The organism is Mycolicibacterium sp. 624, assembly GCF_040548615.1.
In the GTDB taxonomy this organism is placed as follows: domain Bacteria; phylum Actinomycetota; class Actinomycetes; order Mycobacteriales; family Mycobacteriaceae; genus Mycobacterium.
Genome location: NZ_JBEPRZ010000004.1, coordinates 399511 through 514853 on the forward strand (window position 1 = coordinate 399511; position 115343 = coordinate 514853).

General features: G+C 66.2%; 104 protein-coding genes (2 of these 104 only partly in view). 50 read left to right on the plus strand and 54 right to left on the minus strand.

Features of this window, described 5'->3' with window-relative positions; translation table 11 throughout:
• Together ABIA65_RS18475 and ABIA65_RS18480 are read left to right on the plus strand one after the other, a co-directional pair.
• On the plus strand, positions 1 to 127 hold the 3' end of the coding sequence (locus ABIA65_RS18475) for an Rv2240c family protein (RefSeq protein WP_371746829.1). The gene continues 419 nt to the left of window position 1, outside the view; the window shows 127 of its 546 coding nt (coding positions 420-546); its start codon lies beyond the left edge, outside the window; the stop codon is at positions 125 to 127.
• The gene (locus ABIA65_RS18480; protein ID WP_241400132.1) at positions 120 to 824 is read left to right on the plus strand and encodes a sensor domain-containing protein; all 705 of its coding nucleotides are present in this window, start codon (positions 120 to 122) and stop codon (positions 822 to 824) included. The genes ABIA65_RS18475 and ABIA65_RS18480 overlap by 8 nt, the downstream gene beginning before the upstream one ends.
• A gap of 7 nt (positions 825 to 831) precedes the next feature.
• Here ABIA65_RS18480 and ABIA65_RS18485 read toward each other — a convergent pair whose 3' ends face one another.
• Both ABIA65_RS18485 and ABIA65_RS18490 read right to left on the minus strand, forming a co-directional pair.
• A complete protein-coding gene (locus tag ABIA65_RS18485; protein ID WP_354524478.1) occupies positions 832 to 2340 on the minus strand; it encodes an AMP-binding protein in 1509 nt (502 codons plus the stop codon).
• A 20-nt stretch (positions 2341 to 2360) separates the two neighbouring features.
• Positions 2361 to 3206, minus strand: coding sequence for an AraC family transcriptional regulator (locus ABIA65_RS18490; RefSeq protein ID WP_354524479.1), 846 nt, complete (start codon positions 3204 to 3206; stop codon positions 2361 to 2363).
• Between the two features lie 24 nt (positions 3207 to 3230).
• On the opposite strand from ABIA65_RS18490, the gene ABIA65_RS18495 reads away from it, so the two are divergent.
• The 4 genes from ABIA65_RS18495 to ABIA65_RS18510 all read left to right on the plus strand — a co-directional run bounded on the left by ABIA65_RS18495 (position 3231) and on the right by ABIA65_RS18510 (position 6255).
• Positions 3231 to 4493 (plus strand): amidohydrolase family protein, encoded by a 1263-nt coding sequence (locus ABIA65_RS18495; protein WP_241400129.1) that lies wholly within the window; start codon positions 3231 to 3233, stop codon positions 4491 to 4493.
• 150 nt (positions 4494 to 4643) lie between these two features.
• Entirely contained in the window at positions 4644 to 5615 is a 972-nt protein-coding gene (locus ABIA65_RS18500) for a hypothetical protein (protein WP_354524480.1), read from the plus strand.
• 20 nt (positions 5616 to 5635) lie between these two features.
• Entirely contained in the window at positions 5636 to 5842 is a 207-nt protein-coding gene (locus ABIA65_RS18505; RefSeq protein WP_241400127.1) for an ankyrin repeat domain-containing protein, read from the plus strand.
• Positions 5833 to 6255 carry a PIN domain nuclease gene (locus tag ABIA65_RS18510; RefSeq protein ID WP_354524481.1) on the plus strand — a complete coding sequence of 141 codons (423 nt, stop codon included), beginning with the start codon at positions 5833 to 5835 and terminating at the stop codon, positions 6253 to 6255. The genes ABIA65_RS18505 and ABIA65_RS18510 overlap by 10 nt, the downstream gene beginning before the upstream one ends.
• Positions 6256 to 6289: 34 nt before the next feature.
• On the opposite strand, the gene ABIA65_RS18515 is transcribed toward ABIA65_RS18510, so the two are convergent.
• The 9 genes from ABIA65_RS18515 to ABIA65_RS18555 all read right to left on the minus strand — a co-directional run bounded on the left by ABIA65_RS18515 (position 6290) and on the right by ABIA65_RS18555 (position 15247).
• Positions 6290 to 7288, minus strand: coding sequence for an ABC transporter substrate-binding protein (locus ABIA65_RS18515; RefSeq protein ID WP_354524482.1), 999 nt, complete (start codon positions 7286 to 7288; stop codon positions 6290 to 6292).
• 76 nt (positions 7289 to 7364) lie between these two features.
• A complete protein-coding gene (locus tag ABIA65_RS18520) occupies positions 7365 to 8201 on the minus strand; it encodes an ABC transporter ATP-binding protein (RefSeq protein ID WP_354524483.1) in 837 nt (278 codons plus the stop codon).
• Entirely contained in the window at positions 8198 to 9271 is a 1074-nt protein-coding gene (locus ABIA65_RS18525; protein ID WP_354524484.1) for a FecCD family ABC transporter permease, read from the minus strand. Before ABIA65_RS18525 ends, ABIA65_RS18520 begins: the two co-directional genes overlap by 4 nt.
• Entirely contained in the window at positions 9268 to 10302 is a 1035-nt protein-coding gene (locus ABIA65_RS18530; protein ID WP_354524485.1) for a FecCD family ABC transporter permease, read from the minus strand. The genes ABIA65_RS18525 and ABIA65_RS18530 overlap by 4 nt, the downstream gene beginning before the upstream one ends.
• Positions 10303 to 10307: 5 nt before the next feature.
• A complete protein-coding gene (locus tag ABIA65_RS18535) occupies positions 10308 to 11183 on the minus strand; it encodes a siderophore-interacting protein (RefSeq protein ID WP_354524486.1) in 876 nt (291 codons plus the stop codon).
• A gap of 38 nt (positions 11184 to 11221) precedes the next feature.
• Complete coding sequence (locus tag ABIA65_RS18540) at positions 11222 to 12112, minus strand: DMT family transporter (RefSeq protein ID WP_354524487.1); 891 nt, start codon at positions 12110 to 12112, stop codon at positions 11222 to 11224.
• On the minus strand, positions 12109 to 13233 hold the full coding sequence (locus ABIA65_RS18545) for an acyl-CoA dehydrogenase family protein (protein WP_354524488.1): 1125 nt from the start codon (positions 13231 to 13233) through the stop codon (positions 12109 to 12111). The genes ABIA65_RS18540 and ABIA65_RS18545 overlap by 4 nt, the downstream gene beginning before the upstream one ends.
• 12 nt (positions 13234 to 13245) lie before the next feature.
• Positions 13246 to 14478, minus strand: a complete 1233-nt coding sequence (locus ABIA65_RS18550; protein ID WP_354524489.1) for an acyl-CoA dehydrogenase family protein — start codon at positions 14476 to 14478, stop codon at positions 13246 to 13248.
• Positions 14479 to 14563: 85 nt separating this feature from the next.
• The gene (locus ABIA65_RS18555) at positions 14564 to 15247 is read right to left on the minus strand and encodes a ScbR family autoregulator-binding transcription factor (protein ID WP_354524490.1); all 684 of its coding nucleotides are present in this window, start codon (positions 15245 to 15247) and stop codon (positions 14564 to 14566) included.
• A gap of 524 nt (positions 15248 to 15771) precedes the next feature.
• On the opposite strand from ABIA65_RS18555, the gene ABIA65_RS18560 reads away from it, so the two are divergent.
• Positions 15772 to 16695 (plus strand): FAD-binding protein, encoded by a 924-nt coding sequence (locus ABIA65_RS18560; protein WP_354524491.1) that lies wholly within the window; start codon positions 15772 to 15774, stop codon positions 16693 to 16695.
• On the opposite strand, the gene ABIA65_RS18565 is transcribed toward ABIA65_RS18560, so the two are convergent.
• From ABIA65_RS18565 to ABIA65_RS18575, 3 genes are read right to left on the minus strand one after another with little or no spacing between them, the layout of a single operon-like run.
• The gene (locus ABIA65_RS18565; RefSeq protein ID WP_241400115.1) at positions 16642 to 18495 is read right to left on the minus strand and encodes a sensor domain-containing phosphodiesterase; all 1854 of its coding nucleotides are present in this window, start codon (positions 18493 to 18495) and stop codon (positions 16642 to 16644) included. The two genes, ABIA65_RS18560 and ABIA65_RS18565, sit on opposite strands and share 54 nt — an antisense overlap.
• Positions 18464 to 20650 carry an Rv1355c family protein gene (locus ABIA65_RS18570; protein WP_354524492.1) on the minus strand — a complete coding sequence of 729 codons (2187 nt, stop codon included), beginning with the start codon at positions 20648 to 20650 and terminating at the stop codon, positions 18464 to 18466. Before ABIA65_RS18570 ends, ABIA65_RS18565 begins: the two co-directional genes overlap by 32 nt.
• On the minus strand, positions 20647 to 21321 hold the full coding sequence (locus ABIA65_RS18575; RefSeq protein WP_354524493.1) for a hypothetical protein: 675 nt from the start codon (positions 21319 to 21321) through the stop codon (positions 20647 to 20649). Before ABIA65_RS18575 ends, ABIA65_RS18570 begins: the two co-directional genes overlap by 4 nt.
• Positions 21322 to 21750: 429 nt before the next feature.
• Between ABIA65_RS18575 and ABIA65_RS18580 the strand changes: the two genes are divergently transcribed.
• Positions 21751 to 22203: a MaoC family dehydratase gene (locus ABIA65_RS18580; protein WP_354524494.1), complete on the plus strand. Its 453-nt coding sequence runs from the start codon at positions 21751 to 21753 to the stop codon at positions 22201 to 22203.
• An 83-nt stretch (positions 22204 to 22286) separates the two neighbouring features.
• On the opposite strand, the gene ABIA65_RS18585 is transcribed toward ABIA65_RS18580, so the two are convergent.
• Entirely contained in the window at positions 22287 to 23555 is a 1269-nt protein-coding gene (locus ABIA65_RS18585; RefSeq protein WP_371747129.1) for a H(+)/Cl(-) exchange transporter ClcA, read from the minus strand.
• A 241-nt stretch (positions 23556 to 23796) separates the two neighbouring features.
• Here ABIA65_RS18585 and ABIA65_RS18590 point away from each other — a divergent pair, with 241 nt between their 5' ends.
• The 3 genes from ABIA65_RS18590 to ABIA65_RS18600 are packed head-to-tail and all read left to right on the plus strand — an operon-like array spanning position 23797 to position 26743.
• Positions 23797 to 25149, plus strand: coding sequence for a flavin-containing monooxygenase (locus ABIA65_RS18590; protein WP_241400108.1), 1353 nt, complete (start codon positions 23797 to 23799; stop codon positions 25147 to 25149).
• Positions 25146 to 25772 (plus strand): TetR/AcrR family transcriptional regulator, encoded by a 627-nt coding sequence (locus ABIA65_RS18595; protein WP_241400106.1) that lies wholly within the window; start codon positions 25146 to 25148, stop codon positions 25770 to 25772. Before ABIA65_RS18590 ends, ABIA65_RS18595 begins: the two co-directional genes overlap by 4 nt.
• An 8-nt stretch (positions 25773 to 25780) precedes the next feature.
• Positions 25781 to 26743, plus strand: coding sequence for an alpha/beta hydrolase (locus ABIA65_RS18600; RefSeq protein WP_354524495.1), 963 nt, complete (start codon positions 25781 to 25783; stop codon positions 26741 to 26743).
• Here the strand turns inward: ABIA65_RS18600 and ABIA65_RS18605 are convergent.
• Positions 26694 to 28172 carry a class I adenylate-forming enzyme family protein gene (locus ABIA65_RS18605; RefSeq protein ID WP_354524496.1) on the minus strand — a complete coding sequence of 493 codons (1479 nt, stop codon included), beginning with the start codon at positions 28170 to 28172 and terminating at the stop codon, positions 26694 to 26696. The two genes, ABIA65_RS18600 and ABIA65_RS18605, sit on opposite strands and share 50 nt — an antisense overlap.
• 20 nt (positions 28173 to 28192) lie before the next feature.
• Here ABIA65_RS18605 and ABIA65_RS18610 point away from each other — a divergent pair, with 20 nt between their 5' ends.
• A complete protein-coding gene (locus tag ABIA65_RS18610) occupies positions 28193 to 28540 on the plus strand; it encodes a DUF732 domain-containing protein (protein ID WP_371746827.1) in 348 nt (115 codons plus the stop codon).
• 49 nt (positions 28541 to 28589) lie between these two features.
• Here the strand turns inward: ABIA65_RS18610 and ABIA65_RS18615 are convergent, their stop codons facing one another.
• From ABIA65_RS18615 to ABIA65_RS18645, 7 genes are all read right to left on the minus strand, one after another.
• Complete coding sequence (locus ABIA65_RS18615) at positions 28590 to 29411, minus strand: mycofactocin-coupled SDR family oxidoreductase (protein ID WP_241400103.1); 822 nt, start codon at positions 29409 to 29411, stop codon at positions 28590 to 28592.
• Positions 29412 to 29538: 127 nt separating this feature from the next.
• A complete protein-coding gene (locus ABIA65_RS18620) occupies positions 29539 to 31143 on the minus strand; it encodes a class I adenylate-forming enzyme family protein (protein WP_354524497.1) in 1605 nt (534 codons plus the stop codon).
• Entirely contained in the window at positions 31136 to 32707 is a 1572-nt protein-coding gene (locus ABIA65_RS18625) for a class I adenylate-forming enzyme family protein (RefSeq protein ID WP_354524498.1), read from the minus strand. Before ABIA65_RS18625 ends, ABIA65_RS18620 begins: the two co-directional genes overlap by 8 nt.
• The gene (locus ABIA65_RS18630) at positions 32697 to 34181 is read right to left on the minus strand and encodes a class I adenylate-forming enzyme family protein (RefSeq protein ID WP_354524499.1); all 1485 of its coding nucleotides are present in this window, start codon (positions 34179 to 34181) and stop codon (positions 32697 to 32699) included. The genes ABIA65_RS18625 and ABIA65_RS18630 overlap by 11 nt, the downstream gene beginning before the upstream one ends.
• Positions 34181 to 34969 (minus strand): enoyl-CoA hydratase/isomerase family protein, encoded by a 789-nt coding sequence (locus tag ABIA65_RS18635; protein WP_354524500.1) that lies wholly within the window; start codon positions 34967 to 34969, stop codon positions 34181 to 34183. Before ABIA65_RS18635 ends, ABIA65_RS18630 begins: the two co-directional genes overlap by 1 nt.
• 5 nt (positions 34970 to 34974) lie before the next feature.
• On the minus strand, positions 34975 to 35778 hold the full coding sequence (locus ABIA65_RS18640) for an enoyl-CoA hydratase/isomerase family protein (protein WP_241400096.1): 804 nt from the start codon (positions 35776 to 35778) through the stop codon (positions 34975 to 34977).
• A 14-nt stretch (positions 35779 to 35792) separates the two neighbouring features.
• Complete coding sequence (locus tag ABIA65_RS18645; protein WP_502919583.1) at positions 35793 to 36662, minus strand: enoyl-CoA hydratase/isomerase family protein; 870 nt, start codon at positions 36660 to 36662, stop codon at positions 35793 to 35795.
• A gap of 93 nt (positions 36663 to 36755) precedes the next feature.
• On the opposite strand from ABIA65_RS18645, the gene ABIA65_RS18650 reads away from it, so the two are divergent.
• The 4 genes from ABIA65_RS18650 (at position 36756) to ABIA65_RS18665 (ending at position 40409) form a co-directional block, all read left to right on the plus strand.
• Positions 36756 to 37409: a hotdog family protein gene (locus ABIA65_RS18650; RefSeq protein WP_354524502.1), complete on the plus strand. Its 654-nt coding sequence runs from the start codon at positions 36756 to 36758 to the stop codon at positions 37407 to 37409.
• Positions 37406 to 38194, plus strand: coding sequence for a FadR/GntR family transcriptional regulator (locus ABIA65_RS18655; RefSeq protein ID WP_354524503.1), 789 nt, complete (start codon positions 37406 to 37408; stop codon positions 38192 to 38194). The genes ABIA65_RS18650 and ABIA65_RS18655 overlap by 4 nt, the downstream gene beginning before the upstream one ends.
• A 27-nt stretch (positions 38195 to 38221) precedes the next feature.
• Positions 38222 to 39145: an enoyl-CoA hydratase/isomerase family protein gene (locus ABIA65_RS18660; RefSeq protein WP_241400091.1), complete on the plus strand. Its 924-nt coding sequence runs from the start codon at positions 38222 to 38224 to the stop codon at positions 39143 to 39145.
• An 88-nt stretch (positions 39146 to 39233) separates the two neighbouring features.
• Positions 39234 to 40409, plus strand: a complete 1176-nt coding sequence (locus ABIA65_RS18665) for a thiolase family protein (RefSeq protein ID WP_241400090.1) — start codon at positions 39234 to 39236, stop codon at positions 40407 to 40409.
• Positions 40410 to 40464: 55 nt separating this feature from the next.
• On the opposite strand, the gene ABIA65_RS18670 is transcribed toward ABIA65_RS18665, so the two are convergent.
• Positions 40465 to 41226: a TetR/AcrR family transcriptional regulator gene (locus ABIA65_RS18670; protein WP_241400088.1), complete on the minus strand. Its 762-nt coding sequence runs from the start codon at positions 41224 to 41226 to the stop codon at positions 40465 to 40467.
• Between the two features lie 364 nt (positions 41227 to 41590).
• Between ABIA65_RS18670 and ABIA65_RS18675 the strand changes: the two genes are divergently transcribed.
• The 3 genes from ABIA65_RS18675 to ABIA65_RS18685 are packed head-to-tail and all read left to right on the plus strand — an operon-like array spanning position 41591 to position 44211.
• On the plus strand, positions 41591 to 42355 hold the full coding sequence (locus ABIA65_RS18675; protein WP_354524504.1) for a crotonase/enoyl-CoA hydratase family protein: 765 nt from the start codon (positions 41591 to 41593) through the stop codon (positions 42353 to 42355).
• Positions 42356 to 42371: 16 nt separating this feature from the next.
• Positions 42372 to 43169, plus strand: a complete 798-nt coding sequence (locus tag ABIA65_RS18680) for an SDR family NAD(P)-dependent oxidoreductase (RefSeq protein WP_354524505.1) — start codon at positions 42372 to 42374, stop codon at positions 43167 to 43169.
• Between the two features lie 34 nt (positions 43170 to 43203).
• Entirely contained in the window at positions 43204 to 44211 is a 1008-nt protein-coding gene (locus ABIA65_RS18685) for a dihydrodipicolinate synthase family protein (protein WP_354524506.1), read from the plus strand.
• Between the two features lie 64 nt (positions 44212 to 44275).
• Here the strand turns inward: ABIA65_RS18685 and ABIA65_RS18690 are convergent, their stop codons facing one another.
• Positions 44276 to 45790, minus strand: coding sequence for a hypothetical protein (locus ABIA65_RS18690; protein WP_354524507.1), 1515 nt, complete (start codon positions 45788 to 45790; stop codon positions 44276 to 44278).
• Between the two features lie 434 nt (positions 45791 to 46224).
• Here ABIA65_RS18690 and ABIA65_RS18695 point away from each other — a divergent pair, with 434 nt between their 5' ends.
• From ABIA65_RS18695 to ABIA65_RS18730, 8 genes are all read left to right on the plus strand, one after another.
• Positions 46225 to 47067 carry an enoyl-CoA hydratase gene (locus tag ABIA65_RS18695; protein ID WP_241400083.1) on the plus strand — a complete coding sequence of 281 codons (843 nt, stop codon included), beginning with the start codon at positions 46225 to 46227 and terminating at the stop codon, positions 47065 to 47067.
• A complete protein-coding gene (locus ABIA65_RS18700; RefSeq protein ID WP_354524508.1) occupies positions 47064 to 48278 on the plus strand; it encodes an amidohydrolase family protein in 1215 nt (404 codons plus the stop codon). Before ABIA65_RS18695 ends, ABIA65_RS18700 begins: the two co-directional genes overlap by 4 nt.
• Before the next feature lie 2 nt (positions 48279 to 48280).
• On the plus strand, positions 48281 to 49918 hold the full coding sequence (locus ABIA65_RS18705) for an acyl-CoA synthetase (protein WP_354524509.1): 1638 nt from the start codon (positions 48281 to 48283) through the stop codon (positions 49916 to 49918).
• A complete protein-coding gene (locus ABIA65_RS18710; protein WP_241400079.1) occupies positions 49915 to 50757 on the plus strand; it encodes an amidohydrolase family protein in 843 nt (280 codons plus the stop codon). The genes ABIA65_RS18705 and ABIA65_RS18710 overlap by 4 nt, the downstream gene beginning before the upstream one ends.
• 2 nt (positions 50758 to 50759) lie before the next feature.
• Complete coding sequence (locus ABIA65_RS18715; RefSeq protein WP_354524510.1) at positions 50760 to 51806, plus strand: acyl-CoA dehydrogenase family protein; 1047 nt, start codon at positions 50760 to 50762, stop codon at positions 51804 to 51806.
• A 26-nt stretch (positions 51807 to 51832) separates the two neighbouring features.
• Complete coding sequence (locus tag ABIA65_RS18720; protein WP_354524511.1) at positions 51833 to 53029, plus strand: acyl-CoA dehydrogenase family protein; 1197 nt, start codon at positions 51833 to 51835, stop codon at positions 53027 to 53029.
• Positions 53026 to 54069: an NAD(P)H-dependent amine dehydrogenase family protein gene (locus tag ABIA65_RS18725; RefSeq protein WP_354524512.1), complete on the plus strand. Its 1044-nt coding sequence runs from the start codon at positions 53026 to 53028 to the stop codon at positions 54067 to 54069. The genes ABIA65_RS18720 and ABIA65_RS18725 overlap by 4 nt, the downstream gene beginning before the upstream one ends.
• Before the next feature lie 105 nt (positions 54070 to 54174).
• A complete protein-coding gene (locus ABIA65_RS18730) occupies positions 54175 to 54435 on the plus strand; it encodes a PE-PGRS family protein (protein WP_371746824.1) in 261 nt (86 codons plus the stop codon).
• 88 nt (positions 54436 to 54523) lie between these two features.
• On the opposite strand, the gene ABIA65_RS18735 is transcribed toward ABIA65_RS18730, so the two are convergent.
• The 3 genes from ABIA65_RS18735 to ABIA65_RS18745 are packed head-to-tail and all read right to left on the minus strand — an operon-like array spanning position 54524 to position 57396.
• Positions 54524 to 55756, minus strand: coding sequence for an amidohydrolase family protein (locus ABIA65_RS18735; protein ID WP_241400073.1), 1233 nt, complete (start codon positions 55754 to 55756; stop codon positions 54524 to 54526).
• 40 nt (positions 55757 to 55796) lie between these two features.
• The gene (locus ABIA65_RS18740; protein WP_241400072.1) at positions 55797 to 56957 is read right to left on the minus strand and encodes a thiolase family protein; all 1161 of its coding nucleotides are present in this window, start codon (positions 56955 to 56957) and stop codon (positions 55797 to 55799) included.
• A 13-nt stretch (positions 56958 to 56970) separates the two neighbouring features.
• The gene (locus tag ABIA65_RS18745) at positions 56971 to 57396 is read right to left on the minus strand and encodes a Zn-ribbon domain-containing OB-fold protein (protein ID WP_241400071.1); all 426 of its coding nucleotides are present in this window, start codon (positions 57394 to 57396) and stop codon (positions 56971 to 56973) included.
• Positions 57397 to 57475: 79 nt separating this feature from the next.
• Here ABIA65_RS18745 and ABIA65_RS18750 point away from each other — a divergent pair, with 79 nt between their 5' ends.
• Positions 57476 to 59656, plus strand: coding sequence for a molybdopterin-containing oxidoreductase family protein (locus tag ABIA65_RS18750; protein WP_354524513.1), 2181 nt, complete (start codon positions 57476 to 57478; stop codon positions 59654 to 59656).
• A 30-nt stretch (positions 59657 to 59686) separates the two neighbouring features.
• Here the strand turns inward: ABIA65_RS18750 and ABIA65_RS18755 are convergent, their stop codons facing one another.
• Together ABIA65_RS18755 and ABIA65_RS18760 are read right to left on the minus strand one after the other, a co-directional pair.
• Positions 59687 to 60493 carry a DUF4097 family beta strand repeat-containing protein gene (locus ABIA65_RS18755; protein ID WP_354524514.1) on the minus strand — a complete coding sequence of 269 codons (807 nt, stop codon included), beginning with the start codon at positions 60491 to 60493 and terminating at the stop codon, positions 59687 to 59689.
• A gap of 39 nt (positions 60494 to 60532) precedes the next feature.
• The gene (locus ABIA65_RS18760) at positions 60533 to 61015 is read right to left on the minus strand and encodes a histidine kinase (protein ID WP_354524515.1); all 483 of its coding nucleotides are present in this window, start codon (positions 61013 to 61015) and stop codon (positions 60533 to 60535) included.
• Positions 61016 to 61237: 222 nt separating this feature from the next.
• Between ABIA65_RS18760 and ABIA65_RS18765 the strand changes: the two genes are divergently transcribed.
• Complete coding sequence (locus tag ABIA65_RS18765) at positions 61238 to 62701, plus strand: aldehyde dehydrogenase family protein (RefSeq protein ID WP_502919591.1); 1464 nt, start codon at positions 61238 to 61240, stop codon at positions 62699 to 62701.
• Positions 62702 to 62715: 14 nt separating this feature from the next.
• A complete protein-coding gene (locus tag ABIA65_RS18770; protein WP_241400067.1) occupies positions 62716 to 63564 on the plus strand; it encodes a mycofactocin-coupled SDR family oxidoreductase in 849 nt (282 codons plus the stop codon).
• Positions 63565 to 63585: 21 nt separating this feature from the next.
• On the opposite strand, the gene ABIA65_RS18775 is transcribed toward ABIA65_RS18770, so the two are convergent.
• Positions 63586 to 64794: a cytochrome P450 gene (locus ABIA65_RS18775; protein WP_241400065.1), complete on the minus strand. Its 1209-nt coding sequence runs from the start codon at positions 64792 to 64794 to the stop codon at positions 63586 to 63588.
• Between the two features lie 137 nt (positions 64795 to 64931).
• Between ABIA65_RS18775 and ABIA65_RS18780 the strand changes: the two genes are divergently transcribed.
• On the plus strand, positions 64932 to 66431 hold the full coding sequence (locus tag ABIA65_RS18780; RefSeq protein ID WP_354524517.1) for an aldehyde dehydrogenase family protein: 1500 nt from the start codon (positions 64932 to 64934) through the stop codon (positions 66429 to 66431).
• Here the strand turns inward: ABIA65_RS18780 and ABIA65_RS18785 are convergent.
• From ABIA65_RS18785 to ABIA65_RS18805, 5 genes are all read right to left on the minus strand, one after another.
• Positions 66428 to 68587: an elongation factor G-like protein EF-G2 gene (locus ABIA65_RS18785; protein ID WP_354524518.1), complete on the minus strand. Its 2160-nt coding sequence runs from the start codon at positions 68585 to 68587 to the stop codon at positions 66428 to 66430. The genes ABIA65_RS18780 and ABIA65_RS18785 overlap by 4 nt on opposite strands.
• A gap of 64 nt (positions 68588 to 68651) precedes the next feature.
• The gene (locus tag ABIA65_RS18790; protein ID WP_502919584.1) at positions 68652 to 70280 is read right to left on the minus strand and encodes a medium-chain acyl-CoA ligase Mig; all 1629 of its coding nucleotides are present in this window, start codon (positions 70278 to 70280) and stop codon (positions 68652 to 68654) included.
• Between the two features lie 71 nt (positions 70281 to 70351).
• Positions 70352 to 70969, minus strand: a complete 618-nt coding sequence (locus ABIA65_RS18795; RefSeq protein WP_354524519.1) for a PaaI family thioesterase — start codon at positions 70967 to 70969, stop codon at positions 70352 to 70354.
• Entirely contained in the window at positions 70966 to 71598 is a 633-nt protein-coding gene (locus ABIA65_RS18800; RefSeq protein WP_354524520.1) for a cysteine hydrolase family protein, read from the minus strand. Before ABIA65_RS18800 ends, ABIA65_RS18795 begins: the two co-directional genes overlap by 4 nt.
• A complete protein-coding gene (locus ABIA65_RS18805; RefSeq protein ID WP_354524521.1) occupies positions 71595 to 72611 on the minus strand; it encodes an aromatic ring-hydroxylating oxygenase subunit alpha in 1017 nt (338 codons plus the stop codon). The genes ABIA65_RS18800 and ABIA65_RS18805 overlap by 4 nt, the downstream gene beginning before the upstream one ends.
• Positions 72612 to 72701: 90 nt before the next feature.
• On the opposite strand from ABIA65_RS18805, the gene ABIA65_RS18810 reads away from it, so the two are divergent.
• A complete protein-coding gene (locus ABIA65_RS18810) occupies positions 72702 to 73766 on the plus strand; it encodes an NAD-dependent epimerase/dehydratase family protein (RefSeq protein ID WP_354524522.1) in 1065 nt (354 codons plus the stop codon).
• Positions 73763 to 75304, plus strand: coding sequence for a carboxylesterase/lipase family protein (locus ABIA65_RS18815; RefSeq protein WP_354524523.1), 1542 nt, complete (start codon positions 73763 to 73765; stop codon positions 75302 to 75304). Before ABIA65_RS18810 ends, ABIA65_RS18815 begins: the two co-directional genes overlap by 4 nt.
• On the opposite strand, the gene ABIA65_RS18820 is transcribed toward ABIA65_RS18815, so the two are convergent.
• Positions 75276 to 75893 carry a TetR/AcrR family transcriptional regulator gene (locus ABIA65_RS18820; RefSeq protein WP_354524524.1) on the minus strand — a complete coding sequence of 206 codons (618 nt, stop codon included), beginning with the start codon at positions 75891 to 75893 and terminating at the stop codon, positions 75276 to 75278. The genes ABIA65_RS18815 and ABIA65_RS18820 overlap by 29 nt on opposite strands.
• 85 nt (positions 75894 to 75978) lie before the next feature.
• Between ABIA65_RS18820 and ABIA65_RS18825 the strand changes: the two genes are divergently transcribed.
• The 3 genes from ABIA65_RS18825 to ABIA65_RS18835 are packed head-to-tail and all read left to right on the plus strand — an operon-like array spanning position 75979 to position 78471.
• Positions 75979 to 77034, plus strand: coding sequence for a phosphotransferase (locus tag ABIA65_RS18825; RefSeq protein ID WP_354524525.1), 1056 nt, complete (start codon positions 75979 to 75981; stop codon positions 77032 to 77034).
• Complete coding sequence (locus tag ABIA65_RS18830) at positions 77027 to 77410, plus strand: nuclear transport factor 2 family protein (RefSeq protein ID WP_354524526.1); 384 nt, start codon at positions 77027 to 77029, stop codon at positions 77408 to 77410. The genes ABIA65_RS18825 and ABIA65_RS18830 overlap by 8 nt, the downstream gene beginning before the upstream one ends.
• Before the next feature lie 14 nt (positions 77411 to 77424).
• The gene (locus tag ABIA65_RS18835) at positions 77425 to 78471 is read left to right on the plus strand and encodes a TIGR03857 family LLM class F420-dependent oxidoreductase (protein WP_354524527.1); all 1047 of its coding nucleotides are present in this window, start codon (positions 77425 to 77427) and stop codon (positions 78469 to 78471) included.
• Between the two features lie 22 nt (positions 78472 to 78493).
• On the opposite strand, the gene ABIA65_RS18840 is transcribed toward ABIA65_RS18835, so the two are convergent.
• Positions 78494 to 78847 carry a hypothetical protein gene (locus tag ABIA65_RS18840; RefSeq protein WP_354524528.1) on the minus strand — a complete coding sequence of 118 codons (354 nt, stop codon included), beginning with the start codon at positions 78845 to 78847 and terminating at the stop codon, positions 78494 to 78496.
• 105 nt (positions 78848 to 78952) lie between these two features.
• Here ABIA65_RS18840 and ABIA65_RS18845 point away from each other — a divergent pair, with 105 nt between their 5' ends.
• On the plus strand, positions 78953 to 80188 hold the full coding sequence (locus tag ABIA65_RS18845) for a cytochrome P450 (RefSeq protein WP_354524529.1): 1236 nt from the start codon (positions 78953 to 78955) through the stop codon (positions 80186 to 80188).
• A gap of 38 nt (positions 80189 to 80226) precedes the next feature.
• Here the strand turns inward: ABIA65_RS18845 and ABIA65_RS18850 are convergent, their stop codons facing one another.
• On the minus strand, positions 80227 to 81723 hold the full coding sequence (locus ABIA65_RS18850; RefSeq protein ID WP_354524530.1) for an acyl-CoA carboxylase subunit beta: 1497 nt from the start codon (positions 81721 to 81723) through the stop codon (positions 80227 to 80229).
• Positions 81724 to 81865: 142 nt separating this feature from the next.
• Between ABIA65_RS18850 and ABIA65_RS18855 the strand changes: the two genes are divergently transcribed.
• From ABIA65_RS18855 to ABIA65_RS18865, 3 genes are read left to right on the plus strand one after another with little or no spacing between them, the layout of a single operon-like run.
• Positions 81866 to 82933 carry an LLM class F420-dependent oxidoreductase gene (locus ABIA65_RS18855; protein WP_354524531.1) on the plus strand — a complete coding sequence of 356 codons (1068 nt, stop codon included), beginning with the start codon at positions 81866 to 81868 and terminating at the stop codon, positions 82931 to 82933.
• A gap of 10 nt (positions 82934 to 82943) precedes the next feature.
• Positions 82944 to 83825 carry an SDR family oxidoreductase gene (locus ABIA65_RS18860; RefSeq protein WP_354524532.1) on the plus strand — a complete coding sequence of 294 codons (882 nt, stop codon included), beginning with the start codon at positions 82944 to 82946 and terminating at the stop codon, positions 83823 to 83825.
• Positions 83822 to 85057 (plus strand): cytochrome P450, encoded by a 1236-nt coding sequence (locus tag ABIA65_RS18865; protein ID WP_354524533.1) that lies wholly within the window; start codon positions 83822 to 83824, stop codon positions 85055 to 85057. Before ABIA65_RS18860 ends, ABIA65_RS18865 begins: the two co-directional genes overlap by 4 nt.
• Positions 85058 to 85082: 25 nt before the next feature.
• Here ABIA65_RS18865 and ABIA65_RS18870 read toward each other — a convergent pair whose 3' ends face one another.
• Both ABIA65_RS18870 and ABIA65_RS18875 read right to left on the minus strand, forming a co-directional pair.
• A complete protein-coding gene (locus ABIA65_RS18870; protein WP_354524534.1) occupies positions 85083 to 86450 on the minus strand; it encodes an HNH endonuclease signature motif containing protein in 1368 nt (455 codons plus the stop codon).
• Between the two features lie 73 nt (positions 86451 to 86523).
• Positions 86524 to 87822 carry an amidohydrolase family protein gene (locus ABIA65_RS18875; RefSeq protein ID WP_354524535.1) on the minus strand — a complete coding sequence of 433 codons (1299 nt, stop codon included), beginning with the start codon at positions 87820 to 87822 and terminating at the stop codon, positions 86524 to 86526.
• 629 nt (positions 87823 to 88451) lie between these two features.
• Here ABIA65_RS18875 and ABIA65_RS18880 point away from each other — a divergent pair.
• Genes ABIA65_RS18880 through ABIA65_RS18890 form a run of 3 tightly spaced genes read left to right on the plus strand, consistent with a single transcriptional unit; the run spans position 88452 to position 91402 of the window.
• Entirely contained in the window at positions 88452 to 88706 is a 255-nt protein-coding gene (locus ABIA65_RS18880) for a hypothetical protein (RefSeq protein ID WP_354524536.1), read from the plus strand.
• Positions 88703 to 90112: a radical SAM/SPASM domain-containing protein gene (locus ABIA65_RS18885; RefSeq protein ID WP_354524537.1), complete on the plus strand. Its 1410-nt coding sequence runs from the start codon at positions 88703 to 88705 to the stop codon at positions 90110 to 90112. Before ABIA65_RS18880 ends, ABIA65_RS18885 begins: the two co-directional genes overlap by 4 nt.
• A 3-nt stretch (positions 90113 to 90115) precedes the next feature.
• Entirely contained in the window at positions 90116 to 91402 is a 1287-nt protein-coding gene (locus ABIA65_RS18890; RefSeq protein WP_354524538.1) for a S8 family peptidase, read from the plus strand.
• Positions 91403 to 92103: 701 nt separating this feature from the next.
• On the opposite strand, the gene ABIA65_RS18895 is transcribed toward ABIA65_RS18890, so the two are convergent.
• The gene (locus ABIA65_RS18895; protein ID WP_354524539.1) at positions 92104 to 92241 is read right to left on the minus strand and encodes a YbdD/YjiX family protein; all 138 of its coding nucleotides are present in this window, start codon (positions 92239 to 92241) and stop codon (positions 92104 to 92106) included.
• The gene (locus ABIA65_RS18900) at positions 92241 to 94538 is read right to left on the minus strand and encodes a carbon starvation CstA family protein (RefSeq protein WP_354524540.1); all 2298 of its coding nucleotides are present in this window, start codon (positions 94536 to 94538) and stop codon (positions 92241 to 92243) included. Before ABIA65_RS18900 ends, ABIA65_RS18895 begins: the two co-directional genes overlap by 1 nt.
• A gap of 121 nt (positions 94539 to 94659) precedes the next feature.
• On the opposite strand from ABIA65_RS18900, the gene ABIA65_RS18905 reads away from it, so the two are divergent.
• Both ABIA65_RS18905 and ABIA65_RS18910 read left to right on the plus strand, forming a co-directional pair.
• Entirely contained in the window at positions 94660 to 95472 is an 813-nt protein-coding gene (locus tag ABIA65_RS18905) for an alpha/beta fold hydrolase (protein WP_354524541.1), read from the plus strand.
• A gap of 28 nt (positions 95473 to 95500) precedes the next feature.
• Positions 95501 to 96319, plus strand: a complete 819-nt coding sequence (locus ABIA65_RS18910) for a MerR family transcriptional regulator (protein ID WP_354524542.1) — start codon at positions 95501 to 95503, stop codon at positions 96317 to 96319.
• Here ABIA65_RS18910 and ABIA65_RS18915 read toward each other — a convergent pair.
• From ABIA65_RS18915 to ABIA65_RS18925, 3 genes are read right to left on the minus strand one after another with little or no spacing between them, the layout of a single operon-like run.
• Entirely contained in the window at positions 96304 to 97848 is a 1545-nt protein-coding gene (locus tag ABIA65_RS18915; protein WP_354524543.1) for an ATP-dependent DNA ligase, read from the minus strand. The two genes, ABIA65_RS18910 and ABIA65_RS18915, sit on opposite strands and share 16 nt — an antisense overlap.
• A 52-nt stretch (positions 97849 to 97900) precedes the next feature.
• Complete coding sequence (locus ABIA65_RS18920; RefSeq protein WP_354524544.1) at positions 97901 to 98257, minus strand: GatB/YqeY domain-containing protein; 357 nt, start codon at positions 98255 to 98257, stop codon at positions 97901 to 97903.
• A 37-nt stretch (positions 98258 to 98294) separates the two neighbouring features.
• On the minus strand, positions 98295 to 99668 hold the full coding sequence (locus ABIA65_RS18925; RefSeq protein ID WP_502919592.1) for a DUF1254 domain-containing protein: 1374 nt from the start codon (positions 99666 to 99668) through the stop codon (positions 98295 to 98297).
• A gap of 232 nt (positions 99669 to 99900) precedes the next feature.
• Here ABIA65_RS18925 and ABIA65_RS18930 point away from each other — a divergent pair, with 232 nt between their 5' ends.
• Entirely contained in the window at positions 99901 to 100977 is a 1077-nt protein-coding gene (locus tag ABIA65_RS18930) for an AraC family transcriptional regulator (protein WP_354524644.1), read from the plus strand.
• On the opposite strand, the gene ABIA65_RS18935 is transcribed toward ABIA65_RS18930, so the two are convergent.
• The 3 genes from ABIA65_RS18935 to ABIA65_RS18945 are packed head-to-tail and all read right to left on the minus strand — an operon-like array spanning position 100891 to position 104154.
• Positions 100891 to 101721 (minus strand): SDR family NAD(P)-dependent oxidoreductase, encoded by an 831-nt coding sequence (locus ABIA65_RS18935; protein WP_354524545.1) that lies wholly within the window; start codon positions 101719 to 101721, stop codon positions 100891 to 100893. The genes ABIA65_RS18930 and ABIA65_RS18935 overlap by 87 nt on opposite strands.
• Before the next feature lie 7 nt (positions 101722 to 101728).
• Positions 101729 to 102667, minus strand: a complete 939-nt coding sequence (locus ABIA65_RS18940) for an alpha/beta hydrolase fold domain-containing protein (protein WP_354524546.1) — start codon at positions 102665 to 102667, stop codon at positions 101729 to 101731.
• Positions 102664 to 104154, minus strand: coding sequence for a flavin-containing monooxygenase (locus ABIA65_RS18945; protein WP_354524547.1), 1491 nt, complete (start codon positions 104152 to 104154; stop codon positions 102664 to 102666). Before ABIA65_RS18945 ends, ABIA65_RS18940 begins: the two co-directional genes overlap by 4 nt.
• A gap of 128 nt (positions 104155 to 104282) precedes the next feature.
• Here ABIA65_RS18945 and ABIA65_RS18950 point away from each other — a divergent pair, with 128 nt between their 5' ends.
• Positions 104283 to 105314 carry an AraC family transcriptional regulator gene (locus ABIA65_RS18950; protein ID WP_354524548.1) on the plus strand — a complete coding sequence of 344 codons (1032 nt, stop codon included), beginning with the start codon at positions 104283 to 104285 and terminating at the stop codon, positions 105312 to 105314.
• On the opposite strand, the gene ABIA65_RS18955 is transcribed toward ABIA65_RS18950, so the two are convergent.
• The 3 genes from ABIA65_RS18955 to ABIA65_RS18965 all read right to left on the minus strand — a co-directional run bounded on the left by ABIA65_RS18955 (position 105303) and on the right by ABIA65_RS18965 (position 110893).
• A complete protein-coding gene (locus tag ABIA65_RS18955) occupies positions 105303 to 108644 on the minus strand; it encodes an NAD-glutamate dehydrogenase domain-containing protein (RefSeq protein WP_354524549.1) in 3342 nt (1113 codons plus the stop codon). The genes ABIA65_RS18950 and ABIA65_RS18955 overlap by 12 nt on opposite strands.
• Before the next feature lie 132 nt (positions 108645 to 108776).
• Positions 108777 to 109160, minus strand: coding sequence for a hypothetical protein (locus ABIA65_RS18960; protein ID WP_354524550.1), 384 nt, complete (start codon positions 109158 to 109160; stop codon positions 108777 to 108779).
• A 161-nt stretch (positions 109161 to 109321) separates the two neighbouring features.
• Positions 109322 to 110893: a molybdopterin-dependent oxidoreductase gene (locus tag ABIA65_RS18965; protein ID WP_354524551.1), complete on the minus strand. Its 1572-nt coding sequence runs from the start codon at positions 110891 to 110893 to the stop codon at positions 109322 to 109324.
• A gap of 97 nt (positions 110894 to 110990) precedes the next feature.
• On the opposite strand from ABIA65_RS18965, the gene ABIA65_RS18970 reads away from it, so the two are divergent.
• Positions 110991 to 111758: an SDR family NAD(P)-dependent oxidoreductase gene (locus ABIA65_RS18970; RefSeq protein WP_241400025.1), complete on the plus strand. Its 768-nt coding sequence runs from the start codon at positions 110991 to 110993 to the stop codon at positions 111756 to 111758.
• Positions 111759 to 111847: 89 nt separating this feature from the next.
• Positions 111848 to 113584, plus strand: coding sequence for a ubiquinone-dependent pyruvate dehydrogenase (poxB, locus tag ABIA65_RS18975; RefSeq protein ID WP_354524552.1), 1737 nt, complete (start codon positions 111848 to 111850; stop codon positions 113582 to 113584).
• A gap of 19 nt (positions 113585 to 113603) precedes the next feature.
• On the opposite strand, the gene ABIA65_RS18980 is transcribed toward poxB, so the two are convergent.
• On the minus strand, positions 113604 to 114278 hold the full coding sequence (locus tag ABIA65_RS18980; protein WP_241400022.1) for a winged helix-turn-helix transcriptional regulator: 675 nt from the start codon (positions 114276 to 114278) through the stop codon (positions 113604 to 113606).
• A gap of 137 nt (positions 114279 to 114415) precedes the next feature.
• Between ABIA65_RS18980 and ABIA65_RS18985 the strand changes: the two genes are divergently transcribed.
• A complete protein-coding gene (locus tag ABIA65_RS18985; protein ID WP_241400020.1) occupies positions 114416 to 115234 on the plus strand; it encodes a class I SAM-dependent methyltransferase in 819 nt (272 codons plus the stop codon).
• A gap of 15 nt (positions 115235 to 115249) precedes the next feature.
• Here the strand turns inward: ABIA65_RS18985 and ABIA65_RS18990 are convergent, their stop codons facing one another.
• Positions 115250 to 115343, minus strand: the final stretch of a protein-coding gene (locus tag ABIA65_RS18990; protein ID WP_241400019.1) for a DUF2237 family protein. The gene runs 293 nt beyond the window's last position; the window shows 94 of its 387 coding nt (coding positions 294-387); the start codon falls outside the window, past its right edge — the gene reads right to left on this strand; the stop codon is at positions 115250 to 115252.

Below are 115343 nucleotides of genomic sequence, written 5' to 3' on the forward strand. Positions count from 1 at the left end.
AACGAAACTGCTCGTCAAGATGGGGCTGCGTGGCGGTGGCGAGTCACTCAACTCGACGGCCAACGAGATGAACAATGACGCCCTCGGTGTGCAAGAGGCGTGTGCCGCCGCGGGCACCCATGCGTAAGTCGACGGCCCGAGGAGCGCTGATCGCGCTGCTTGTCCTCGGCTTGTCGATCACCGGATGCTCAGCCGCCAGAACGCAGAGTTCGAGCACGCCGAGCCTGATCGCGGATTCTGAACTCGAGGGTCTGTTGCTGAGTGCCGCCGAGGTCAACACCGTCATGGGCACCACCCAGATGGCGCAGTCCCCGATGATCACGGCCATGAGCGATGACCGCAATCTGCTGCCCAATCTGAACTGTCTGGGTGTCTGGCAGGTGGATCAGGCGGCGATCTACGGGCCGCCCGGCGGCGACCACGGTTGGCAGGCATTGCGCCAGAACATGTTCCGCACGCCAAATGGTGACGATTGGTCCTTTCTGGTGGTTCAGTCCGTCGTCTCCTACCCGTCGGCGCAGGCGGCGCAGCGATTCTTCGACGAGTCAGCCGAGCGCTGGTCGAAGTGCACTGATCACCATGTCAACATCACGCTCAACGATCGACCACTCCCGAAGTGGTTGAGCGGTGATCTAAGCCGGACCGACACCCGCCTCGCGATACCCATCGCCCGTGGCGTCGGCGACGAGAGCCGGATGTGCCAGCACTCACTGTCGGTGGCGTCCAACGTGATCATCGATGTTGAGGCCTGTCGTCCGCCCACTCGGATCGTCACGCATGCCGCGATCATCGCGGGCAAGATCGAGACGAGTCTGCTGGCCTGACACTCGGTCACCGACCGAGTGCGGTCCTCGCGTAGGCGCGCACCGCATCCTTGGCGACCTTGCCGTTGGTGGTCAGCGGCAGCGCGTCGACGAAGAGCACGTGACGCGGGCGTTTGAACGCGGCGATCCGGGACCGAACGTGGTCGATGAGTTCGTCGGGTTGGGGTCGTCGGTGCTCGGCGGCCGCGATGACAGCGCAAATCGCCTCGCCCCAGTACTCATCGGGTACGCCGACCACCGCGACGTGCTCGACGTCGGGGTGTGTCGACAGCGCGTCCTCCACCTCGCGTGAGGTGACATTCTCACCGCCGGTGATGATGACGTCCTTGCTGCGGTCGAGTACGACGAGGCGCCCGTCGTCGTCGAAGCGGCCGACATCGCCTGTGTGCAGCCAGCCGTCGACGGTGCAGGGGGAGAGGTCGGGCCACAACCCCGCCGCGACCTGTGCGCCGCGGATCAGAATCTCGCCCGCGCCTCTGCCCGAACCATCGCCGGAACCCGCCCCGGCGATGCGAACCTCCACATCGGGGTGTGGCCGGCCCGCACTGGCGAGCACGGCGTCCGCACCCGTGGCCCCGGCCCGGTGTTCGGCAGGCCCGAGAAATGTGACATTGCCGCCGGTTTCGGTCATCCCGTAGCCCTGATGGAATCCGACGTCCAGGCGGGTGAGCGCCCGGCGCAGCAGGTCCGCTGGGATCGCGGCGGACCCGTAGGCGACGTCGCGCAGTGTCGGCAGCGCGGTGTCCGTGTCGTCGAGGTGGGTGAGCAGACTGTGCAACATCGTGGGGGCCAGTGAGCACGACGTGACGCCGTGGGTGTTGACAGCTGCGACGAACGTCTCGGGTCGAAAGGCGGCCACGGGCAGCACCGTCGAGTGCGCTGCGTGGTGGACCAGCATGTTGTAGCCCGCGATGTGGCACATGGGAAACGGCAGCAGATAGACGCCGCCCGAGGCGACCGACCTCCCGGCCACGGTGCCCCACACCGCCGCGGTGATCGACCGGTGCGTGTGCAGGACTCCCTTGGGTGCGCCCGTCGACCCACTGGTGAACAACAACCATGCGGGATCGTCGGGGGCCACCGGTTCAGCGATACCGGGCGAGCCGCGCTCGGCCCGTTGCCATTCCGGCGCGTCGAACGTGACGGCGCGGTCGGCGACCGATGGCAGTTCCTGCAGGTATCGGGTGTCGCCGATGGCCAACGCGGGGTCGGTCGACGCGAGCTGGGCGGCCTGCTCGGCGGGGCTGAGGCGCTGGTTGATCAGCAGCAGAATCCGGCCGCTGCGCGGCACCGCGTAGTACGCCACGGCGTACTCAGGACTGTTGTCGGCGATGACCGCAACCCGGTCGCCGCGATGGGTGCGCTCGGCCACCCACCCCGACACCGCGGCCACCTTGCGGTCGAATTCGGCGAAGGTCGTGACGGCTCCGTCCGCCGAGATGATGGCAGGCCGCTCGGGTACGGCCGCGGCGGCCGACGAGATGAGCGCGTGGATGAGGTCGATGCGTGCGGTCATATCGGTGCGGTCATCACCCTTCAGTACGTCGTCAGACTCACCCGGCGACGGTACGCCGAAGGTGTCTCACCGCAGAACTGGGTGAAACAGCGTGTGAACGAACTGAGGCTCTCGAAGCCGACCGACGTCGACGTTGCCTGTACGGACTGGCCGGGTGCTGCAAGCAGTGCCATGGCCCGCAGCATTCTTGCGTGTAGAACGTATGTCCGCCACGACAATCCGAGGGTGTCGGAGAACAGTCGTCGTAATGTCCGCTCGGACACCGACACTGCGCGGGCGACCTCATCAGCGCTGACCGAGTCGAGGTGCGCCTTGGTGTAGGCCAGCGCGGCGGCCACGATGGGGTGGTCCGAGGTGGGAAGGCTCAGCGGTGCCTCGTGGTCGAGCGCTTCGACGACCAGGGCGGCCAGCGTGCGGAAGAAGTTGTCGGACGCTGCCTCATCCTGGGCCGGGCCCGGCCCCCGCTCGATTGACCAGCGCAGTGCGTAGATCATCATCTCCCGAATCAGCGGTGACACCGCGATGATGCGGGCGCGGTCACCGCCGTCGGGGATGAGTTGGCTGTCGAACATCACCGCGACGGTCTTGACGTCCGGGTTCATCACCGCCTGGTGCTCCAGCCCGGCCGGGATCCAGGCCGCCTGTTGCGGCGGAAGCAGATAGTGTGCGGCGTCGGTCTCCACCTCGACGACACCGTGCAGCGCGTACTCGATCTGGTGCACGTCGTGAAAATGCCAGCCGGTGATCAGCCCTTCACCCTCGTAGAGATAGCTCCCAGCGGGTGCGAGCCCACCCCTGCGCAGGTCGATGTGCCTGGCTTTGGCCGTTTCGGACAAATCTCTGTCCGAAGTCGCAGAGACGGTCATGCTGTTCGAGGGTACTAGTTAGGTATGCAAACCGACGACCTGATCCTGGTGAGTATCGATGACCACGTCGTCGAGCCGCCCGATATGTTCCTCAATCACGTCCCGGACAGGTACAAGGCCGAGGCGCCCATCGTCGTCACCGACGACAAGGGCGTCGACCAGTGGATGTATCAGGGTCGGCCGCAGGGTGTGAGCGGTCTGAACGCCGTGGTTTCGTGGCCGGCCGAGGAGTGGGGGCGTGACCCCGCAGGTTTCGCCGAGATGCGCCCGGGTGTGTACGACGTGCACGAGCGCGTCCGCGATATGAACCGCAACGGCATCCTGGCGTCGATGTGTTTCCCGACCTTCACCGGTTTCTCGGCCCGTCACCTCAACATGACACGCGAGGACGTCACCCTGGTGATGGTGTCGGCCTACAACGACTGGCACATCGACGAGTGGGTCGGCTCCTACCCGGACCGGTTCATCCCGATTGCGATCCTCCCGACGTGGAGCCCCGAGGCCATGTGCGCCGAGATTCGACGCGTCGCGGCCAAGGGCTGTCGGGCGGTCACGATGCCCGAACTGCCGCACCTCGAGGGTCTGCCGAGCTACCACGACGAGGACTACTGGGGTCCGGTCTTCCGGACGTTGTCGGAGGAGAACGTGGTGATGTGCCTGCACATCGGCACGGGCTTCGGTGCGATCAGCATGGCGCCCAACGCCCCCATCGACAATCTCATCATCTTGGCCACCCAGATCTCGGCGATGTGTGCCCAGGATCTGTTGTGGGGTCCCGCAATGCGCAACTACCCGGACCTGAAGTTCGCGTTCTCCGAGGGTGGAATCGGCTGGATTCCGTTCTACCTGGACCGCAGCGACCGGCACTACACGAACCAAAAGTGGCTGCGCCGCGACTTCGGGGACAAGCTGCCCAGTGACGTGTTCCGTGAGCACTCACTCGCCTGCTATGTCACCGACAAGACCTCGCTGAAACTGCGGCACGAGATCGGCATCGACATCATCGCCTGGGAGTGCGACTACCCGCACTCGGACTGCTTCTGGCCCGATGCGCCCGAACAGGTGCTGGCCGAACTCAACGCCGCCGGTGCTGACGACTCCGACATCAACAAGATCACCTGGGAGAACTCCTGCCGGTTCTTCGGCTGGGATCCGTTCGCGCGCATGACGAGAGACCAGGCCACCGTGGGGGCGTTGCGCGCCAACGGCGCCGACGTCGACGTCTCGATCCGGCCGCGCAAGGAGTGGGCGCGACTGTATGAGGAGAAGCAGCTCGCGCAGGCCTAACTGCCGGCTCGCCGGCGCGAGGTGAACCTGTGGATGGACTCCGCACTGTTGATGAGTGCCGTCGGTGGAGCCCTGCCTGTCGGTGAGTAGGGCGAACCTCGTCGTAACAACACGACGAGGAGTTACGCAATGGGTAATCGGGCCAACCTGGTGATCGTGGAGAACGGTCAGTGGCAGCTGTACTACGCGCATTGGGCGGGCTGCCGAATGCTCGACGCGCTTGCGTTCGGGCCGGAACATGCGTTGCGGTACATCAAGGCTCACCGGTTGTGTGCGAGGGACCATTGGACTGATCCGCTCTGGGCGGATGGCGGCGCGGTGGTCGACGTGGACAGGCGCAAGCTGCTGTTCTTTGGGGACGAGCTGATGTCGACGATGTCGGAACGCCGCGCGATGCTTGAGGTAATCCCGCTGATGTGGCCGGATTACTCCGTGGGTTGGGCCTATGGCGGCACCGATGAACTCGCGACGTACGTTGGTGCAGAACGTCGTTGGTCTCTTGGTCGAGATGGACAACCGCCGAAACTTGCACGTGGCCGGGACGGGCTGTGCCAACTCGTGTCCGTCGTCGGCGCCGATGGCAGGGTTCGACTGTGGCCACTGTTCTGGGGTTACAGCGTGGCATGGCTCGGGCCCTCGCTGCGACACGCGCTGCCCGGCAAGGGTGTTGGTCGGACCCGTCGGGAAATGATTCCCGAGAGCGGGGTGCACATCGACGTGCCTAAGCAACAGGTCGGTGCGTGGGTTACCACGGAGGCGCGGGGGCTGGGCGACTTCATGTCGAGCCGATGGTCCGGATGGCACGCCGAGTTCTGGGAGGACCGCTACGAGGAGCAGATGCGGCGCTGCGACGGCGCGTTGCGGGTGCCTGAACTCGACGTTTCCGCTGGGGTCACGGAAGCCCTGAATTGGTTGCAAAAGCGCGTGTTTCAGAGCTTCGAAGACAGCCCGGCCGGGGCAATCGTCAAGATGATGGGACTCTTTAGCGAGGCTGGGCTCCCGCAGCCCGAGTTCAGTTCGAACGATGTCTTGAGTTCGCCGCTGCAGCCCGACTGGGCATCGTGGAACCGGTTCGAAGCTGCGTGCGGCCAGGTGCGTGAGATATATACTCGGAGTGCGTGATGTATATAGGAGGTGCCCGAGTGACAAAGCGCTTGATTGACATCGATGACGACCTACTGGACGGCGCCCGACAGGAGCTCGGTACGACGGGAATCGCCGACACCGTGCGCACTGCATTGATGCTTGCCGCGAACCGGTCCGCACGTGTCCGCCAGGTCCAATGGCTGGTGTCGGGCGGAATGGCGGAAATGGCCGATAAGGACGCGAGGGACGACGTGTGGCGTTGACGGCGCGCTTCCTCGTCGACACGAGCGCGGCCGCACGTATGCAACACCCGCATGTCGGGGGAGTGCTCGGCGAACTCATCGAGGCCGGACTCGTGGCAACAACCGCTGCGCTGGACGCTGAAGCCCTCTACAGCGCGCGCTCGGCCGATGAGTTCGCGCGCCTGCGCGATGACCGGCGGAAGGCCTTCGAGTACATCCCCACGAACGATGAGGACTGGCAGAGCGCGATCGACGCACAGTACAACCTGGCGCTGTCCGGGCGGCACCGGTCGGTGGGCGTCGCAGATCTACTCAATGCCGTAATCGCCGGACGCCACGGCCTGACGATTCTGCACTATGACCGCGACTTTGACACGGCTGCAGACGTTCTGGAATTCGGGCAGCGCTGGGTCGCTGAACGGGGCACGCTGTGACGCGCCTTCGGAGCGGCTAAGTCCGCTGGCGTGATCAGGCGTTGGCGAGGTCGGCGACCGGCCTGCCGTTGAGCGCGTTGCCCAACTGCGGCACCAGCTTGTCCATCGCATAGAGCAACGCGTCGGGACCGCTGTATGTCAGTGCGCCACTGAGGTTCGAGTCGAACGACGTGTAGAGCGTGCGGTCCTGTTTCACCACGTCGAGACGGGCGAACGCGGGTGAGGCGAGCATCTGCTCCTTGGACGCCCCGTTGACGAACAGCACGTCGCGGTCGAGCAGTGCGAGCTTCTCCTCGCTGAGGTCTCCGGTGACGTCCTGTGTCGCGAATCCCAGCGCGCTGAACAGCGACCGGCGGGGATCGTTGGCGCCCAACAGGTAGTGCCCGCCGTCCTCTGGGCCGAAGTCCTCGACCAGAGTCTTGCCCGCGAACTCCGGGTTGGCTGCCTTGGCCTCCTCGATGCGCGAGTTGACCTGATCGAGCAGGGCCTGCGCCTGCGACTCCCTGCCCAGGGCCTTACCTGTGGTCGACAGTTGGACGTTCCACGGCGTCTCCTCATCGGCGTACTCGTCTGACTGGATCACGGTGGGGGCGATCTGCGACAGACGGTCGTATGTCGGCCGGTCGATGGTCTCGTAGATCGCGAAGATCACGTCCGGCTTCTCCTTGGCGATCGCCTCGAAGTCGATCGTGTCGGAACCCCACGTCGGGATGGCCTTGCCATCGGTCGCCTTCTCAACCCACGGGAACTTGTCGTAGTTGTCGAAGAACGAGCGTGCTGCCACCGGGATAACGCCCAGGGCCAGCACGAAGTCCTGGTCGTTCCAGCCGACCGTCACGACCCGCTGCGGGTCCGCGGGGACCACGGTCTCGCCGAACTTGTGCGAGACGGTGACTGAACCGGATTGCGCGCCGCCGGCGATATCGTCGGCCTTATCGCTACCGCATGCGGTCATCAGGCCCATCGCGAGCAGAACCACGGCCAGTAGCGCCGGCACCGTCCGGGCGTTCCGCCAGCTTCGCGTCTTCGACATCAACACCCCAATGACCTCGTAGGAAAGTAAGCCTAACCTAACGCATGCGGTGATTCGGTCAGCGCCCCGGTGCCAGTCAGTGGGTGCTGCGGGCCTCGTGGTCGCCTCGCGATGGTCGCCTCGAGCGCGACGCGAGTGGGATCACCAGAGGCGTGCCGGTCTGCGGGTCGTCGATGATCTGGCACGCGAGACCGTACACCTGCTCTACTAGCTCTGGAGTCACGACGTCGTTCGGATTACCTTGGGCGACAACGTGTCCAGACTTCATGGCGATGACGTGATCGGCGAACCGGCAGGCGTGGTTGAGATCGTGCAGCACAGCGACGACCGTCCTGCCCTGTTCGTGGCACAAGGCGACGCACAGGTCGAGCACATCGATCTGGTGCGCGATGTCGAGGAAGGTGGTTGGCTCATCGAGCAGGACCAGCGGGGTCTCCTGCGCCAGCACCATTGCGATCCACACCCGCTGGCGCTGGCCGCCGGACAGTTCGTCGACCAGGCGCTCGCCCAGGTCAGCGGTGCCCGTTGCGGCCATAGCCGACGCGACGGCGCGTTCGTCGTCGGTGGACCACTGCCGGAACACACGTTGGTGGGGGAATCTGCCCCGTGACACCAGGTCGGCCACGGTGATGCCGTCGGGTGCCGTAGAACTCTGGGGCATCAGGCCCAGGCGGCGGGCCACCTCCTTGGTGTGCAACGCCCGGATGTCGCCGCCGTCGAGCAGCACCTGCCCGTCCTCAGGTTTCAATAGGCGAGCCAGACCACGCAGCAGCGTCGACTTGCCGCATGCGTTGGGTCCGACGATCGCGGTCAGTGCATGATCGGGGATATCCACGGAGAGGTCGTGGATCACGGGGCGCCCGTCGTACCCGATGGACAGCCGCGACGCCGCGAGCCTTGGGGTCTCGGTCACGCGCGCCGCCCCTGCGCGACGAGCAGATACACCAGGTACATCCCACCGAACACTACGGTCACCGCTCCGACCGGCAACTCGGTGGGTGCGAAAGCCCGTTGCGCGAGAACGTCACTGGCCAATAGCAGGAAGGCGCCCGTCGCCGCTGACGGCACCATCGACACTCCGGCGCTCCCGGTGAGACGGCGGCCGATCTGCGGTGCGGCCAACGCGATGAACGTGATGGGGCCCGCGGCCGCGGCGGCGACGGCGACCAGTGCGGTTCCAACAAGCAGGTAGCCGATCCTGGCCTGGTTGGCGTTGACGCCAAGACCACCGGCCACGTCATCGCCCATCTGCAGGATCTGTAACCGAAGGCCCATGGCGACCAGGGCAATCGTGGACACACACACTAGTGCTGCCATCGGCCCGGCCTGGCTCCACGTCAGACCGTTGAGGCTGCCCTGCTGCCAGACGGCGGCGGTGACTGCCGCATGCAGGTCAATCCGGATGATGATCCACTGGTTCACCGAACTGAGCACGGCGCCGACGGCGATGCCGACGATGATGAGCCGAAATCCCGAGATCCCGCCCTTGAAGGAGAGCAGGTAAACCACCAGTGCGGTGACCAACCCGCCGACGAGCGCGCTACCGGCCGTTGCGTAGTACCCGCCGCCCAGGACGACGATGCCGATCAGCGCACCGGTGTACGCGCCGACGTTGAGACCGATGATGTCCGGACTGCCCAGCGGGTTTCGCGTAAGCGCCTGAAAGATGGCTCCGGACATGCCGAGTGCGGCGCCGACGAGCACCGCCATCGAGGCACGCGGCAACCGCCAGTCCAGGACGACGACGCGATCGAAACCGGTGTTGGAGCCGACGAGGACGCCGAGGACGTCGGCGGGGGCCACCGGATAGGTGCCCGTCCCTGTGGCGACGACGATGAGGCCGAGTCCGGCGACAATCAACGCGGTGACCACCACGGCGGTGCGCAACGGCACGCGCAGCGACCACGACCGCCCGCGTGCCACCACGTGACGGCGTGCCCGAGGGATGTCCGCATCGGGGGGAGTGGTCGGCGCGGTTGTCATCGCTGCCAGTCCCCGCGGCGCCGGATCACCCAGATCAGCACCGGTGCCCCGATGAATGCGGTCACGATGCCCGCGGGTAACTCGGCCGGACGCACCACGACCCGGCCGACGATATCGGCGACCAGCAGCAGAGCGGGTGCGGCGAGCGTCGAGTACGCCATGATCCAGCGCCAGTCGGGACCGACGAATCGGCGCACCAGGTGCGGCACCATCAGGCCGACGAACCCGATGGGTCCGGCTCCCGCGGTCGCTGCCCCGGCCAGCAGCGTGACCGCAACCAGACTCAGCGCCTGGACACGAACCACGTTGCCGCCCAGTGCTGCCGCGAGTTCGTCGCCCAACGACGTCGCGTTCAGCGACCGGCTGATGACGATGCACAGCACCACGCCGACGGCGATGAACGGTGCGATGGCCGCGGTCACCTCGAGACCACGGCCGTCGAGTGCGCCGGTGTCCCAGAACCGCATGTTGTCGAAGGCGCGCGGATTGCGCAGCCTGACGGTGAACGAGATGCCGTCCAGTACGGCGCCGACCGCGACGCCTGCGAGCAGGACGCGCACAGGGTTGGCCGTCGAGCGGCCGGACCACCCGATCAGATACACCAGCACCATCGCGACGAGCGCACCCGCGAACGCGAACCAGATGTAGGACCAGACGCCGCGCAGGCCGAGGAAGGCCACCGCCGCCACGACGAACAGGCTGGCGCCCGAGTTGATTCCGAGGACCCCGGTGTCGGCCAGCGGATTGCGCGCGACGGCTTGGATCACCGCACCCGACAGACCCAGTGCTACGCCGACGACCAAAGCCAGCGCGGTCCGAGGGATACGGAGGTCGCGGACCACCCACTGATCGCCGACGTCCCGGTAGTCGGTGAGTGCATCCCACACGACGGCCGGCGCGATGTTCTCCGTGCCGATCGCAAGGCTTGCGGCGCAGGTGATCACGACGAGTGCGGCGGCGACTGCCAGGCCGAGGAGTCTTCGCCGGTTGGTGCCTGCCACGCCCGAGGGGGGTGCCGTGGTCGCCGTCACGCCCGCTAGAGCCCAGCCCGCTCGAGGGCCTCGTCGAACTCCTCGGAGGCGATCTTGTCGCCCTTGCCATCGGCCAGGGCCTTCTCGTACACGGCCACCAGTTCGCTTCCGACGTCGGCGAACTTCGCGTCCCAGGACTCCGAGTCGTGACGCCAGTACCCGACGATGTCGAACTGCTCGGTGGTCCAGCCGAGCGCCCGGACGTGCTTTCGCACGGCGCGAGACTGGGCGGCCTCGCCGGCGAACCAGCAGTAGCCGCGACCCGGTGGGAGCGGCTGGTCGGCGACGAGTTGCGTGAGCCTGCTGCCGGGGCGGCCGTTACCGGACTCGACCGCGGACACCATTGACACGTGGGAACGGCTTGGCAGATACGCCAGGTCGTTCTCGTCGTGCACCTCGACGATCGCCAGAATCCGTTCCTGCGAGGAGGACTCGGCGATGATGCGGGCCAGTGCTGGAAGTCCGGCGAGGTCGGCGACGAGCAGCTGCCAGTCCGTGCCCTCCTGCGGCCGGTACCAGGACCGCGCGTGGCTGATGACCACGGTGTCACCGGGAGCGGTGCGCCGCGCCCAGTCGCTGCCGGGTCCGCGGGTGTGGAGGACGATGTCGACCGTGATGCGATTGGCCCCCGCGTCATGGAATCGCACCGAGTAGTTGCGACCCTGCGGTGCGGTCTGCGCGTCGTGATAGCCCCAAACGCCATCGATGCACTGCGCGTCCGGGGTGTGCCGTTGATCGTCGCTGGGGAGATAGATGCCCACCGCGGCGTCGGCGACGTCGGGGAGCCCGATGTGCGGCAGGTCGGGCACGTCGAACACAACCCTGCGCAGCCGAGCGCTCAGCGCCGAGATCTCTGCAACCGTGGCCCGTGCGAAGTTCATCGAACTAAGGGTAGCCTCACTCGACGTTCGGAGGGGGGTCAGCGTCGGGCAGGGGCAGCGACAGCGACCTGCTCGCCGGTCGGTCGTCTTGTCGCCAGCACCGACCCCGCGAGGATCAGTGCGAGACCGGCCACGTTGAAGGCGGTCAGCGGCTCGTTGAGGATGATCACGCCCGCGGCCAGCGCGACGGCGGGATTGACGTAGGTGAACACCAACGCGCGAGATCCGCCCACCTCGCGAATCAGCGCGAAGAACACGATGAATGCCAGCGCCGTGCAGACCACTGCCAGCGCAGCGAGTGCCAGCAGCACACGGGTGGTGGGCATTTCGTCCGGCCAGGTGGCGACCGCCGGCCCGGTGTACACCAGCGCGGCGACCGTCAGGCAGCCCGCGGTCAGTGGCAACGTCGGCACGTCACCGAGATAGCGCGCGGCCACCAGCGGCGCAATGGCGTAGCAGGTTGCCACCAGAAGAACCTCGGTCACCGGCCAGGCGCTCCCACCGGTGAGACCCGGGCCCGCGAGTACCGCCACACCCGCGAGCCCGACTGCGAGGCCTGCGATACGCATTGGGCCGAGCCGTGATTCGCCGCCTGTGAGCCGACTCAGCACCGCCGCGATGATCGGTGACGCGGCAATCAGCAGACCGGTCAACGAACTCGAGATGTGCCGCTCGGCGTCCGACAGCAGCAGCCAGGCCGCGATGATCTCGAAGAACGCGAACGTCAGTGCCGGACGCCAATGCCGCAGCACCGGCGCCCACGCGGAACGGCGCAGCGTCAACGGCAGCAGCACGGCGGCTCCGATCGCCGTGCGGGCCAGCACCAGGACCGGTACCGAAACACCCTCGACCGCAACCTTGATGAGCAGGTATGGGATACCCCAGATGACGCTCATCGCAGCGAACAGCGCCCACCCCCGCGGGCTCACCCCGAAGTCAACTCCGCGTACCGCGCGACGTGATAGTCAGTCGAGCCGAACTCGTACTGAACGGCGGTGAGCCGCTTGAAGTAGTGGCCGATCGCCAGTTCCTCGGTCATGCCCATACCGCCGTGCAGCTGAACCGCGTTCTCTCCGACGAACCGCGCAGCGCGACCGATAGTGGCCTTCGCGGCAGACACCGCACGGGCACGTGTCGTCGTGTCGGCCTCGAGGTTGAGGACCGCGAGGTAGACAGCGGCCACCGACTGCTCAACCTCCATGTACATGTCCACCATCCGGTGTTGCAGGACCTGGAATCCGCCGATCGGCTGGCCGAACTGATGGCGCTGCTTGCTGTACTCGATCGTGTCGGCCAGGACCCTTCGCATGCATCCGACGGCTTCGGCGCACACCGCGGTCGCGCCCTCGTCACGCGCCTGCTCGAGCGACGGCCAGGCCTTGCCGTCCTCACCCAGGAGTGCCGTTGAGGGCAGGCGTAGGCCGGACAGGGTGAGATCGGCTGCGCGCCGGTCGTCAATCGTGCGGTAGGAGTGCAGTTCCAAGCCCGGCCCGGCGTGCGCGACGTCGACGAGGAACAGCGAGGGGCCCGCCGGGCTAATCGCGGTGACCAGAAGGTGGGTCGCCAGCGGTGCGGCCACGGCCACGATCTTGCCGCCGTCGAGCACCCACTCGTCACCGTCGGGTCGGGCGGTGGTGGCGATCTGATGCCAGTCGTCCCCGGACTCGGCCTCGGCGGCGGCCAGTGCCACGATCGTCTCTCCAGCGGCCAACCGCTCCAGCACGCTCATGGCGGTGCTGCCGCCGGCCCGCAGCAGCAGACCCGCGGCCACCACGGCGGTTTCCACGTACGGTTCGATGACCAACGCGTGGCCCAGTGCCTCAGCGATCACCATCACCTCGACGGGCCCGCCGCCGATGCCGCCGGCCTCTTCGGGAAGTGCGGCGCCGATGATGCCGAGTTCGTCGGCGAACGCGTGCCAGATGTCGGGCTGCCACCCGGTGCCAGTCTTGGCTGCCTCCCGGCTGCTCGCCAGGTCGTAGCGGGTCGCCAGAAACTTGGTGAGCCCGTCGCGCAGCAACGTCTGCTCATTGGAGATGGTGAAGTCCATTGGAATCCCTACCTAGAGTCCGAGAGCAGCCTTGGCCAGGATGTTGCGCTGAATCTCGTTGCTTCCCGCATAGATCGACCCAGCGCGGTCGTTGAAGTACCGCAGCGGGGCCACCGCCTGCCACGGCTGGCCGCTGACGTATCCGTCGGACGGCGGCACGAACTCGGCCACCGGTCCGCCCGGGCACGTGGCGTGTGGCTGGTAGACGCGACCCCGTGGACCCGCGGCCTCCATCGCCAACCCGGTGAGCGTCTGACTTAGCTCGGTGCTCAGGATCTTGAGCATCGAAGAGTCCGATCCGGGGTGCCCTCCGCCGGCCAAAGCCGCCAGCACCCGGTACTCGAGGATCTCGAGCACGTCGGTGCGAATTCTGGCCTCGGCCAGTCTGCGGGCGAATCCCGGGTCGTCGATGAGCCGCCCACCAGAGGGGCCCGGGGCAGATGCTGCGCTGGTGGCGACATTCTCGGCAGCCACTTGCAGCGCCGGGGCATTGGCTCCGCCGCCACGTTCGAACTCGAGGAGGTACTTGGCGACGGTCCACCCGTCGTCGATGCGACCGATGACGTTGGACTTGGGCACCCGTACGTCGTCGAAGAAGACCTGGTTCTGGATCTCCTCGCCCGATGTCATCACCAACGGGCGGATCTCAATGCCGGGCGCGCTCATATCGATCAGAACGAATGTGATGCCCTGCTGCTTCTTGGCCGACCGTGTCGTGCGGACCAGGGCGAACATCCAGTTGGCCTCCTGGGCGTGCGTGGTCCAGATCTTGCTGCCGGTGCACACCAGGTCGTCACCATCATCGACCGCCGCCATCGTCAAGGATGCGAGGTCGGAACCGGATTCGGGCTCCGAGTAGCCCTGGCAGAAGAACACCTCACCGGTCAGGATCCGCGGCAGGAAGTACTCCTTCTGCTGCGGCGTGCCGTAGGCGACGATCGCGTGGGCCACCATTCGGATGCCCATCGGCGACAGTGACGGAGCACCGGCCAGGGTCGACTCACGGCTGAACACGTAATGCTGCGTCAGGCTCCAGTCGCAGCCGCCGTACTCGACCGGCCAGGCAGGCGCGGCCCATCCACGCTCGTGAAGTATGGCCTGCCACTTCAGACTGGCCTCGTGATCGCTGTAGACGCTCGTCGCGAGGCGGCCCGCCCGTTGCAGATCGGGAGTCAGCTTGTCGCGCAGAAACGCGCGTACCTCGTCGCGGAACTCAAGGTCGGCCGGCGACCAGTTCAGGTCCATGAATACGTCCCGTTCGTCGTCCCGCTTTGGATGCCTGAACCAGATAGTAAACCTAGTTCAACTTCGTCCGGGGACTGCTCGCGGTTTAGGGGGTGGACCTGGATTCCCGCGTGACGGCCTCGCGATTGGGGGCACTGCCGCGCATTGATTGGCGAGCAACGAATTCGCGGTAATAGGCCAATGACTCATCGGAAACGATTGCGGGCAACATGATTTCCAGGGCGCGCGTGAAGCGTGCCCGCAGATCTTTACCGTTGGCCAGTGCGCTGGAGAACAATTCGGCACCGAGCATGGCGCCCACGATTACGTTGCTGGATTCCTCCGCGTCGAGGCCGGGGCGAAGATCTCCCTCGGCGACAGCGCTCGCGGTCATCTGTGTCATCTCGTCCAGCAGCGCCACGTACGTCTGCTTGGCGCTCGGGTTGAAGCCACCGAAGGTGCGCAACAGCCGACTCGCCGCCTGCGCCACGCGATCTCCGCTGAGGACGTCGGTGATCATGAACAGCCCGTGGACGATGTTCTCCATCGCGGGCGAACTCGACCTGCTCGCGGCGCGGAACGTGTCGAGCACTGTCGCCGCACCCTCCTCGATGATCGCTGTCGCCAGTGCCTCTTTGGAGTCGAAGTGGTAGTAGAGCGCACCCTTGGTCAGCTCCGCGCGCTCGATAATGTCCGCCAAACCGGCGGCGGGATATCCGATCTCGTTGATGAGATCTATCGCCGAGTCGATGATCCTTCGTCGGGTCGCCTCGGACCTAGCCTGGCGCACCACCGTCGAATACCTCCGTTGACTTTTCGGAAAAACGCTACGTTCTTAACGGAATCATAGATTGTCAGTTCCGAAGGATGCGGCATTCCGGTTCTCGAGTGCCGTCCCGTGGCGTGTGGGCGTTGTCAGAATCACCAAGGGCACGGCGTTCGCGAAGCCCGAAGCGACCAAGGGTGATACCGATTCCAGGCCGCCATTTCGCCATGTATGCGTCCGCAACCATCGCAGACCTTCGGTCGAATTTCTGCCCCCATATCAATCTAAAGGTATGTAAAGTAACGCCATGGCGGCTCTCGGTTTGATGTCGCAGCCGACTCGGCTCCGCGTTGGCAAATTTTGTCGAGATCGGTTGTCGGCGGTGCGTGGTGTGTCACTCCCGCGCGCGCGAGATTCGCTATGCGGGGGAAAGAGCTGTCACATGCGACGTTGTCGTTCGGGATGGCACGCGGGGGTCGTTGGCTGACACTTCACTGAGCCGCCGATGACCCCTCTCAGCTGGAACAGCAATTCGGGGGTACGAGCACATGTGGGATATCGAAGTCGACGTGGTGTCCGTGGGGGCGGGCACCGGTGGGCTGGCGGGTGCCATCGCCACCGCGGATGCCGGCGGCACGGCTCTTATCGCCGCGCCGACCCCCCGCCGTGGTACTGGGACATCGGCCGTCGCGACTCGCCAACGTGTCCACTCCACGTGCGGGTGGCTTCAGCACGTGGGGATGGACACCGAGACCGATCGGTTCCTGGCGTCACTCGCAGAGGACGTGCCGGGACCGGTCTACCTCAACCGCAATATGCCGGTTCCGACGCGCGTGGTCTCCGCGCTCCCTGACGAGCGTGTCGTCGAGCCCTTCCTGGGGTCGACGTTGATGGACTGGGCCGTCCAGTGCCTGAGCACTCCCTACGGAATGCTCAGCTCCAGCGTGTCCGGGTGGAACGGAACCAGGATGCGATCCACTGACGGCGAAACCATCGAGGTCGTCCCGATCGGCACGCTCGACTGGCGTCATGGGCTGGGCGAACCTGTGCTGTGGGACTGGATGCTCGATCGTGTGCGGGAGCGCGAGATCGAGATGCGCACCGACACCGGTATGGAACGGCTCGTGTTCGAGGGTGGCCGCGTCGTCGGCGTCGTGCTGTGGACGGCTGACGGCCCGCTCGCCGTGCGTGCTCGCCGGCGCGTGATCATCGCGCCGGTCGAGCACGACCACACCACTGTCGGCATCGCACCCGTTGGGGAGGAGCTACGGGAGGTATGTCTCGTCCGTCGTTCTGCGAGCCGCTTCGGGCGTGTCGAACTGCTCAGGACCGTCGCGGCCGAGGCGGCCAGCCGCCCGACGTGCCTGGGTCCCGTGGACGCGTTCCTCGCCGGGCTGCACGAATTGCGGCAGTCACCCTCAAGCCTCTGGCGACACGGGAAAGTGCACCGGTACCCGGCCCTCGGCCAGTAGCTCCAGCATTTCGTCACCCGATAGCGGAACTGACAGCAGGAAGCCCTGAGCGCTGCTGCATCCCAGCCGCAGCAGGGTGGCCGCTGCGACGGCGGTCTCGACACCCTCGGCCACCAGTTGCAGACCGAAGGCGTCAGCCAACGCGATGATCGCCGTCACGATCGCCAGATCGTCGGGATTGTTGCCCAGATCGGTCACAAAGCTGCGGTCGATCTTCAGCACGTCGACCGGCAGTGACTTCAGGTGCGAGAAGACGCTGTACCCCGTGCCGAAGTCGTCGATGGCGACCTGCACTCCGACATCACGCAGCCCCTCCAGGGTGACGGTGGTGGTCTCGATGTCCTGGACCACCACGCTCTCGGTGATCTCCAGGCACACCCACGCAGGATCCAGGTGGAACTCTGCCAGGATGCTCGCCACCGATTCGACGAAGCCGGCCGTAACGAGTTGCACCGGTGAGACGTTCAGTCGGAGCACAATGTCTCGAACGGCATGCGAGCGCCACCGCGCGAACTCTGCGCACGCCGTCCGCATCACCCAACGGTCGAGTTCACCGGCCAGATTGATGGATTCGGCGACGCCGATGAACGATGCGGGGGACAGCAGTCCGCGGGTCGGGTGCTCCCACCTGACCAACGCCTCCGCCGCCAGGACCTCGCCGGTGCGCATGTCAACCTCGGGTAGATAGCGCAGGAACAGGGCACCGCTCTCGATGACGTTCTGAAGATGCAGTTCGATGTCGTTGCGCAACGCCGCCTGCAACGACATCTCGTCGGTGAACACCGCGACGCGGTTTCCACCTGCGGCCTTGGCCTCGAGAACCGCCTGGTCGGCGCGCCGAAGCAGGTCTTCGTTGGTGTCCTTACCAGGCTCGCCGATCGCCACACCGATGCTCACGGTGCGTGCCAGCATCTCGCCGTCGATCGACACGCGCTCGCGCAACACCCCCAGCAGGTGATTGGCGAGGTCCTCGGCGTCGGTGGCCGTGGTCGGTGCAGCCGGGACGACGACGAACTCGTCCCCGCCGAGGCGGGCGATCATGCTCGAACCCTTGGTGCCCCGCTTCAGACGGTCGGCGAGTACGCGGATGAACCAGTCGCCCGCGTTGTGGCCCAGGTAGTCGTTGACCGTCTTGAGCCGGTCGAGATCGAAGAACAACGTCGCGACGGGGCCGGGACTGTTGGGCGCCAGCCTGGCGTCGAGGTGATCGAGCAGTGCCCGCCGGTTGAACAGGCCGGTCAGGTCGTCATGCTCGGCGAGAAAGCGAAGCCGATCCTCTGCCGCCACTCTGGCCTGTACCTGTGCGAACAGCGATCCGATGGCCTCCAGCGCATTGAGTTCGGCAGGGAGCCACTCGCGATCACCGAACTTCACGAAGCCGAGCACACCGGTGGTGGTGTCGCCGGACACCAGAGGTGCGGCCGCCATGGATGTCGTGGGGATGTTGCGGCCCTCTTCGATGCGGCGCTGATAGTCCGCGTCGTCGGGTCGGAACACCAACGGCTTCTTGCCGTGCTCAGATTCTGCGAACACGGGATCGGCGTCGGCGAAATACACCACGCCCAACGGGTCCGGAACGGGCACGCCCGGCCGCTCGGGCCACTCGGCGACCAACAGCGATGCACGGATGGAGTGGTCGTTGTAGCGCAGGAAACTGACGTCCACGTCGAAGTACTCGACCATCACCGCGAGGACGCCTTGTGCCACTTTCACCGACGTCGCGGCATTGGACGCCATCAGGTCGACGGCGACGTTAGTCACCAGTCGGTCAAGGCTGACGCGGGGAGTCTTGGGAGACATTTGAATCAGAATATCGCCGCACGACGGAATTCATGTTGCGTCTACGGCTCTTGACCGTGGCCGGGGGTGTCACCGCGAGCCGCAGGATGAGGGCAGGCGCGTCACCGGCGACCCCCGAGAGGGCTCCGAAACGCGCGCTGAGGTCGGACAGCTCGGTGGCACGGTCACGTGAGACCTCGAGGAAATCGCCATCGGACTGTGCGTACAGGAATGCCGGTGAGATGGGCTGCACCGACAATCCGCGGTCCTGCGCGGTGACCCACACGGCTTCGGCCGCGGCTCCGCCGCGGGCGTAGTCGGTCAACTCGGTGCCGGCCACTGTGATCACGGCCAGCGCGCTGCTGGACGCGACACGGGCCCGGGTGTCGGCGCCGAGCACACGACCGGCGTCCCACGCGGCCAGCGCCGCCATCACATCGGGGCGCGCAAGGAGGTCCAGGACCGGCAGTGTTCCCGCGTCCAGCTCGAGGCTGCGCACATCGATACCCGAATCCATGGCGTCGGCACCCGGCCAGCGCAGCTCCGACATCATTTCGGCGTGCAATGCGGGCGTCAGATACCTGATCCGATCTGCGGTGGCGAGAATGTCTGCCGCGCTGTCGATCTGAGCACGCTCAGTCAGCAGGCACAGCCGCGCCCCCTCGCGGGCGGCTGCGCTCGCAAGCGCCTCCTGGACGTCGTCGGTGAGGCTGGTGGGAGCACCGAAATGACGATTTGTCTCGCGGTGCAGCAGCGCGGGATAGAGCGCGGCACGGGCCGGGTCATTCCCCGGCACGAAGCGCACCGTCGCTCGCAGGGGCCACTGCTCGGCCGGCTCGGCCCCGGTGGGTTCGAGGTAGTCGACCTGCGCCATGACGTCGTTGCCGACGGCAGCGACGGCCGCCGACGCGTTGAAGACGGCCGCCCCGATCGCCACAGCGCTGCCGCGGAAGCCCAGATCCATCGTCGTGGTCAGCGCGGGGTTGAGCGTGATCTCGACGGACTGGTCGTGAGCCTCGATCGCCCAGGGCTGGCTGTTGCCACCCGAGGGTGCCCGGAGGGCCGCCGTGACGACAATCCCGATCAGATCCTCGGGTCTTTTCTCCTCGGGCTCCTCAGGTGGCACGGGCGGTTGCGGGATCGGCGGTTCCTCGATCCGGTCGAGGGCTGCACCCACGTCGAGCTGCACCCGACCCGAGGACAACGGCTCGGCGAGACCGATCCGTCTGACGGCCTCGGCAACTCCGCCGGCGCCGAGCGTGACATCGCCGGCCAACTGTGGCCACGTCGCCAGTGACTGCCCCACCTCGAGCAGCGAGGCCGCGGCTCGGGCCGACAGCCCGGTGTGCTCGACCAGTCGCATCACGTGGGGGATCTTCTGCTGACTGCTCAACTCGCTCAGCCCCGCAACGTCGAGGGCGCCGAGCAGGCCATGGAACAGCGGCCGGTCCGGTTCGAGGTCGAACCTCTCGACGTCGATGCGTCCTCGATCGCTGGTGGCCATCACCACCGGTAGCTGGCGTGCCCGTGACTCCTGGCGGACCAATGCCTTCACATCCAGCGAGTCGCACTCCTCGATCACGACGTCCAGCCCGTCGAGGAACTCCTCGACACTGTCGCCGACGAGGCCCGCCGGCCACGGCTGCACCGACAGGTATGGGTCGAGTTCGGCGATCCTGCGCGCGGTGGCGATTGCCTTGTTGAGACCGAGGTCGAACACGCTGGCGGGCACGCGATTGAGGTTGGACAGTTCCAGTTCATCGAAGTCGGCCAGTCGCAACTCGCCGCAAAGGCCCTGTGCGGCGAGTGTGTGCGCGATGACGTGACCGGAGCTGAGCCCCACCACTCCCACTCGGAGCTGGCCGAGTCGATCCTGCTCATCGATCGTGACCAGGTTTCGGTTGCGATCGAGTCGAAGGCGCCGGAAGGACTGTGGGCCAAGGATCTTGACCAGCGATCTGCGCCACGAGTAGTAGGCCCACCGGGGTGCCTCGTCGGCCAGTTCGGATTCGTCCGTGGTCAGCGCGCGAAGCAGTGCTTCGTGCTGGACCGCCCAGGTGTCGATGGTCTCGATGGTGGCGTCGGCCCGCAGATCTGCCAGGGCGCCGGCGTCCTCGGCGCGCGAGTCGTCCAGGACGACAGCACCGAAGCTAACTCTGTCTCGGCTTGGGGTCATGACACCAAGGCCGCGCGGCGCGACACCACGGCAATCTCACGCAAGATCTTTGATACCTGTTCCGGCTCGGCAAGTTTGGAGAACGTTCGACGATCCCACCACATCATCTTGGTTCGATAGCGCTCATCAGGATAGGGGGCCGCCGGGATGGGGGCCACAACGCCCCCCGAGGTGCCCCAGCGTTCCAGCACATGGGGCGCGGACGTGGCCATGCAGAACTGGATCCCCATGAGTTCCATGGCGTGGAATCCGCTGCGTGCCAGTGCATTGGATACCGGGCGAGCGCGGTTGCGGTCGTTGGTGGTCCAAGCCGACTTCATCTCGAGAATGCCGAACGGCACCCTGTCGTCGATCATCTTGCGCACCGCGGGCAGTCCTTCGTGGTTCTCCCACTCGACCACCGCGTGCGAGTCGTCGGCACACGTCAGCGGTCCGATCGCGCGGACGCCGCCGGTGACTCGGCCCGTGTCGTCGACCAGGGCCCAGAACATCGCGGTGTCGTGGCCGTCGCTGATCGCGGCGACGTCGAGTGCGTCCTCGACGCCGTGGCGGCGATAGCTTTGGTCGGCGCCCTGCAGGTATTCCGCCCACAGGCCTGGGTCGACGTCGGGTGTCGACAACACCATCGTTGCCTCTGAGTCCGAGTCCCACCAACTGATGTTTTCGGTCATCCGAAACGCAGCTGAGGTCTTGAATTCGAGGGAAGGTACGCTCATTATGGTTTCCATTCGTGTGGCGGTCCGGCGCCAAGGCATGGCGCCGCTAACTGGCGTCATTCGCATTTGTGATGCGTGTAGCAAAGTCAGTATTGGGCCGTTTCGCGCGCTGAACCAGCCTTTTGAGACCGATTGAAGATCATTTCGTTGCAGGTCGCGTGGGCTAAGTGGGGCCGTTTGCGCGCGAATTGGCGAATATCGCAATTGTTAAATCTGGGGAAGTCCCTGCATGCGAGTCGTCACCCCGAACTGTGGCGAACTCGAGGCGAACTCGCGGCCCTGTTTGCGTCGTTTCAGCAAATAGGTCGTTGTGTTCCCATGTCCCAGCGACTAGATCTATTACCGGCGGTGTCCATCTCCGCCAACCCACCGAGAGGAGTACGCGTGAAAGTCTTCAATGATCTGAGCGAGTTTGCAGCGGCCCAAGGCAGCCAACTCGGACCCACCGAGTGGATGGAGATCAGCCAAGACCGCGTGAACCTGTTCGCCGACGCCACCGATGATCACCAGTGGATCCACATCGATCCGAAGAGGGCGGCTGACGGCCCCTTCGGCGGCACCATCGCCCACGGCCTGCTGACACTGTCGCTGCTTCCGCACTTCTCCCATCAGCTCTACCGGGTCGACGGCATCACGCTGGCCGTCAACTACGGCTACAACAAGGTGCGGTTCATCACGCCGGTCAAGGTGGGGGCCCGGATTCGGGCGCGCGGAGAGGTCACGGCCATCAATAAGCTCGAGGGTGCGGTGCAGGCGACCACAACCATCACCGTGGAGATCGAGGGATCCGAGAAGCCCGCCGCGGTCGCTGAGAGCATTGTCCGCTACATCGCTTGATTGAGGCGGACGGCGAAATATAGCTTCCACCAAGCTTTCCCATCCCCGCGCGCCGTTACGGCGCACGGGGATGGGAATCGTCGTCAGGCTGTCGTGGGATTGGCGGGCATCCGCTCCCGGAGGCTGTCGTAGATCGGCGGCGATCTCAACAATTCAGCGACGAGAACTGCCGCGGCGGTGGCAGCCAGCATCGGTACCGCCACCGATGTCGTGGCCGTCATCTCGATGACGATGACGATGCCCGTCAATGGCGCTCGGACAGTCGCGCCGAAGAATGCCGCCATCCCGACGATCGCCATGGGAATTGCCATCGACGCATGGTCTCCGGGCCACACGGCGTCAAAGCCCCCGACGAACAGCACTCCCCATAGCGTGCCTATCGCCAGCAGCGGGGCGAACAGTCCCCCGGGTACTGCTGCGGCGTACGACAGCGGGCCGGCAATGAACCGCAACGCGAGAAATCCGGCGATCGCAGCCAGGACCATGCTGTTTCCGCCCAGGATCAACTGGTTCAGGGTGTCGCCACCGCCGGTCGCCAGTGGCTGGATGAACGTCACCAACCCGATCAACGCACCGATCACGGCGGCCTTCGCAACCGCGGGAATCCGGGGCACCGCTTTGACACGGTCGAGGAAGGTCAGCACCAACCGGTTGTAGAACACGCCGAGGCATCCGGTCAGCAGGCCGAAGACGATAAACAGGGGAAGCCAGGAAAGTGCCGGGGACGCAACCGGTTCGACCTGAAAGTCGGCATGGTTTCCGTTGATGAGCCGCGAGCATCCGACCGCCGTGGCAGTGGCGAGAACCGTGGCAAGAACGGTTCGGAGCCGGAAGGACTTCGTCACCTCCTCAAGGGTGAAGAGCGCGCCTCCGATGGGGGCGTTGAATGCGACCGCGAGACCGGCGCCGCCCAGGGCGGTTTGCAGCATTCTGACCTCGGAGTCGGGAAGCCGGGCGCGTCGTGCCGCCTCTGCTCCGATCGCCGCACCCATGTGCACCGTCGGCCCCTCGCGGCCCAACACCAGTCCCGAGCCGATCGCCAGCACGCCGCCGACGAACTTCGCCGGAAGCAAGCGCAGCAGTGGCGGCGTGGCGTCGCCTCGGTGAACGGCCTCAACGTGCTGGATGCCGCTGCCGGCAGCCATCGGCAGCCACCGCACGATCAAGGCCGCGAGTGTTGCGCCGGCCGCAGCGGCGGCCATCACGACGAGCCAGCCCGGGCCGGGTATCCGGTGTGCCCAGTCGGCGAGGTCGGCGCGCAGCCCATCCGCTGCCGTGAGGCACCAACGGAATGCGCCGCCGACGAAGCCTATGAGCACGCCCGCGACCATGGCGGTGACGCAGATGAGCATGATGCCGTGGGTGGAGTCGGGCGGCGGTGTCGGATCAGCCGTCGAATTCGTCATCCTGTCGCACGCGCCAGTCTGTCGCCTGTGGCTGTCATCTGACCATTGTGGGGGAGACGTCACGAGATCAGGATCGTGGGCGCGCAAGACCAACCGCACCTCTCATTTGACAGTTGTCAGAATTCATTGACGTACGTCAAACCCGCTGATAGTGTCCCGCCGCATACCGTGAGGAGCGGCCTTGAACATGACCTTTTCGCGCACGACGCCGCGCACCGCCGTGATCGGTGCGGGCATCAGCGGTTTGACCGCGGGAAAGATGCTGAAGGATTACGGCGTCCCCTATACGACGTTCGAGACGTCGGACCGGATCGGCGGCAACTGGGCGTTCGGCAACCCCAACGGGCACAGCAGCGCGTACCGGTCGTTGCACATCGACACCTCGCGCCAGAGGTTGTGCTTCAAGGACTTCCCGATGCCGGAGCACTATCCGTCGTTTCCGCATCACTCCGATATCAAGACCTACCTCGATTCCTACGCCGACGCATTCGGCTTACTGGAGAACATCGAGTTCGGCAATGGCGTGGCGAACGCACGTCGCCGCGACGGCGGCGGCTGGGACATCATCGACCAGGCCGGCGAGCACCGCGAGTTCGATCTGCTGGTTGTCGCCAACGGGCACCACTGGGACCCGAGACTGCCGAACTTCCCCGGCACGTTCGCGGGTGAGTCGTTTCACTCGCACCACTACATCGACCCCCGACAGCCTCTCGACCTGACAGGTAAGCGGATTCTGGTCGTTGGCCTGGGCAACAGCGCGGCCGACATCACCGTCGAGTTGTCGTCGAAGGCGCTACAGAACCAGGTGACACTCTCGACGCGGTCGAGTGCCTGGATCGTGCCCAAGTACATCGCCGGACGCCCGGGTGACACCCTGTGGCGCACCACCCCGCACCTGCCACTGTCCTGGCAGCGCAAGGCACTTCAACTCGTCGCGCCCGTCATGGGGGTGGACCCGACCATGTACGGCCTGCCGCAGCCGAACCACAAGCTCTTCGAAGCGCATCCAACTCAGTCGGTCGAACTGCCCCTACGCCTCGGCTCAGGCGACGTGACCCCCAAGCCGAACATCGAGCGCCTCGACGGCGACACCGTTGTATTCGTCGACGGCACCAGCAGCGACTTCGATGTGATCATCTACGCGACCGGATACAACATCACGTTTCCATTCTTCGATCCGGAGTTCCTCAGCGCGCCCGACAACCACATCCGGTTGTACAAACGGATGTTCTCCCCGGGTATCGACGATGCAGTGTTCATCGGATTCGCGCAGGCGGTCCCCACGCTGTTCCCGTTCGTGGAGTGCCAGTCCCGGCTGCTGGCGGCCTACGCTGTCGGCCGCTACGCACTACCGTCAGCCGCCGAGATGGAACGCGTGATCGACGCCGACCAGCAGCGTTACACCGGGCACTGCACCGAAAGTGCGCGCCACACACAGCAAGTCGACTACTACGTCTACGAACACGACCTCCGGACCCGTGAGATCCCCGCGGGGATCAAGCGTGCAGAGGGCCGACCGTCGAGGCTGGTCCCGGCGTGAGATCTGCGACCGATCGTCGGCCCCCTCAGCGCAGCGACCACCGCCGGGAGGCCATTCTCGACGCGCTCGACCGCTGGCTGCGCGAGGAGAGCCTCGAGGCGGTCAACATCGCGGAGATCTCCAAGCAGGCTGGGGTGACTCGTTCGGCGTTCTACTTCTACTTCGAGAACAAGGGCGCGGCGGTGGCCGCATTGATGGGCCGGATGGTCGATGAGGTGTTCGCGGTCAACGACGCCTTCACCATGGCAGAGGATTCACCGGACGGACGCATTCATGCAATGCTCGACGGGCTGTTCGCCAGCTGGGAGGGCCACCAGCACATGTTCAAGGCGATGCTCGATGCGCGCGGAACGAGCGCCTCGGTGCGCGATATCTGGGACGAGGCCCGCGAGTCGTTCGTCGAGTCGGTCGCGGAGATGATCCGCGCGGACCGAGCGGCGGGGCGGGCGCCCGCAGGCGTGGACGCCGACGTCTTGGCCTCGGTCCTGCTGGAGTTCAATGACCGCCTGCTGGAACGGCTGACGCTGGGCGGGACGCTGACGCGTGAGCAGTTGATGGACGGCGCGGCGACCGTCTGGCTGCGTTCCATCTACGGCACCACCGACACCGCCAAGCAGTCATAGGAGATGGCATGACCCACACCGACGTCACCTTCACCTCAGAGGGTGTCGCCTGCAGCGGCTGGCATTTCAGCGCCAACTCCGACCGGCTCGCGGGCCCCGGCGGCCGACCGGTCGTGGTGATGGCGCATGGCTTTGGCGGGACGAAGGACTCCGGGCTGGAGCCGTTCGCCGAGCAGCTCAGCGCCGCGGGCGCCGACGTGCTGGCCTTCGACTACCGCGGGTTCGGGGCGTCGGATGGTCAGCCACGCCAGTCCATTTCGATCAGGCGACAGCAGCGGGACTACCACGCGGCGATGAATGCTGCCAAGCGCCTCCCCGGCGTCGACGGCGACCGGATCGCGTTGTGGGGATCCTCGATGTCGGGAGCGCACGTGTTCCAGGTCGCCGCCGACCGCCCCGAGGTCAAGGCGGTCATCGCGATGACACCGCTGACAAGCGGGTTGGCGGCTGGGCGGGCGTCGGTCGGTGAGCACAGCGTCCTGACAGCGCTGAGCTGGACGCTCACGGGGATGGCGAGCAAGGTGGCCGTCGCCCGCGGCGCGAGCCCCACGATGATGCCGTTGGTGGCGCTGCCCGGCCAGCGGGCGGCGCTTGCGCTGGACGGCGCCTACGAGAGCTACACCTCGATCGCGGGACCCACGTGGCGCAACGAGATTGACGCCGCGGTCGGCATGGAGATCGGCGCGATCCGCACTACGGCCGCGGCCAAGCGGATGCGGGCGAGACTGCTGGTGCAGATCGCCGACTTCGACCGCTACGTTCCCGCCGAGTCCGTCGCAAAGACGGCCGTGCACGGCAGGGGCGAGGTCCACCACTACCCGTGCGACCACTTCGACGTCTGGCCCGGTCACGAGTGGCACGACAGAGTGGCCGCCGATCAGGTGGCGTTCCTGACGCGCGTGTTCGCCCCCGGTGTGGGCGCTAGCGCGGATTCGGCGGTCGATACCACGCAGCCACTTCGCTCGGTCTGACCTTCATCGCCGCATTGCGGGGCAATGCCTCGGCGATGGCGATCGCAACGGGCACGTGGTGACTCGGCAGTTTCTCGCGCACCAGATCCCTCAGCTCCGACTCCGACGGCGGGGTCGCATTGCGGCGCAGTTCGACTGCCGCGAAGGGGACTTCGCCGAGGCGGTGATCCGGTACGCCCACCACACACGCGTCGAGAACTGCGGGGTGCGTTATCAGCACCCGGCGCACCGACTCGGGCAGGATCTTGAAGCCGCCGCGGTTGATCGCGCCGTCGCTGCGACCGTGCAGCGTGATGAATCCGTCCTCGTCGATCGACGCCAGATCTGTTGTGCGCAGCCAGTCGCCACCCATCACCTCGACGCGGGCCTCCAGCAATCCCGTGTCGCCCGTGGGCACTGTCTCGCCGGTGTCGGCGTCGATGATCCGAACGTGCACACCTGGCAGCGCCCGACCCGAACTGTCGGGTTTGGTGTCGCCGAACCGGGCGCGCAGATCCGGGGTCCACGCGCAGATTGATCCGGCGAACTCCGTTGCGCCATAGGCCCACAACACGGGTATGCCGAAGCGCCGCTCGAACTCCACGCGGAGGTCGCGCTCCAGCGGGCCGGATCCGCCGACGACGCACTCCAGGGAGGGAACGTCGTCGCGGGTGACGTCGGAGTCGAGCAGCATCCGCACGATGGCGGGTTGAACTGCGGTTCGCCTGAGCCGGTAGGTCTGCACGACGCGGACCCACTCCGACACGGAGAACTTCTCGAGCAGCACCATCGACTTGCCCACATACGGGACGGCCAGCAGCTGGCAGACGCCGATGCTGCCGAACGGCCAGAACACCAGATCCGGTGGGTCATCGGGGGACGGCACGTGGCCGTGGATCATGCTGCTCACGGTGTGGGCGAGCACCTCGGTCCGGATCGGAATCCGCTTGGGCGCGCCGGTGGTGCCGCTGGTGAGGATGTGGATGCCTGCCTGCGCCAGGCTCCGATCGGCCCGCGCACCGCGATGCGCGCGGAGGACGGCTATGGAGTCAGGCGACAGCGACACCGCGGCGGTACCAGCACGGTCCGCCGCCTCGATGACGGGGTTGGTCCAGTCCTGCGCATCGGCGACGACGGCGCCCAGATGGAGTCTCTCGACATCGGCAGCGATTGCCGCCGCGGACTGATAGGAGTAGATCATCACGACGGGCCTGCCGTCGGCGATGAACCCGAGCAGCGCCGCGGCGTGGGGCACCCGGTTGCGGACGACGACGCCCACCGGTTCACCGGCAGGCACGCCTGCGTCGTCGAGGGCCCGCACGATCCGGCGGTGGTAGTCCGCGATGTCGTCTCCCGAGTGCCACCTCCGGTCGAACTCGATGAACGGCTGCTTGCCGTAGCAGGCAAGGCCGGCACGAAGGCGCTCGGTAAACGGCGCGGGCGTACTCATCGGCCGCTAAGGTGCTGTTTGTGAAGCGATCGATGGGCCTTATCGGCCTGGCAGTGGGCATGGGGCTGGCCGGGGTGGTGCAGGCCGCACCCGCGGGCGCCGACCAGATCGGCTACCTCGTCAACGTGACAGTGCGCCCGGGCTACAACTTCGCCAACGGCCAGGCCGCGCTGGACTACGGCTACGGCCTGTGTGGCCGCGTCGAGGCCAAGCAGAGCTACGCCGATATGGCGGCCGCGATCAAGTCGGACTTCCGCACCTCTGACGAACACATGGTGTCCTACCTGCTGAGCCAGGCCACCCAGGAACTGTGCCCCGGACAGATCTGGCAGTTGCGCCAGTCCGCCGTGGGCTATCGCGCACCCTGACTCCACTCCATCTCCTCGGTATAACGCGCCTCGGTATCACGCGCCTCTCTCAGTACTGCGTGGCGCCCTGATCGATCGACATCGCCGTTGCGGTGACGAGTTTTGACTCGTCACTGGCTAGCCACAGCACGGCGTCGGCGATGTCCTCGGGCTCGGCCATCCAGGTCGGCAGGAATGGTGTGATCATGTGGGCGAGCTGCGGATTGCTCTCCATGGTTCTGCCGATCGCGCCGATCATGTCGCCCGATCCCATATCGGAGTTCACCGCACCCGGGTGGACGCTGTTGACGCGAATGGCATGCTTGCCCAGCTCGGCGGCGAACGCCCGCGCCATGCCGGTGACGGCGTGCTTGCTGGTGGTGTAGTGGATCATGAACGGCTGCATCTTGACGCCCGCTGCGGAGCTGATCAGGATCACTGATCCGCCGCGGCCACCGTCGATGATGTGTTGCGCACCGGCCATCACGGCGTTCCAGGTACCGGTCACGTTGACGTCCATGACGTCGCGGAACGACTCTGGCGTGATCTCGTCCCAGATCTGCGGCGCGGCGATACCCGCATTGGCCACGATGACGTCGAGGCGGCCGAACTCGGCGACACCGGCATCGACGACCTCTCGAAGCCCGTCGTAGTCGCGGGTGTCGGTCACCGACGTGAGGATGCGTTGACCCGTGGCCTTCACAAGGCTGGCCGTCTCCTCGAGCTGCTCGGGGCTGGCCGAGTCGTAGGGGACGCAGTCGGGCAGCTTGCCCGCGATGTCCACGGCGATGATGTCGGCACCCTCGGTGGCCATCCGGACCGCATGGGCCCGCCCCTGTCCGCGCGCCGCTCCGGTGATGAACGCCACCTTGCCCGCCAACCGACCCGTCATCCGTTCTCCGTTCCCGTGCCATTGCCGTGAGCGGTGCCACGGTGAATATTAGTGAAGCTAACAGTAGCTGTTGCGCAGAGGCTCTCGCCGCGAAGACCGGCGATGTCGTCGAGGGCTCCCTTGGTCTTCATCGACTGTCCTCCAGTGTCGCAGCGTCGGTGAGCATGTCGCGAAGCCGACGGACGTCGACCTTGCCGGTGGTGCCGCGGGGGATGAGATCGTCGGAGTCCAGCAGCAGCCACACTGTCGGAATCTTGAACGAGCTGAGCAGTTCTCGCGCGGCGCTCCGCAGGCCGGCTGTGGTGGTGTTCGCGGCGTCGCAGACCACGGCGGCGCCGACCCGGTCACCGCCACCACCGACCACGTTGGTGACGAAGGCGCCGCCGACACCGGAGACGGTCCGCAGCGCCGCCTCGACCTCGCTCGGATAGACGGTCGCCCCGCTCACCTTGAACATGTCATCGGACCTGCCGTGATAGAACATGAACCCGTCATCGTCGAGGTGGGCCAGGTCGCCGGTGGGGTAGAAGCCGTCGGCGGTGAACAGGTCCTCGCGGCTGCGTCTGCAGATACCCCGCAGCGTGTGCGGTCCGCGGATCTCGATCTCGCCGACGGTTCCGGCGGGAACCGGCGTGCGGTCGTCGACGTCGACGATGCGGATCTCCATGCCCTCGAAGGGACGACCACAACTGCCCCAGGCGGATTCGGGCATATCGGTGTCGGCGGGGTAGCCGCAGTACGGACCGAACGCCTCGGTCATGCCGAACAGCTTGGCCCGCGCCCCCGGCCGTCCGCGCAGTGCCTGCGGTAGCAGCCCGTCGAGGCTTCCCGGCCGCAGGGCGGACAGATCGACGCCGGTCGAGTCCGATTGGCGGGCCAATGCCTCGGCCTGATCGGGCCATCCGCGGAACAGTGTGACGCGCTCGCGCTCTAGTAACTCCAGCGTGGAGTCTGGTTGTGGAGCGGGTTCGGTGACCAGCGTCGCGCCCGCCAGCAGGGCTGACAGTACGCCAGCGCCGAACCCCCCGACCCAGAAGAACGGCATCGGAAGGTACAGCCGGGTACCGGAGTCGATACAGCGCGGCGCCAGGCTTGAGGCCACCGCACGCAATGCGTTGCCATGCGAGTGCACAACACCTTTCGGTGTTCCGCTGCTACCCGACGTGAACATGATCACCAATGGGTCGCTCGGTGTGAGTGCGGCGGTCATGGCCGCCACGACGTCGCGCACGTCATCGCTCGCTGTCACCGCGGGCAGCGCCTGCGCCTCCCACACCGTGCGCAGGGCGGGCAGCGCCTGGTGGTACAGCGTGCGGTTGAGCACGCCGGTGGTGTCCAACTCCGCGGCGAGTTCGGCGGGGTAGCGGTGGCCGCGGAACTCGTTGACGGTGATCAGCGTCTGGACTGACGCAGCGCGCAGTTGCGCGACGAGTTCCCGCGGCGCGAGAAGCGTGCTCAGCGGCACCAGCACAGCCCCAATGCGGCCGAGGGCCACAGCGATCTGCACCCAGCGGACGCCGTTGGGCATGATCAGGCCGACGCGGGTGCCCTTGCCGACACCTGCCGCGACGAAGGCGGCGGCCAACTCCATTGTCGTGGAATCGAGTGTGGCGTAGTCGATCCGCTCGGCGGGGTCGATGACCGCCGGTTTCGTGCCGTGCTCGGCGCACCCGCGACGGACGAGGGCGTCAAGGGTGTCAGGGGTCTCAGGAGTCTCAGGGGTGTCAGCCATCGAACACCTCGCGAAGGCGGCGGAGGTCGACCTTGCCGCTCGACAGCAGCGGCACCTCGGTGACGGTGGCGACTCGGCGTGGCAGTTTGAACGCCGACAACTCTGACGCGAGCAGGTCGCGCAATGCCGACGGGTCGACGTGCTGATCGGTGACGAGGACTGCGGCAACGATCTCGCCGCGTTCGAGGTCGGGCAGACCGACGACGTGTGCGACCGTGCCGCCGGTGACCCGCGCGATGGCCTTCTCCACCTCGACGGGCGACACGTTGGCGCCGGCGGTCTTGATCATCGCGCCGCGCCGCCCCAGGTAGTAGACGTAGCCGTCCTCATCGGTACGGACGTTGTCTCCGGTGTGAAACCACCCGTCGGGGTCGAAGCACTCCTCGCGGCTGCGCCGGTGGTATCGCTGCATGAGATGCGGTCCGCGGATGAGCAGTTCGCCGACCGTGCCGTGTTCGACCGCCGCGCCGGTATCGGGGTCGACGACTCTCGTCTCGAATCCGGGTGCCGGCCGCCCGAATGAGCCGCGGCGCGTCTCGGGCTGGTCCGATTCGTCGGCGTGCAGCAGGAACGTGCCGCCCGCCTCGGTCATCCCCAGCATGTTGTGCCTGCGGTCGGGATCGGCTGGGCGCACGTCGGCGGGCATGATCGGGTACAGGTTGCCGCGTCGCATGGATGACAGGTCGCGTCCCGGGACGCTGTGGTGGCGGGCGAGGTGGGCGACCGCTGCCGCGAAACCATTGGTCAGCGTGGGCCGTTCGGTCTCCAGCAGATCGAGGGTGGCACCCGCGTCGACCGCGTTGGAACACACCAGGGTGGCGCCGGCGACGAGCGTGGCGAGCAGACCGAAGGCCAGACCGCCCACCCAGAAGAACGGTGAGTTGCAGAACAGCCGGTCATCGGCATCGAGGCCGCGAATCTCGTTGAGGTTGCGCTGGTGGCCGAGGACGCTGGCATGCGTGTGCACGGCCCCCTTGGGAACGTCCGTGGATCCCGATGTGTAGACGATAGCCAGTGGATCCGACCCGTCCACGTCGTCCTGTAGCGCGCACAGTAGGTCGTCGCCCACACCGTCGGCCAGGTTCGCGACCTCGTGCTGGTCGAAAACGATATGGCGCAATTGCGGTGCTCTCGCGATGAACAGCGGCCGCGACGGCGTGAACTCCCGCACGCCGAGGGCTTCGGTCAGGCGGCCGACGTAGTCGTGTGAACGATACGACCGGGCGGCGAGCAGGACCGTGATGTCGGCGTGGGCGAGTTGCTCGCCGAGTTCGCGCGCCGTGGCGAACGTGGTGAACGGAACTGCGACAGCACCGATGCGGGTGGCGGCAAGCATGCCGATGACGAAGTCGGCGCCGTTGGGGTAGAGCAGACCGATGTGGCTTCCCTTGCCGACCCCGAGTGTGATGAGCCCCCGCGCGAGCAGTGCCGAACGACGCTCGGCGTACTCGTAACTCAGCCGCTCGGCATCGCAGATCAGCAGCGGATGAGTGGTCCTCGTCCGCGCCTGCCGGATCAGGACGGACGCGATGGTCTCGGTGCCCGGCGCGATATCAGCCGCCATGCCCGCCTCGGGACGCGGCGAAGTGTGCCCGCACCGCGCTCAGGTCGGCCTTGCCCGACGGAGTTCTCGGGATGGTGTCGACGATCGCGATCTCGGTCGGGACCTCGTAGCGGGCCAGCCTGGTCCGCAGAAAGTCGGCGATCTCGTCGGTGTCGGTGTTGGATTCAGTGCGTAACTCCACCATCGCCACCGGAGTCTCGCCGAGTCGCTCATCGGGGCGGCCCACTACGGCAGCACCGGCCACGGCGGGATGGGCCTCCAACGCCAGGCGCACATCATCGGGCATGACCTTGAACCCGCCCCGGATGATCGCCTGATCGGCGCGACCGAGGATCCACAGGAAGCCGTCCTCGTCGATGCGGGCCAGGTCCGTCGTGCGGATCCAGCCCGCGCCTGGGTCGAGCTGGCCGGGCTTGACCTCGAGCAGACCGGGCACGCCGGGGTCGACGGGGTTGCCGTCGTCGTCGATGACCCGCAGCTTCGCGCCGAGGGTGGCGCGGCCCACGCTGCCGTGCTTGTCGTGCCAGTAACGGGTGTGGTCGGCGAGGCTCCAACCGGCAACGCCACCACCGAATTCGGTTGCCGCATAGGATGTCAGCACCGGGATGCCGAACTTGTCGGTGAACGCATCGGCGTCCTCGGCCGACAGCGGCGCGGTACCGGAGGTCACCGCGCGTACGCCCGCGAGGTCGTCGCGAGTCAGGTCAGAGTGCAGCACCATGCGCAGCGCGGCGGGTACAAGTGACACCGCCTTCGGCCGGTGTTCGCGCACCACCTGCGCCCAGCGCTGCAACTCGAAGCGGGGGAGTAGGACGAACGGGCGGGCCTCGGTGACGCACTGCAGTACCCGGTAGACACCGCCGATGTGCACAAGGGGCGCGTTGACGATGGCGACACCGCGCCGCGGCTCGGCTGGGGCGGTGGCGGCCTCGGGGTTGGCGCCGAGTGCGCTGCGCGCCAACATGTCGTAGGTCAGGTCGATCCGCTTCGGCGGACCGGTGGTGCCGCTGGTCAGCATGCGGACCGCGACACCGGGTCGGGTGTCTGCCGATATGGGTGTCGGACAGGGTGATAGCCGCGGTGGTTCGGTCAGCGTCGATACCGTGACGGCGGTCATGGAGTCTGACGTCCTGACCAGTGCGGCCAGGTCGTCGGCCGTCCCGATGACTATGGGCAGTCCCAGTGCCGCGATGTCATCCCTGGTGCGGTCATCGCCGCGCGCCGGGTTGATGACCACCAGCGTCGCCTCTGCGAGCATCAGCCCCAGGAACGTCGCGACGTGGACGGGTGTGTTGCGCAGCAGAACACCCACCTGCGGGTGCGACCCACCGTGTTGTGCCACGACTGTGGCGATACGCCTGGCTTGGTCGCCCACCTCGGCCCATGTCGACCAGTCGCCCTCGAACTCGATGGCGCGGGACTGTGGTGCGAGAGCGAGGACTTCGGTGATTCGCCGGGTCAGCGTGTTGGCCATCAACGAATCCTCGGCGTTGGCGGACGACGATTCGGGTCCAGCTCGGAGTCTCCGATGGCATTGCCGAGTCGGGTGTAGATCAGCCCCTGCTCGAGCGCTGCGCGGTACGGTTTGTCGAGCGACTCCCAGATGGCCTTGACGGTGCCCTGGGTCGCCGATGTCGGGTGCGCGGCGATCATGCTCGCGATCTCGTGCGCGCGGGCCCACAGCTCCTCGGTCCCGGTTGCCTCGACGATCTCTGACACCAGCCCGATCCGCAGTGCGGTCTGAGCGCTGACGCGTTCGTCGTTGCCGGTTAAGGCGATTCGCAGTGTCTCACCGAGCCCGATCCGGCGCATCAGCCCGATCGGCTCCAGCGCACACACCCGGCCGAAGCTGACGTGGGAGTCGAAGAACGTGGCGTCGGAGGAGCAGATCACGACATCGGACTCATTGACGTAGTAGAACGCCCCGGCGGTGCACATGCCCTGCACGGCACACACGACGGGCTTCCACATCTTCTGCCACTTCGGGCTGAGGAACTCGCCGGGATCCTCGTGGTTCCACACATTCGACGGCTGACCGTAGGGGGTCTTGACGTCGAGGCCCGCGGAGAACGCCTTCTCACCAGCCCCGCGCAGTACCACCGCGTTGACTCGGTCGTCGAGTTTCACGGTGCGCCAGACGTCGGCCATCTCGTGGCACATGCGCCGGTCGAACGAGTTCAGTCGGTCCGGCCGGTTCAATGTCACGGTGGCGACTCGCGCCGCCTCGTCGACGTCGAGGAGGACTGTCTCGAACTGTGGCATCTCACTCACCTGCACTGCCAGTTCGGCGTCCGCTTCTCCATGAACGCGCGCGGCCCCTCGAGCGCGTCCTCCGTCCGCACGACCCGCTCCCGGAATGTCTCGGCCAGGATCTCGGCCTCGTGCAGGGGCAGGTCCAACGTCTTGTGGATGGCCAGGCGTGTCCCGCGGACGGCCAGTGGGGCGTTGGAGTTGATCACGTCGGCGATCTCGTGGGCCCGTTCGAGCAGTCGGTCGTGCTCGACGACCTCGCTGATCATGCCGAGGTCGTATGCGCGCTGTGCGGTCATCCGCTCGTGCTTGCCCATCAGTGACATGCGCAGCGCGATGTTGCGAGGCAGGACCCGAGCCAGGCGGACCATCTCACGGCCGGCGACCAGGCCGATGCTCACATGCGGGTCGAAGAACGTCGCCCGATCCGAGGCGATGACCACGTCGCCGGTGGTGACCCAGTCCAGCCCTGCGCCACAGCAGATCCCGTTGATCGCGGCCAGCACCGGCTTGGCCATCCGGCGGAACGGCGGTGTGCCCTCCTGCGGGGCCTCCCACTGTTCATACGTCGACAGGTAGGGCCGCTCGTTGATGACCTTGCCGTCACCGGGGATCTCCGAGACGTCCGCGCCCGTGCAGAACGCGCGGCCATTGGCGGTGACGATGAGGATCCAGACGTCGTCATCGTTCTCCGCCGCGTCATAGGCGGTCCTCAGCTCGGTGATCATGTGCGGGCTCAGCGCGTTGAGCGCCTCGGGCCGGTTGAGCGTGATGGTCGCGGTGTGGCCGGTGACCTCATACGTGATCGCGTCGAATGGCATGGATTTCCCTTCGGTCATCGGCCGGTGAAGTCCGGTGCGCGGCGCTCGCGGAAGGCCGCGAGTCCCTCCTTGAAGTCTGCTGTCCGGCAAGACAGTTCGAGGTTGTACAGCTCCTGGGTCATGGCCTGCTCCAGGGTGGCGTGCTGATTGGCCCGCATCGCCGACTTGGCCAGCCCCAGCGCGACCGTTGGGCCAGCGGCGAGCCGGGCCAGCAGGGCCTCGGTCACCTCGTCCGCGTCCTGAGCCGCCGTGGCCTGGTGGATCATGCCCCAGTCGGCGGCGTCGGCGGCCGAGACCCTCTCGCCCAGCAACAGCATGCGTCGCGCCCTGGCCACGCCGACCAGGCGGGGCAGCAGCCAGGTGGCACCGGAGTCGGGGCTGAATCCGCGGTCCAGGAACGGTTCCCAGAACACCGCGTCGTCGGCTGCGACGGTAAAGTCGGCGGCGAGCGCGAGGTTACAACCCAGGCCGACTGCCCAGCCGCGAACCGTGCACACCACGGGAAGTGCGATTGCCCCGACGAGTTCGATGACGCGGTGCGAGGTCAGGGGGATGCGGCGGACCAGGTCCCCGGTGCGGGGGCGCGCCCCGCCTGATGCGTTGGAGGCCACCCAGTCCGCACCCGCGCAGAAGTCGTCGCCGGCTCCCCGAATGTGGACGGCGCGCAGGGCGTCGTCGGTGGCGGCGTCGCTAAGTGCCTGAACCAGCGTGTCGATCATTGTGTGGCTCAGGGAGTTCCGTCGATCGGGACGGTCGAGTACGAGACGCAGGATTGCACCGTCGTGAGACACGGTCACCGAGCCGGCGGCCTGGCCCTCACCGACAACCTCGCCGCTCTCTTGACTCACCGTTGATCGCCCTTCCGCATCGTTACGGTTACCCATACAGTAGGCGCTACGATTGCTATCTTGTACAAGTTAGCAAGGAAAGGCCGCCCGCGGAAGCGCCGGCGCACGCAATGACGGAGGGGGTGGCCCGTGGCCGACGCACCGCGGTTTGGCGAGAAGCCGCTGCCGCAGACCGTGGCAGCCGCCGCCGCCATCCGGCGGCTGACGGGTCTGCTGCTGTCCATCGAGAACGAGCATCCCGCCGTCGACGACATGCTGGTCCGGTTCGCGCAGTGGGAGACCGACCTCGCCGAGGCGGCACCGCCCGATGTCGCGCCCCGCATAGGTGCCGATCCGGACGGTCTGCGCAGGCTCTACCTCGACCACGCATTCGACGTCGGTGCCTACAACCCGAGCTTCCCCGAGTACCGCCTAGCCGTCGTCGACGGCCACCCGGACACCGCGACCGGCACCGTCACGTTCCCGCTGAACTTCGAGGGTCCGCCGGGACTGGTGCACGGCGGCTTCCTGGGTGTGTTCTTCGATTGTGTGACACAGCACCACAATTGCGCCACCCGACTGTCGGGGAAGACCCGATCGCTCACCGTGAAGTACCGCCGACCGACGCCGCTTCTGACCGAGTTGACCTTCGACGTGCAGCGTTGCGAGACCGAACGCGGTCTGACCTCGACGGCCAGGCTGCGGCTCGACGACGAGGTGCTGTGCATCGGACTTGTGGACACCGTGGCCCTGCCACCCGAGAGGCTCACCGGCGCCGCTTTCGGCGCCAGGCAGCAGCGATGACCGTGGTCGAGCACCGGATTCGCCAGCCAAGGGTCGCCGAGATCCTCGCGGCACGCCTGCGCAACGACATCCTTTCGGGACGGCTGAAACAGGGCGACATCCTGCCCTCTCAGGAGCAGCTGCTGGCCGAGTTCAGGGTGAGTCCGCCGGCGCTTCGCGAGGCCATCCACATCCTGGAGTCCGACGGCCTGGTGTCGGTGCGGCGAGGCAACGTGGGCGGTGCCGTGGTGCACCTGCCGTCGTCGGAACGGACCGCGCACATGATCGGCATGGTGTTGCAGTCACGCGACTCGACACCTGCCGACGTCAGCGCCGCGCTGCTGTACCTGGAGCCCGTCTGCGCGGGAATGTGCGCCGCCCGCGAGGATCGGTTGACCGAGGTGGTCCCGTACCTCGAGGCCGAGATCCGCAACCAGGCAGAACAATTCGACGATGTGGCCGGCTACGTCCCCAACGCGCGCCGGTTCCACGAGGCGCTGGTGTCGCGCTGCGGCAACGAACCGATGATTCTGCTGATCGGCTCCCTGGAGCTGATCTGGTCGGCACACGAGTCCGCGGTGTGGAACGACGAGTCGTCCCCGACGGGCTCACCCATGCGGGACAAGACGATGCGCGCGGCCCTGCGCGACCACCAACGCATGACCGACGCCATCCGCGATGGCAATCGCGACCGTGCCATGCGCATCGCGGCAGACCACCTCGCCGCCGCCCGGCGGCACACCATCGCCTTTGGCACCGACAAGACCATCGAGGCTCGGCTGATCTCGAACGTCGACCACGGCTAAGCCGGCCACGGATAGAGGAGTTCCAACATGACCGACGACAAGTTGACCACCGACGACCGGGTCCTGTTCGACGTCGACCCAGATCGCCGAATCGCGACCATCACACTGAACAATCCCAAGCAGCGCAACTCATATGACGCAGCGATGCGCGACGCCATCGAGCGGTGTCTCGATCAGGTTGCCGAGGACGACGACATCACGGTGGTGATTCTCCGCGGCGTCGAGGGCGTCTTCTCCACCGGTGCCGACATGAACAACGCCTACGGCTGGTATGGCGATGAGCGCTTGCGCGAGGAGCGGGGAACCGGCGAGAAGGAGACCGAGGCGGCCAGGCGTCGGCCCAGTCAACGCAGGCGACTCACCGTGGACCGCAAGTCATTCAGCTTCTATCACAACCTCATGGGGTTCCCGAAGATCACAGTGGGGGAGATCGGCGGCTACGCCCTGGGCGGCGGCTTCGAGATGGCGTTGATGACCGATATCTCCGTGATCGCGCGCGACACCCGCATCGGCATGCCCGCCACGCGCTTCCTCGGCCCGGCGCTGGGCAGCCTGCACATGTTCTTTCACCGCCTCGGGCCCGTGCTCGCGCGGCGGATGTTGCTGACCGGCGACATCATCGAGGCCGGTGAGGTCGAGCACCTCGGGGTCTTCACCGAGACGTGCTCCCCGGAAGCCGTCACCGCCAGGGCCCGGTACTGGGCGGAGAAGGCGGCCAAGATGCCCGCCGACGGCGTCGTGATCGCCAAGGAGGCCTTCCGCATGGTCGAGCAGAGTCAGGCCTATCAGGGTGAGGAAGTGGCCAGCTACCTGTTCCACGCCTACGGGACGAACCTGCAGTTCGCGCCGGGTGAGTTCAATTTCGTCAAGACCCGTGCCCAGCACGGCACGAAGGAGGCGTTTCGGCTGCGTGACGAGCACTTCCACGTGCCCGAACCCGACGTTCGCTGACCACCTCCCGCCGGCGCTACAGTTTCTGCTAGTTTTGTAACGCAGTTGATCCTCCGCCGAAGGCGGCCCAAGAACTGAGGTTTGAGACATGCCCACACCTGTCATCGTCGGAGCGGTCCGCACTGCCATCGGGCGGTCCTTCAAGGGCACGCTGGTCAATACGCCGCCGGAAACCCTCATCACCGCCGTGCTGCCCGAGGTGATCCGCCGCTCAGGTCTGGATCCTGCGGTCATCGACGACCTCATCTTCGCCGAATCCAACTACGGTGGTGGCGATCTCGCGCGCTACGCGGCTACGGCGACGGGCCTCGAGCACGTCCCCGGTCAGTCGGTGAACCGGCACTGCGCGGGCAGCCTGACCGCGATCGGCAACGCGTCGGCGCAGATCGGCTCCGGCATGGAGCGCGCCCTGATCGCCGGTGGCGTCCAGTCGCTGTCGATGACACCGCTGACCAACTGGCGCATCCCCGGCCCCGAGCTGAAGTTCGAGGAGCGCTGGATGACACCCACGCACGTCGAGACGCCGGACGCTCCGATGAAGGACATGTCGATAACGGTCGGCTGGAACACCGCGCAGGCCGCGGGTATCAGCCGTGAGGAGATGGACGCCTGGGCGGCCCGCAGCCATCAGCGCGCCGTCGCCGCCCAGGATGCAGGCAAGTTCGCCGACGAGATCCTGCCGCTGAAGATCACCCAGTTCGACGGCTCGGTCACCGAGTTCGCCGTCGACGAGCATCCGCGGCGTGACACCACAGTCGAGAAGCTCGCTGGGCTCAAGGTGCTGCATCCCGAGATCGAGGGCTTCTCCATCACCGCGGGCAACGCCAGCGGCACCAATGACGCATGCGCCGCGGTCGCGGTCGCCGAGCGCGATCTCGCCGTCGCGGAGAACCTGGACGTCATGGCGACCGTCAAGGCGTGGGCGTCCATAGGCGTCGCGCCGCGCGACACCGGACTCGGCGGCGTCAAGGTCATCGGCAAGGTTCTTCAGCGCGCGGGCCTGAAGCCGTCGGATGTCACGCTGTGGGAGATCAACGAGGCGTTCGCGTCCGTGCCGATCGCAGCGTGCAAGGAGTACGGCCTCGACGAGGATCTCGTCAACTTCTCCGGCAGCGGATGCAGCCTCGGCCATCCCATCGCGGCGTCGGGTGCCCGGATGGTGACGACCCTGATCTACGAGCTGCGTCGCCGTGGTGGCGGTATCGGTGTGGCGGCGATGTGCGCAGGCGGCGGCCAGGGCGGCGCCGTCGTCATCGAGGTGTAAACAGGCGCTACCGGGCCCGTCTGGATGGGCGCTACCGCGCCCGTCTAAATGGGCGCTACCGCGCCGTGGCCTTGCGCCGCGGCGTGGTGGCCGCCCGCCGCGGAGCGGGCTCGGCCGCCTGCTCGGCGATGAGTCGAGCGGCGTGATCGAGGATGCAGTTGAGTCCGTACTCGAAGCTCTTGTCATCCGATGCGCCGATGCGGTGGCCCTCCTCGGTCACCTTGGCGAGAAGGGGCGCGGTCTCGGCGTCGATGACCATGACCTCCTCGAAGTCGCCGGGACCGCCGTCGATCGCGCGGTTCTTGTCGTAGAGCCGCTGCAGGACGACAGATCCACGCACGTGCACCGACACCGCGGAGTACGTGTCGAAGGCGTCCTCGGGGGAGAGGCCGGCCTCCGCCAGGCTCTCGATCGCCTTCTCCACAGCGGCGACGCCCATCTTGGCCGCACGCGGGGACAGTGCCGACCGGATCAGGATCAGGTCACACAGGATGGGGTTTCCCATGAATGTCTCGCGCATGGTCCAGGCGTGGTTGCGCAATGTCTCGCGCCAATCGCTGGCCTCGACGTAGGGCGTCGCGAAGACGTACTGCTTCAGCGCGCGGTCCGTCATCGCGTTGAGCAGATCGTCCTTCTTGCGGAAGTACCAGTAGATGCTGGTGACGCCGACACCGAGGTGCTTGCCCAGCAGGGGCATACTCAGGTTGTCGATCCCGACGTCCTCGGCGAGTTCGAAGGCGCCCTTGATAATGTCGTCGGGATTGATGGAGCCGCGTTCGCGGCGTTGCCGCTTCTCGCCGGTCACTTGCTTGGCCACTGGGGCACCTCCATCGGGTTCGCGGCGGACGTCAATCTACCGGCAACGGCCGTGTGAACCGCGGCTAGAATCTGCGTGTCCCGGTGCACACGTCACCGTAGACCTTACCGGTAGGCATACGGTCGGGGTCTCGTTACGCCTGGGCGTGCGCGAAAGTGAAGATATTGGCGAGAAATCGACGAGACGTCGAACACTTCTTCACGTTCGCGGTGTCGGGTCCTAATGCCTTGTTGAGCAAGGGATTAGCTCGATGCCAATTCAATCGAGCAATGGCCTGTCGGACGGTACTGAAAGACCTATAGTAGGTTTCACGGTGCACTTACCGTGTCGTGAATCACGATAACCATCTGGCGAAGGGGCCCACGTGTCCGAAGAAGTAGTCCTCACAGAGCGACGGGGACGGACTCTCGTCGTCACCATCAACCGTCCCGAGGCGCGTAACGCGTTCAACCTTGCCGTCGCGCAGGGTCTCGCCGACGCGGTGGACGAACTCGACGACACCCCGGAACTCTCGGTCGCCATCATCACCGGCGCAGGCGGAAACTTCTGTGCGGGGATGGACCTCAAGGCCTTCATGGCCGGCGAGGTGCCCGCGATCCCCGGCCGCGGGATCGGCTTCACCGAGCGCCCGCCGCGCAAACCGCTGATCGCCGCGGTGGAGGGGTATGCGCTGGCCGGGGGCACCGAGATCGTGCTGGCCACCGACCTCGTCGTCGCCGCCAAGAACGCGAAGTTCGGTATCCCCGAGGTGAAGCGCGGCCTGGTGGCAGCGGGTGGTGGACTACTTCGGCTGCCGCACCGCATTCCGTACCAGAAGGCTCTCGAGCTGGCGCTCACAGGTGACAGCTTCACGGCCGAGGACGCTGCGCAATGGGGCTTCGTCAACGTCGTGACCGAGGCCGGCGGCGCGCTCGAGGGAGCCCTGGAACTGGCCGAGCGCATCACCAAGAACGGTCCGCTGGCCGTGGCGGTGACCAAGGAGATCATCGCCAAGTCGGCCGGCTGGAGCGAGGACGAGATGTGGGCCAAGCAGCAGGAGCTGATCCTGCCCGTGTTCTCCTCCAAGGACGCGATGGAGGGGGCGACCGCCTTCGCTGAGAAGCGCGCGCCGAACTGGACCGGCTCCTGACCGACAGGGTGGTGGCGTGGACCTAGGCTTTGCCAACGCGACCGCCGTCGTCGTGGGCGGTGGTCGCGGAATGGGTCTGGCGACGGCCCGGTGCCTGGCGCAGGACGGCGCCAGGGTGGCCGTCGTCGGACGCTCCGCCGAGGTGCTCGAGGCGGCCGCGGCCGATCTGAGTCGGTGCGGTAGCCCCGATGCGGTTGCCGTCGTCGCCGACATCTCGGACGCCGACCAGGTGGTGCGGGTGTTCGCCGACATCGGACAGCGTTGGGACGGTGAACTCAACGTCCTGATCAACACCGTGGGCCCAGGCGCGGCCGGCTCGTTCGAGGAACTCACCGACGATCAGTGGCATGCGGCCGTCGACGACGGCGCGATGGGCATGGTGCGCTGCGTGCGCGCCGCACTTCCGCTGCTGCGCAAGGCGCAATGGGCCCGCATCGTGAACTTCTCCGCGCACTCGACGCAACGGCAGAGCACCCGGCTGCCCGCCTACACCGCAGCCAAGGCCATGGTGAACAGCGTCTCGAAGAACCTGTCACTGTTGCTTGCTCCGGACGAGATCCTGGTCAACGTCGTCTCGCCCGGCAGCATCGCATCCGAGGCCCTGCTCGGCTGGGCCGACTCGGTCGGCGTCGACGGCTCCGATCCGTACCGCCTGATGGAAGCCATCGATGAACACTTCGGCCATCCGGCGCACCTGCCCCGCGCGGGCCTGCCCGACGAGATCGGACCGGTTGCCGCATTCCTGGCGTCGCGCCGCAATTCCTACATGACCGGCGCGAATGTCAACGTGGACGGCGGTAGCGACTTCACCTGAGGTTTCACCAGATCAACACTGCAGGGAGCGGCGCATGGCGAATGCAAGGGACGCACGCGAGTGGGCGCGCACCGCGCTGCGAGGGATAGGTGACTCCCTCTACACACCGTTCTGCGGTACCGACGGCGATGACATCGACTGGGACGCCTACCGCGCCCTCGTGCGGCATTGCATCGGCACGCTCGACCATCAGATGCTCTGGTGCACAAGCGGTTTGGCCGAGTTCTGGGCGCTGACCATCGGCGAGCGCAAGCGTCTGCTCGAAGTGGCGATCACCGAGGCGCGCGCGATCAAACCCGATGTCGTCATCCAGGCGTGCACATCGGCCACCGCGGCCAAGGATTGCGTCGAACTGACGATGCACGCACAGGAGGTGGGTGCTGACATCGTCTACATCCAGACGCCGATGATGGAGGCGCACGGCGGGCAGGGCGTGCTGGACTTCTTCCACTACGTCGCCGACCGCACCGACATCGCGCTCGGGATGTTCAACTCACCGTCATCGGGATATGTCCTGACACCGGCCGAGGGTGCGCGTATCGCCGCCGAGATCCCCGCGGTCTGCGCCACCAAGGAGGGTGCCTTCCGCCCGGGCAGCAGCCGGATGCTGCACGAACTCGCCCCCGAGTTGTTGATCTGGGAGTGCGACACGACGGTCTATCGGGCCGGGTGGCTGCGAGATGGCATCGTGGTCCCCGCGCTCCTCGGGACCAGCGGCTACCTGTTCGACACGCCGCAGCGCCGCATCTTCAGCGAGTACTGGAACCTGGTGTGGGACGACAAACTCGTCGAGGCGATGGACTACGCGCGCACGTCGGGACTTGACCAGTTCGAGCTGGACCGCGGCCCGTGGTTCACCTGCTATCCCGGCCGCGCGGACTACTTCACGCACTGGGGTGGCGCGTTCAAGTACGCGGCCTCGCTGCTGGGTCTACCGATCGGTGACTACCCGCATTCGCGACCGCCGCAGGCGCACGTGCCGCCCGAGGCAAAGACTCAGATTCGTGATGCCTATGTCCGTATTGGCCTGCTGGAGAACTGAAACCGGGGCCTGACGGCACGATCGTGTCGTCAGACCCCGGGCGCTCAGTTCATTTCAGCGCAGCTCACTCACCGCCGCTGGACTTGTTGTCACCGCCACCCGACTTGTTGTCGCTGGACTTAGTGTCGTTGGACTTGGCGTCGCTGGACTTGCTGTCGTCTGACTTGGTTTTGCTCGGCTTGCCGTTGTCCGACTTGCCGTTGTCCGACTTGGTGTCGTTGGACTTCTTGTCGTCAGACTTGCTGTCATCGGACTTGGTGTCAGACGGCTTGGTGTCGCTGGGCTTGGTGTCGGATGGCTTGGTCTCGCCACCCGTATCGCCCTGCGATCCCTCGCTGTCGCCACCATCATTGGCGCCCGCCCCGTCGTCAGCGCCGGCATCCGTGTCGTCGACGGGGGAGGTGCCGCTACCGCTGCCCGCACTCTCAGGTTCGGGTGTGGTGACCACGGTGTCGGTCGAACCCTCGGGGGCCGCGCCCTCCCCGACAGCCGGGGCGGTTTCGACAGCAGCGGGGGTCTCGAGCGTGAGCGGGAGGGTACTGCTGCTGGGGATGTCGCTCGGCGACGCGGACACCAGGGTGACGTCTGCCGCGGAGGTGGTGACCACTGCCGGAGCAGGCGGAGTCGGCCGCGGGAACTGCAGAGCCTTGGCGATCTCCTCCGGCACCTGTCGGAAGAAGAAGTCGAGGGTGCCCGTCGGGGAGAGGAGGCCTGGGAAGGTCTGACCGGGGCCGGGCGGGAAGGGGCCATCGGGGTCGCCAACGAACGCCGGAATGTACCCGTTGACAAAGGCGTTGACGATCTTCGCCGGTGCGTTGATCAGCTCGCTGAGCGCGGTCTGAATGTCGCCGGCCTGAACCGCGGCCCCGAAAGCGTCGAAAATCTCCATGGTTTGGAACATCGCGGTGACTGGCGGGCCCAGCAATGCCCTTGCGAGATTGCCGATCACGGCGCGTGACAGCAAGCCGGGGCCGGCGATCTGGGCCCCGGGCGCAGATGTGACCATCCAGGAGGTGCCGAGGATGCGGGCGAGCGGCTCAAGGCCGATGGAGTCCAGGAAATCGCCAGGAACCCTGAAGGCGTCGAGCATCGCGCCACGGAAGTCAGACAAACCGGCAGTCAAGAACCAGAGGTTGACCTCGGCAAACGACTCGAGGAACTTGCCCTGTGCGAGGAGGCCCGCCGACATCTGCAGGACTCCCGGAAGGGCTGCGAGCGCCTCCTGGAGCTGCCCGGCAAAACCCGCGGCCGCGGCGCCGAGGCGCCCCCCGTACCCCGGAAGTGCTGCCAGTGTGTTCTGGATACGTTGCGGGTTGAGGCCGGTGAAAACGCCGGCGAACTGGGCCTGCACCGCCGGATTGCTGAGCGCCTGCGTCAGCGCGGCCGTGGACGCCGAGACGCCGGTGCCCAGCGCTCCCAGAGCGGTGAACGTGTTGGTGAAGGTCTTCTGCCACTCGGTGATCGGATTGGCGAACGCCGAGAGTTCGATGGCCGTCGCTCGCACGTCGGGCATGGCCGGTGTCGCAATCACGGGATTGACGGCGATGACACTGGCGCTTGCCATTGCGATACCAGCCACCAGGAGTTTGGTACTGCGAGCGGGCGATGCTGCGTGTTGCGACGTGTAGTCGCAATCCATCGAGTCGGCATGAACAGCTGGTTGCACGGTTTCTCCTGGCTATGCGGCGAAGTTGCCTGTGAGTCGCCTGGACGTTAGCTGAGGCTTACCTGTGTAACAAGAGGTAAGCCTTGCCTTCTCTCAGCGGGTTCACAGAAATTTGCGGATCGGCGAGTTCGGCTGGGTGCTTAGTGGATCTAGATTCATCTGCGCGCATGACGCGGAGTGTGTCCAGCTGGATAGGACCAGGGCCGGTTCGGCGCCGCTCGGCGGAGGCTGGGCGCGTCGGTGATTGTGTTTCCGCCCTATGGCGGAGAGCGCTACCGATAGGTATACAGTATGTGCATACATTCAGCTTGGGGCATTCCGGGAGTCGACGACGCGATGAAGTCACAGTGACAGCCACCGATCAGAAGAGTCCGGTGCTCTACGAGGCACTCGAAAACGGCGTGGCAGTGGTGACACTGAACCGCCCTGAGCGCATGAACGCCTGGGGCGGCGGACTCGCCGCGGCGTTCTACCGCTGTATGGACGCGGCCGAGGCCGACCCGGACGTCCGGGTCATCGTGCTCACCGGTAACGGGCGGGCGTTCTGCGCCGGTGCCGATATGGGCGACCTCGACACCATAAGCGGCGCAAGTGAATCCACTGGAGACGAGGACAGTGACATGTCGCATCTCGTCGGTGAGCGGCACCCGCATTTCCTCACCGACATGCGCAAGCCCATTATCGCGGCAATCAATGGAGCCTGTGCCGGTATCGGTCTCACGCACGCGCTGATGTGCGACGTCCGATTCGTTGCTGCGGGAGCGAAGCTCACCACCGCGTTCGCCCGGCGCGGACTCATCGGCGAGTACGGCATCTCCTGGATCCTGCCCCGGCTGGTGGGGTGGAGCGCGGCGCTCGACCTTCTCCTGAGTGGGCGCACCTTCTACGCCGAAGAGGCGGCCGAACTCGGACTCGTCAAGGAAGTCGTGGCCCCCGAGGATCTGCTGCCCAGAGCGCTGGCCTACGCGCAGGACATGGCGGCCCACTGTGCGCCGAGTTCCATGGCCGTGATCAAGCGTCAGATGTACGACGACGCGCTGCGGGATCTGGTGGCCACCAGTGACCACGCCGAGAGACTCATGCACGAGTCGATGCGGCGCCCCGACTTCATTGAGGGCATCACCGCCTTCTTCGAGAAGAGACAGCCCAACTTTCCGCCGCTGGCGCCAGAGCAGGAGGACCGATCATGACGGACAAGGCCACGCTCGACTATCGAGCGATCGACGTCGACAACCACTACTACGAGCCGATCGACTCGTTCACTCGGCATCTGCCCAAGGAGTTCAAGCGCCGTGGCGTGCAGATGCTCACCGAGGGCAAGCGCACCTTCGCCGTCATGGGCGGTGAGATCAATCAGTTCATCCCCAATCCGACGTTCGATCCGATCATCGAACCGGGCTGTCTGGATCTGCTGTTCCGCGGCGAGATCCCCGAGGGTGTCGACCCGGCCTCGCTGATGAAGGTCGACCGGATGGCAGACCACCCCGAGTACCAGAACCGCGATGCGCGAGTGAAGGTCCTGGACCGCCAGAACCTCGAGACGGTGTTCATGCTGCCGACATTCGCCTGCGGTGTCGAGGAAGCGCTCAAGGCTGATATCGAGGCGACGATGGCCTCGGTGCACGCGTTCAACCTGTGGCTCGACGAGGACTGGGGTTTCGACCGACCCGACCACCGAATCATCTCGGCGCCCATCATCTCGCTGGCCGATCCCGAAAAGGCTGTCGAGGAAGTCGAGTTCGTGCTGGCGCGCGGGGCCAAGATGGTGCTGGTCCGGCCGGCGCCGGTGCCGGGGCTGGTCAAGCCGCGGTCCCTTGGCGATCCGCTGCACGATCCGGTCTGGGCGCGGTTGGCCGAGGCAGGCATTCCTGTCGGTTTTCACCTGTCCGACAGCGGCTATCTGGCGATCGCGGCGCTGTGGGGCGGCCAGGCGAAGTTCGAGGGATTCGGCAAGAAGGATCCGCTGGATCAGATCCTGCTCGATGATCGGGCGATCCACGACACAATGGCCTCGATGGTGGTGCACCAGGTCTTCACCCGGCACCCGAAGCTCAAGGTCGCCAGTATCGAGAACGGTTCCTACTTCGTCTACCGGCTGATCAAGCGGCTGAAGAAGGCCGCCAACACCGCGCCGCACCACTTCAAGGTGGACCCGGTGGAGCAGATCAGGAACAACGTCTGGATCGCCCCGTACTACGAGGACGACGTGAAGCTTCTCGCCGACACCATTGGCGTCGACAAGATCCTGTTCGGCTCGGACTGGCCACACGGTGAGGGGCTTGCGGATCCGATGACCTTCACCGCCGACATCCCGCAGTTCCCCGAGTTCAGCGCCGAGGACACCCGCAAGGTCATGCGCGACAACGCCCTTGCTCTCCTCGGCGTCTCGGTATCCGCCTAGCCATGGGTGAATGGACCCTCGGCGACGTCGTCGACGCCATCGCTGACGCGGTTGGCGACCGCACGATGACGGTGTGCGGCGAGCGTCGAACCACCTACGGTGAGATGGCCGCGCGCACTCGCCGGCTGGCGAACTTCCTGGCGGACAGGGGGTTCGGTGTCCACGACGACCGTGCTGGCCTGCAGAACTGGGAGTGCGGACAGGACCGGGTGGCGCTGGTCATGTACAACGACCGCTATCCGGAGATGGTGCTTGGCGCGCTGAAGGCGCGGACGATCCCGGTCAACGTCAACCACCACTACACGCCGCGCGAGGTCGCCGACCTACTGGACTACGTCAAGCCGCGGGCGGTGATCTATCACCGCGCACTTGGCGCGAAGTTCGCCGACGTGCTGCCTGCGGACGCGAGGAGCAATGCCGGTTTCAGCGCGGACCTGTTGATCGAGGTCGACGACGGCAGCGACGCGCCGCGGCTCGCAGGAGCAGTGGAACTGGAAGACGCTATCGCGCAAGGTGATCCGGACCGCAGAATCGCTGGGTCGCCCGATGACCTCATCATGTACTGCACCGGTGGAACCACCGGGCGCCCCAAGGGCGTGCTCTGGCGGCAGAGCGACACCTACGTCTCGTCGATGGTGGGCGCCGACCATGCGTCGGTCGAGGAGATCCACGACAGGGTGCGCGCCAACGAGGGCTCACCGTGGTTCGCCGTCTCGCCCCTGATGCACGCCGCCGGACTGTGGACGTTCTTCTCGGGGACGCTCGCCGGGCTGCCGGTCGTGCTCTACGACGATCGAAGCAGGTTCAACCCACCCACGGTCTGGCAGACCGTCGAACGCGAGAGGGTTGGCCTGATGACCATGGTCGGCGACGCCTACGCCGCACCGCTGGTCGAGGAACTCGAGCACAGCGCGTACGAGCTCTCCTCGCTCTACGCCATCGGAACGGGCGGCGCGGCGACCAATCCCAAGCATGTGAGCGCGCTGTTGGAGAGACTGCCGCAGCTCACCATCATCAACGGCTACGGGTCCTCGGAGACCGGAAACATGGGCTTCGGTCACAACCAGCGTGGCTCGCATCGCGACACGTTCGACCTCCGCGAGGGTGGCACCGTGGTGTCCGAGGACCTCACCCGCTTCCTGGCGCCGGGGGAAGAGGAGGTCGGCTGGGTGGTCAGGACCGGCCGGATCCCGTTGGGCTACTTCGACGATTCCGAGGCCACCCGTAAGACCTTTCCCGTCGTGCAGGGGCAACGAGTGGTGGTCTCGGGGGACCGGGCGTCCCTGGAGCCCGACGGCACGCTGCGCCTGTTCGGTCGTGACTCGCTGGTGGTCAACACCGGTGGCGAGAAGGTTTTCGTCGAGGAGGTAGAGGCGGTTATCCGGGCCCAGGGCGGCGTCGCCGATGCGCTCGTCGTGGGCCGCGACAGCGAGCGGTGGGGCCAGGAGGTCGTCGCGCTCGTACAACCGCACACCGGAGCGAGCGTTGATCCAGACGCGCTGCACGCGGCGTGCGTCGAGCAGCTGGCGCGCTTCAAGGCACCCAAGGCGTTCGTCATCGTCGACAGGGTCCGCCGCCTCGGCAACGGTAAGGCCGACTACCGCTGGGCCAAGAGCCAGGCGGAGCAAGGGAACCAATGACACCTCAACACAGGGCGATTGACTGTCTGGTCAACGTGCACTTCGGCGAGACCAAGAAGCAACCCGAGTTCATGCTCAAGGTGCGCGACGACTACTTCAAGGGTCCGCAGTCGCTGTACGACCAAGTCGAGCTGCCCGCGCTGCTCGACGAGATGGATGAGCACGGCGTCGCCAAGGCGATCCTGATGGACAACCTGGTCAAGCCCTCCGTGACGGCCCGCAAGTTCGTGGCCGAGCGGCCCGACAGGTTCGCGTTGGCCGTCGGTGGAATCAACCTGCTGCGACCCGTGCCCGCGTTACGCGAACTCGTGGCAGTCACCAAGGATCTGCCCGTCGCGTACACCGCGGTGGGGCCGAGTTTCTGGGGTGACGGCCAATACCCGCCGAGCGACGCCGTGTACTACCCGCTGTACGCCAAGTGCGCCGAGATCGACCTGCCGCTGTGCATCAACACCGGCATGCCTGGTCCGCCGATCCCCGGAGAAGTGCAGAACCCGATTCACCTCGATCGGGTCTGCGTGCGGTTTCCAGAGTTGCGGCTGTGCATGATCCACGGCGCCGACCCATGGTGGGACGTGGCCATCCGGATGCTCATCAAGTACTCCAACCTGCGCCTGATGACGTCGGCGTGGTCACCGAAGCGATTGCCGGACAGCCTGTTGCACTTCATGCGCACCCGCGGCAAGGACAAGGTGATCTTCGCCTCGGACTGGCCGGTGCTGCGGCAGAGTCGCGTCGTCCCCGAGGCGCTGGCCCTTGACCTGCCACCTGACGTGCTCGACAACTACCTGTACAACAACGCGCAAGCGTTCTTCTTCGGCGATCGAGAGGGGCAGTGATCATGGATCGTTACGAACTACGCAGGGAGGACTACAGCCTCTCCGAGGACCAGACGGACCTGTTGAGCGCGTATCAGAAGTTCTTCAAGGCGAACTGCTCGATTGAGTCCGTTCGTGCCGCCGAGGCCACCGGCTTCGACAAGGGTCTGTGGGAGCGGTTGTGCGCCACAGGCGCGACGTCGATGGCCCTGCCGGAGTCCGTCGGCGGCGACGGAGCCACCATGGTCGACCTCGCGCTGGTCGCGGAGGAGATCGGGCGTTCGCTCGCCCCGGTGCCGTGGATCGATCATGTGTGTGCGGCAAGGCTTCTCGCCCGGCTGGGCGCGTTGGGCCCCGACGACGGTGCGATCGTGTCCGGAGAGCAGATCGTCGGCCTGGACCCGCGTCAGGTCGACGCGGGCGGTCGTCGGCTTGTTCCGTGCGGATCGATCGCCGACCACATCGTGGTGCGCGACGGTGATGACGTGGTCCGTCTGACGTTCGACACCCGGCCGCCCCACGTGGACAACATCGGGCGGCTGCCCATGGCCTGGGTGGACCCCGCCGCCGCTGACACCGCGACCGTGCTGGCCAGCGGACCGCAGGCCATGGCGGCCTACCAACTGGCGCTGGATGAGTGGCGTCTGCTGACCGCCGCCGCGCTGGCCGGTCTGGTCGAGGAGACGATGACCATCGCTGCCGAGTTCGCGAAGACGCGCTACACCCTCGGCGTCCCGATCGCGACACTGCAGGGAATCTCGCACCCGCTGGCCAACATGGCGATCGTTGTCCAGGGCGGTCGGGCGCTGGCCCGGCGGGCCGCGTGGTATCTGGACAACGAGCCCGATGCGCGTCCGGAACTCGGACCGTCGGCGTTCGTGTTCATGGCGGAGGAATCCTCGAAGGCCGCGACCATGGCGGTCCACATTCAGGGTGGCCTTGGTGTGTCGGCCGAGGCGGCCGCAACGGCCTATCTGGTCCGCGCCAGGGGCTGGCCGCTGGCAGGTGGCGATCCCGGCGCCACCGCGGTTCGGATCGCCCACATCGTCGCCGCCCGGGAAAGCGCCTAGGACACAGGGTAGTAGGAGACAAGAACATGGATTTCTCACGAGTCGAGCTGTCCGGCGACGATCAGGCCTTCCTCGACGAGGCCCGCGCACTGCTGTCGACACAGGTCACCGAGGATGTGCTGCGTCGCGACCGGGAGACCGGTGACAACTTCGACGAGGACGTCCACCTCGCACTCGGCGCAGCCGGCTACATCGCGGGCGAGTGGCACGGCGAGGACGACGGCGGGTTCAGCCGGCTGCGCAACCGGCTGTGGCAGTTGGAGAAGCGCCGCTACCACGTGCCGTGGGTGACGGCGGGCACCACGTCGATGATCGCCAAGTCGGTGAAGAGGTTCGGCTCGCCCGAGGTTCAGGAGGAGGTGCTGCCGGGCGTCTTCTCCGGACACATCCGGTTGTGCCTGGGCTACACCGAACCCGATGGCGGCTCCGACATCGCGACATGCAAGACGCGCGCCGTCCGGGAAGCGGATGGGTCGAGCTGGATTATCAACGGCTCGAAGATGTTCACCACCGGTGCGCACAACTGCCAGTACGTCTTCCTCATCACCAACACCGATCCGGAAGCGCCGAAGCACAAGAGCCTGACCATGTTTCTAGTGCCGCTCGACACACCGGGCATCGAGATCCAGGGCATTCGCACCGTCGACGGCGACCGAACCAACATCGTCTACTACAGCGACGTCAGGGTCGACGACCGGTACCGACTGGGCGAGGTCAACGGCGGCTGGACAGTGCTGCGCGAACCGCTCAACGCCGAGCACGGCGCCGTGGACGCCAGTGCTGATGGCCTGCAGGACGTCTCGATCATGATGCACCAGGGCGGCTTCATGGTCGCGGCGTGCGACAAGGCCGCCGCGATCGTCGGTGCCGCCGATCCAAGCGGCCGCCGTCCGGTGGACGATGGTTCGGTGGCCTACCGCCTGGGCCGCAGCGTCGCCCGCATGGAGGTGGCAATCAGCACCCCGAACATATTCGGCCGGGTCGCCCTCGCGCAGACCATGCGAGACGTCTCACCCGATTTGATGGACCTGCTCGGTGAGGCGTCGGCGCTGCCGATCGACACCGACGGCGCCATCGACGGTGGTGCCGCGGAGTACGTCTACCGGTTCGCCCCGCTGGTCGGAATCTACGGCGGCACACTGGAGGTGTTCCGCAACATGATCGGCCAGTACATGCTCGGGCTGGGCAAGCCCAACTACTCGCCCGCCAAGCCCGCGTCGTGACTACGCGGGTCGTCCAGTGGACGACGGGGAACGTCGGCAGGCGGTCGGTCGAGGCCGCGCTGGCGCACCCCGACCTGGACCTCGTCGGGTGCTATGCATGGTCACCCGACAAGGCGGGCCGTGACGTCGGCGAACTGTGCGGTCTTGCTCCGACGGGTGTCACCGCCATCAACGATGTCGAGGCGCTCCTCGCGCTAAAGCCGGATTGCGTTGTCTACAACCCGATGTGGATCGACGTCGATGAGGTCGTCCGCATCCTGGAGGCCGGCGTCAACATCGTGACCACCGCGGCCTTCATCACCGGGCACTCGCTCGGCGATCGACGGGATCGGATCGCGTTGGCCTGCGAGCAGGGTGGGGCGTCGATATTCGGGTCGGGCATCAACCCCGGCTTCGTCGATCTGCTGGCGATCGTGGCCGCAGGCGGATGCGACCGCATCGACAAGCTGACAGTCATCGAGGAAGCCGATATCAGTGGCTACGACTCGCCGGCGACCGAGATTCCCGTCGGCTTCTCCCATCCCATCGACGATCCGAACCTGCCGGCCATGACGGCCAAGGCGACTGACGTGTTCATCGATGCCGTCCATCTGCTGGGTGATGCGCTGGGGGTGGAGTTCGATGAGGTTGTCTGCGAGGCTGAGTACGCCAAGACCACCGCCGACGTCGATCTCGGCTCGTGGAGCATCAAGGCGGGATGCGTGGCAGGTATCGCCTTCAGCTGGCACGGGAAGGTCAACGGGCGCAGCATCGTCGAGCTTCGCTTCGTGTGGCGCAAGGGCCAGACACTCGAGCCCGACTGGCCAATCGACACCGGTCACCGCATCCGGGTCGACGGTAACCCCAACGTGGCGATCAAGGTCGACATCTCACCGCCCGCGGACTTCACGGGCACCACGATGAACGACTTCATGCGGCTGCCGATGATCCTCACGGCGATGCCCGCGGTCAACGCCATCCCGAAGGTGGTCGCGGCGGCGCCGGGCATCGTCACCTACGCCGACATCCTGCCGCTGCCAAGGGGTCTGGTCCGGCTCTAGGTCTGGAGGCTTGCTGAAAACGCGTTTCCGCCGTTCAGCGGCCTCCCAGATTTCGCTGAGATCGCAGCCTTTTACTTAGCCGATCTTAGTGGTAGAACCGAGTACATGAAGGCGATCATGAGACTCATCGCGCCGCTGGTCATGGCGGGTGCGGCCGCGACGGCGATAGCCGCGGCACCGATTGCAGCAGCAAGCCCGGGCGTGTTCGGCCCCGACGGTGGCAGCGGCTGTACAGCCGACGGCACGTGCGGTCACGGCGGCCCCAACGGTGGCGGCGGCTGCACGGCCGACGGCATCTGCGGTCACGGCGGCCCGGGCGGCGGTGGCGGTTGCATTCCCAACGTCGGCTGCTTCGAGTGGCCCTGAGAGTCACATCGCAGCGCCGAAACTGCGGTGAGATCGGGTTTCCTCGCTAAAACGCGATCTCACAGCAGTTTCGGAGGATGTTGGTGACTTAGATCTTGGCCATCACCGGCGGGTTGACTGCCTGCGGGTCGGGGTTGGCGATCGGCAGTCCCATGAAGCGTCGCGCGTTGTCGCCCATGAAGTCATAGGTGCGACGCACGTCCATACCCTCGGCGTACTTCCAGAACCCGTTCGGTTCGGCGAGTCCCTCGGGATGCGGATAGTCCGAGCCGAACATCACCCTGTCCCACCCGACGGTGTTGACGACGTCGGAAACACAGCCCTCCCAGAACGGGCTGACCCAGATGTTGCGGCGGAACACGTCGTGCGGATGCTCGGGGAAGTTCTGCGGCATCTTCTTCTGCAGGTCCTCGAAGTCGTTGAACAGCGGGAAGATCCACCCGCTGCCGTTCTCGACGCTGGCGATCCGCAGCTTCGGGAAGCGCGTCAGCGTGCCGTGGCAGATCAGGCTGGTGATCATGTCGGCGATCTCGCGGTGCCCGAGCACCATCCATCGGAACGCGCTCTGCGCCATGAAATTCTGGGTGTGCGGCGGCTCCCATCGACTGACGTAGTCATCGAGCGGCGGATAGCTGGCGTGCAGGACTATGGGTAGCCCGGCGGCCTCCACATCACGCCAGAACGGGTCGAACTCGCTCAGCGCGGGGGAGCGCCAGCCGTGGAGGCCGTTGACCGGGCCCGGCTTGATCAAGGCCACCTTGGCGCCGCGCTCCAGGAGCCAGGCAAGTTCTCGCTGTGCCGCGTCGACCTCGGACAGGTTGATGATCGGCGTGGTGAACACCCGGTTGTCGTAGTTGAACGACCAGTGCTCGTGGATCCACTCGTTGAGCGCGTGGATGATCGCCAGCGTCAGCGCTGGATCGTCGGCGCTGGAGTGTTCCACCAGGCTGCCCAGGGTCGGATAGTTCAGCGCCTCGACGACACCCTGGCGATCGAGTTCGGTGACCCGGTCCCCGGGATTGCGGGTGGCCGCCGGTGCCTCGATCGCCTTGCCCTGCATCTCGCGCAGCGTCTGGCCCTCGGTGTTCTCGCCGGCGAAGAACTTCTCGTGCGCGCCTGGGGCTGCGACGCGCTCGAACGTGGGGTTCGGGATGAAGTCGGTGACGTGGTTGTTGATCACGATCCGGGTCTGCTTGCCGAACTGGGCGTACTGCACGGCGCGCCTGTACTTCTCGGGTAGGTACTTGATCAGCGCGTCGCCCGTCTCGTACATGTGCTGATCGGCGTCGAACACCGGCGCGTCCCTGAACTGTTCGGTCATGGTGGTTCCCTCCTCGCGCTTGCGGACTGCTCGCCTGACTTCAGCGGGTGACGATGGTGGCGCCCGCAGTTCCCGGAGCGCCGTAGAGCTGGGCGAAGCCCACCCGCGGATTGCCGGGCACCTGGCGATCGCCGGCCTCACCGCGTAGCTGGCGGACGAGTTCGTGGATCTGCCGCAGACCCGATGCGCCAATGGGCTCGCCGTTGGCGATCAGGCCGCCATCGGTGTTGATCGGCATGGCGCCGCCGATCTCGGTGGCACCGTCGGCGAGCAGCTTCTCCTGGTCGCCATCGGGGCAGAACCCGCACTCGGCCATGTGGATGATCTCCGCGCCGGCGTCGGTGTCCTGCAACTGGATGACGTCGACATCCTGCGGTGATACGCCCGCCTTCTCGAATGCGGCGCGGGCGGCGTACACCGTGGGCGCAGGCACCTCGTCGACGGGCGCGAAGGTGGTGTTCACCTCATGTGCGCCGTACGTGCGCGTGCGGATCTCGACGGCGCGCAAGTACACCGGCTTGGCGGTGTAGCGGTGCGCGATATCGGCCCGGCACATGACCACTGCCGCCGCACCCTCGTCGGGTGCGCAGAACATGTACTGCGTGAGCGGGTAGTTGAGCATCGGCGAGTTGAGGATGTCTTCCTCGGCGATCGGCTTGCGGCGGAAGGCATTCGGATTCAGGGCACCGTTTCGCAGGTTCTTGTTGGCCACCTTGGCCAGCGTGCGCTGCGAGATGTTGTGCTCGTGCAGGTAGCGGTTGGCCTTCATGCCGAAGAACTGCGTGGTCAGGTACTGGCCGTTCTCGGCGTACCACTGCGGCATGCCGACCAGCCCCGGATCCTCGGTGAAGGCGCCGCGTGGATGCTTGTCCAGGCCCACTGCTATTCCGATGTCATAGTCGCCCAGCCGAATTCCGTCGGCGCACACCTTCGCGGCGCTGGCCGCGGTGGCGCACGCGTTGAAGACGTTGGTGAACGGGATTCCTGAGAGGCCCACCATGCCGACGATGGCGTCGGGATTGGCGACCGTCCAGCTGCCGCCCGCCGCGGCGCCGATATCGCCCCATGCCACACCGGCGTCGGTGACTGCCGCGTCGATGGCGTCGACGCACATCTCCATGGCGCTCTTGCCCTCGAAACGGCCAAAGGGGTGGATGCCGACACCGATGATCGCGACATCATTGGATGTTGCAGTGCTCATGAATCAATCCCCTCTAGACCGGCTGGAACGCGAAGGTGACGATCTCATCGCCATCGGAGTCGGTGGCGAACGGAAGGAACGTCAGCTCGACCTCCATGCCGAACTCGAGCTTGCCCGGGTCGTTCTCGGTGAGCCGGCCCTCGACGCGCACCACCGCATCCTCGCCCAACCCCAACTGCACGAGACCGACGCCGAAGGGGACGAACTCCTTGCCCGTGGGGCCGGCGTAGGGCGCCCCGGGCGCAAAGCCCTGCGTCGTCCACGCGATCACCGTGCCGCGACGCGGCAGCAGCACGTCGCTCATCTGGGCCCTGCTGCACCTGGGGCAGTGACTCTGGACCGGGAACACCGTCGCCGAGCAGGCCCCGCAGGAACTGCCTATCAGCTGCGGATTCTCCTGCGGCCACGTCGAGATCGTCGGATCGATCACCTTCTGCACGCGGTCTCCTGACAGGTCGTGGCGGTCATTGCGGACAATCTAGCCGTGCAACTGTAACCGTTACAGTAACCTAGTTCCGGTGATCGATCACAAGCCCACCTTCTGCCGTATCTGCGAGCCGCTGTGCGGCATGGTGGCCACCGTCGAGGACGGTCGACTGGTGTCGTTGCGGCCCGATAAGGACCACCCGCTGTCAGCGGGTTTCGCCTGCCAGAAGGGCATTGCGTTCACCGAGGTGGTCAACGATCCCGATCGCGTCACGACACCGCTGCGCCGGCGGGCAGGAGACGGATCGTTCGAGCCGGTCTCGTGGGACGAGGCGCTCGACGACATCGCCGGGCGGCTGTCCGACATCCACCGCAGACACGGCTCCGGCGCGGTCGGCTGGTACATGGGGAATCCGGCGGCCTTCAGCTACTCGCACGTGATGGGCGCGATGACCTTCATCAAGGGCATCGGCCGCCACAGTCACTTCTTCACGTCGTCCTCGCAGGACACCAGCAGCAGATTGCTGGCAAGCCAGTTCCTGTACGGCACGCCGATGTCGGTGCCGATCCCGGATCTGATGCGCACCGATCTCCTGGTGTTGATGGGCGCCAATCCCGTGGTGTCCCACGGCAGTTTCCTCACCGCGCCGCGGATCAAGGACCGCATGCACGACGTCGTCAAGCGTGGCGGGCGGGTCGTCGTCGTGGACCCGCGCAGGTCAGAGACCGCCGCGCAGTTCGAGTGGATGGGCATCGTGCCCGACTCCGACGCCTACCTTCTCCTGTCGCTGTTGTCCGTGATGTTCGCCGAGGCGCTGGTGGATCCGGCCACGGTGGCGAGGCAGGCCGACGGTGTGCAGTGGCTGGCGACGCACTGCGAGCCGTTCGCACCCGAGCGCACCGAGCAGCACACGGGCATCGCGCCGGAGACGGTTCGGGCGCTGGCCCGCGACCTCGTCGCGACGCCGCGCGCCGCGATCTACGGCCGACTCGGTACGTGTGTGGGCCGCAACGGCACGTTGACGACCTACCTCATCGACGCGGTGAACCTGGTGGCGGGAAACCTTGACCGACCAGGCGGCAGCGTGTTCAGCACCCTCGGCATCTCGGGACAGAGGTGGGGAATCAAGGCGATGGGGTGGTCGATGCGACGGGCATACCGCCGCAAGCGAAGCCGGATCGGCGGCTTCGGGCCCGTCGTCGGAGCCGAGCCCGCGGCGCTGATGGCCAAGGAGATCGCCACGCCGGGCGCACGGCAGATCAAGGCCATGTTCGTCGCGGCGGGTAACCCGGTGCTGTCGGTACCCAACGGTGATGAGTTGGAGGGAGCGCTCGAGACGCTCGACCTGATGGTCGGGCTCGACCTCTATGTCAACGAGACGACGGCGCACTGCGATTACGTCCTACCCGTCACCACGATGTACGAGCGCGACGACTTCGCCCTAACGTTCCAGCAGTTTCAGGCCACGCCGTTCCGGCAGGCCACAGAGGCAGTGATCGCGCCGCGCGGTGAGGCACGCACGGAGTGGGAGATCGTCGACGACCTGACCGCGCGGATGGCCACCCGCACGCCGGCGTTCGCCGCGCTTGGCGTCCTTCGAAAGGCACTGGGGGCGTTCGGTGTCCGGCTGACGCCGCGACCGCTGGCGGACGGCATGATCCGGCTCTCCGACGGCGGCGACCGATTCGGGCTACGCCGCGGAGGCCTGACGTTCGCCCGGCTGAGTCGCGACCACCCGCACGGTGTGGTGGTGTCTCCGCACATCCGGACACCGGTGCTCGACGAGGTCGTTGTCTATCCCCACGGGCGAGTGCAGCTGGTGCACGACGATATCGCCGCCGAGATCGCCGCGATGGTCCGCAGGCAGCCGCCCGCGGACTATCCGATGCGCATGATCGGGATGCGGGAACCCCGGTCGGAGAACTCCTGGATGCACAACTCGCCGCTGTTGATGCGGGGGGAGCGGACCAACCGGGCGCTCATGCACCTCGATGACGCGGCGGCGAGGCGGATTGCCGATGGCGACATGATCGAGGTCAGCTCGGCACACGGCAAGATCGCGCTGCCGGTGTCGCTGACCGCCGACATCGTGGCGGGCACCATCGCGATCCCGCACGGTTGGGGTCACAAGGGCACCGGAGGATGGCGCGTCGCCAACAAGGCTGGCGGGGTCAACGTGAACCAGCTGATGTCAAGCGATCCCGACGATGTCGAGGCGTTGGCCGGCATGTCCTGGCTCACGGGCGTACCTGTCCAGGTGGGGCAGCTCTAGGACAGGGCCACGACTAGGGCAGGGCATCGACTAGGACAGGGCATCGACCGCGGCGCGTGCCACGGTGATGTCACCCGATCCGGTGCGCACGTGTACGGCCAGCGTTTCGTCGCCATCGACAGGTCCGTCCGACGCTGCGAGGGCGTTGCGTATCTCGCCTGATCGGGTGCGCACATCGAGTTGTGCCGCAGTGCCTTCCGCGATCCCCAGCTCGACGTCGCCGCTGCCGGTCTGCGCGGAGACACGGCCCTTGACGGCGGTGGCGACGGTGGTAGCACCTGAGGCGGTCTGCGTGTCGACGGCACCGTCGAGTCGCCCGACTGACAGCCCGCCACTGGCCGACTGGAACTTCACATCACCGATGAGATCGCCGACCGAGGCATCGCCGGACGCCGATGCGATCACCGCCGAGCCCCTGACGGCCCGAACGGTCACTCGACCAGAAGCCGTGTCCGCCTTGAGCCTTCCGGTCACAGAATCCATGGCGAACGCACCGCTGGCCGACGCCAGTTTGCATTCGGAGTACTCGCCCTCGGCGTGCACCTCGGCGGATACCGTCGACGCCCGTAGTCGAGAACCGGTGGGCAATGCGATGTCGATCGTCACCGCTCCGCCGCGGCCCAGCGATATGAACTTTCTGCCGGCCGTGACGGTCAGGGTGCCATTGTGGAAGTCGACGCGCGCCTGCTCGGCGGCCTTGATATCGGAGGCACGCGCGGGGTCGCGGGGCCGGATCTCGACATCGGTGGCGTCGCGATCGGTCGCGATCAGCCGGACTGAACCGGCGACCACCTCGAGTATCGCGGTGATGGGGTCGGGGGTCGGGAAGGTGGGCATCGGTTGTCCTTGTCGTCTCGTAGGGATGGGTGAGAGGTCTCAGCGGACCCAGCCGCTGAAGTGCTTGTCGCCGCCAGGGCGCTGCCGCTGCCTTCGATTGCCACTCAGTGCGGTGGTGACGGCACGAACCAGCCAGGCGTTCACCGATATCCCCGCGTCCTGGGCTGAGGCGTCGACTCCGGCCCGAAGGTTCTCGGGTAGGCGCAGCGTCACCCGCCAGGTGCCGCCGTCGGCATCTGTTTCCGGGGCTGGGTACACCGCATCGTCGAGCATGTCGTCCACCCCGGGTGTCACGGTGAATTCCGGGTCGCGACCGCGCAACCGCACGTCGACCGATCGGGGGGCCAGGTCGCGGGTGATCTCCTCGGCTGCCGCGGACAGCGCTTCGAGCAGGGCTAGCCGGATGGCCGATTCCAGCGGCGCGCTAAGGCGATCGGCCAGAGCGGCGGCGTCATCGCCGCCGGCCGCAGCGGCGACACTCAGCTCGTGCCGCACGCTGTCGACGAACGGTTGCAGTTCCATGACGTCACTATGACACCACAATGGTGTCACCGCAACCGTCAAAATGACGCAGCTGCGTCGGGAGGCGGCCGAACTGCGATACTGTAATCTTTACCGTTGGTTGTGCGGTGACGTGCTTCCGACCGCCCGGACCGAGGGAGCGCAGTGAGCGAAGTCATCGAGGCGCCGTCGGCGTCAAGCGTCGAATTGGGCCGCCTGGCCGCGCAAGCCGCCGAGAAGCGCATGCTGATCGACGGTGAACTGGTCACTGCGGCGTCCGGCGCGGAATTCGACAATGTCTCCCCGGCAACGGGTCTGGTGCTCGGAGCGACGTCCGCCGCAGGCGCCGAGGATATGTCGAGGGCCATCGGATCGGCGCGGCGGGCGTTCGACGAGACCGACTGGTCGACCAATGGTGCTCTGCGTCAGCGGTGCCTGCAACAGCTGCAGGCAGCGCTGGAGTCCGAGCGCGACCAGCTGCGCGCGGAACTGATCGCCGAGGTCGGCTGCCCGGACATGACGATCGCCACCGCGCAGCTGGACTGGCCGCTGGCCGACTCGCTGCGGTATCCGTCCCGTCTGATCGACGAATTCGACTGGGAGCGCACACTCGACGGCGGCGGTCTGTTCGGGGATCGCAACGTCCGCACCGTCGTTCAGGAACCCGTCGGCGTCGTGGGTGCCATCACGCCGTCCAACTTCCCGATCGAGGTCATCCTCAACAAGCTGGGACCGGCTCTGGCGACGGGCAACACCGTCGTGCTGAAACCCGACCCGCACACACCGTGGAACGCAACCCGGTTGGGCCGGCTCATCGCCGAGCACACCGACATCCCCGCGGGAGTCGTGAGCGTCGTGCCGACGCCGGACAACGCGGTGGCCGAACTGCTCGCCACCGACCCCCGCGTCGACATGATCTCGTTCACCGGATCGACCGCCGTCGGAAAGCGGTTGATCCGCCAGGGCGCCGACACGATGAAGCGGACGTTCCTGGAGCTGGGTGGCAAGTCGGCGCTCATCGTCACCGAGGACGTCAACCCGGCCAAGATCATTCCGAGCGCCATCGGGGTGTGCGTGCACGCGGGACAGGCCTGTGCGCTCACCACCAGAATGCTGGTCCACCGATCGCTGTTCGACGACGCGGTGGCCGGTGTGACGGCCGCCTTCGGGATGGTGCCCGTCGGCGATCCCGCATCGCCGCAGACCCTCGTCGGTCCCGTGATCAGCGCGCGGCAGAAGGAGCGGGTGCTGGACGCGTGCGAGCGTGCCCGCCGCAGCGGTGCCGAGATCACCGTCGGCGGTGGCTCATACGATGATCTGCCCGCCGAGCTGGCAGGTGGTTTCTTCGTCCAGCCCACGGTGGTGGTGGGCGTCGACAACTCCGCTGCCATCGCGCAGGAGGAGATCTTCGGTCCGGTGCTGGTGATGCTGCCGTTCGACGATGACGACGACGCCGTGCGGATCGCCAACGACAGCGCGTTCGGTCTGGCGGGTGCCGTGCTGTCGGGGTCGGTGGAACGTGGAATGGCGATCGCCCGGCGAATTCGGACCGGATCCATCGGCGTCAACGGCGGGATGTTCTACGGCGCCGACGCACCGTTCGGCGGGTACAAGAGCTCCGGCATGGGCCGGCAGTGCGGTATCGAGGGTTTCCAGCAGTACCTGGAGACCAAGACCATTGGCTGCCGGATGCCCCGGCCCAACTGATGGGAGGACAGCGGATGGGCAAGCTGGACAACAAGATCGCGGTCGTGTCCGGAGCGGCGCGGGGGCAGGGGCGCTCGCATGCGGTCAACCTGGCCGCCGAAGGCGCCAGCATCATCGCGCTCGACATCTGCGCTGACCTCGAGGGCAACACCTACCCACTGTCGCGTCCAGAGGACCTCGACGAGACGGCGCGCATGGTCGAGAAGGAAGCGGTCCGGTGCCACACCGCGATCGTGGATGTCCGGGAGCGCGGTGCGGTGTGGAAAGCGATCGCCGACGGCGTCGCCGAACTCGGTGGACTCGACGTGGTGGTGGCCAATGCCGGCATCTGCGCGATGGGCAAGAATCAGACGATCCAGTCGTGGTCGGACACCATCGACACCGACCTGGTCGGCGTTTTCAACGTGATCCAGGCCAGCCTGCCCCACATCAGCGACGGTGGATCGATCATCGCGACGGGATCGCTTGCGGCCCAGTTGGGTAGCGCCACCAATCAGGGTCCGGGCGGTTCGGCCTACAGCTTGGCCAAGCAGATTGTCGCGCGCTACGTCAACGACCTCTCGATCCAGTTGGCGAAGCGGATGATCCGCGTCAACGCGGTTCACCCGACCAACGTGAACACCGACATGCTGCAGAACGAGGGCATGTACAAGGTGTTCCGGCCGGATCTCGAGTCACCCACCCGTGAGGACGCCGAGGCGACCTTCTCGATGATGCAGGCGATGCCGGTGCCGTACATCGAGGCGCAGGACGTGTCCGAGGCGGTGGTGTTCCTCGCCAGCGACTCGTCGCGCTACATCACCGGAACGCAGCTGCGCATCGATGCCGGCGGGTACGTCAAGTCTGTGCCCTGGAAGGGGTAGTGGGGCCAGCAGGGGTGAGCGTCATCTGGCGCTGAAGGTCACCGGCAGCACGGTCGGTGACCGGAACGGCTGCCCGTGTATGTGCGGGTCGCCATCGTCGCGCAGGGTCAGGTCACCGAGCCGTTCGAGGATGCACTCCAGCGCAACCCGTGTCTCCAGGCGCGCCAGATGCAGACCGAGGCAGGTGTGCTCACCGGCCGCGAACGTGATGTGCGGTGTGCGCTTGCGGAAGATGTCGAACTGCTCGGGGTTCTCCCAGCGCGACTCGTCGCGGTTCGCCGAACCCATGCACACGTCGATCACGGAGTTCGCCGGGATCTCGACACCCTCGAGTTCGGTGTCCTCGGTTGAGAACCGCTGCACGGTGGTCAGCGGGGTCTCGAAGCGCAGCCCCTCCTCGATGGCGGGGGCGATGAGCTCGTGATCGTCCCGCACCGCCTCGAACTGCTCGCGGTGAGTCAGCAGAAGGTAGATCAGGTTGCCCGACGATCGGTAGGTGGTCTCCAGCCCGGCGGGCAGCAGCAGGCGCAGGAACGAGTAGATGGCCTCGTCGGTCAGACGCTCACCGTCGATCTCCGCGGTGACGAGATCGCCGATGATGTCCTCGGTGGGGTGAGATTTGCGCTTGTCCATCTGGTTGAGGAAGTAATCCTTCAGCGCCGCTGACGATTCGAACGCCTGCTTGTACTTGACGGTGTAGCTGATCAGGTCGACCGCCCACTGCCGGAACATCGGCAGGTCGTCCTCGGGCAGACCGAGGAGCTTGGCGATGACCCGGGTCGGGAACTCGAAGGTGAAGTCCTTCACCAGATCTGCTTCGCCGCTACTGATGAACTCATCGATCAGGTCATTGACGATTGGCCGGACGATCTCGGGCTCCCACCGCAGCAGCGACCTGGACTTGAACGCCGCCGACACCAGATTGCGGTGCTCACGATGCGTGGTGCCGCCCATCGCCAGGATGGTGGGTCCGATGAACAGGCCGATCGTGGCGTCATACATCGCCGAGTTGAACACCTTGCCGTCGCGGAACACCAGGTTGACGGAATCGAAGGACATCGCCGCGTAGTTCTGCTTGGGGCGCATGCTCTCGGGCAGTTTGGAGTAGTCCATGACCGAGCCGCGGAAGACGCCCGCCTCGTTGCGCTTGGTGGCGAAGAAGGGGTACGGGTTGCGGATCCGCTCGGCCCGTTCCTCGGCCGACCACGGGACGTCTACCTGGGTTTCCACGGTGACCTTTCCGTTTCCACGGTGCCCTTTCCGCTGCTGAACACCGTCGACAGCACTGCTGCATGTTCCTACTGTATGGATTACAGTATCGTATCTGACGGGTCTACCGAAGACCGACTGTGAAGGTGGCATGGCAGATGAGTACTGCGGAACGACCACTCGACACCGTCGCCGTCAGCCGTGACGAGTTGGCAGCGGTACTGGATCGCCAACGCAAGGCGTTCGTCGCGGACGGTCCGGCGAACCTGGCCACTCGGCTCAATCGCATCGATCGGCTGTTGGCCATGGTGCTCGACAACACCGACGCCTTCGTCGATGCGATGGCGGCCGACTTCGGCACCCGATCCCGAGCGGCGTCGCTGTTCACCGAAGTCGTCGGCATGATCCCCGTGATCGAGCACACCCGAGCCAACGTGGCCAAGTGGATGCGACCGACCACGATGATGCGTGCGGGCCGGCTGTTCGGATTGCGCGCCGAGGTCGAGGTGGCGCCGCTGGGCGTCGTCGGCATCATCGGCCCGTGGAACTTCCCGCTGAACCTCGTCGTGCTGCCCGCATCGGCCGCGTTCGCCGCGGGCAACCGCGTGATGATCAAGATGTCCGAGGTGACCCCCCGCACGGCCGAGCTGATGCGAACCACCGCGCCGAAGTACTTCGACGCCCTTGAACTCGACGTGACGACCGGCGGCCCGGACGTGGCGGCGGCGTTCTCGACACTGCCGTTCGATCACCTGTTCTTCACCGGCTCACCGTCAGTCGGCGCAATGGTGCAGAGGGCCGCCGCGCAGAACCTGGTCCCGGTGACACTCGAACTCGGCGGCAAGAACCCCGTGGTAGTCGCCCCCGGCGCCGATGTCACCCGCTCAGCGGCCCGAATCGCTCAGGCCCGCATGGTAAACGGTGGTCAGGTGTGCGTCTGCCCCGACTATGTGTTCGTGCCCGATGACCGCGTCGAGTCGTTCGTCGACGTCGCCGCGGCGACCTGGCGCGGTATGTTCCCCGCGATCATCAGCAACGCCGACTACTGCTCATCGGTGAATGAGGCCAACTTCGACCGCGTCGTCAGTCTGATCGACGACGCCCGCGCCAACGGCGCCCGCGTCGACGTCATCGCACCGCCCGGCGAGGCGCTACCGGACCGCACGTCCCGAAAGATCGCGCCCACCATTGTGCGCGGCATTGACGACACGATGAGGATCGCCGCCGAGGAGGTGTTCGGTCCTGTCCTGACCGTGATGGGCTACTCGCACCTCGCCGACGTCATCGACCACATCAACGCGCGGCCCGCACCGCTGGTCGCCTACTGGTACGGGCCCGATGGCGACGACTTCCGCCACTTCATCCGGAACACCCGTAGCGGTGGCGTCGCCCGCAACGACTTTGCCGCCCAGATGATTCCGTCGGCGGCACCATTCGGTGGCGTCGGCCGCAGCGGTATGGGCGCCTATCACGGCAAGGCGGGCTTTGACACGTTCAGCCACCAACGCACCGTGGTGGGAACCGACCTGCCATTCAGCATGACGGGATCGGCCGCACCACCGTTCAGCCGGCCGATGAGGGCCTACGCCGACCTGTCACTGCGGATGGCCCGGCGCCGGACCAACCGCCGCCTGCGGGCAAGCGGCCGCAACGCCTAGACCGCGCGACGCACCCGGGCCGCTGCCGCATCCGGCATCGGTTCGTAGCGGACGAAGGATCGGGTGAACGAACCCGCGCCGTGCGACAACGACCGCAGGTCGATGGCGTACCGGGCCAGCTCCACCTGGGGGATCTCGGCGCGCACCAGGGTGCGGTCCTCGTCGGCCTTATCGGTACCCACCACCCGCGCGCGACGGCTGGACAGATCGCTCATCACGGACCCGACCAGATCGTCGGGGATCAGCACGGTGATCTCGTCCACCGGCTCCAACAGGTTGACCGTGGTGGCCGCGGCGGCTTCCCGCAACGCCAGCCCGCCGGCCATCTGAAAGGCGAAATCCGAGGAGTCCACACTGTGCGCCTTGCCGTCGTACAGGGTGACCCGGATGTCGACCACCGGATACCCGGCGTCGGCCCCCAGCCCCCGTTCCATCTGCGCCCGGATCCCCTTCTCGACGCTTCCGATGAACTGCCGCGGCACCGCGCCGCCCACCACCTTGTCGACGAACTCGAAACCACTGCCCTCGGGCAGTGGCTCCACCTCGATATCGCACACCGCGTACTGGCCGTGCCCGCCGGACTGTTTGACATGACGCCCGTGCCCTTTGGCCTTGCCGCCGAAGGTCTCCCGCAGCGGCGTCCGCAGTTCGACGGTGTCCACCGATACCCCGTAGCGCCGCGTCAACGCGTCGAGCACCACCCCGGCGTGCGCCTCACCCATGCACCACAACACGATCTGGTGGGTTTCGGGGTTCTGCTCAATGCGCAGCGTCGGATCCTCGGCGGCCAGCCGTGCCAAGCCCACCGACAGCTTGTCCTCATCGGTCTTCGCCCGCGGTTGCACGGCAACCGGCAGCAGCGGGTCCGGCATCGTCCACGGCCGCAACAGCAGTGGGTCGGCCTTGTCGCTCAGCGCGTCCCCGGTCTCGGCCCGGCTGAGCCGCCCGATCGCACAGATGTCACCGGCCACCACCGCGGGCGCGGGACGCTGCTGCTTACCGAGCGGGAACGACAGCGTGCCGAGCCGTTCGTCTTCGTCGTGGTCGGCGTGGCCGGCCGTCGGGCCGGAGTCGGCGTGGGTGTGTCTCTCGGTGAAGGCAGAAAAATGGCCCGACACGTGCACGGTGGCGTCGGGCCTGATGGTGCCGGAGAACACCCGGACCAGACTGACCCTGCCGACGTAGGGATCCGATGTCGTCTTCACCACCTCGGCCAGCAACGGCCCGTCCGGATCGCAGGGCAACGGCCTGCGCGGCGCACCCTGCGGAGTGAACACCTCGGGCAGCTGGTGTTCCGGGGGTGACGGGAAGCCGCGGGTGGCGACCTCCAGCAACTCGCACGTGCCGATGCCGGTTCCGGCGCACACCGGGATCACCGGGAAGAACGAGCCGCGGGCCACCGCCTTCTCCAGATCCCCGATGAGCACCTCCTGGTCGATCTCCTCACCGCCGAGGTAGCGCTCCATCAGCGTCTCGTCCTCGGATTCCTCGATGATTCCCTCGATCAGGGAGCCGCGTAGCTCGACGAACTCATCGGCGTAGCCCTCCGCGGGTGCATGTGTGCTGCGCTTGCCGTCGGCGTACTCGTAGTGGGTGCGCGTCAATAACCCGACCACCCCCTCCGCGGCCGGGAAGTACAGCGGTGCCACCTTGTCGCCGAACGCCTGCTGCGCGCCGGCCAACGCGTTGGTGTAGTTCGCCCGGGCGTGGTCGAGCTTGGTGATCACCACCGCACGCGGCATACCGACCCGGGCGCATTCCAGCCACAGCGCCTTGGTCGGTTCGTCCACGTTCTCGTTCGCGGCGATCACGAACATCGCGCAATCGGCGGCCCGCAGCCCGGCTCGCAGCTCGCCGATGAAATCGGCATAGCCGGGCGTGTCGATCAGGTTCACCTTGATCCCGTTGTGCTCCAACGGAGCCAGCGCCAGGCTCACCGAGCGCTGCTGGGCGATCTCGGCATCGTCGAAGTCGCACACCGTGGAACCCTCGGTCACCGAGCCCATTCGGGGCAGCACCCCGGCCGCCACCAACAGCGCCTCGACCAGAGTGGTTTTTCCCGCCCCGGACGGACCCACCAGTGCCACGTTGCGAATGGCATCCGGACTGTCCGCGGTTGAGACGCCGGCTGCTGCAGAACTCGTCCTTTCCGCCATACATCCACCATTCCCCGATGTGACCTACAGCACAACCCCCGCCGGTCACGCTCGCGGGCCTGAGCTAGGCGCCGGCCTGCTCGCGGGCCCAGCGGTAGTCGGCCTTGCCGGCTGGGCTGCGCTCGATGACGGGCCGGAACACGATGGCCTTGGGCAGCTTGTAACGCGCCAACGACGTTGCCGCATGGGTGATCAGCTCGTCGGCCTCCACGGCGGCACCGTCCTCCAGCGCCACCACTGCCACGACCTCCTGACCCCAGCGCTCGCTCGGCCGTCCCGCCACCACGACGTCCGCCACAGCGGGATGGGCTGCGATCGCCGTCTCGACCTCCTCGGCGAAGATCTTCTCGCCGCCGGAGTTGATGGTCACCGAGTCCCGCCCCAGCAGTTCGATGACCTCGACCTCCAGATGGCGCGCACGGTCGCCGGGCACCGCATAGCGCACACCGTCGACGACCGGGAACGTCGCCTCGGTCTTCTTCGCGTCACCCTTGTAACCCAGTGGCACGTAACCACGTTGGCCCAGCCAGCCGATCCCGTCGTGCCCGGGCGCCAGAACGGAGCCCAAGTCCTCTGAGACGACCACGGTGTCGGGGCCTGGCTTGAACTGACCGGTCGACACCGCACCCGGCGCCGACATGTGGGTGAGCTGGGCGCCGGTCTCCGAGGAGCCGACTCCGTCAATCACCACCAGTCCGGGCTTGGCGTCGATCAGCCGTTGCTTGGTGGTCGGCGTCAGCAGCGCGCCGCCGTTGGCGACCGCCGCAAGCGGGGTGGTGCCCACCTTCTCGATGGCCGCGGCAAGGGGCCGGGCCATCGCGTCGCCGACCACGGTGGCGACCATGACCTGCTCGCGTTCGATGGTCGCGACCACTTCGTCGGCGTCGAGGTGGTCGACGACAGAGGCGAACACCACCGACTGGCCGGTGGTGAGCGCCGTCATGACACCCCACTGCGCGGCGCCGTGGATGAGCGGCGGGAGGATCATCAACTTGGTGCCTGGCCCGGCCGCCGCCCGTTCGGCGAGCGCCGGATACGACTCGATCACGCTGCCGTCGAACAGGTTCCGGCCACCGAACGATGTCACGAAGATGTCGTGCTGGCGCCACAGCACACCCTTGGGCATTCCGGTGGTGCCGCCGGTGTAGAGCACGTAGAGGTCGTCGGGGGACGGTTCCACGGGAGGTGGTTCGGCGGGGCTGGACGCCAGGGCCTCCTCGTAGTCCACCGCACCCTCGAGTAGATCGTTGCCGGAGTCGTCGGCGATCTGGATCAGCACCTTCAACAGCGGAAGGTCGGGCAGGATCTCGGCCACCCGGGGCGCGAACGCGGCGTGGTAGACCAGTGCCGTCGTCCCGGCATCGGCCAGTAGGTACTGCAGCTCACTCTTGACGTAGCGGTAGTTGACGTTGAATGGCGCGACGCGTGCCCGGAACGAGCCGAGCAGCGTCTCGACGAACTCGTTGCCGTTGTAGGCGTAGATCCCCAGCAGATCCTGTCCGACCTCGTGACCGGCCAGGCTGGATCGGGGGGTGTGACAGCCCAGACCCCGGGAGTGCAGATACGACGCCAGTCGATTGGAGCGCTCGACGACGTCGGCGTAGGTGTACCTGCGGTCGCCCTGGATGAGCAGGACGCGATCGGGGATCGCGGCGGCGACGGCGTCGAGCGCGGCGGGAACGGTGAATTGCATTGTGCTACTCCAAATCGGGTGTGCTACTCCAAATCGGGGGCGCTACTCCAAATCGGGGGCGCTACTCCAAGTCAGGGCTGATGGGGGAGGAGTTTGATCATGAGCCCGGTGGCCTCGCTGAGGACCGTGCCCTCGGGATCTGTCATTGTCGCGGTGATGAACGCCTTGCGTCCGTCGATGCGCTCGATGTGCCCGCGGCTGATCAGTGGCACGTCAATGGGGGTGACCGCGCGGTATTCGACGTGAAGGTAGGCGGTCCGGCTGATGGGCCTGCCGGCCGCGGACACGATCATGCCGAAGTGCCAGTCGTAGAACAGTGGGATGACGCCACCGTGGACGGCCATATTGCCGCCGACGTGGTAGCGGGTGAAGCGTCCCTCCATGGTGACGCCGCCCTCATCCGAGGAGCGAATGGTCCACGGCGGCATCAGCGGTGACCCCAGGCCGGGCAGTTCGATGGCCCGGCCCGCGGGGGCCCGTTCGTCGGGCACCACATGGGGATCGAGCTCGTCGCAGATGCGCTCGATCTGCTCGGTGGTGGTGGTCCACACCTCGCTCGGCGGGTGGATCGCCACCGCAAGGTCCTGCAACCGGCGTACCGCGGCGGTGAAGCGCTCCAATTCCGCCGGGGCCCTGATGGGTCTGAGCTCGGGAAAGCCCCGGGTCTCCGCGGTGGGGTCGCTCGTCATCGGGGCTGCCACGTGGCGATGAGTTCCTCGGTGGTGGTCACCGTGGCCAGCAACGAGAGACTGTTGTCGATCATCGCAGCACCGTACTCGGCGGGATAGCCGGCGACGCCATCGCGCGGGAGCACCACCCGGTAGGCGCGGTTGACCGCGTCCATGACGAGGTTGGGGATCGCGATGTTCAGCGACACGCCGACTACCACGATCGTCGTCACACCGAGATTGCGCAGGACGGAGTCGAGGTCGGTGCCACCCATCGGCCCCACTCCGTGCCAGCGGGTCAGCAGCAGATCACTTGGCTGGGGCCCGAGTTCGGGAAGCAGCGACGCACCCTCGCTGCCGGGAGTGATGTCTAATCCCTTCCCGGACGCCTTTCCCGCCCCGGCGAATATCCGTGCGTTGTGGTTGGACCCGCGTCCGTCGGGTCTGCGCTGGACAAGGCAGTGCACCACCGCCACACCGGCTTCGCGCGCGGCAGGCAGGAGAGCGACGATGTTGGGCAAGGCCTCGCGCCGGGCCTCGGCGGCCAGGACTGCCAGTCCCGCATTGGGCCCCATGACCGCACCCTGGCACTCCTGGGTGACGACCGCGGTGTGGCCGGGTGCCACCAGCTCGGCCAGATCGGGTTTCACGCCGGAACTTCGCCGGGCGAGGTGGCGGGTACTTCGTAGAACTGGGTCGCCCACTTGCGCATCGCCATATACGGCTTGGCGTCGACCTTGGACAGCGATGGGCGCTCGATGTACTTCTGGTAGCGCCAGATGTCGCAGTCCTCCCACACTGTCTTGAGGTACTGCCTCTCCACCTTCGCGCGCACGTGGTCCGGCGGGATGTCGGAGGTCTCGCCTGCGATCTTGGGCCACCAGATGGAATAGAACATGTCCGACACCTCGTCGTCGACCGGGGTGCAGGCGAAGATCAGTCGGTGGTTCGACGAGCCCTCGAAGGCGCTCATGGCGAATCCCAGTCCGGAGAAGTGGCTGTGGATGCGCAGGGCCATCTTGTTCGGGTCGTCGCTGCGCGCGCCGGGCCAACCCGTGAGGAATCGCCACTCCTCATCGACGTGCTCCCACTCCAGGCACACCGGAGTCACCGTCGCGCCGTGGACGTAGCGAAAGTGGCTGCTGTCGGGTCCGTTCTCGGCGACGATCTGCGGGTGCACCGGAATCGCGTCCGCCCGGCTGGAGAACTCAGGGTAGGGCCGATAGTAGGCATCGGGATCGGTGTCGAACTGGGGGAACTTGTGAAAGATGTCCGGGAGTTCCCAGCGCGGCGGCTCACCGTTGGGCTGGTACCACATGAAGATGCACCCGTACTGCTCCTTGACGGGGTAGGAGCGCAGCCTCAGGCCCCGGTTGGGTTTGTCGGGCTGGTAGGGGATGTAGCGGTTGGTGCCATCAGGTCCCCAGCGCCAGCCGTGGAACGGACACTCCACGCAGTCGCCGACGACCTTGCCGCCGTGCCCGATATGCGCGCCGAGGTGCTTGCAGTGCGCCTCGAGTACGTGCAGCGTGCCATCCTCGTCGCGGTAGCCGGCCAGATCCTCGCCGAAGTACTTGAGCGCCTTGACGTCGCCGACCTCGAACTCGGCCGACCAGCCGATCATGAACCAGCCGGTGACCTTCCAGGTGAACGGGACCTTCACGGGTCCCCCTTCCTCGTCGACGTGGAACTAACGGAATACATTACAGTAGAGACTTCGGCAACTGGCTGAAACTCTGGGACGGAGCAATGGATGACCAGCGCGAACGTGGCCGACGAACCAGTGACACCGCAGCGGGCGCTCGTGATGGGGGCCAGCGGCTTCGTCGGCTGTCACGTCACCCGTCTCCTCGCCGAGCGTGGCGACGACGTCCGGGTGTTGCTGCGTCAGACCAGTTCCACCATCGGCATCGACGATCTGGCCGTGGCGCGGCACTACGGCGATATCGATGACGTGGACGCTGTGCGCGCGGCCATGGCTGATCGCGATGTCGTGTACTACTGCGTCGTTGACACCCGCGCGTGGCTGCGCGACCCGGCACCCCTGTTCGCCACCAATGTCGAGGCGTTGCGCGGCGTGCTCGACATCGCGTGCGAGGCCGGCCTGAGCAAATTCGTGTTCACCAGCACCATCGGGACGATCGCAGTCGGTGCGGGCGTCACCGAGGAGACACCGTTCAACTGGGCGGGCAAGGGCGGTCCGTACATCGAATCTCGGCGTCAGGCAGAGGATCTCGTCCTGCGTTACGCCCGCGAGCGCGGTCTGCCTGCGGTGGCCATGTGTGTGTCCAACACCTACGGTCCGCGGGATTGGCAGCCCACACCGCACGGGGCGATGGTCAAGGCCGCGGCCCGCGGCAAGATGCCCGGCTACGTCCGCGGTGTGGCAGCCGAGGTGGTCGGCATCGAGGATGCCGCCGAGGCGCTGCTGCTGGCAGCGGACAAGGGCCGGGTCGGCGAACGCTACATCGTCTCCGAGGGCTACCTGCCGATGCGCACCCTGTTTGAGACCGCCGCGGACGAGACCGGGGTCAAGCCACCGCGGTTCGGCCTTCCTGTTGCGCTGGTTTATGCGGCGGGGCTGGCCGGAACCGTGGTGGGTGGAGTGCTACGACGGGACTCGCCGCTCACGTTGACGTCGGCGCGGCTGCTCCATCTGACGTCGCCCCTGGACCACGGCAAGGCCACCCGCGAACTCGGGTGGCAGCCGAAGCCGACCACCGATGCGGTCAGGCGCGCGGCCAGGTTCTTCACCACCAGGTCCTTCACCACCAGGTCCTTCACCACCAAGTCCTCCCCGGAGCGGCACCAGTCGTGACGGCGACGAGGGTCACCACCGCGAGCGGCACTGTCCAGGGCTTCGCCCGCGACCGCGTGGTCCGGTGGCGGTCCATCCCGTACGCGCGACCACCCATGGGCGCGTTGCGTTTCCGGGCGCCCGAGCCGCCGCAGCCGTGGCGTGGCGTGCGGTTCTGCGAGGAGTTCGGCAACTGCGCGCCGCAGGATCCCCGGTACACGTACGTGGGGCGCAGCGGCCGTCAGTCCATGGGCGAGGACTGTCTGACTCTCAACGTCACAGTGCCAGATCTGCCCGCTCCGCGGGCGGTGGCAGCCGAGCCGCACGACAAGCCGCTGCCGGTGATGTTCTTCATCCATGGCGGCGGCTACATGTTCGGCAGCTCGGCCACCTCGGTGTACGACGGTGCGTCCATCGCCCGGCGCGGTGCGGTCTTCGTGTCGGCGAACTACCGGCTGGGGGCGCTGGGGTGTCTCGACCTCTCGTCGCTGTCGACGCCGGAGCACCCACTGCAGGCGAACCTGTTTCTTCGCGACCTGGTGATGGCGCTGCGGTGGGTACGCGACAACATCGCGGCGTTCGGTGGTGATCCCGACAATGTCACCATCTTCGGCGAGAGCGCGGGGGCGCACGCCGTGGCCACCCTGTTGGCCGTCCCCGCCGCGGCCGGGCTGTTTCACCAGGCGATCTCGGAGAGCCCGCCGGGCGGACTGATCCACACGCCCGAGGCGTCGGCCGACGTGGCGCGGAGGCTGGTTGCCGGTCTCGGTGCCGACCCCGCCGACGGGGCGCGAGCGGTGATGACAGCGCGGCCGTCACAGCTCGTCCGCACCCTCGAACGGATCATGACCGACACGATTCGGGCGACCCCCGACTCGTTCGGCATAGGGGCGACCGCGGGCGGTGACTACCTGCCGCACAGCCACATCGAGGCGATGACCCGCGGGCTCGCTCACCGGGTACCGCTGATCATTGGCAGCAATGCCACCGAGGCGACACTGTTCGCCAGGTTCGTGGACTATCTGCCGACCAACGAGCCCGTCATTGAACGCTTCCTGGCGAGCGCGGAACCCGTTGCGGCTCAACGGCTGCGGGACGCCTACCCGGGCTATCCGAGTCGGCCCGCCTGCCTGTCCTTCGGCAGTGACTTCACCTTCGGCGCCAGGGCGTGGGAACTGGCGGAGGCGCACAGCACCCATGCACCGACATATCACTACCGCTACGACTACGCACCTCGTCCGCTGCAGTGGTCGGGCTTCGGCGCGACGCACGCCAGCGAGCTGCTCGCGGTGTTCGGTGTCTACGACACCCGGATCGGCGGGCTGCTCACCCTCGCCGGTGACCGCGGGTCGGCGCGGCGGGTCAGCCGTGACGTGCAGCGTCGGTGGCGGTCATTCAGCCGGACCGGGGTGCCCGGTGACCACTGGCCGCGCTACACCACGCACGCCGGTCGCGCGACGATGATCTTCGATCGGCGCTCGCGCGTGGAGTCCGATCCTGTCGCCGCCCGGCGCGAGGCATGGGCGGCGCTCAGTGCGGTGCCCCGTAATCGGAGATGATCCGCGCGTGGGCGTAGTCCAACTCCCGTGCGAGGTCGTAGTTCGCGAATTGCACGATCCAGTGGAACGCGATACCGAATGCCGCTGCGCTGATGTCGTTGACGGCCCGCTCAACGTCGACATCGGGTCGCACGGATCCGTCGACGATGCCGTTTCGCAGGCCAACCTCAACGGCCTCGACGCCGCGATCGAACCACGTTTGAAGCAGGGTGCGCACAGGCGAGGTGGTCTTGACCGCTTCGAACGTCATCACGAACATCGCCCGCAGGAAGTCGCGGTCCTGGGCGTACATCTCCTGAATCCGCCCGAAGTGCGCCACCGCGTTCTCCATGCCGGTGGCACCGGGCTGTGCGGCGGGAAGGAGCCGTTGCACGTCCCCGTGCTCGAAGATCGCTTCCAGGATGGCGTCCTTGCTGCCGTACCGCGCGTGCACCATCGCCCGGCTGTAGCCCGCGCGGCGACCGATCTCGGCTGCCGTGGTTGCCTCCCAGCCCTTTTCGGCAATGAGTTCGGCGGCAGCCTCGACGAGCCGTCGGTTGGATGTCTCGACGCGCTGCGGTTGAGTCAGCCCGCGGGTGGGGGAGGGCACCCTTGCATATTAGACGACCGACAACTAACTTAATTGCGCAGTGTCAAATAGCTCGACGGGTCAAATTGCTCGAAGGGGTACCTCGATGTCCGTAGCCGCCGTGCCATCCGGCATCGAGGGCGTGACGGCGCAGTGGCTCGGTGAGGTACTCGGCGCGCCGGTCAGTGGCGTCCGCGCAGAGCAGATCGCGCTCGACACGGGGTTCTCGTCGCGGCTGTACCGGGTGCATCTGACCGGGGAGAGCGTCCTTCCGGCGAGTGTCATCGTGAAGCTGCCCGCGGACTCCGACGCCCGCGGCGCCATGGAGATGATGGGTGGCTACACCCGCGAGGTGGCCTTCTACAGCGAGGTCGCGGGGCGGGTGCCCACAGGGACGCCCGCGGTGCTTGCCGCGCGGACAGCGCAGAACGGCCTGGACTTCGTCATCGTCCTGGAGGATCTGGGCGACTGGGACAACGTCGACCACCTCGCCGGACTCACGCTGGATCAAGCCCGGCTGATCATCGCGGAGCTGGCGAGTCTGCACGCCTGGTCGGTTGAACCCGCGAATGCCGTTTTCGGACAACTCTTCCCGAGTCTCGACGCCCCGATGATGCGCGATGTGCTGCCCGCGGTGTTCGGCCAGGGCTGGCAGGTCTACCGTGATCGGTCCGGTGCCGATATCCCGGCCTCGGTCGCCCGCCACGCCGAGCGTTTCGCCCAGCGCGCAGCACCCGCGCTGAGCGCGCTGACTGAGCGAGACATGCTTGTGCACGGTGACATCCGAGCGGACAACGTGTTCTTCTCCGGAGATCGCTGCAAGATCGTCGACTATCAGATGACGGCACGTGGAGTGGGCGCCATCGACATCGGCTACCTGGTGAGCCAGGGACTGCCGACGTCGGTCAGGTCGGGTCGCGACGAGGAGTTGGTCAGGCGCTATGTGGACGACATCACGTCACATGGCTTGCGGGGCTACGGGTTCGACGCGGCCTGGCGTCACTACCGGTTCGCGGTCGCGTACATGATGGTGCTGCCTGTCGTGGCGCTGGTGGGCTGGGACATGCTTCCCGAGCGGTCGCGTCGGCTGTGTCTGACGCTCACCGATCGGGCCGCGGCCACCTTCGAGGAGATCGGAGCAACCGAGGTGTTCGATGACTAGCGCGGTGCGGACCGCGCGCGAGGTGGTGGAGGCCTACAACCTCGTGGTGTGGAATCAGCGCGACTTCGCGCTGGCCGAGGAGCTGATGGGCGACACGGTGACCCGGCACGACGTCGGTGAGGTGACGGTGCTCACGCACGAGCAGGCCGTCGCGCGCATTGTGGACCACTGGGCAATGTTCTCCACGATTCGGTTCGATCTGAACCTCGTCGTCGCCGGCGACGACGGCGAGCACGTGGCGATCGTCTATCAGTCGCCGATGGCGCTGAAGGATGGCACGGAGACCACCGTTGGCAGCATGGAGATCTTCCGTGTCATCGAGGGGCGTATCACCGAAGTCTGGAATTGTGGCTACAAGCAAGGGGTTTGGCAGTGACAGATCGTGAAGCAGTGACTGATCGTGTACTCGAAGAACTCGGCTATTACCTGTTGGCCGGGGCTGGCGGGGAGGGCCCGGCCGGCCTGATGGACGAGGCCAGGCGCGGCGAGGAGCTGGGCTTCGGCACGGCGTTCATCTCCGAGCGGTGGAACGTCAAGGAGGCGTCTTCGCTCACCGGCGCGGCGTGCGCGGTGACCAATCGAATGCAGATCGCCACCGCCGCAACCAATCACAACACCCGGCACCCGCTCATCACGGGGTCGTATGCCACCACGATGCACCGGTTGTCGAAGGGGCGTTTCACCCTAGGGATTGGCCGCGGGGTGGCGGCCATGTACGGAGCCTTCGGCGTACCGCCGGTAACCACCGCCCAGATGGAGGACTTCGCGCAGGTGATGCGCAAGCTCTGGCACGGGGAGCTGATCTTCAACCACGACGGGCCGATCGGTAAGTACCAGTTGCTGTTTCTCGACCCGGACTTCAATGAGGACATCCGGCTGGCGATCGTGGCCTTCGGTCCGCAGACCCTGGCGCTTGGCGGCCGCGAGTTCGACGATGTCATCCTGCACACCTACTTCACGCCAGAGACGCTGCAACGCGCCGTGAAGACCGTGAAGGATGCCGCCGAGCAGGCCGGCCGCAACCCCGACGATGTCAAGGTGTGGTCGTGTTTCGCAACCGTCGGTGACCATCTGCCCGAGGAGCTGCGACTGAAGAAGACCGTCGCACGGCTGGCCACCTACCTGCAGGGCTACGGCGATCTGCTGGTCAACACGAACGGCTGGGATCCGGCAGTCCTGCAGCGCTTCCGGGATGACAAGGTGGTGCAGTCCATTGGAGGCGGCATCGACCACAAGGCCAGCGCCGAACAGATCGAGCACATCGCCACCCTCATTCCCGACGAGTGGCTCGAGCCGTCGGCCACGGGGTCCGCACAGCAGTGCGTGGACCGCATCCGCAAGGAGTTCGACTACGGGGCGGATGCGCTGATCATGCACGGCGCTACCCCCGACGAGCTCGAGCCCATCGTGGCGGCATACCGCGCGACCGTCGACTGAGCCCTCAGCGCGGTGTCGGTGCTCAGCCGACGCCGACTTCGATACCGCCGACTCCGATACCGCCGACCCCGATGGAGACGTCGCCACCCTCGTCTGGATGATTCGGGCACCTGACGTCCACGTACACGGTGTCGCCGACCTCGGGCGGCGCTCCCGAGTGATCGGGGTTGTTGACGCCGACCACGGTGCACTGCGACAGGGGTTGGGTGTTGAATCCATTGAGCCAGTTGATCTGAACGCTGTAGCCCTGTGCCTCGAGATCGGCAATCTCTGCATCCGCGCCGGTACCAGACGCGATCGGCGCACCGATCATCGCCACTGCGGTGGCACCTCCCGCCAGGAGTGCTGCCACGAACGACCGAGGGCAACCTGGCATGACTTCACGATCCTCCTCCCAGCGTCACGGTGCAACGGTGTGGGAGGGGACGCTATAGTCGCCCTTATCGAAAGGCCAACGGGAGGCCCTTCAGGAAGGGGTGCCATGACCCTAGTGGAACCAGGGCAGGCAGGAGAGATCGTGTTCGATCCCTTCTCGGCCGACTTCTACAGAGACCCGCACGCGATCTATCCGAGGCTGCGGCGGGAAGCGCCGGTGTACTACAGCAGGGAGTACGACTTCTACGCGCTGAGCCGGCATGCCGATGTCGCCGCGGGTTTGCGGGACTTCGAGACGTACTCGTCGGCGTACGGGGTCGATCTCGGCATGGTGCGCCGTGGTGAGAAGGTGCCGGTGAAGATGATCATCTCCATCGATCCGCCCGAGCACCGGGTGATGCGCAGTCTGGTCAACAAGGTGTTCACCCCGCGCGCCATCGGGGCGCTCACCGACATGATCACCGCGACGATCGAGCAGTTCCTGGGTGCTGCGGACAAGGGCGGGGGGAACGTGGAATTCGATGTGGTGGCGGACTTCTCGGTGTTCTTTCCCGTCGACGTCATCACCCAGATGCTCGGTGTCCCACCCGAGTACCGGCAGCAGGTCCGACTGTGGATCGACGAGTTACTGCACCGGGAGCCGGGCCAGATCGACATGTCCGCCGCCGGCATCGACGCCATGGCGCAGATGTGGGTGATGTACTACGAGCTCATTCAGAAGCGTCGGGCCGACCCGCAGGATGACATGATCAGCCAGCTGATCGCGGCCGAGGTTGACCGTGAGGACGGTGTCCGCACACAGCTAAAGGATTCCGAGATCGCCGGATTCGCCACGCTTCTCGGCGGCGCGGGCGCGGAGACGGTCACGAAGCTGGTCGGTGGCGCCGCTGTCACCTTCGCGCAGCACCCCGATCAGTGGGAGGCGCTGCTCGCCGACCGCAGCAAGGTTCCCGTCGCCATCGAGGAACTGCTTCGCTACGACGCCCCCGTGCAGTACAACGTGCGCCGTTCGGTCACCGATGTCACCCTGCACGGCACCACCATTCCGGCGGGCGCACCTGTCTTCCTGCTGGGCGCGTCGGCCAATCGCGACCCGGACGCGTGGACCGACCCGGACGTCTTCGACATTGACCGCGACCGCAGCGAGGCGCAGAACGTGGCGTTCGGCTATGGCATACACAGCTGCCTCGGCGCGGCGCTGGCGCGGTTGGAGAGCACCATCGCCCTGGAGAAGATGCTCGACCTCATGCCTCGCTACGAGGTCGACTGGGACGGGTGTGAACGCGTCAGCATGCAGAACGTCGCCGGGTGGTCCCGTGTCCCGGTGCGGGTATTGCGCTGAATCCGTGATCGCGTCGCGCCCGGCACACGGTTCTGACGTCAGGGCAGGATGACCGTCCGACTCACTGGCTCGGCGGCGACCTGTCGGCTGAACAGGCCGCGCTGCAGGCCGGCCAGCAGGGCATCGCGGGTCTCGCGTGGATCGATCAGCTCATCGAACCCGAGGTTCTCGGCGGAGCGGTAGGACGCCTGGAGTTCGGCATCGCGCAGCTTGGCGCTCAGATCCTCCTCGGCGTTTGTGGCGCGGGTCAACGCGGCCGCACTCATGGCGCCCATCGTCGCGCCGGGGTAGGCGTACGTCGCCACCTGTGAGTCGAAGCCCAGCAGCGACATCACCATCGAACCGAAACCGTAGGCCTTGCGCAGCGTGACGTGGAGCTTCAGGGTCGTCGCCGCGGTCTGTGCGGCGAACATCCTTGCGCCCGCGCGTAATACGCCGGTTCGCTCCGAGCGGCTGCCCGGCATCATGCCCGGATTGTCGGCCAGGAACACGATCGGCAGATGGAACGAGTCGGCCACCATGATGAAGTGCGCGGCCTTGTCGGCGGCATCGGCGTCGATCGAACCGGCCATCACCTGCGGCTGATTGGCGACCACCGCCACCGGGTGCCCGCCGAGGTGGGCCAGCGCACAGATGATGGCGCGTCCGTACTTGGGTTGCACCTCGAACCAGTTCGGGTCGTCGAAGACCACGTCGAGGACCTTGCGCATGTCGTACACGCGCTTGTTGTCGCGCGAGACGATGTCGAGCAGCTCGGGGGTCGGTCGGGGCGCGGTGGTCTCGTCGGCGGGCCGCGGGGTCGGGTACGACCATGCGCTCGGCGGGAAGTAGGACAGGTAACGCTTGATGTCGTCGATGACGTCCTCGTCGGAGTCGGCGAGGTTGTGGATCACCCCGCTCGGCAGGGCGACCGTGGGGCCACCAAGTTCCTCCTTGGTGATCTCCTCGCCGGTGGACTCCCGAACCACCGGCGGACCGGCGGTGAAGATCGCGCCCGCAGCACTCATGATCCGGAAGTCGCACACCGGTGCGACGAGTGCGCCGTGGCCGGCCGACGGACCGAGGACGGCGCCGACTGTGGGCACCTTGCCGGAGCAGTTCGCTTGGGCCAGCAGGTCGGTGGGGGTGCGGCCATAGTGGCCGCCGGTGGGGCGAAAGCCTGCGCCCTCGAGCAGCATCACCAGCGGAATACGGTCCCGCACAGCGAGTTCGGCGATTCGATACCGCTTGGCGTTACCGCCTGGCCCGATGCTGCCCGCCAGTGTGGTGAAGTCCTCGGCGCCCACCATGATCGGGGAGCCGTTGATCGAGCCGGAGCCGACCACGATGCCGTCGGCGGCGATCTCACCGCCGACGAGGGAGCCGATCTCTCGGAACGAGCCCTTGTCCACCAGGCGGTCGATCCGGGCGCGGGCATCGAGCTTGCCCTTGCCGTGATGCTTGGCCAGGCGGTCGGGCCCGCCCATTGCCAGGGTGCGTTGACGGCGCTGCTCGAGATCCTCGAGAGTCTCGTCCCAGTCCGGGGGCTTGCTCATGGTGTCCTCAATCTCGAACGTCCGTAACGCGGGGCTGAAGCCCAAAGTCGTTGACCATACTGAAGTGCTTACTGTAGCGTCTGCCGCATGGGTAGCGGTGACGAGGGGCGATGCGCCGAAGGGCAAGCCGCCGCGATGACCGTTGTCGAGTGACACGGCTGCGCGACTGAAGGTCGACAGGGGGATCCCCAGCGACCTCTCGCGGGTCCCCGCGGTCGCGAGTGCCATTGAACGGCAGGGCTATGACGGCTGCTGGACGGGTGAGATCAACCACGACCCCTTCCTTCCACTGCTGCTCGCGGCGGAACACACGTCGCGCCTTGAAATCGGCACCAGCATCGCGGTGGCCTTCGCGCGTAGTCCGATGACCGTAGCCAACCTCGGGTGGGATCTGCAGGCGTACTCCCGAGGCCGGTTCAATCTTGGCCTCGGCTCGCAGGTGGCTGCGCACATCGAGAAGCGATTCAGCATGCCGTGGAGTCGTCCGGTGCCGCGCATGCGCGAGTTCATCGCTGCGCTCCGAGCGATATGGGCGTGCTGGCACGACGGAACCCGGCTCGGCTTCGAGGGTGACTTCTACAGCCACACGCTGATGACGCCGATGTTCACTCCCGAACCCATGCCGTACGGCACCCCGCGCGTGTTCGTCGCCGCCGTCGGGGAGGCGATGACGCAGATGTGCGGGGAGGTCGCCGATGGTCTGCTCGCGCATGCGTTCACCACCAAGCGCTACGCCGACGAGGTCACCACCCCCGCGCTGCTGGCCGGCTTGGCGCGGGCGGGACGCAGCCGTGAGGACATCGAGGTGTCGTGTCCGGTATTCGTCGTCACCGGCGAGGACGAGACCGCGATGGCGCAGGCGGCCGCTGGTGTCCGCAAGCAGATCGCGTTCTACGGGTCGACGCCTGCCTATCGCGGCGTGCTTGACCTGCACGGCTGGGGTGACCTGCACACCGAACTTCACCGCCTGTCCAGGCTGGGGCAGTGGGATGCCATGGGCGACCTCGTCGACGACGAGGTGCTGAGCACGTTCGCCGTGGTCGCGCCGTTGCCCGAGGTCGCCGAGGCGCTGATCGTGCGCTGTGCGGGGGCCATCGACCGAGTCATGCCCGCATTGCCCGCAAGCCTGCCCGAGCATGCCGTCACCGCGGTCCTCGAGGATGTGCGCAGCGCGTCGAATGCGTTGGGGGGCAACACCGAGAATGGCTAGGAGTGCCACCGTGGACAACATCAAGGGCCGGACCGTCGCGATCACCGGTGCCGCACGCGGCATCGGATATTCCACGGCACGGGCGTTGCTCGCGCGCGGCGCCCGCGTCGTCATCGGCGACCGGGACATCGCCCGTCTTGAGTCGGCGGTGGCGAGCCTGGCAGGCGTCGGGATGGTGAGTGGCCATCCGCTGGACGTGACCGATCGCGAGTCGTTCGCGGCGTTCCTGGACAAGGCCCGCGGCGACGGCTTCGGCGAATCAGCTGGCCGCGTTGACGTGCTGATCAACAATGCGGGCGTGATGCCCATCGGCAGTTTTCTCGCGCAGACCGATGAGGCGATCCGGACGTCGATCGAGGTGAACCTCTATGGCGTGCTGACTGGCTGCCAGCTCGTCCTGCCGGAGATGGTCAAGCGGCGTGCCGGGCACATCATCAACGTCGCGTCGCTGGCGGGAGTCATGGCCGTTCCAGGTCAAGTTGTGTACGCGGGAACCAAGTTCGCCGTCGTCGGACTGTCGACCGCGCTCGCCGACGAGGTCGCGCCGCAGGGTGTCGAGGTGTCGGTCGTGATGCCACCGTTCACCAACACCGAGCTCATCAGCGGCACCAAACCCGCCGCCGCCAACCGGCCCGTCGAGCCCGAGGACATCGCCGCGGCCATCGTGAAGGTCCTCGACAAACCCAAGACCCATGTGTCGGTACCCGCCGGAGTCCGACTCCCGCTGACGCTCATCGCGATGCTCGGCCCGCGCGGGCGACGCTGGGTCCAGCGGCGCACTGGCAGCGACCGCGTCTTCCTGGACTTCGATCCGGGCGCGCGGCAGCAGTACGAGGACCGTGCACAACACGCGACGGGTCTCGCGCCCGCTGAAGAAGGGACCACACCATGAGCACACCCATCATGGACGAGGCCGCAAAAGCATTGGCGGACCCCACGGCGTACACCGACGAGGCCGGTCTGCATCAGGCGTTGAGCCACCTGCGTGCACACGCACCGGTGTCATGGGTCGACGTCCCCAACTACGCGCCGTTCTGGGCAATCACCAAGCACGCCGACATCATGGAGATCGAGCGCGCCAACGACGTCTTCACGAACTCGCCGCGACCGGTTCTGGTCACCAGGGAGGGTGACGAGCAGCAGGCCGCCGTGGGCATCAAGACGCTGATCCACATGGACGACCCGCAGCACCGCGACTTTCGGGCGATCGGAACGAATTTCTTCCGGCCAAAGGCCATGCGTGCCTTGAAGGATCGTGCGGACGAGTTGGCTGCACAATTCGTCGACAAGATGATGGCCGAGGGCCCGGAGTGCGATTTCGTACAACAGGTGGCGGTCAACTACCCGCTGTACATGATCATGACCCTGCTCGGTGTGCCCGAGGCCGACTTCGCGTCGATGCTGCGCTGGACGCAGGAGTTGTTCGGCAGCGACGACGAGGAGTTCCAACGAGGCAAGAGCCCTGAGGAGCAGATGACAGCGCTGCTCGAGATGTTCCAGTACTTCACGGAGTTGACCGCCAACCGCCGCGCGAATCCGACCGACGACCTGGGCTCGACGATCGCCAACGCGACGATCAACGGTGAGCCCCTGTCCGATATCGAGACCGTGTCGTACTACGCCATCATCGCCGCTGCCGGTCACGACACGTCCAGCGCCAGCATCTCCGGCGGGATGCAGGCCCTACTCGAGTATCCCGAGCAGTTGGCTCGACTGCGCAACGACATGACCCTGATGCCGTTGGCAGTCGAGGAGATGATCCGCTGGACGACCCCGGTCAAGGAGTTCATGCGTACCGCGCAGCGGGACTACGAGATTCGGGGAGTGCGGATCGCGGCAGGGGAGTCGGTGCTGCTGTCCTACGTGTCCGGTAACCGCGATGAAGAGGTGTTCTCCGACCCCTTCGCCTTCGACATCGGGCGAGATCCCAACAAGCACATCGCCTTCGGGTACGGCGTGCACTTCTGCCTGGGCGCAGCGCTGGCCCGGCTGGAGATCAACAGCTTCTTCTCGGCGCTGCTACCGCGACTGACGTCAGTCGAGCTGGCCGGACCGGCGGCGCACGTGGCCACCACGTTCGTCGGCGGGCTCAAGCACCTGCCGATCCGGTATCAGCTGGACTAGTTCCGCACAGGCGGAGCCGCCGCACCTACGCGGCGTCGGGCTCGGGGTGCGGCCTGTTGGGCCGGCGGTGGAAGCGATTGGCTCTCGGTTGGCGGCTAGGATCGACGGATTTCGGTGGATACCAAAGGGTTTGGCCCAGCGACTCCACGTCGTAGCGGCGGCGCGCCTGCCATTCGTCATCCGTGGGTCCCGCGGACAGATTGCCGTCCTGACAGGTCAGCGTGAGTCGGTCGATGTCGGTGGTGCCGTCCGGAGACCACTCGATGAGGTGGTGCACCTCGCAGTTGTAGGCCGGTTGGTCGCAGCCGGGCACCGTGCAGCCGCGGTCGATCGCGTGGAGCACGATCCGTTGGTCGGCTGATGCGAGTCGCTTTGAGCGACCCAGGAAGAGCGGCCGGCCGGTCGTGCCGTCGTAGACGTAGAGGTAGTGGTGCGCATGCGCGGCCATGCGGATGGCGTCTTCCACGGGCACGGTCGATCCGCCACCGGTCAGGGCCAGCCCCGAAGCGGACTCGAGGTCCTGCAGCGTCATCGTCACTATGGCGGTGACCGGCAGGCCGCGGTGCTGGCCCAGGTCGCCAGACGCCAGCAATCCGCGCAAGGCGGCCCTGGCGGCGTCATGATTGCGTTGCCCTGTGGTGCGGGTGTCACCGGCAGCGGCGAACGGGTCGGGGTCGCCGTCGACGGCGGGTATGGGGTCACTGGAATTGCACATACCGGGACGGCCCAGTTTGGCGAGCACGATCTCCAGGTAGGCGCGCGCCTCGGGGTCGAGGCAGAACCGTCCGCGGCTCATCCCGTCGGCGTCCTGTGGTCCGAGTACGAAGTCTCGGCGGGCGGCTCGGCTGCGCTCGCGGGTGATCGGATCATCTTGGGTGGCGTCGAATTCGGCCAGGAGTAGCGCGGCGTCCCTCCGGAGCACCTCGGGTCGTTCGGATACGGCGACACCGGTCAACTCGAGGTCGAAGCGGGCTCGATCGGCATCGCTGGCGGTGTCGGGCAACTTGGCGATGGTGTCGCGCATGATCCGAAGGTGCTCCGGGCCGACGAGACCGTGGCGCGCGGCTGCCGCGGCTTCGGGCAGCGTCGGCTGGTCACCGGCGAGGTCCGTCGCCATCGCGATGCGAGCACCGGCGTCCGTGGCCGAGATGTGCAGAAGATTGGCCAGGTGTGCGCGGAGCCGCTTGACGCGCTTGAGCCTCGGCGTGCGGCGCAGCCGGAGGATCAGCTCGCCGCCAAGTGTGGGCAGCGTGCGTTGCGCGGACTCGAGGGTGGTCAACAACGAGTCGACGACGTCTGTCGGCAGGTCGTCCCACGGCATCTCGGCGAAGGAGGCGACGGCGGACTCGAGACGTGACTGACGAGCCCCCACCTCGTCGAGATCAATCGCCACCGTGAACCCCCTGTTCGAAACTATGTTCGAGTATGCCGGGGAGGTGTGACAGATTTCGTGATGGCGCGGAGGACTACTTCTGTGACGCGGTGGCCTTGTCCAGATTCGCGGCCCAGTCACTGAAATTGGTCTTCTCACCGCTGCGGTCATGGCTCAGGGCGCGGATGGTCACATCGTGGCCCTCGGCGGCCTTGCGCAGGGCTCCGACGGTGGCCTGCTCCCTGGGGATGTGCTTGAACGGCTCGAAGTGGTACAGCTTCATCGCGTTCTCGTGAGTCATCTTGTTGATCTCGTCATCGGGGACGTCATAGGTGTCGAAGACCGCTGAGAGTTCCTCTGGTGCACCGGGCCACATCGAGTCGCTATGCGGGTAGTCCATCTCCCAGCAGATGTTCTCGACGCCGATCTCGTGCCGGTTCTTCACGCCGATCGGATCCGAGATAAAGCACGTCATGAAGTGATCCTTGAAGACCTGGCTGGGCACCTTGTCGCCGAAGTCCTGACCCGTCCACGTCGAGTGCATCTCGTAGGTGCGGTCCACGCGATCCAGGAAGTAGGGGATCCACCCGGTGCCACCCTCGCTCAACGCGATCTTGAGCGTCGGATACTTCTTGATCGGCGCCGACCACAGCAGATCGGCAGCGGCCTGCACGATGTTCATCGGCTGCAACGTGATCATCACGTCCATCGGCGCATCGGGCGCGGTGATCGCCAACCGACCCGAGGACCCGATGTGCACGTTCATCACGGTCTCGGTGTCCACCAACGCCTCCCACAGGGGCGCCCAGTACTCCTGGTCGTGGAAGGACGGATAGCCCAGCGCAGATGGGTTCTCGGTGAATGTCAGCGAGTGCACACCCTTGTCGGCGACGCGGCGGACTTCGGCGGCGGCTAGGTTCGGGTCCCAGATCGCCGGGATCGCCATCGGGATGAAGCGCCCGGGGTGGCTGCCGCACCACTCGTCGATGTGCCAGTCGTTGTAGGCCCGCACCAGGGCGAGTGAGAAGTCGGCGTCCTCGGTGGCGAACAAGCGGGCTGCGAAGCCTGGGAACGACGGGAAGTTCATCGTCGCCAGCACGCCGCCGGCGTTCATGTCCTTGACGCGCTCTCCTGCGTCGTAACACCCCTTGCGGATCTCGTCGAGGCCTTGGGGCTCAAGGCCGTACTCCTCCTTGGGGCGACCGGCCACGGCATTCAGCGCCACATTCGGGATCACGACATCACGGAACTGCCAGGTGTCCGACCCGTCGGCGTTGTGCACCAACCGCGGTGCCTCGTCGGCATACTTGGCAGGGAGGTGGTTCTTGAACATGTCCGGCGGTTCGATGATGTGGTCGTCCACGCTGATCAAGATCATGTCGTCCTTGTGCACGACGAACCTTCCTGTCGAGGGACCTTACCGTAAGTTCGACAGTACACGGCGGGTGTTCGTGGCTATCCGGTCGCCACCATCGCTGCGCGCGTGTTTCACCAACCCGGGAGGGCAGCGTCGTGGCAGGCCACTTTGGTCGATACCAGTCACCTCGTCCAGCTGCTTGGCTCGAAGCACCAATGGAGGGCGGCGCGACCGCACGATCTGGCGGTGCCCGCGCCGCGTTGGCCCGGCGCCGAGTGTCCTCGGGATCAGCCAGGAGGCGTGCCCCGGTCCCGCGGTGTGCGGACTGGATCGGCGGTAGGAAATGCACTTACGTCGTGAGACAAACTGGGGTGCAGTAGTAGTGAGACAGTTCACGTATGCCCAAACAGCGCCGCCTAAAGATGCAACCAAACGTGAGAACCTTCAGGTGGGTTGTCGGGCTTCAAATGTGACTGCACTTTCTCACGATTGACTGCGCCTCGGCTGCACTTGCGCAGAATGCGTAACACGGCCGTCAGAAATTGATTTATCAATTATCCAGACATTGATTTAACCATCATTGCGCGCATAGGAAATCCTTTCGCTAGTGTCACTGCTACTCCAGCCCGAAATATGGGGGATTGATTCGTAGCTAGGAGACCGGAATGCCCGATGAGCCATTGCCCGAATCCGTCGCGAAGCCCGGTGTCGCGCGCATTGTCAAGCTAGGCCTGCAGACGCTGCTGATCACGCGGATCGAGAACGGGGACGAGGTGCCCGAGGGCGAGATCACGATCAATGCGATTGAGGCAGTCCCGGCCGAGGTAGAGGACGCCGCCGGCGCCGACGTCTGCGGCGGCCAATGCTCATGTCTCGGCAAGGCTGACATTTGCATCGTCAAAGGGACGTTTCTGAAGTGAGCGGTGCCTTGCAGAGATCCCGCTACAACTCGTTTGTGCGCCGCGGAGACGGTTGGGTCGGCTACAACGCCCGCACCGGGAGCTTCGCCCACCTGTCCGCTGCGGTAGGCGAAGCGCTCCAGTCCAGCGATCCGGTCGTGCAGACTGCGGACACACCGGACCTCCTGGAGATGGGCTTCCTTCATTCCGGCGACGAACTACAGCAGGTCATTGCCGTCTATCAAAATGGCCACACCAATGGCGAGGTGATGAGCCTGACGATTGCTCCGACACTCGCCTGCAACAAGTCGTGCACGTACTGCTATCAGAACGAATACCGAATCGACCGCGTGATGTCGCCCGCGACGCAGGACGCCACGGTTCGCTACGTTCGCGCACGAGTTGAAGAGGGCTGGAAGACGGTCAATTGCACCTGGTATGGCGGTGAGCCGCTGCTGGCCGCCGATATCGTCGTAGACCTCTCTAGCCGGCTGCGACAGGCGGTTGAGGAGGCCGGCGGAACGCTTAACCCGATGAGCATCATCACCAATGGCACGCTGCTCGACGAGGTGATGGTGAAACGGCTGACGGATGTCGGCATTACGTCCGCGCAGGTATCCTTCGACGCGCTCGTAGACGATGGCCAAGAGACCCGGGGCGTGCACGATCCCGACGGCGAACCGTCCGTGATCCTGCGCAACGTGATCAGCGCTGCGGCGCATCTCGACCTCAACGTGCGTATCAACGTCCATCGCGCCAATGCCAAGGACGTCCCGCGCATCCTGGAGGTCCTGCGCGAGCACAAACTCGACCGCCTCGCGGGCCTTGCCCACACCACTGATCTGGACGGCGAGGCGGGCTGCGTCACCGGCCTGGACGGCCAGCGCTCAAAGCCGGCGATGAAGTCGCTGCCGCTCTATGTCGTCGGCGATAAGCCATCGGCCCCCGTGAAGATGAATCCGGAGGTGATGACTCGGCCGGAGTACGCGCGCTTTGAGGAGAACATGTTCCCAGTGCTTTCGGACTCACCCGAGCTGCTCGTCTCCCGCCTCACGCCAAGGGCCCACTTCTGCAGCGCCACCAGGGGCGCCATGTTTGTGATCGACCCCGCCGGCGACATCAGCCGCTGCTGGGACAGCGTAGGCGTCGCGAGTGAGGCGATGGGCAACGTCCACCAGGTGGACTCGGACATGGCGGAAACGGAGGTTGCAGAGAAGTGGCGCGCGATGTCGCCATTCGTCTATCCGTCCTGTACCGCGTGCCCCGTGCTGCCGCTGTGCATGGGCGGGTGCTCCCATCCGCGCGTCTTCATGGATGCGAAGAAGTCGCCATGTGAGTCGATCAAGTTCCAGATCCGCACGGCGGTGGAGACGATCGGGCAGATCATCCGACTGCCGGATCCGAACACAAGCGCTGCCGAGGTCTAACCTGTGCCGGAAGAACGCGAAACCTTTCGCGAGTTTCCGGGGTCAAACCGGCTGGTGCAGTTCCAGCCGGGCGTCAACCAGCCGATGGCAGACTTTGGCGAATTGATCGCACCGAACACGTTGCTTGTCCCGAACGAAATTTCCAACGTTGCCAACGAGGCAGTAGTCAGCGATGTATTCGACAACGTCAGGATCGAGTTCGAACTCGACCCACCCGACGCTGATGGCGCTGGCGGCGGGGACGTCGAGAACAGTGACAACTGGGGGATCGGACTGAACGGGCTCGACGCCGCTCGCTTTTGGGAGCAGGGGTTCCGCGGCCAGCGGGTACGCATCGGGATCGCCGATAGCGGCCTGGACACTGCGCATCCGGCATTTGCGTCCCTGAAGGCCGAGGAGCGATTGGTGGGGTTTGCGCACTTCGACGAGGACGGACGAAAGCAGGTGCAGCAGGAACCGGACGGCTCGCAGTTGGACGATGCGCAGGCGGTGCCGACTTTCGGCCACTGGCACGGAACGCACTGCGCCGGCATTTTGGTCGGCGAGCCAACCGAAGGCAGGGCACGGGGCATGGCGCCGGCGGCAGAACTCGCGGTGTGCCGGGTGTTGGAGGAATCGAACACAGGCACGCTCGCCCAAATCAACGCCGGGCTCTGGTGGCTCACGAAGCAGGCATGCGATGTGGTCTCCCTTTCGCTGGGCAGGCCGGGGTTACTCGAAGTGTGGTCGGCGCCGATCCAGGCATTGCTCGACGCGGGTGTTGTGGTGGTTGCGGCGGTGGGCAACGAGTTCGGAATTGCTGGCAAACCCAAGTCCCGTTCACCGGCCAACTATCTGATGACTCCCAGCGAAGCACCGGCCGGAATCCTGATCGTCGTCGGCGCTCACGACGAGGCTGGCGATGTGTGGGATCGCAGCAGTGGCGAAGTCGTGGATTGGAGCCAAGTGAAGGTGGAACAGACGGACGGCAGTATGCGACCGTCGATCTTTGCGGAGATTCCACCGAGAATTGTTCCGACGGTGGTTGCGCCAGGAGTAAACATCATTTCTCCGATACCCGATGGCCTGTACCTCTCATCGCCGGGCAGTTCCATGGCGACCCCGCACATCGCCGGCCTGCTCGCGCTAATACTGTCCGGTCTGCGCACACGCGACCCAGCCGCGCGCCCGCGTACTGCAGCGGACTTTTTGCTGGCCAACCTCGCCGACCTGCCACCAGCGGGCACAGACATCCGCTCTGGTGGCGGCCGCGTGGATCTCGACCGACTGTTGGCAGCGATCCTGCCTTAACCGAGATACCTCACAATAGGGCCGGTCCACGGTTCGAGGGCTAGCGATGGGAGGAGCGAGGAGAGCATCTTGTGGGACGGAATTGCACTCCATCGGCCACTCGCCATGAGCGGACCGGCGACGCTGCCACGGCGGCAACGCTTTACGGGCAGGCGCACAGCCCCGCCGATAAGCGGCGGACCGTCGTTGGTCGGAAAATAAGGCGCTGCGTGACACAAATTGGTCGCCAGATTCTGTGAGGCTTTTGAGCAAACCCCAGGCGGAGAACGCGGCGGTATGCGCAGTCGTGCGGTTTCAGTTTGGTCAGTTTCGGATCGAGGGTTGTCATTGCGATCGTGGCCTACCGATGGACGCGACGTCGCGCGACCACGGTTTGGCCGTTGGTGACCGCGATGGCGGTGACTCAAGTCCTGATCGGCGCGCTAGCTTTCCTGGACACCCGTCGACAGCACTGATCTGGTTTCACTGAGCGCAGTCTCAGGGCGGCATCTCCACTGGAACGAGTTCGCGGATGAGTGTCGCGGCATGGTCTAGGGCGATGGGGATCTGTTGGTCAGCCCGGGCCGCGACTCCTTCGCCGCAGCCGGTGTCAACGGCAATGCCGTTGTGGTGCAGGGTCCTAGCGACGACCGCGGCAAGCGACACTTGGGGCGGGATCGCCCCCAAACCCGCGCTCTCGCGGGAGGGGGCAGAGCGGGTGTTCAGCAACAACCGCCCTGCGGGTTGGCCTCCGTCGCGTGGTGTCGCATGCGCCAGTAGTCCCGCTCCGAGAGAACCGGCTCGCCGGGACAGTTGCGTTCGCGGTGCTCGATGTAACGACGGTAGTGGTTGTCGCCCATCAATGAACTCCAGTACCAACTGACGTGACGCCCGATCTCGGCAAATCGTCCCACTGCCTCTGCACCTCCTTCTCGGTCGCGGTCGGGATCAGACCCGACGGGGCGAAGATCCGTGACGGTGTGGGTTCGTCCTCCGACAGCGTCACAGTGCGGCCGCGGATTGCCTTCAACGCGACGATGACACCGGCGACGAACACGATGCACACCAGAACGGCAAACACTATTGACAACGTGCCCTGAATGAATGTGTTGCGGATGACCGCGTCGAGCTGGCCCGCGTCCTTGGCCGCGCCGAAGGCGGTCTGGCCCGCGTCCCTTGCGTTGCGGTACTGGAAGTGCTGCGTCCAGTAGCCGACCTTCGGATCGCCGGAGAAGATCTTCTGCCACGACGCCGTCATCGTGACGACCAGATCCCACAGCAGTGGAACCCCGGGTATCCAGGCCCATTTCAGCAGGCCGCGTTTGATGATCACGACGGTGACGACCGTCAGAGCGATCGCGGCGAGCAACTGGTTGGCGATGCCGAACAACGGGAATAGCGTGTTGATGCCGCCGAGCGGATCGGTGACACCCATCAGCAGGATGCTGCCCCATGCGGCGACGACGATGACGCTGCAGCTCCATGCGCCGATCCGCCAGCTTGGGTTACGCAGCTTGCGAAGCGGCCCACCAAGATTGGCAAGACCGTCCGAGAGCATGAAGCGTGCCACGCGGGTGCCCGCGTCGACGGTGGTCAGGATGAACAGCGCCTCGAACATGATCGCGAAGTGGTACCAGAAGGCCTTGAGGCTCTCACCGCCGAAGACCTGGTGCAGAACCTCCGACATGCCGAAGGCCAGAGTCGGGGCGCCGCCGGTGCGCGACACGATCGACTCCTCGCCGACGCCCTCGGCCGCCGCGGTGATCTCGGCAGCGGTGATGTCGGGTCCGGACAGGCCGAGGCCGTTGACGTAGTCGGCGGCCGTCTGTGCGGTGGCGCCGGTGGCCGCGGTGGGCGCGTTCATCACGAAGAACAGGTGCTGGTTGAGGATCGCGGCGGTGATCAGTGCCATGATCGCGACGAACGACTCGGTGAGCATGCCGCCGTAGCCGATCAGCCGCATCTGGCTTTCCTTCTCGAGCAGCTTCGGGGTCGTGCCCGATGAGATCAGCGAGTGAAAGCCCGACAGCGCACCACAGGCGATGGTGATGAACAGGAATGGGAACAACGACCCGGCGAACACGGGGCCCGTGCCGCTCGCGGCGAATGACGAGACGGCCGGCGCCTCCATGATCGGGCGGGCCAGCACGATGCCGACCGCCAGCAGGGCAATGGTCCCCACCTTCATGAAGGTGGACAGATAGTCACGCGGTGCGAGCAGTAGCCACACAGGCAAGACCGATGCGGCGAGGCCGTAGATGATGATGCACCACGACAGCGTCACCTTGGAGAGCGTGAACCAGTCGGCACCCCAGGCGGTTTCGGCCACCCAGCCGCCGGAGACGACGGCCAGCAGAAGCAGGGCGACGCCGATCAGGGACACCTCGGAGACGCGGCCCGGCCGCAGGAATCGGAGATAGAGACCCATGAAGATCGCGATCGGGATGGTCATCGCGATCGAGAACACGCCCCAGGGGCTCTCGGCGAGCGCGTTGACGACGACCAACGCCAGAACCGCGAGCAGGATCACCATGATGACCAGCACGCCGACGATCGCCGCGACACCACCGATCGTGCCGAGTTCGTCCCGCGCCATCTGCCCGAGCGACCGACCACGTCGGCGCACCGATATCGACAGCACCAGGTAGTCCTGCACGCATCCGGCGACCACAGCGCCGACGATGATCCAGATGGTGCCGGGTAGGTAGCCCATTTGCATGGCCAGAACCGGTCCGACGAGCGGCCCGGCGCCGGCGATGGCGGCGAAGTGATGCCCGAACAGCACCCGCCGGTCGGTCGGCATGTAATCCGTGGCATTCTCGAAAGTCTCTGCGGGCGTGGCTATGTCATCGCGCGGCTTGACGATCTTCATCTCGATCAGGCGCGCATAGAACCGGAACCCGATGACGTAGGTGCAGATCGCCGCGACGACGAACCAGACGGCACTGACGGTTTCACCACGGAAGAACGCGATGATCGCCCACGCGACGGCGCCGAGCAGGGCGATCGCGGCGAAGACGATCCTGTGTTTGGTGGTGATGGGTGACCGGTCGATGATCGCCACCGGTGGCAGGTCTGGGTCGGTGCGAACATAGGTGATGTCGCCGACGGTCTCCTCGGATCGCTCAAACGAGGTGGGGGCTGGAGATGAAGCCATGCGCCGATCCTGTCACCGCGAGCAGCCGCGTTGGCGAAAACACGCCCTTTCGCTCAGTGCTGGCTGCTCTTCGCGGCTGGGGTTGACCCTGACGCAGGGTCAACCTTCCAGCATGGTTGGCATGACGACGAACGCTCATCAATTCACGGTCCGTCACGACGGTGTGACGATCCCTGTGACTCGCGGAGGCCAAGGGCGACCGCTGGTTCTGTGCCCCGGGCTGGCCTCCACCCAGGCCGATCTGCACGAGCTGATCGAGCTGCTGCGGCGTGACCACGACGTGATGACCTTCGACCTGCGCGGCCATGGGAATTCCTCAGCTGCCGACCGGTACACCGTCGAGGCGTTCCTCGGCGATCTCGTCGCTGTGATGGCGGAGGTGGGACGCCTCGGTCTGCCGTCGGCCCCCGTCCTCGTTGGCCACTCCCTGGGCGCGGACCTGATCGTGCAATACGCCGCCGAGTATCCCGACACCTTCGCCGAACTCGTACTCATCGACGGGGCGAATCCCGTGCCCGCGCGGTTCATCACCGAGGCCGACCTGCCGGGGTTTCGCGCACTGTGGGAGAGCATGGCGAGGGAACAGGAGGCCATTATGGGCACCCCGCGTCAGATCTTGCTCACAGCGCAGGAAATCCTCGATCTCAATCTCGAGCTGGATGAGATGCGGTCCGGAATCCTCGACCGGTACCGCACGATCAACCCTCCGATCCACATGATCGTGTCGGTGTCGATGGCAGGCCACAACGCCGAAGGGCGTGTACCGCGGCACAATCGGCTCTGGCGTGCAGGCATCGAGCGGCTCGTCCGCGAGCAGCCCCACATCTCGACGTCGTGGCTCGACGCCACTCACGCACTTGTCGTCACCCACGCCCCGGAGATTGCCCGAATTATCCGGAGTACACGAATTCCTGACGGCCAGGCGGCCTTTTGAAAGCCTCTAGGTCGAGGACACTGGTCGGATGCTGACCATCGGTGAGCTGGCGTCACTCGCCGGAGCGACGGTGCGCGCCGTGCGGCACTATCACGCCAAGGGGCTGCTACCGGAGCCGGAGCGCGACCACGCCGGCTATCGCAGGTACGACGCCGAGACCGTGGTCGAGCTGATCAAGATCCGGACACTCGCCGAAGCCGGGGTCCCGCTAGCGCGCGTGCGAGAGCTGTTGGATGCCGACGAGGAGGAGTTCTCCGCGGCGGCCACAGACATCGACGGGCGGCTCCGCGCGGAGATCCGTCAGCGGCAGCGACACCGCCGCCAGATCGCCTGCCTCGCTGCTGGGGACAACGTGGCGTTGCCGCCGGAGGTAGTCGAGTTTCTCGACCACTTGCGGGCGCTCGGGGTCGACGAGCGGATCGTCCAGGTCGAACGCGACGGCTGGATCCCGCTTGTGGCGCGCACACCCGAGCGAGCTCGGGAGCTGATGGCACGCAAGCGAGAGCAAATAACCCACCCCCAGCTCATCGACTTCTACCTCACCATGAGCCAGACCCTCGACCGTGCCGACGACGACCCAATGCTGAACGAGCTGGTCGACAAGATGGCGATCTACCTCACACAGTTGGCCGACGAACAGGGCGAGGACTACGTCAGCGGCGGCATCGAGCCATCGCTGGTCGATCTGCTCGACACCCTGGCGTTCGATGCCGCGCCGCAGGCCCGCCGACTGATCGAGCTGTTGACCAAGCGAGGCTGGACGGGTTGGACCAAGCTCGAGCGCGTAGATCCGGGACGGGATGGGGCAGAACTCGAGGCGACCGACCGGTGTCAGTCGCGTTCGTAGATGGCGCGCACCGTGTCGACGGTGTCCGCCTCGGCGGCCGCCTTATCGTCGCGGTACCGGACCACGCGAGCGAAACGCAGCGCCATTCCCGCTGGGTAACGGGTCGATCCCTGCACGCCGTCGATGGCGATCTCGACGACCTGCTCCGGGCGCACCGTCACCACATACCCGTCGGTTGGGCCGATGGCGAGATCGGTGAATCGGGTGGTCTGCCAGGCCAGCATCTCGTCGGTCATGCCCTTGAAGGTTTTGCCCAGCATCACGAAACCGCCTGTGGCCGGATCCCGGGCGCCGAGGTGGATATTGGACAACTTGCCGGTCCGGCGCCCTGAGCCCCACTCCACGGCGAGCACCACCAGATCGAGGGTGTGCACGGGCTTGACCTTGAGCCAGCCTGCGCCGCGGCGCCCGGCCTCGTACGGTGCGGTGGGCGACTTCGCCATCACACCCTCGTGACCGGCGGCCAGGGTGCGCTCGGAGAAGGCGACGGCCTCGTCGGCCGATGACGTGACCAGGCGGTCCACCCTGGCGTCCGGTCCGACCACCGAGTCCAGGGCCGCGAGGCGGTCGACGGCGGGTTCGTCTAGCAGGTCGACGCCGTCGAGGTGCAGCACGTCGAAGTAGAACACCGACAGTGGCTGAGCGGCCCTCGCGGCGGCCACATCGGCGGTGCGACCGAACCGGGACGCCGTCACCTGGAAGCGCTGCGGCCGCCCGTCGGGGCGTAGTGCGATCGCCTCACCGTCGGCGATCATGCTTCGCACCGGCAGTGCGAGTGTCGCCTCGACCACCTCGGGCAGACGGTCGGTCACGTCGTCGAGGCTGCGGGTGTAGATGGACACCCTGTCGCCGTCACGATGGATCTGCACGCGGGCGCCATCGAGCTTCGCCTCGAACATCGCCGTGCCGCCGAGACGTTCGAGTGCATCGGCGACGCCGGTGGAGGTCTGGGCCAGCATCGGGCCGACCGGTCGGCCCACCTGCAGCGTGAACCGGCCCAGCGCATCCGCGCCCTCGGTGAGAACCGCCGCGGCCACGGCAGTCAGGTCGCCACCGAGCATCGCCGCCCGTCGGACCGCGGGCGCCGGCGCACCGGCCGCCTTGGCGACCGCGTCGGCCATCACTCCCACCAGCGCACCCTGGCGCAGTTCGCCACTGAGCAGGCGGCGCAGGAATGTCTGTTCAACCTCGGTCGCTGCGTCGAACAACGCCGTCACCAATTCCGCGCGCCGGGACTGCGACCCCTTACCTGCGACGGCCCCGATATCGCTGAACGCAGCATTAACACCCCGCACCGTCAGCGTCGCGGCGTCGGCAGGCTGGGGGAGTGAACGCAGTGCGGCCCATCCCACGCCGATCTGGCGCTGCGGCAGTTCACCTGACAGCCACGCCACGATGACCGCGACCATCGCCGGATCTCCGGCTGCGGCGGCGCCGGTCAGAAGGTCGGCGATCCGGCTGATCTTGGCCGAGCGCGCCGACACCGACCCGACGTCGGCTGAGGCCGCCGCGACGTCCTGCAGTAACACGGCGTGAGGTAACACCCGTCCAGCGTGGCACGGACGTCCGACATCGCCGGCGTCAACCGAGAAGGTCGCTCAGCACCGCCGCCTCGGCACGTACCGTCCCGGCACGTTCGTCGGCGCCGTTCGCGGTCAGTTGTGCGGCGGCAGCCCGTCGTTCGTCGATCTCGGCGGTCAGCAGCGCGCGAATCTCGGTGTCGGAAAGCACCCGGCGCGCCACCTCGGCCGCACCAGGCCCGACCGCACTCTCGGCTAGGGCCCCGGCGGAGGGGACAGGGCCGTCCGGGGTCTCGGCGTTGTCGATGGCGCTGAGTGCACTGCGCAGCGCCGACACGCGAACCGCGTCGCGCTCCTTTCGGGCGGTGAGCAGGTTTGCGCGCAGGGCATCGCGCCATTGCGTGGCGGGCTCGGTCATGAGCCCAGGTTAGGTGGCGGGCGGCTTGATCTGCGCGTCACACCTTCTCTGGTTTGGGTGTCTGCCAGGTGCCGTTCAGCGCGGCTTCCTCGGGCCAGTACAACCGTTCGACGACCCGGAAAGGACCCTCCGGCGCGGGCAGCCAATTGGATTCCTTGTCCGGACCGGGCGATGCGTTCTGAATGTAGATGGTGTAGCCGCCGTCGGGATCTTGTTTGAGGCTCGGCAGCATCGGAGAGTTGATCAGGTACCGATTGATCGGGTTGGCGACCAGCAGGCTTTGCGGCATCCGATACATGGTCAGCGACCAGAATGAGCGCACCGGCGGCAGCTGTCCCGGGGCGAACCGGAAGGTGTAGCTGTTGGCCCCGTCCAGCGGTGCCCCGGTCGCATCGGCGTCGAAGATCGGGTACATCGCTTCGGCTTTGGTGTTGCCGTAGATGCCGTTGACAGCGCCCGACATCCGGTAGAGGTAGTTGTCGCCGAGAATCTCCCGGTTGCCGAACAGGTCGCCCGAGCTGACGGTGCCGTCGTTGATCTTCGTCTGCAGCCCATCGAAGCCCTTCCAGGCGTCGGTGATCGCCCCCTGGAACGCGTCGCGCTGTTGCGGGCTCAGTTTCTCGACGTTGAAATCGCCGTCCGAGCCGATCCCGATGGAGGCGAACTTGGCGCGCAAATCCTTCTCCGAATCCAGCACCGGCACGTACTTCAGGACGAAGTTGAGTTCTTCGAAGAACTTCGGGGAACTCTTCTGCTCGTCGACACTCAGCGGCGTGACGAAGTCGACCTTCGGCGCGGCGGCCGGCGGCTGCTCGCCCAGGAACGCCGACAGTGGCTGCACGGTGTAACCGGCCTGGATGGCCTTGACGTTGTCGATGTCGTCGGGGGCGAACAACTGCGTCCGGTAGGCGGCGAACGCGAAATCGGTGTCGGACTTGATGACCTCGGCGATGCCTGCGGGTTTCTCGCCGCGCCAGCTCGGCCCGGCGAGCAGGTATTTGCCGCCGCCGTTGCCGGTGGTGCGGCTACCGGCGTAGGCGAAGTTGTAGGTGTAGGCGTCGATGAACTGAACGGAGAAGTAGCGGCTCGCCTCGATGGGCGGGATGGTGAGCACTAGTGGCTCGGTCCGCAAGTCGGCGCCGACGAAGGAGTAGGGCGTGTCGGAGTTGGGTGTCTGGATGGCGGTGTCTGCAGGTGTGGCGACCCGGGCGAGATTGTGGATCTGGTTCCAATCGCCCTTGTAGTTCGGATCCTGCTGGTCGACGAAGTAGGAGTACTGAACCCGATAGTTGTCGACCATCGGATACCCGTAGATGTAAGCCTGTTTCGCGATCTCGCGGACCTGTTCCACGCTCATCTCGCCCTCCGCGCCGCGATCGGCCGACTCCTCATTGCTGCCGCATGCCGTCATCGTCGCCGACAATGCCACCGCGAGAACAACACTCGACCAGCGCCTCCACGAACCGTGAATGCTCAACCACGTACCCCTTCATCTGGACCGCGTGGGTGTACCGCACGGCGCGCCGATCAACACCGGCTCGTCCCCGTGTCACAGTCGGCGGTGAACAGGGTCCCGACCATCTTTGCGGCACACCCCTGCCGCCGTCTTGACATTTCTGGACATCTTCTTGACCGTGGTGGACATGCTGCTGATCCGGGGTTCGTCGCTGACAGGTTTTTCGCCCCTGGTGACCGCGCATGGCGGCGACCCCGAAGCTCTTCTGGAGCTGGCCAGGATCGACCCAGGCGATGTCGGGCAGCGCGATCGGTTCGTCTCGCTGCGCAACGCGATTGCCGCGGTCGAGGACGCGGCCGCGGTGCTCAACGTGACCGACTTCGGCCGCCAACTCGCGTTGCGACAGAGCATCGACATCCTCGGCCCGGTCGGGGTCGCGGCCCGCACCGCCGCCACCGTCGCCGACGCCTTCGTGATCGTGGACAACTACATGAGCGCCTACAGCCCCGGTATCGCCACGCGCATCAGCGAGCATCAGGATCCCGCCCTGGGCCGGTTCGAATTTGATTTCCTACTCAATCCGCCGCCCCCGCAGGCCCAGGCCATCGAACTGGCTCTCGGAGTCACGCTGCGCGTGCTGCACCTGTATCTGGGAACCACCTACCGGCCGGTGGCCGTGCACCTGCCTCACCCCGCGTTGGGTGCCAAGATCGACTACCGCCGCTACTTCGGCTGCCCACCGCACTTCAACGAGCCAACCGCCGGATTCAGCGTGCGCGTCACCGATCTGCAACGGCCGCTCAGCCACGACGTGCTCGCCCACCAAGTCGCCCTGAACTACCTGTCCAGCACCAAGGGCCAGCACAGCCGTGGACTGGCCGACACCCTGCGCAGCGTCATCCGCCAACTGCTGCCCACCGGAAACCTCACCGCGGACCTGGCCGCCCGCCAGTTCGGCCTACACCCCAAAACACTGCAACGGCGACTGGCCGCCGAGAACACCACCTTCGCCGAACTCGTTGACCAGAGCCGCCGCGACACCGCGCAACGCCTGCTGCTCACCACCGACCTCAGCCTGCACCAGATATGCGCTCAACTCGGCTACTCCGAACAGAGCGTGCTCACCCGATCCTGCAAGCGCTGGTTCAACACCACCCCCACCGCCTTCCGCAACGCGTTACTTGGCCCAGGGGAAGAAGGTCGACACACCCGCGGCGACCACCCGCTGATACCAGGAGCCCAGGATTCGGGCGAGTATGTCTAGGGCCTTGGCCTCCCACCCGATCACGACGCGGGCGTGTCCCTTGGCGACTCCACTAACGATCGTCCTCGCTGCCATCTCCGGGGAGTGCCACGCCAGCCGGGTGTCGAAGAACTCGGCGAAGCTCTGTTGGTCCTCGCCGTGAGCGACAGTTGCGTTGCGGCCAACCGCGGTCTTGATGCCCCCTGGATGCACACAGGTCACCTTCACCGGGTGTTTGGCGATGAGCATCTCCTGGCGAAGTGCCTCGGTGAATCCCCGCACCGCGAACTTGGCGGCGTTATAGGCACTCTGTCCGGGAACCGCGATCAGGCCGAATAGGCTCGAAATGTTGACGATGTTCCCGTCGCCGGATGCGATCACATGCGGCAGAAAGGCTTTGGTTCCGTTGACGACACCCCAGAAGTCGACGTCCATGACGCGCTCGATGTCCTTGAAATCGGACTTGTCCACATTGCCGTTGTACGCAATGCCGGCGTTGTTGTAGATCTGATTGACGGCGCCGAAGTGCCCGACGACATCATCTGCGTAGGCGAGCACAGCCTCTCGTTCGGTGACGTCGAGCCGGTCCGACTTCACCTGCGCGCCGCGCTGCCGCGCCAGGCGCACCGTCTCGGCGAGCCCCTCGGTGTCGATGTCGGACAGGGCGAGTCGTACGCTCCTGTCGGCGAGGTTGAGTGCCAGTGCCCTGCCGATACCGGAGCCAGCTCCGGTGATCACGGCGACTCTTCCTTCAAACGAGCTCATTGCGGGTTCAGCCTTTCGTTGGTGGGTGATTCGACGCGTGCTCGGCGGGCATCGGCAGGTGGCTGCGCAGTTTCACTCCGAGGTCAGCGATCGCGTCTCGGGCTTCGGGAAGAATGCTGACCTGGAGGTGAAAGTCATGCCAGAGGTTGTCGAAGCGACGATGATCGATACTTGCTGACCCGGTTGCAGTACAGGATGTCTCGATCTTGTCGGCATCGACGTGAATGGGATCGTCACCAGCGGACTGCATGACGATCGGGGGCAATCCGCGCATGTCGCCGGACGCCGGAGATATGCCGGGCAACTCGGGGTCGAAGGCACCCACGTACTGCGGCGCCCACTCGGCGCACATCGACGGCAGAATCAGGGGATCGCGTGCCATCGGCCGCCGACGGTCCATGTCGAGGGCGAGATCGGCCCAGGGGCAGATGAGGCCAAGTGCGGCCGGTCCTGGTATCCCCCGGTCGCGCAGTGCCATGGCGAGCGCGAGGGTAAGGCCACCGCCGGCCGAGTCACCGGCGATCACGGTGGTTCTCGGGTCGAGTCCGTCCGCAAGCAGCTGGGAGTAGACCGCAACCATCTCATCGAGGGCAAGGGGATACTGCGCCTCCGGTACCCGCGTGTAGTCGGGAACCACTGCGGTGAAGCCTGCCGCCGAAGCCAGGTGGGCGGCAAGCGCGCGGTAGCCCTTCGCACTGCCAAGCGCATAACCTCCGCCGTGCAGGTAGATCAGCGTCCCATGGGTTGCGTGGTCCGCCGGTTGCACCTGCTCCACGGGAACGCCGGCGATCGTGACCCGCTGATAGCGCGTGCCCTTGGGGTCTCGCACCGCGGCCGTCACCATCGCCAACATGAAGCGCCGGCCACCCACGCCCAGATAGCGGCTGACGAACAGTGGTCGCGCGCAACGGAGAACGAAGCGCACAGCGTTCTTGCCCGGTGTCATGTGGCGCTGGAGACAGCGGCCGGGTTCGCGGCGGGAGTGCGGAGCAGCAGTGCGCCGTCCTCAACCGGATCCTCGACCAGCATCTTGGCGTCGTACTCGTACCGCATGAGGACTCTCCACGGATGATCGGCACCCTGACGTGGTAGGACGGCGTCGCCGCGCCTGACATAGCCCGATTGCATCTGATCCATGATTCCGACGTCCAGCCCGCAATCCTTGTCATCACGTGGAGTCGCGACCGCGTAACCGTTCGCGTCCATGTGCTTGAGCAGACGGCACAGGTAGGCAGACGCGATGTCGGACTTCAAGGTCCACGACGCGTTGGTGTAGCCGAGAATCACCGCCAGATTGGGAATGTTCTCCACCAGCACGCCCTTGTACATCATCTGGTCATGCAGTGCGCGCTCCTCGCCATCCACGGAAAGGGTCATACCACCCAGCATCTGCATGCTCAGTCCGGTTGCCGTGACGATGATGTCGGCGGCGAGTTCCCGTCCTGACGCCAGCAGGATCCCGCTCTCGGTGAAGGTGTCGATCTGATCGGTGACCACCGAGGCCTCACCCGAGGACAGCGTCTTGAACAGATCGCCGTTCGGCACCATGCACAGACGTTCGTCCCACGGCAGGTAACTCGGCGTGAAATTGCTCATGCTGACCGACGGCCCGAGGCGACGCCGCACGTCCCACAGCAGAAGCCTGCGCATCAACTGCGGCCAGCGCCGGCACGCCCGGTAGACCCCGCGCTGCAGGGCGATGTTCCGCCGTCTCCCGAACGCGTACACCCAGCCGTCCGGAAGGAATCGGCCAAGGGCCTCGGAGATTTTGTCCACCGCGGGTAACGAGATGACGTAGGACGGTGAACGCTGCAGCATAGTCACATGCCTGGCATCGCCCGCCATGGCAGGTAGGAGAGTGATAGCCGTTGCACCGCTTCCGATGACGACGACCCGCTTGCCCGCATAGTCCAGGTCTTCCGGCCAGAACTGCGGGTGAATGCACCGGCCCTGAAACCGGTCAACGCCGGGGAAGGCTGGCAGATACCCCGCGTCATAGTTGTAGTAACCCGTGCAGTTGATGAGGTAATTGCACCTGTAGGTGCGTGTCTCACCAGTTGCCTCATGAAGCGTCGTCACGGTCCAGCGACCGTTGAGGGTGGACCAGTCCGCCTTGACGACCTTCAGCCCATAGTGGATCTTCTCGTCAACACCGAACTGCGCTGCGGTATCGAGGAGGTACTGCCGGATCGATGCGCCATCGGCGAGCACCTTCACATCCCGCCACGGACGGAACTTGTAGCCGAAGGTGTACATGTCGGAATCGGACCGGACGCCGGGATATCGAAACAGATCCCAGGTGCCGCCCATCCGGTCTCGGCGTTCCAGGACCGCGATGGACCGGTTCGGAAGCTCGTCCATCACGTGACAGGCCATCCCGATACCGGACAGACCGGCACCGATGATCAAGACATCGAAGTGTTGTGAGTTCATGGAATCTCCACAGTTCGTGGCCGCAACCGCCTTTGGACGGTCCATCCAGAATGGGTGAAGGAGCCCCGGGAGTATTGATGACGTGCGACAGTTTGTTGACATTTCCCGACACCTAGAGAGTCGACCAGATGGGCAGCCTGATCCGGGCCACCACGCTGTGGGGTTATGCCGAGCTGGTGTCGCAACTCGGCGGAGACCCGGAACTGTTCGCGACGCGCTTCGGAATCCCGCGGGGTATCGAGAACGAGGAGGACGCGTTCATCTCCGTCGACGCCTATGCGCAAATGCTGGAGGCGAGCGCCGAGGACCTTCGGTGCCCGGACTTCGGATTACGCCTCGCCCACTGGCAGGGCCTGGACATATTCGGTCCGGTCGCGGTGATCGCACGCAACGCACAGACGATGCTGACCGGGTTGGAGATGATCGGACGCTACCTGTACGTCCATTCTCCGGCATTGAAGCTGACCATCGGCCCCGCAGCCGCACAAGCCGACGTGAGGTTCACCTACGAGGTGACCGAACCAGGCCTCGATTACCCGATTCAAGGCTATGAGCTCAGCATGGCAATCGTCGCTCGCATCATTCGCATGCTGGGTGGCCCAGACGCACAGGCCAGCGCCGTGTGCTTCATGCATCCTCAACAGGGCACGGACACCGCCTACCGACTAGCGCTGACGTGTCCGGTCCACTTCCAGCAGAGCTGGTGTGGGTTCGAGATCACTCGATCGCTGGCCGACCGGCCGATCGAGAGCGCGGATCCTGAGACCAGACGAATTGCCGCGAAATATCTTGACTCCAACTACCTTCCGCGTAGTACGGCACTGTCGGAGCGAGTGACTGAACTGGTCCGCCGGCTGCTCCCCACCGGCCAGTGCAGCGTCGACACTGTCGCAGGCCAACTCGCGATGCATCCCCGGTCGTTGCAACGACGCCTAGCCGATGAGGGGGTGCGGTGCCAGGACCTGATCGACACGCAACGTCGCGCACTTGCCGCGGCGTACCTTGCCGAACCGGAGTTGCCCTTCAGCCAGATCGCGGGACTGCTCGGCTACGCCGAACAGAGCGTGTTGAATCGCTCCTGCCGGCGCTGGTTCGGCATGACGCCAAAGCAGTACCGAGCAGACGTCAGCACGCACCGCAGGCCCGGGCTATCCCGGTGACGCTGTGAGCCTGCGGATCTGGGCGGTCGCGACGGACAGCGCGGCAAGGTCGGGAATCCCGGAATTCAGGAGTTCCTGCAAGGTCGCCCGTGCTCGGGCGAGCCGTGGCCGGTTGAACTGCTCCCATTCCTCGATACCGTCGGCCACGCCAGGAGAATCCGCCACGAACGCGACGACGTCGGTGGCCAGGGTCCGCAGGGCCCGGTAGAGGTCCTCGCGCAGCGCCAGTCTCGACAGCGCGTGCCAGCGGCGTCCACGCGGAAGCGCGGAGACGGCGATGAGAAGCCGGTCGATACCGAGATGATCGGACAGCGCGAAGTAGGTGTGCGCCAGCATGGCGAGATCGCCGTCGTGGGCATCGGCGACCTCGACGATATCGAGGAGGCTGAAGACGTACAGTGCCTCGCTGATGCGTTGTGCGATCGATGCGTCGACACCCTGCTCGACGAGGCGGTCGTAGGCGTTATCGAGCGCCGCCTTCTCGCCGCCACGCAACATGGACCCGACCTGGCCACTCAGCGAGCCCAGCGGTTCCGCGAACCGGGCCACCTCGGCGCCGATGGCCAGTGGTTGTGGCCGGTTGAGCAGCAACCAGCGCGAGGCGCGGTCGAGGAGCCGGCGGCTCTCGATGATGAGGGCGTTGGTTGTCGCCGCCGAAATGGGCGAATCGTAGATTGCGGTCCACAGTTCGTCGAGGTTGAAGACGCGCGACGCGATGGTGTGGGCGCGGACGATATCGGCTGTCGTGGCGCCTATCTCGTCTGCGAGACGGAACGCGTACGTGATACCCGACGTCCCGACAACCCTGTTCACGAGCGCGGTGGCGACGATCTCACGACGCAGTGGGTGCCCATTGATCGTGCTGCCGAGCCGATCCTGAAGCGTCGAGGGAAAGTAGCCCTCGAGGACGTCGGAGTAGGCAGTGTCGTCAAACTGCTCGTCGGCGATCAGGTCGGCCTTGAGATCGAGCTTGACGTGGGCCATCAGGGTCGCCAGCTGCGGTGTCGTCAGCCCGCTGGCGTTCTTCGAGAGTTCGCCATACTGCTTCTTGCTGGGCAGGTGTTCGCGCTCGCGGTGCAGTCCCCGGCGTTCCTCGAGCGATGTGGTCATTCGGGCGTGGACGTCGACCATTGGTGCCGCGTTGAAACGGGAGTCGCTCAGCAACCGGTTGTGCGCGCGGTTGTTGGCCAGAACGAGTTCGCGTACTTCGTCGGTCATCTCGGCGAGAAGAGCACCGCGGTCGGTGGAGGAGAGATCGCTCGTTGCCGGCGCACAATCCAGCAGGATCTTGATGTTGACCTCGTGGTCAGAGCAGTCGACACCGGCAGCGTTGTCGATGGCGTCGGAGTTGATCAGGCCGCCGTTGCGGGAGAAGTCGATTCGCGCCTGCGGCGAGATGCCGAGGTTCCCACCTTCGGCGATGACCCTCGCCCTGACGTCCGACGCGTCGATGCGGACCGCGTCGTTCACCTTGTCGCCGACATCGGTGTGTTGTTCGGTGCTGGATTTGACGTAGGTGCCGACTCCGCCGTTCCACAACAAATCGACCGGTGCCGACAGCACGTAGCGGATGAGTTGTGTCGGCGTCAGCTGGTCAGACCCGTCGGCGATGCCCAGCGCGGCACGCATCTGAGCGGACACGGGAATGCGCTTCGCGGAGCGCGGCCAGACTCCGCCGCCAGCGCTCAACAGGGATCGGTCGTAATCGGCCCAGGAAGACCGGGGCAGATCGAAGAGGCGGCGTCGCTCCTGGTAGGCCGTCTCGGCCACCGGAGTCGGGTCGATGAATATGTGGCGATGGTCGAAAGCGCCAACGAGTTTGATGCCGTTGCGCAACAGCATGCCGTTGCCGAACACATCACCGCTCATATCCCCGATGCCGACCACGGTGAATTCATCTGTACCGGTGTCGATTCCGAGTTCGCGCAGGTGGCTGTCCGCGCTAACCCATGCGCCGCGAGCGGTGATTCCCATCGCCTTGTGGTCGTATCCCGCAGATCCTCCGGATGCGAACGCGTCGCCCAGCCAGTAGTTGCGCTCCAGCGCGATGCTGTTGGCGGTATCGGAGAACGTGGCCGTGCCCTTATCGGCGGCCACCACCAGATAGGGATCCGCGCCGTCATAGCAGACGATGTCCGCCGGCGAATGCGGTGCTGTCGCGGAGGCGGGGACGTTGTCGGCCATGTCTAGCAGGCCGGCGATGAACTGCCGGTAGCAGGCGACGGTGTGCGCGCGAACGGTTTCGGGGTCCGCTGCGACGCCTCCGATCGATGTGGGTGCACGCTTGACGACGAAGGCGCCCTTCGCCCCGGCTGGAACGATCACGGCGTTCTTCACCGCCTGTGCCTTGGCCAGGCCGAGTACCTCTGTCCGGTAGTCGTCCAAGCGCTCCGACCAGCGCAACCCGCCGCGGGCCACTAGGCCGAATCGCAAGTGGACGCCCTCCACCGTGGGTGAGCACACGAAGATCTCCGAAACAGGCCGTGGCTCGGGAAGTTCGGCGACGTCCTGCGCACGGATCTTGTGCGCCAGATAGGGCATGTCCGCACTCAGGGCCCGGGGAGCGAAGCTGTTCGTTCGCACCGTGGCGGTGACGACGCCCCGGAAGGCCTGCAGTATCCGATCTGCGTCGATCGTGACGACCTGGTCGATCTGCTCATTGAGTGCGGTTTGGGCAGACTCCACGGCCGCGATCCGGCGCGGATGGTCAGCGGGTTCACCCGGTGAACCGAAACGGGCCTCGAAGAGGTCGACGGTGGCGCGCGCTGCCCCGGGATGATCCAGGAGTACCCGCTCGATGCGGTTCTGGCCGTATGGCAACTGTGTCTGGCGCAGGTAGCAGCTGTAGCTTCGCAACACGCTGACCTGCTGCCAGGTCAACCCTGCGCTGACGACCAGTGTGTTCAAGGCGTCGACGTCGGCCAACCCATCCCACAGGGCGTGGAAGGTGTCGTGGATGTGCTGATCGGCGTCAGAGCCCTCACGCGCGATCGCCACGGCTGCGTCAGCGCCCGCTTGCAGCACGAAATCGTAGATGTAGCCCGGTGTTCCATCGGGTTGGATCAGCTCTGTGGTGTGCTCGTTGAGCGTCTCCAGATCCATGCTCTGCAGGGCGGGCAGTACCCGGCGCAGCGGCACCGCCTCGTTGGCGTAGAGGCTGAAGAGCAGCTGGCTGCTGCCATCATCGGACCGGATGATATCGACGGCAATGCCGCCGGCCGTGAGCGCCGCGAAACGGCCGGAGTCCACGGGCGAGGCGGCACCCGGGCGGTGGTGCGCATGTCCTCCCGGGAGTTGGCGTTGAAACATGCTGGCGCTGTGGGTATTCAAGACAGAGTCATCCTTAGGTGCGGCCCGATGTGTGTCCATCGTCTCGTTCCAGGACGGCTCTGGGCCGGATCACAGTGTCACGCGATCACGGCCAATGCGGACACTGTGTAACGGGCTCGTGCGGCCAGCCAGCTACGCCAGCGCATATATTGCGAGCGCTGTGAAGTCGATGCTCAGCGCGCCGAACGAGCTGAACATCGCGGCCTGTCGGGGAACCGAGTTGAGCCCTCGACCCTCAAAGGCTAGCGGAAGGAACAGCAGTGGGTTGATCACGGCGCCATATGCCAGCAGGCCTGTGATCCAGCCGGGCCGATCGGACACCACGAAGTCGACGGCGATGATCGTGACACTCGTGAGAATGAAGTCGATGTGCATCTGCAGGACCGGACGGATCTGCGTGATGCCGATCCTCCTCATGAACGCGGGTCTGCGGTGATTGAGTTCGAGCAGCCAGCCCGACCACGCGGCGACCGCGAGCATGACCAACGCGATCGAGGACAGGAACGGGATGTTCAACGTCGCGCTGCCTCGTCGATGAAGCGGGCGGAGTCCTTGCGGCGGCGGTCCACCGTGACGTCGAATACATCGGGTCGGGCGTAGTGGCCGGTGGGGTCGAACAGCAGCCGTTCCCTCCTGACCGCCGCTGTCGACGTCTGGCGCGCACTGGGCTTAGCGCACTACTCCACTGCGAATGACACGGTGTGCCAACCCGATGCACCGTCGGGCACAACGTCGGCAGGCTGGGAGGTCTGTACCGCACCGGTGCCGTCGGTGGCTCGGACACTTATCTCGTGGGGCCCCGGCGCATCCGCCTGCCAGCGGAAGCTCCACAGTCGCCAGGTCTGATTCGAGTAGGCCTCGCCCAACTCCGCGTTCTGCCACTGGCCCTGTCCGTCCGGGCCGTCGACGCGTACCTCCACTGCGCGCACGCCGCGGTTCTGCGCCCACGCAACACCGCCGAACGTCACCGGGCCGCGGGCCACGTCCTGCCCGCTGCGGGGGACGTCGATGCGCGACTGCGTCTTGATGGGGCCACGTTCGGACCATCCGAGCTTGGTCCAATACGCCTGCGCGAGGTTGAATTTGGTGACCTCGAGGTCGACGACCCACTTGGTCGCCGACACGTACCCGTAAAGGCCGGGCACCACGAGGCGCGCCGGGTAGCCGTGCTCGGTGGGCAGCGGAGCGTCGTTCATGCCGATGGCCAACAATGAGTCGCGGGCATCTGTCAGCGCCTCGACGGGTGTTCCTGCGGTGAATCCGTCGATCGACGTGGACAGCACCATGTCCGCGTCCGTGTGAACACCGGCCCGCGCCAACAGGTCCCGGACGCGGTAACCCGTCCACTTCGCGGTCGAGATGAGGTCACCACCCACCGGATTGGACACACAGGTCAGTGTCGCCACCTTGTCGATGACCTCGAACTGATCGAGGTCTTCGAACTCGAGAGTGACCTCGCGGTCGACCATGCCGTGGATTCTGAGCTTCCAGTCGGGTCTGCTGAGCTGAGGTACCGACAGTGCGGTGTCGATTCGGTAGAAGTCGGCGTTGGGTGTGATGAAGGGTGGCAGGTCGACGCCGACGGGCTGCACGGCGGCGGGTACGGCGGGTGCGGGCACGGCCGGCTTGGGCAGCGCGAATGCATTGCGGTCACCGGCGACCGACGAACGCGCGCGAGTGAGCACCGCACCCAGGACGCCGGTCAGGGTTCCAGCGGCCAGGAAGCCGAGCGTCACCAGCGACAACCGTCGCCCTGGGTCGGGTGCGGCGCCGAACTCGCCGTCGCGCGGGCCGGGCTCGGCAGGTTTGCCGTCGCTGAACCTGCCCGATACGAGCAGGCGCAGGACCGCGATGCCGCACACCGTGCCGATCACTGTGGGCAGCACGGCGATGGGTGTCGCCCCGGCCCGCGACAGCACCGCGGCGCATCCGGCGACACCCCCTAGCGCGATGGTGATGCTGCCCAACGGCACTCGTCGCGTCTCGAGCTTGGCGGTGATCCCGGCGAGCACCGCGATGGTGATCAGGATCAACACCATCAGCATCAGCTTGTCGGCGGTGCCGAACGTCTGGATCGCCCATTCCTTGACGGGTCCGGGTGTGAGATCGATGACGGCCGACCCGACGGCCGTACGCGAGTCGGCCTCCGGACCCACCAGTGCAGCAGTCAGCGCGGTGACGCCCAGTGCGACCGCGGCGGCGGCGACACCGGCCAGCGCCCGCGGGCGAGCAAATGCCCGATCGGCCATGTGAGCCAAGGTACCCAATCGGTGACCCGTGGGCCTTACCGTAAGGTGACCATGCCAGTCGCATTACAAACTGACCACTTTTTGGAAAGGTAGCTAGATGGAGATATCCGGGAAGAAGGCCATCGTCGTCGGTGGGGCATCGGGCTTTGGCAAGGCCACCGCCGAGGCGCTCGCCCAGCGTGGCGCGAGCGTGGCGATCCTGGATCGTCCACAGTCGAACGGCAAGGAGGTGGCCGCCGCGATCGGTGGCACCTTCCATGAGGTCGACGTGACGGACTTCGACGGCACCGAGCAGGTGCTCGCCGACGCCGTCGACGAACTCGGTGCCCTGCACATCATCGTGACCACCGCGGGCGGCGGCATCGGCGAGCGCACCATCAAGAAGGACGGGCCGCACAGCCTGGAGTCGTTCCGTCAGTCGATTGACCTCAACCTCGTCGGCACCTTCAACATCAGCCGGCTCGCGGCGTTCCACATGAGCAAGCAGGAACCCGTCGACGACGACGCCGAAGAGCGCGGCGTCATCATCAACACGGCGTCCATCGCGGCATTTGAGGGCCAGATCGGTCAGGTCGCCTACACCGCGTCCAAGGCGGGTATCGCGGGCATGTGCCTGACGATGGCGCGCGACCTCGGCAGCCTGGGCATCCGGGTGCTGGCCATCGCCCCGAGCCTTTTCGCCACCGGCCTGACCCAGGGCATCCCCGATGAGTTCGCCTCCGCGTTGACCAAGGATGCGGCCTTCCCGAAGCGGCTCGGCAAGCCCGAGGAGTACGCCAAGCTTGCGGTCGCGATCGTCGACAACCCGATGCTCAACGGCCAGTGCCTGCGTCTGGATGCGGGCCAGCGCTTCGCCCCCAAGTAGACCCTCGCCCCAAGTAATGTGACTTCGGCGCGCTTTCGATCGCTCAGCGAACGAAAGCGCGCCGAAATCGCAGGGGAAGGGGTGCCTCGATGGCAACCGTTGCGGCCAAGGTCATCGCCGCCTTGCACAACAGCGGTGTGCGCCGCGTCTACGGACTGCCGGGGGACAGCCTCAACGGCTTCACCGACGCGATCCGCCGTTCCGGAGACGTCACGTGGGAACACGTCCGGCACGAGGAGACGGCGGCGTTCGCCGCGGCGGCCGACGCCGCACTGACGGGAGGCCTGGCCGTCTGCGCAGGTAGCTGCGGACCTGGCAATCTGCACCTCATCAACGGGCTGTTCGACGCGCAGCGCAGCCGCGTGCCCGTGCTGGCCATCGCAGCGCACATCCCGAGAAACGAAATCGGCTCGGACTACTTCCAGGAAACGCACCCGCAGGACCTTTTCCGCGAGTGCAGCGTCTACTGCGAGCTGGTCAGCACGCCGGAGATGGCGCCGCGGATCATCGAGATGGCCATGCGCGCCGCCGTCGAGGAGAACGGTGTCGCCGTCGTCGTCATCCCCGGCGAGATATTCCTGGCCCCGGCGCCGGACTCCCATTGGCTGACTCGCGCGATAGTGCCGACGAGCTCGGTGACCCGGCCGGATGACGACTCGCTGCGCCGCGCCGCCGACATCCTGAACTCAGCGCAGAACGTCACGATCCTCGGTGGAGCGGGTGTGGCCGGCGCCCACGACGCGTTGATCCGAATCGCGGGCACGCTCAACGCGCCGGTCGTGCATGCATTGCGAGGCAAGGAGTTCGTGGAGTACGACAATCCGTTCGACGTCGGCATGACGGGTCTGCTCGGGTTCTCGTCTGGTTACAAGGCAATCAAGGAGGCCGACACCCTCCTGATGCTCGGCACGGACTTCCCGTATCAGCAGTTCTATCCCGACCAGGCGCGCGTGATCCAGGTCGACACGAGGGGGCGCCATCTCGGTCGGCGCACCCCCATCGACCTCGGACTGGTCGGCACGGTCGCCGACACGCTGGAGGCGCTGCAGCCGCTGCTGGTGCAGAAGTCCACCCGTGAGCACCTCGACCGCTCGCTGCGGCACTACCGCAAGACCCGTCAGAACCTGGACGCACTCGCGGTCAATGACCGGGACAAGGCCCCGATCCGACCGGAATACGTTGCGGGACTGGTGGATCGGCTGGCCTCCGACGATGCGGTGTTCACCGTCGATGTCGGATCGCCCGTCGTCTGGGCGGCGCGCTATCTCTCCATGAACGGAAAGCGGCGTCTGGTCGGATCCTTCAACCACGGCACCATGGCGTGCGCGCTGCCCCACGCGATCGGCGCGCAGACGGCGTTCCCCGGACGGCAGATCGTGGCGCTGGCAGGCGACGGTGGACTGACCATGCTGTTCGGTGAACTCATCACCCTCATCCAGAACCGGCTGCCGGTGAAGCTCGTCGTGTTCAACAACTCGTCATTGAACTTCGTCGAGCTGGAGATGAAGGCCGCGGGAATCGTCAACTTCGGCACTGATCTGGTCAACCCGGACTTCGCTGCGGTCGCCCGCTCGATGGGTCTTTTCGGCCGTCGGGTCGAGCATCCCGGTGAACTCGAGGCCGCGATGAGCGAGGCGTTTGCGCACGACGGTCCCGCCATCGTGGACGTGGTGACCGCCCGCCAGGAACTCTCCATCCCGCCTGCCATCACCGCCGAGCAGGCGAAGGGGTTCTCGCTGTACGCGATTCGGACCATCCTGGCCGGGCGCGCGGATGAGCTGCTCGACCTGGTCTCGACCAATGTGGCGCGCCGGTTGCTGGACTGACCCCGGCAGCCGCCGACAGCTAGGCGGGTCGCGGTACCGCGGCCTTGGCGCCCTGGCCGATCCACGCGGGGATCGCGCGCCGGACGTCGGCCGGCCCCGAGACGGAGACGCTGCCGTCGAGCAGAGCTTGCGGCCAGCCGACGTCACCGCGCCAGATGCGAGTCAGCGTGCGAAGACTCGTTGCGACCGTGGCCGTCACGTCATAGCCCGGGTCGAAGTCGCACACATCGGTGTCGCCCTCGGCGACCACCAGCCACCACCGTGACGCCTTCGGTGTGACGCCGTCGAATTGGAACGCGATGGTGGTGCGTGACCGGGGCCATGCGTCGATCGGGACAGACCGGTGAATGTCCCACATCAGCAGGTGCGGGTCGAGGTCCTCCTCACCTAGTTGGCCGATCCAGCGCGTGCCCCAGGTGCCCAGCGCGTCCACCACCTCGCCGAGTTCGAGGCCGCACTGCGTCAGTGCGTACGCGGTCCGCCCGTCGACCTCGGTGCGCTCCACCACCCCGGCCCTGGTCAGCGACTTCAGCCGCTTCGACAGCAGGGCAGGCGACATCTTGGGCAGCCCGCGTCGCAGGTCGTTGAAATGCCTGCTTCCGAGCAGAAGCTCGCGCACGACGAGGATTGTCCATCGCTCGTCGAGCAGCTCCATCGCCTTCGACACCGGGCAGAACTGGCCGTATCCGGACACGTTCATCACCTCCGAGAACATCGGCGTACAGATATGGAACCAGCACCGCTACAGATTTGGTACTAGATCGCCACATCGATCGGCGCGACCCTTGCGTATGGAGGGAAGCGGGAATCGAAGGACGAAGGGGGTCAAACATGTCCGCACCTGTTGACGATCGGGCGCTGGAGGCCAAACACCGCGCCATCTGGGCGACGGGGGACTATCCGAAGCTCGCCGCCGAACTGGTCTCGCCGCTGGGGCCCATCCTGGTCGAGGCCTGCGGTATCGGTCCGGATGATCGGGTACTCGATGTCGCCGCCGGTACCGGTAACGCGTCGATACCGGCGGCTGCGATGGGTGCCAGCGTCGTCGCCAGCGACCTGGTGTCCGACCTGCTGGCGCACGGCCGGACGCTGGCGCAAGAGCGTGGCCTGGAGTTGGAGTGGCGGGAGGCCAACGCCGAGGCGCTGCCGTTCGGCGACGGCGAGTTCGACGTCGTGATGTCGTGCATCGGTGTGATGTTCGCACCGCACCACCAGGCCGCCGCCGACGAACTGGTGCGCGTGTGCCGGCCGGGCGGGACGGTGGGATTGCTCAGCTGGACGCCTCAGGGGCACATCGGCCAGCTCTTCGCGGCGATGAAGCCCCATGTCCCGCCACCGCCGCCGGGTGTCTCGCCGCCACCGCTGTGGGGCGATGAGGAGCACGTGCGAGAACTGCTGGGGGACAGGGTAACCGACGTCGAGGTGACGCGCGGTGAGCTTATGGTCACCGCGTTCGCCGACGGGGCGGAGTTCCGGGACTACTTCAAAGCGGTGTACGGACCGACCATCACGGCCTACCGGGCCATCGGCGACGACCCGCAACGTGTCGCGGCGCTCGACGCCGATATCGCCGCCCTCGGAGACCGGACGCGCAACGGTACGTCGACGATGCCGTGGGAGTACCTGTTGGTGACCGCCCACCGACGCTGACGGCGGGTCAGGCGATCAGAGGCCGCCCAGATCGTCGGGTACGTCGACGGCATGTTGTTGGAGTATCTCGAGCGGCACCACGTCGATCGCGCGTTCGTGCGTGGCGGCC

Excerpts from the sequence above, each read along its gene's own strand:
- ABIA65_RS18480 (WP_241400132.1), top strand. The coding sequence starts at position 120 with ATGCGTAAGTCGACGGCCCGAGGAGCGCTGATCGCGCTGCTTGTCCTC.
- ABIA65_RS18485 (WP_354524478.1), bottom strand. The coding sequence starts at position 2,340 with ATGACCGCACGCATCGACCTCATCCACGCGCTCATCTCGTCGGCCGCC.
- ABIA65_RS18490 (WP_354524479.1), bottom strand. The coding sequence starts at position 3,206 with ATGACCGTCTCTGCGACTTCGGACAGAGATTTGTCCGAAACGGCCAAA.
- ABIA65_RS18495 (WP_241400129.1), top strand. The coding sequence starts at position 3,231 with ATGCAAACCGACGACCTGATCCTGGTGAGTATCGATGACCACGTCGTC.
- ABIA65_RS18515 (WP_354524482.1), bottom strand. The coding sequence starts at position 7,288 with ATGTCGAAGACGCGAAGCTGGCGGAACGCCCGGACGGTGCCGGCGCTA.
- ABIA65_RS18525 (WP_354524484.1), bottom strand. The coding sequence starts at position 9,271 with ATGACAACCGCGCCGACCACTCCCCCCGATGCGGACATCCCTCGGGCA.
- ABIA65_RS18535 (WP_354524486.1), bottom strand. The coding sequence starts at position 11,183 with ATGAACTTCGCACGGGCCACGGTTGCAGAGATCTCGGCGCTGAGCGCT.
- ABIA65_RS18545 (WP_354524488.1), bottom strand. The coding sequence starts at position 13,233 with ATGGACTTCACCATCTCCAATGAGCAGACGTTGCTGCGCGACGGGCTC.
- ABIA65_RS18550 (WP_354524489.1), bottom strand. The coding sequence starts at position 14,478 with ATGGACCTGAACTGGTCGCCGGCCGACCTTGAGTTCCGCGACGAGGTA.
- ABIA65_RS18560 (WP_354524491.1), top strand. The coding sequence starts at position 15,772 with ATGTGGGATATCGAAGTCGACGTGGTGTCCGTGGGGGCGGGCACCGGT.
- ABIA65_RS18565 (WP_241400115.1), bottom strand. The coding sequence starts at position 18,495 with ATGTCTCCCAAGACTCCCCGCGTCAGCCTTGACCGACTGGTGACTAAC.
- ABIA65_RS18570 (WP_354524492.1), bottom strand. The coding sequence starts at position 20,650 with ATGACCCCAAGCCGAGACAGAGTTAGCTTCGGTGCTGTCGTCCTGGAC.
- ABIA65_RS18575 (WP_354524493.1), bottom strand. The coding sequence starts at position 21,321 with ATGACCGAAAACATCAGTTGGTGGGACTCGGACTCAGAGGCAACGATG.
- ABIA65_RS18585 (WP_371747129.1), bottom strand. The coding sequence starts at position 23,555 with ATGCTCATCTGCGTCACCGCCATGGTCGCGGGCGTGCTCATAGGCTTC.
- ABIA65_RS18590 (WP_241400108.1), top strand. The coding sequence starts at position 23,797 with ATGACCTTTTCGCGCACGACGCCGCGCACCGCCGTGATCGGTGCGGGC.
- ABIA65_RS18600 (WP_354524495.1), top strand. The coding sequence starts at position 25,781 with ATGACCCACACCGACGTCACCTTCACCTCAGAGGGTGTCGCCTGCAGC.
- ABIA65_RS18605 (WP_354524496.1), bottom strand. The coding sequence starts at position 28,172 with ATGAGTACGCCCGCGCCGTTTACCGAGCGCCTTCGTGCCGGCCTTGCC.
- ABIA65_RS18615 (WP_241400103.1), bottom strand. The coding sequence starts at position 29,411 with ATGACGGGTCGGTTGGCGGGCAAGGTGGCGTTCATCACCGGAGCGGCG.
- ABIA65_RS18620 (WP_354524497.1), bottom strand. The coding sequence starts at position 31,143 with ATGGCTGACACCCCTGAGACTCCTGAGACCCCTGACACCCTTGACGCC.
- ABIA65_RS18625 (WP_354524498.1), bottom strand. The coding sequence starts at position 32,707 with ATGGCGGCTGATATCGCGCCGGGCACCGAGACCATCGCGTCCGTCCTG.
- ABIA65_RS18630 (WP_354524499.1), bottom strand. The coding sequence starts at position 34,181 with ATGGCCAACACGCTGACCCGGCGAATCACCGAAGTCCTCGCTCTCGCA.
- ABIA65_RS18635 (WP_354524500.1), bottom strand. The coding sequence starts at position 34,969 with ATGCCACAGTTCGAGACAGTCCTCCTCGACGTCGACGAGGCGGCGCGA.
- ABIA65_RS18640 (WP_241400096.1), bottom strand. The coding sequence starts at position 35,778 with ATGCCATTCGACGCGATCACGTATGAGGTCACCGGCCACACCGCGACC.
- ABIA65_RS18645 (WP_502919583.1), bottom strand. The coding sequence starts at position 36,662 with ATGGGTAACCGTAACGATGCGGAAGGGCGATCAACGGTGAGTCAAGAG.
- ABIA65_RS18655 (WP_354524503.1), top strand. The coding sequence starts at position 37,406 with ATGACCGTGGTCGAGCACCGGATTCGCCAGCCAAGGGTCGCCGAGATC.
- ABIA65_RS18660 (WP_241400091.1), top strand. The coding sequence starts at position 38,222 with ATGACCGACGACAAGTTGACCACCGACGACCGGGTCCTGTTCGACGTC.
- ABIA65_RS18665 (WP_241400090.1), top strand. The coding sequence starts at position 39,234 with ATGCCCACACCTGTCATCGTCGGAGCGGTCCGCACTGCCATCGGGCGG.
- ABIA65_RS18685 (WP_354524506.1), top strand. The coding sequence starts at position 43,204 with ATGGCGAATGCAAGGGACGCACGCGAGTGGGCGCGCACCGCGCTGCGA.
- ABIA65_RS18700 (WP_354524508.1), top strand. The coding sequence starts at position 47,064 with ATGACGGACAAGGCCACGCTCGACTATCGAGCGATCGACGTCGACAAC.
- ABIA65_RS18705 (WP_354524509.1), top strand. The coding sequence starts at position 48,281 with ATGGGTGAATGGACCCTCGGCGACGTCGTCGACGCCATCGCTGACGCG.
- ABIA65_RS18710 (WP_241400079.1), top strand. The coding sequence starts at position 49,915 with ATGACACCTCAACACAGGGCGATTGACTGTCTGGTCAACGTGCACTTC.
- ABIA65_RS18715 (WP_354524510.1), top strand. The coding sequence starts at position 50,760 with ATGGATCGTTACGAACTACGCAGGGAGGACTACAGCCTCTCCGAGGAC.
- ABIA65_RS18720 (WP_354524511.1), top strand. The coding sequence starts at position 51,833 with ATGGATTTCTCACGAGTCGAGCTGTCCGGCGACGATCAGGCCTTCCTC.
- ABIA65_RS18730 (WP_371746824.1), top strand. The coding sequence starts at position 54,175 with ATGAAGGCGATCATGAGACTCATCGCGCCGCTGGTCATGGCGGGTGCG.
- ABIA65_RS18735 (WP_241400073.1), bottom strand. The coding sequence starts at position 55,756 with ATGACCGAACAGTTCAGGGACGCGCCGGTGTTCGACGCCGATCAGCAC.
- ABIA65_RS18740 (WP_241400072.1), bottom strand. The coding sequence starts at position 56,957 with ATGAGCACTGCAACATCCAATGATGTCGCGATCATCGGTGTCGGCATC.
- ABIA65_RS18755 (WP_354524514.1), bottom strand. The coding sequence starts at position 60,493 with ATGCCCACCTTCCCGACCCCCGACCCCATCACCGCGATACTCGAGGTG.
- ABIA65_RS18760 (WP_354524515.1), bottom strand. The coding sequence starts at position 61,015 with ATGGAACTGCAACCGTTCGTCGACAGCGTGCGGCACGAGCTGAGTGTC.
- ABIA65_RS18765 (WP_502919591.1), top strand. The coding sequence starts at position 61,238 with ATGCTGATCGACGGTGAACTGGTCACTGCGGCGTCCGGCGCGGAATTC.
- ABIA65_RS18770 (WP_241400067.1), top strand. The coding sequence starts at position 62,716 with ATGGGCAAGCTGGACAACAAGATCGCGGTCGTGTCCGGAGCGGCGCGG.
- ABIA65_RS18780 (WP_354524517.1), top strand. The coding sequence starts at position 64,932 with ATGAGTACTGCGGAACGACCACTCGACACCGTCGCCGTCAGCCGTGAC.
- ABIA65_RS18785 (WP_354524518.1), bottom strand. The coding sequence starts at position 68,587 with ATGGCGGAAAGGACGAGTTCTGCAGCAGCCGGCGTCTCAACCGCGGAC.
- ABIA65_RS18790 (WP_502919584.1), bottom strand. The coding sequence starts at position 70,280 with ATGCAATTCACCGTTCCCGCCGCGCTCGACGCCGTCGCCGCCGCGATC.
- ABIA65_RS18795 (WP_354524519.1), bottom strand. The coding sequence starts at position 70,969 with ATGACGAGCGACCCCACCGCGGAGACCCGGGGCTTTCCCGAGCTCAGA.
- ABIA65_RS18810 (WP_354524522.1), top strand. The coding sequence starts at position 72,702 with ATGACCAGCGCGAACGTGGCCGACGAACCAGTGACACCGCAGCGGGCG.
- ABIA65_RS18825 (WP_354524525.1), top strand. The coding sequence starts at position 75,979 with ATGTCCGTAGCCGCCGTGCCATCCGGCATCGAGGGCGTGACGGCGCAG.
- ABIA65_RS18830 (WP_354524526.1), top strand. The coding sequence starts at position 77,027 with ATGACTAGCGCGGTGCGGACCGCGCGCGAGGTGGTGGAGGCCTACAAC.
- ABIA65_RS18840 (WP_354524528.1), bottom strand. The coding sequence starts at position 78,847 with ATGCCAGGTTGCCCTCGGTCGTTCGTGGCAGCACTCCTGGCGGGAGGT.
- ABIA65_RS18845 (WP_354524529.1), top strand. The coding sequence starts at position 78,953 with ATGACCCTAGTGGAACCAGGGCAGGCAGGAGAGATCGTGTTCGATCCC.
- ABIA65_RS18850 (WP_354524530.1), bottom strand. The coding sequence starts at position 81,723 with ATGAGCAAGCCCCCGGACTGGGACGAGACTCTCGAGGATCTCGAGCAG.
- ABIA65_RS18865 (WP_354524533.1), top strand. The coding sequence starts at position 83,822 with ATGAGCACACCCATCATGGACGAGGCCGCAAAAGCATTGGCGGACCCC.
- ABIA65_RS18880 (WP_354524536.1), top strand. The coding sequence starts at position 88,452 with ATGCCCGATGAGCCATTGCCCGAATCCGTCGCGAAGCCCGGTGTCGCG.
- ABIA65_RS18895 (WP_354524539.1), bottom strand. The coding sequence starts at position 92,241 with ATGGGCGACAACCACTACCGTCGTTACATCGAGCACCGCGAACGCAAC.
- ABIA65_RS18900 (WP_354524540.1), bottom strand. The coding sequence starts at position 94,538 with ATGGCTTCATCTCCAGCCCCCACCTCGTTTGAGCGATCCGAGGAGACC.
- ABIA65_RS18905 (WP_354524541.1), top strand. The coding sequence starts at position 94,660 with ATGACGACGAACGCTCATCAATTCACGGTCCGTCACGACGGTGTGACG.
- ABIA65_RS18910 (WP_354524542.1), top strand. The coding sequence starts at position 95,501 with ATGCTGACCATCGGTGAGCTGGCGTCACTCGCCGGAGCGACGGTGCGC.
- ABIA65_RS18920 (WP_354524544.1), bottom strand. The coding sequence starts at position 98,257 with ATGACCGAGCCCGCCACGCAATGGCGCGATGCCCTGCGCGCAAACCTG.
- ABIA65_RS18925 (WP_502919592.1), bottom strand. The coding sequence starts at position 99,668 with ATGACGGCATGCGGCAGCAATGAGGAGTCGGCCGATCGCGGCGCGGAG.
- ABIA65_RS18930 (WP_354524644.1), top strand. The coding sequence starts at position 99,901 with ATGCTGCTGATCCGGGGTTCGTCGCTGACAGGTTTTTCGCCCCTGGTG.
- ABIA65_RS18935 (WP_354524545.1), bottom strand. The coding sequence starts at position 101,721 with ATGAGCTCGTTTGAAGGAAGAGTCGCCGTGATCACCGGAGCTGGCTCC.
- ABIA65_RS18940 (WP_354524546.1), bottom strand. The coding sequence starts at position 102,667 with ATGACACCGGGCAAGAACGCTGTGCGCTTCGTTCTCCGTTGCGCGCGA.
- ABIA65_RS18945 (WP_354524547.1), bottom strand. The coding sequence starts at position 104,154 with ATGAACTCACAACACTTCGATGTCTTGATCATCGGTGCCGGTCTGTCC.
- ABIA65_RS18950 (WP_354524548.1), top strand. The coding sequence starts at position 104,283 with ATGGGCAGCCTGATCCGGGCCACCACGCTGTGGGGTTATGCCGAGCTG.
- ABIA65_RS18965 (WP_354524551.1), bottom strand. The coding sequence starts at position 110,893 with ATGGCCGATCGGGCATTTGCTCGCCCGCGGGCGCTGGCCGGTGTCGCC.
- ABIA65_RS18970 (WP_241400025.1), top strand. The coding sequence starts at position 110,991 with ATGGAGATATCCGGGAAGAAGGCCATCGTCGTCGGTGGGGCATCGGGC.
- poxB (WP_354524552.1), top strand. The coding sequence starts at position 111,848 with ATGGCAACCGTTGCGGCCAAGGTCATCGCCGCCTTGCACAACAGCGGT.
- ABIA65_RS18985 (WP_241400020.1), top strand. The coding sequence starts at position 114,416 with ATGTCCGCACCTGTTGACGATCGGGCGCTGGAGGCCAAACACCGCGCC.